130 protein-coding genes, 1 other RNA gene, 1 riboswitch and 2 other annotated features (2 of these 134 cut by a window edge) are annotated in these 115,343 nt (G+C 34.8%); of the genes, 106 read left to right on the top strand and 25 right to left on the bottom strand.

Annotated elements, in window-relative coordinates; translation table 11 throughout:
* Positions 1–72 carry the 3' end of an RNA polymerase sigma factor SigX gene (sigX, locus tag LRP83_RS10165; RefSeq protein WP_290369529.1) on the top strand. Its footprint begins 504 nt before the window's first position, so the window shows 72 of its 576 coding nt (coding positions 505–576); its start codon lies beyond the left edge, outside the window; the stop codon is at positions 70–72.
* On the top strand, positions 44–1,213 hold the full coding sequence (locus tag LRP83_RS10160; RefSeq protein ID WP_230496585.1) for an RsiX family anti-sigma factor: 1,170 nt from the start codon (positions 44–46) through the stop codon (positions 1,211–1,213). The genes sigX and LRP83_RS10160 overlap by 29 nt, the downstream gene beginning before the upstream one ends.
* Before the next feature lie 143 nt (positions 1,214–1,356).
* On the opposite strand, the gene LRP83_RS10155 is transcribed toward LRP83_RS10160, so the two are convergent.
* Entirely contained in the window at positions 1,357–2,439 is a 1,083-nt protein-coding gene (locus tag LRP83_RS10155; RefSeq protein WP_230496584.1) for a nuclease-related domain-containing protein, read from the bottom strand.
* A gap of 243 nt (positions 2,440–2,682) precedes the next feature.
* Between LRP83_RS10155 and LRP83_RS10150 the strand changes: the two genes are divergently transcribed.
* Complete coding sequence (locus LRP83_RS10150; protein ID WP_230496583.1) at positions 2,683–3,564, top strand: M23 family metallopeptidase; 882 nt, start codon at positions 2,683–2,685, stop codon at positions 3,562–3,564.
* 176 nt (positions 3,565–3,740) lie between these two features.
* Positions 3,741–3,871, top strand: a riboswitch (FMN riboswitch).
* 156 nt (positions 3,872–4,027) lie between these two features.
* Complete coding sequence (locus LRP83_RS10145) at positions 4,028–4,606, top strand: ECF transporter S component (protein WP_230496582.1); 579 nt, start codon at positions 4,028–4,030, stop codon at positions 4,604–4,606.
* A gap of 97 nt (positions 4,607–4,703) precedes the next feature.
* Here the strand turns inward: LRP83_RS10145 and LRP83_RS10140 are convergent, their stop codons facing one another.
* On the bottom strand, positions 4,704–4,952 hold the full coding sequence (locus LRP83_RS10140; RefSeq protein WP_230496581.1) for a ferredoxin: 249 nt from the start codon (positions 4,950–4,952) through the stop codon (positions 4,704–4,706).
* Between the two features lie 265 nt (positions 4,953–5,217).
* Between LRP83_RS10140 and LRP83_RS10135 the strand changes: the two genes are divergently transcribed.
* From LRP83_RS10135 to LRP83_RS10115, 5 genes are all read left to right on the top strand, one after another.
* Positions 5,218–6,303 carry a YpbB family protein gene (locus LRP83_RS10135; RefSeq protein WP_230496580.1) on the top strand — a complete coding sequence of 362 codons (1,086 nt, stop codon included), beginning with the start codon at positions 5,218–5,220 and terminating at the stop codon, positions 6,301–6,303.
* On the top strand, positions 6,300–7,814 hold the full coding sequence (locus LRP83_RS10130; RefSeq protein ID WP_230496579.1) for a RecQ family ATP-dependent DNA helicase: 1,515 nt from the start codon (positions 6,300–6,302) through the stop codon (positions 7,812–7,814). Before LRP83_RS10135 ends, LRP83_RS10130 begins: the two co-directional genes overlap by 4 nt.
* 6 nt (positions 7,815–7,820) lie before the next feature.
* Complete coding sequence (locus LRP83_RS10125) at positions 7,821–8,426, top strand: CPBP family intramembrane glutamic endopeptidase (protein ID WP_230496578.1); 606 nt, start codon at positions 7,821–7,823, stop codon at positions 8,424–8,426.
* On the top strand, positions 8,423–9,106 hold the full coding sequence (locus LRP83_RS10120; protein ID WP_230496577.1) for a LysM peptidoglycan-binding domain-containing protein: 684 nt from the start codon (positions 8,423–8,425) through the stop codon (positions 9,104–9,106). The genes LRP83_RS10125 and LRP83_RS10120 overlap by 4 nt, the downstream gene beginning before the upstream one ends.
* 86 nt (positions 9,107–9,192) lie before the next feature.
* Entirely contained in the window at positions 9,193–9,648 is a 456-nt protein-coding gene (locus tag LRP83_RS10115) for a DUF2663 family protein (protein ID WP_230496576.1), read from the top strand.
* A gap of 40 nt (positions 9,649–9,688) precedes the next feature.
* On the opposite strand, the gene LRP83_RS10110 is transcribed toward LRP83_RS10115, so the two are convergent.
* The 3 genes from LRP83_RS10110 to LRP83_RS10100 are packed head-to-tail and all read right to left on the bottom strand — an operon-like array spanning position 9,689 to position 10,797.
* Positions 9,689–10,258, bottom strand: a complete 570-nt coding sequence (locus LRP83_RS10110; protein ID WP_230496575.1) for a manganese catalase family protein — start codon at positions 10,256–10,258, stop codon at positions 9,689–9,691.
* Between the two features lie 51 nt (positions 10,259–10,309).
* Positions 10,310–10,570 (bottom strand): spore coat protein CotJB, encoded by a 261-nt coding sequence (locus LRP83_RS10105; protein ID WP_230496574.1) that lies wholly within the window; start codon positions 10,568–10,570, stop codon positions 10,310–10,312.
* Entirely contained in the window at positions 10,567–10,797 is a 231-nt protein-coding gene (locus LRP83_RS10100; RefSeq protein ID WP_230496573.1) for a spore coat associated protein CotJA, read from the bottom strand. Before LRP83_RS10100 ends, LRP83_RS10105 begins: the two co-directional genes overlap by 4 nt.
* Before the next feature lie 155 nt (positions 10,798–10,952).
* On the opposite strand from LRP83_RS10100, the gene LRP83_RS10095 reads away from it, so the two are divergent.
* The 6 genes from LRP83_RS10095 (at position 10,953) to LRP83_RS10070 (ending at position 16,123) form a co-directional block, all read left to right on the top strand.
* Positions 10,953–11,585 (top strand): CBS domain-containing protein, encoded by a 633-nt coding sequence (locus tag LRP83_RS10095; RefSeq protein WP_230496572.1) that lies wholly within the window; start codon positions 10,953–10,955, stop codon positions 11,583–11,585.
* Between the two features lie 55 nt (positions 11,586–11,640).
* Entirely contained in the window at positions 11,641–12,012 is a 372-nt protein-coding gene (locus LRP83_RS10090; RefSeq protein ID WP_230496571.1) for a hypothetical protein, read from the top strand.
* 18 nt (positions 12,013–12,030) lie between these two features.
* Entirely contained in the window at positions 12,031–12,798 is a 768-nt protein-coding gene (locus LRP83_RS10085) for a metallophosphoesterase (protein WP_230496570.1), read from the top strand.
* Between the two features lie 188 nt (positions 12,799–12,986).
* Positions 12,987–13,571, top strand: a complete 585-nt coding sequence (locus LRP83_RS10080) for a genetic competence negative regulator (protein WP_230496569.1) — start codon at positions 12,987–12,989, stop codon at positions 13,569–13,571.
* Positions 13,572–13,781: 210 nt separating this feature from the next.
* The gene (locus LRP83_RS10075) at positions 13,782–15,059 is read left to right on the top strand and encodes a Glu/Leu/Phe/Val family dehydrogenase (protein WP_230496568.1); all 1,278 of its coding nucleotides are present in this window, start codon (positions 13,782–13,784) and stop codon (positions 15,057–15,059) included.
* Positions 15,060–15,148: 89 nt separating this feature from the next.
* The gene (locus LRP83_RS10070) at positions 15,149–16,123 is read left to right on the top strand and encodes a YpdA family putative bacillithiol disulfide reductase (RefSeq protein WP_230496567.1); all 975 of its coding nucleotides are present in this window, start codon (positions 15,149–15,151) and stop codon (positions 16,121–16,123) included.
* 11 nt (positions 16,124–16,134) lie between these two features.
* Here LRP83_RS10070 and LRP83_RS10065 read toward each other — a convergent pair whose 3' ends face one another.
* A complete protein-coding gene (locus LRP83_RS10065) occupies positions 16,135–17,109 on the bottom strand; it encodes an asparaginase (protein WP_230496566.1) in 975 nt (324 codons plus the stop codon).
* Between the two features lie 98 nt (positions 17,110–17,207).
* On the opposite strand from LRP83_RS10065, the gene prsW reads away from it, so the two are divergent.
* From prsW to fni, 8 genes are all read left to right on the top strand, one after another.
* Positions 17,208–17,897 (top strand): glutamic-type intramembrane protease PrsW, encoded by a 690-nt coding sequence (gene prsW / locus LRP83_RS10060; RefSeq protein ID WP_230496565.1) that lies wholly within the window; start codon positions 17,208–17,210, stop codon positions 17,895–17,897.
* Between the two features lie 147 nt (positions 17,898–18,044).
* Positions 18,045–18,893, top strand: coding sequence for a spore cortex-lytic enzyme (sleB, locus tag LRP83_RS10055; protein WP_230496564.1), 849 nt, complete (start codon positions 18,045–18,047; stop codon positions 18,891–18,893).
* Between the two features lie 15 nt (positions 18,894–18,908).
* Positions 18,909–20,255, top strand: a complete 1,347-nt coding sequence (ypeB, locus tag LRP83_RS10050) for a germination protein YpeB (protein WP_230496563.1) — start codon at positions 18,909–18,911, stop codon at positions 20,253–20,255.
* 97 nt (positions 20,256–20,352) lie between these two features.
* Complete coding sequence (locus tag LRP83_RS10045) at positions 20,353–20,529, top strand: YpfB family protein (protein ID WP_230496562.1); 177 nt, start codon at positions 20,353–20,355, stop codon at positions 20,527–20,529.
* Positions 20,530–20,666: 137 nt separating this feature from the next.
* Entirely contained in the window at positions 20,667–21,347 is a 681-nt protein-coding gene (gene cmk / locus LRP83_RS10040; RefSeq protein ID WP_230496561.1) for a (d)CMP kinase, read from the top strand.
* A complete protein-coding gene (locus LRP83_RS10035; protein WP_230496560.1) occupies positions 21,344–21,928 on the top strand; it encodes a lysophospholipid acyltransferase family protein in 585 nt (194 codons plus the stop codon). The genes cmk and LRP83_RS10035 overlap by 4 nt, the downstream gene beginning before the upstream one ends.
* A 119-nt stretch (positions 21,929–22,047) precedes the next feature.
* Positions 22,048–23,181, top strand: a complete 1,134-nt coding sequence (gene rpsA, locus LRP83_RS10030; RefSeq protein WP_230496559.1) for a 30S ribosomal protein S1 — start codon at positions 22,048–22,050, stop codon at positions 23,179–23,181.
* A 15-nt stretch (positions 23,182–23,196) separates the two neighbouring features.
* Positions 23,197–24,249 (top strand): type 2 isopentenyl-diphosphate Delta-isomerase, encoded by a 1,053-nt coding sequence (fni, locus tag LRP83_RS10025; RefSeq protein WP_230496558.1) that lies wholly within the window; start codon positions 23,197–23,199, stop codon positions 24,247–24,249.
* Between the two features lie 33 nt (positions 24,250–24,282).
* Here the strand turns inward: fni and LRP83_RS10020 are convergent, their stop codons facing one another.
* Positions 24,283–24,426: a YpzI family protein gene (locus LRP83_RS10020; RefSeq protein ID WP_230496557.1), complete on the bottom strand. Its 144-nt coding sequence runs from the start codon at positions 24,424–24,426 to the stop codon at positions 24,283–24,285.
* A gap of 108 nt (positions 24,427–24,534) precedes the next feature.
* On the opposite strand from LRP83_RS10020, the gene LRP83_RS10015 reads away from it, so the two are divergent.
* The 31 genes from LRP83_RS10015 (at position 24,535) to LRP83_RS09865 (ending at position 52,101) form a co-directional block, all read left to right on the top strand.
* The gene (locus LRP83_RS10015; protein WP_230496556.1) at positions 24,535–25,143 is read left to right on the top strand and encodes a YphA family membrane protein; all 609 of its coding nucleotides are present in this window, start codon (positions 24,535–24,537) and stop codon (positions 25,141–25,143) included.
* Positions 25,140–26,030: a YIEGIA family protein gene (locus LRP83_RS10010; protein WP_230496555.1), complete on the top strand. Its 891-nt coding sequence runs from the start codon at positions 25,140–25,142 to the stop codon at positions 26,028–26,030. The genes LRP83_RS10015 and LRP83_RS10010 overlap by 4 nt, the downstream gene beginning before the upstream one ends.
* On the top strand, positions 26,031–26,216 hold the full coding sequence (locus tag LRP83_RS10005; protein ID WP_230496554.1) for a capping complex subunit for YIEGIA: 186 nt from the start codon (positions 26,031–26,033) through the stop codon (positions 26,214–26,216).
* A 153-nt stretch (positions 26,217–26,369) separates the two neighbouring features.
* Positions 26,370–27,680 carry a ribosome biogenesis GTPase Der gene (gene der / locus LRP83_RS10000; RefSeq protein WP_230496553.1) on the top strand — a complete coding sequence of 437 codons (1,311 nt, stop codon included), beginning with the start codon at positions 26,370–26,372 and terminating at the stop codon, positions 27,678–27,680.
* Positions 27,681–27,741: 61 nt separating this feature from the next.
* Positions 27,742–28,800 (top strand): NAD(P)H-dependent glycerol-3-phosphate dehydrogenase, encoded by a 1,059-nt coding sequence (locus LRP83_RS09995; protein WP_230496552.1) that lies wholly within the window; start codon positions 27,742–27,744, stop codon positions 28,798–28,800.
* 248 nt (positions 28,801–29,048) lie between these two features.
* On the top strand, positions 29,049–29,246 hold the full coding sequence (locus LRP83_RS09990; RefSeq protein ID WP_230496551.1) for a DUF2768 domain-containing protein: 198 nt from the start codon (positions 29,049–29,051) through the stop codon (positions 29,244–29,246).
* Positions 29,247–29,274: 28 nt separating this feature from the next.
* On the top strand, positions 29,275–29,985 hold the full coding sequence (locus LRP83_RS09985; RefSeq protein ID WP_230496550.1) for a YphF family lipoprotein: 711 nt from the start codon (positions 29,275–29,277) through the stop codon (positions 29,983–29,985).
* Positions 29,986–30,298: 313 nt separating this feature from the next.
* Entirely contained in the window at positions 30,299–31,777 is a 1,479-nt protein-coding gene (gene spoIVA, locus LRP83_RS09980; RefSeq protein ID WP_230496549.1) for a stage IV sporulation protein A, read from the top strand.
* A 376-nt stretch (positions 31,778–32,153) separates the two neighbouring features.
* Complete coding sequence (locus LRP83_RS09975; protein ID WP_230496548.1) at positions 32,154–32,426, top strand: HU family DNA-binding protein; 273 nt, start codon at positions 32,154–32,156, stop codon at positions 32,424–32,426.
* A 154-nt stretch (positions 32,427–32,580) separates the two neighbouring features.
* Positions 32,581–33,147, top strand: coding sequence for a GTP cyclohydrolase I FolE (gene folE, locus LRP83_RS09970; RefSeq protein ID WP_230496547.1), 567 nt, complete (start codon positions 32,581–32,583; stop codon positions 33,145–33,147).
* A 49-nt stretch (positions 33,148–33,196) separates the two neighbouring features.
* Complete coding sequence (gene mtrB / locus LRP83_RS09965) at positions 33,197–33,433, top strand: trp RNA-binding attenuation protein MtrB (protein ID WP_230496546.1); 237 nt, start codon at positions 33,197–33,199, stop codon at positions 33,431–33,433.
* 220 nt (positions 33,434–33,653) lie between these two features.
* On the top strand, positions 33,654–34,478 hold the full coding sequence (locus LRP83_RS09960; RefSeq protein WP_230496545.1) for a heptaprenyl diphosphate synthase component 1: 825 nt from the start codon (positions 33,654–33,656) through the stop codon (positions 34,476–34,478).
* A gap of 6 nt (positions 34,479–34,484) precedes the next feature.
* On the top strand, positions 34,485–35,204 hold the full coding sequence (locus LRP83_RS09955; RefSeq protein WP_230496544.1) for a demethylmenaquinone methyltransferase: 720 nt from the start codon (positions 34,485–34,487) through the stop codon (positions 35,202–35,204).
* Positions 35,205–35,325: 121 nt separating this feature from the next.
* Positions 35,326–36,288: a heptaprenyl diphosphate synthase component II gene (gene hepT / locus LRP83_RS09950; RefSeq protein ID WP_230496543.1), complete on the top strand. Its 963-nt coding sequence runs from the start codon at positions 35,326–35,328 to the stop codon at positions 36,286–36,288.
* Between the two features lie 142 nt (positions 36,289–36,430).
* Complete coding sequence (gene ndk, locus LRP83_RS09945) at positions 36,431–36,874, top strand: nucleoside-diphosphate kinase (protein ID WP_230496542.1); 444 nt, start codon at positions 36,431–36,433, stop codon at positions 36,872–36,874.
* A gap of 133 nt (positions 36,875–37,007) precedes the next feature.
* Positions 37,008–37,241: a binding site (T-box leader), on the top strand.
* Between the two features lie 52 nt (positions 37,242–37,293).
* Positions 37,294–37,528: a binding site (T-box leader), on the top strand.
* A gap of 293 nt (positions 37,529–37,821) precedes the next feature.
* Positions 37,822–38,994, top strand: a complete 1,173-nt coding sequence (gene aroC, locus LRP83_RS09940) for a chorismate synthase (protein ID WP_230496541.1) — start codon at positions 37,822–37,824, stop codon at positions 38,992–38,994.
* Positions 38,994–40,061 carry a 3-dehydroquinate synthase gene (gene aroB / locus LRP83_RS09935; RefSeq protein WP_230496540.1) on the top strand — a complete coding sequence of 356 codons (1,068 nt, stop codon included), beginning with the start codon at positions 38,994–38,996 and terminating at the stop codon, positions 40,059–40,061. Before aroC ends, aroB begins: the two co-directional genes overlap by 1 nt.
* Positions 40,062–40,079: 18 nt before the next feature.
* Positions 40,080–40,445, top strand: coding sequence for a chorismate mutase (gene aroH, locus LRP83_RS09930; protein WP_230496539.1), 366 nt, complete (start codon positions 40,080–40,082; stop codon positions 40,443–40,445).
* Between the two features lie 25 nt (positions 40,446–40,470).
* Positions 40,471–41,586 carry a histidinol-phosphate transaminase gene (gene hisC, locus LRP83_RS09925; RefSeq protein ID WP_230496538.1) on the top strand — a complete coding sequence of 372 codons (1,116 nt, stop codon included), beginning with the start codon at positions 40,471–40,473 and terminating at the stop codon, positions 41,584–41,586.
* Between the two features lie 36 nt (positions 41,587–41,622).
* The gene (locus tag LRP83_RS09920; protein ID WP_230496537.1) at positions 41,623–42,729 is read left to right on the top strand and encodes a prephenate dehydrogenase; all 1,107 of its coding nucleotides are present in this window, start codon (positions 41,623–41,625) and stop codon (positions 42,727–42,729) included.
* Between the two features lie 51 nt (positions 42,730–42,780).
* Positions 42,781–44,070: a 3-phosphoshikimate 1-carboxyvinyltransferase gene (gene aroA / locus LRP83_RS09915; protein WP_230496536.1), complete on the top strand. Its 1,290-nt coding sequence runs from the start codon at positions 42,781–42,783 to the stop codon at positions 44,068–44,070.
* Positions 44,071–44,245: 175 nt separating this feature from the next.
* Positions 44,246–45,154: a hypothetical protein gene (locus LRP83_RS09910; protein ID WP_230496535.1), complete on the top strand. Its 909-nt coding sequence runs from the start codon at positions 44,246–44,248 to the stop codon at positions 45,152–45,154.
* A 17-nt stretch (positions 45,155–45,171) separates the two neighbouring features.
* On the top strand, positions 45,172–46,425 hold the full coding sequence (locus LRP83_RS09905; protein WP_230496534.1) for a tetratricopeptide repeat protein: 1,254 nt from the start codon (positions 45,172–45,174) through the stop codon (positions 46,423–46,425).
* A 45-nt stretch (positions 46,426–46,470) separates the two neighbouring features.
* Positions 46,471–47,013: a ReoY family proteolytic degradation factor gene (locus tag LRP83_RS09900; protein WP_230496533.1), complete on the top strand. Its 543-nt coding sequence runs from the start codon at positions 46,471–46,473 to the stop codon at positions 47,011–47,013.
* 205 nt (positions 47,014–47,218) lie between these two features.
* Positions 47,219–47,683 carry a YpiF family protein gene (locus LRP83_RS09895; protein WP_230496532.1) on the top strand — a complete coding sequence of 155 codons (465 nt, stop codon included), beginning with the start codon at positions 47,219–47,221 and terminating at the stop codon, positions 47,681–47,683.
* Between the two features lie 121 nt (positions 47,684–47,804).
* Positions 47,805–48,311: a QcrA and Rieske domain-containing protein gene (locus LRP83_RS09890; protein WP_230496531.1), complete on the top strand. Its 507-nt coding sequence runs from the start codon at positions 47,805–47,807 to the stop codon at positions 48,309–48,311.
* 3 nt (positions 48,312–48,314) lie between these two features.
* Positions 48,315–48,989 carry a menaquinol-cytochrome c reductase cytochrome b subunit gene (gene qcrB / locus LRP83_RS09885; RefSeq protein WP_230496530.1) on the top strand — a complete coding sequence of 225 codons (675 nt, stop codon included), beginning with the start codon at positions 48,315–48,317 and terminating at the stop codon, positions 48,987–48,989.
* 47 nt (positions 48,990–49,036) lie between these two features.
* Positions 49,037–49,804: a menaquinol-cytochrome c reductase cytochrome b/c subunit gene (locus LRP83_RS09880; RefSeq protein WP_230496529.1), complete on the top strand. Its 768-nt coding sequence runs from the start codon at positions 49,037–49,039 to the stop codon at positions 49,802–49,804.
* Between the two features lie 99 nt (positions 49,805–49,903).
* Entirely contained in the window at positions 49,904–50,491 is a 588-nt protein-coding gene (gene lhaT, locus LRP83_RS09875) for a lipoprotein heptaprenylglyceryl N-acetyltransferase LhaT (protein ID WP_230496528.1), read from the top strand.
* An 84-nt stretch (positions 50,492–50,575) separates the two neighbouring features.
* A complete protein-coding gene (gene ypjB, locus LRP83_RS09870) occupies positions 50,576–51,373 on the top strand; it encodes a sporulation protein YpjB (protein WP_230496527.1) in 798 nt (265 codons plus the stop codon).
* Between the two features lie 44 nt (positions 51,374–51,417).
* Positions 51,418–52,101 carry a zinc metallopeptidase gene (locus tag LRP83_RS09865; RefSeq protein WP_230496526.1) on the top strand — a complete coding sequence of 228 codons (684 nt, stop codon included), beginning with the start codon at positions 51,418–51,420 and terminating at the stop codon, positions 52,099–52,101.
* Positions 52,102–52,141: 40 nt separating this feature from the next.
* On the opposite strand, the gene LRP83_RS09860 is transcribed toward LRP83_RS09865, so the two are convergent.
* Positions 52,142–53,017 (bottom strand): YitT family protein, encoded by an 876-nt coding sequence (locus LRP83_RS09860; protein WP_230496525.1) that lies wholly within the window; start codon positions 53,015–53,017, stop codon positions 52,142–52,144.
* Positions 53,018–53,214: 197 nt separating this feature from the next.
* Here LRP83_RS09860 and dapB point away from each other — a divergent pair, with 197 nt between their 5' ends.
* The 17 genes from dapB to LRP83_RS09775 all read left to right on the top strand — a co-directional run bounded on the left by dapB (position 53,215) and on the right by LRP83_RS09775 (position 69,562).
* Positions 53,215–54,015, top strand: a complete 801-nt coding sequence (gene dapB, locus LRP83_RS09855; protein WP_230496524.1) for a 4-hydroxy-tetrahydrodipicolinate reductase — start codon at positions 53,215–53,217, stop codon at positions 54,013–54,015.
* A 9-nt stretch (positions 54,016–54,024) separates the two neighbouring features.
* Complete coding sequence (gene mgsA, locus LRP83_RS09850; RefSeq protein WP_230496523.1) at positions 54,025–54,444, top strand: methylglyoxal synthase; 420 nt, start codon at positions 54,025–54,027, stop codon at positions 54,442–54,444.
* On the top strand, positions 54,437–55,138 hold the full coding sequence (gene bshB1, locus LRP83_RS09845) for a bacillithiol biosynthesis deacetylase BshB1 (RefSeq protein ID WP_230496522.1): 702 nt from the start codon (positions 54,437–54,439) through the stop codon (positions 55,136–55,138). The genes mgsA and bshB1 overlap by 8 nt, the downstream gene beginning before the upstream one ends.
* A 200-nt stretch (positions 55,139–55,338) precedes the next feature.
* Complete coding sequence (bshA, locus tag LRP83_RS09840; RefSeq protein ID WP_230496521.1) at positions 55,339–56,478, top strand: N-acetyl-alpha-D-glucosaminyl L-malate synthase BshA; 1,140 nt, start codon at positions 55,339–55,341, stop codon at positions 56,476–56,478.
* Between the two features lie 31 nt (positions 56,479–56,509).
* Positions 56,510–57,709, top strand: coding sequence for a CCA tRNA nucleotidyltransferase (locus LRP83_RS09835; RefSeq protein WP_230496520.1), 1,200 nt, complete (start codon positions 56,510–56,512; stop codon positions 57,707–57,709).
* Positions 57,694–58,677, top strand: coding sequence for a biotin--[acetyl-CoA-carboxylase] ligase (locus tag LRP83_RS09830; RefSeq protein ID WP_230496519.1), 984 nt, complete (start codon positions 57,694–57,696; stop codon positions 58,675–58,677). Before LRP83_RS09835 ends, LRP83_RS09830 begins: the two co-directional genes overlap by 16 nt.
* Positions 58,678–59,012: 335 nt before the next feature.
* Positions 59,013–59,846, top strand: coding sequence for a 3-methyl-2-oxobutanoate hydroxymethyltransferase (panB, locus tag LRP83_RS09825; RefSeq protein WP_230496518.1), 834 nt, complete (start codon positions 59,013–59,015; stop codon positions 59,844–59,846).
* Positions 59,847–60,698: a pantoate--beta-alanine ligase gene (panC, locus tag LRP83_RS09820; RefSeq protein ID WP_230496517.1), complete on the top strand. Its 852-nt coding sequence runs from the start codon at positions 59,847–59,849 to the stop codon at positions 60,696–60,698. It abuts the gene before it with no gap.
* A 28-nt stretch (positions 60,699–60,726) separates the two neighbouring features.
* Positions 60,727–61,113 (top strand): aspartate 1-decarboxylase, encoded by a 387-nt coding sequence (gene panD / locus LRP83_RS09815; RefSeq protein ID WP_230496516.1) that lies wholly within the window; start codon positions 60,727–60,729, stop codon positions 61,111–61,113.
* A gap of 119 nt (positions 61,114–61,232) precedes the next feature.
* On the top strand, positions 61,233–64,013 hold the full coding sequence (gene dinG, locus LRP83_RS09810; RefSeq protein ID WP_230496515.1) for an ATP-dependent DNA helicase DinG: 2,781 nt from the start codon (positions 61,233–61,235) through the stop codon (positions 64,011–64,013).
* Positions 64,014–64,225: 212 nt separating this feature from the next.
* Positions 64,226–64,396, top strand: coding sequence for a YpmA family protein (locus LRP83_RS09805; protein WP_230496514.1), 171 nt, complete (start codon positions 64,226–64,228; stop codon positions 64,394–64,396).
* Between the two features lie 3 nt (positions 64,397–64,399).
* Positions 64,400–64,873 carry a cell wall elongation regulator TseB-like domain-containing protein gene (locus LRP83_RS09800; RefSeq protein WP_230496631.1) on the top strand — a complete coding sequence of 158 codons (474 nt, stop codon included), beginning with the start codon at positions 64,400–64,402 and terminating at the stop codon, positions 64,871–64,873.
* 62 nt (positions 64,874–64,935) lie between these two features.
* Complete coding sequence (locus tag LRP83_RS09795; protein WP_230496630.1) at positions 64,936–66,126, top strand: pyridoxal phosphate-dependent aminotransferase; 1,191 nt, start codon at positions 64,936–64,938, stop codon at positions 66,124–66,126.
* 118 nt (positions 66,127–66,244) lie between these two features.
* Positions 66,245–67,636 (top strand): asparagine--tRNA ligase, encoded by a 1,392-nt coding sequence (gene asnS / locus LRP83_RS09790; protein ID WP_230496513.1) that lies wholly within the window; start codon positions 66,245–66,247, stop codon positions 67,634–67,636.
* 155 nt (positions 67,637–67,791) lie between these two features.
* Entirely contained in the window at positions 67,792–68,490 is a 699-nt protein-coding gene (locus LRP83_RS09785) for a DnaD domain-containing protein (RefSeq protein ID WP_230496512.1), read from the top strand.
* A gap of 59 nt (positions 68,491–68,549) precedes the next feature.
* On the top strand, positions 68,550–69,206 hold the full coding sequence (gene nth / locus LRP83_RS09780) for an endonuclease III (RefSeq protein WP_230496511.1): 657 nt from the start codon (positions 68,550–68,552) through the stop codon (positions 69,204–69,206).
* Positions 69,203–69,562: a YpoC family protein gene (locus LRP83_RS09775; RefSeq protein ID WP_230496510.1), complete on the top strand. Its 360-nt coding sequence runs from the start codon at positions 69,203–69,205 to the stop codon at positions 69,560–69,562. The genes nth and LRP83_RS09775 overlap by 4 nt, the downstream gene beginning before the upstream one ends.
* 49 nt (positions 69,563–69,611) lie before the next feature.
* On the opposite strand, the gene LRP83_RS09770 is transcribed toward LRP83_RS09775, so the two are convergent.
* Positions 69,612–72,140 (bottom strand): transglycosylase domain-containing protein, encoded by a 2,529-nt coding sequence (locus LRP83_RS09770; RefSeq protein ID WP_230496509.1) that lies wholly within the window; start codon positions 72,138–72,140, stop codon positions 69,612–69,614.
* 62 nt (positions 72,141–72,202) lie between these two features.
* Positions 72,203–72,817 carry a Holliday junction resolvase RecU gene (gene recU, locus LRP83_RS09765; protein WP_230496508.1) on the bottom strand — a complete coding sequence of 205 codons (615 nt, stop codon included), beginning with the start codon at positions 72,815–72,817 and terminating at the stop codon, positions 72,203–72,205.
* An 83-nt stretch (positions 72,818–72,900) separates the two neighbouring features.
* Here recU and LRP83_RS09760 point away from each other — a divergent pair, with 83 nt between their 5' ends.
* From LRP83_RS09760 to LRP83_RS09750, 3 genes are all read left to right on the top strand, one after another.
* Entirely contained in the window at positions 72,901–73,899 is a 999-nt protein-coding gene (locus LRP83_RS09760) for a DUF2515 domain-containing protein (RefSeq protein ID WP_230496507.1), read from the top strand.
* A 332-nt stretch (positions 73,900–74,231) separates the two neighbouring features.
* Positions 74,232–74,507, top strand: a complete 276-nt coding sequence (locus LRP83_RS09755; protein ID WP_230496506.1) for a hypothetical protein — start codon at positions 74,232–74,234, stop codon at positions 74,505–74,507.
* A gap of 65 nt (positions 74,508–74,572) precedes the next feature.
* Positions 74,573–74,938 carry a YppE family protein gene (locus LRP83_RS09750; protein ID WP_230496505.1) on the top strand — a complete coding sequence of 122 codons (366 nt, stop codon included), beginning with the start codon at positions 74,573–74,575 and terminating at the stop codon, positions 74,936–74,938.
* 43 nt (positions 74,939–74,981) lie between these two features.
* Here the strand turns inward: LRP83_RS09750 and yppF are convergent, their stop codons facing one another.
* Positions 74,982–75,191: a YppF family protein gene (yppF, locus tag LRP83_RS09745; protein WP_230496504.1), complete on the bottom strand. Its 210-nt coding sequence runs from the start codon at positions 75,189–75,191 to the stop codon at positions 74,982–74,984.
* 187 nt (positions 75,192–75,378) lie between these two features.
* Between yppF and LRP83_RS09740 the strand changes: the two genes are divergently transcribed.
* From LRP83_RS09740 to LRP83_RS09730, 3 genes are all read left to right on the top strand, one after another.
* Positions 75,379–75,894, top strand: coding sequence for a YppG family protein (locus LRP83_RS09740; RefSeq protein ID WP_230496503.1), 516 nt, complete (start codon positions 75,379–75,381; stop codon positions 75,892–75,894).
* A gap of 197 nt (positions 75,895–76,091) precedes the next feature.
* On the top strand, positions 76,092–76,955 hold the full coding sequence (locus LRP83_RS09735; protein ID WP_230496502.1) for an ABC transporter permease subunit: 864 nt from the start codon (positions 76,092–76,094) through the stop codon (positions 76,953–76,955).
* On the top strand, positions 76,948–78,018 hold the full coding sequence (locus tag LRP83_RS09730) for an ABC transporter permease (protein WP_230496501.1): 1,071 nt from the start codon (positions 76,948–76,950) through the stop codon (positions 78,016–78,018). The genes LRP83_RS09735 and LRP83_RS09730 overlap by 8 nt, the downstream gene beginning before the upstream one ends.
* A 55-nt stretch (positions 78,019–78,073) precedes the next feature.
* Here the strand turns inward: LRP83_RS09730 and LRP83_RS09725 are convergent, their stop codons facing one another.
* A complete protein-coding gene (locus LRP83_RS09725; protein ID WP_230496500.1) occupies positions 78,074–78,541 on the bottom strand; it encodes an Hsp20/alpha crystallin family protein in 468 nt (155 codons plus the stop codon).
* A 176-nt stretch (positions 78,542–78,717) separates the two neighbouring features.
* Positions 78,718–79,410 (bottom strand): Crp/Fnr family transcriptional regulator, encoded by a 693-nt coding sequence (locus LRP83_RS09720; RefSeq protein ID WP_230496499.1) that lies wholly within the window; start codon positions 79,408–79,410, stop codon positions 78,718–78,720.
* Between the two features lie 111 nt (positions 79,411–79,521).
* Between LRP83_RS09720 and LRP83_RS09715 the strand changes: the two genes are divergently transcribed.
* The 9 genes from LRP83_RS09715 to LRP83_RS09670 all read left to right on the top strand — a co-directional run bounded on the left by LRP83_RS09715 (position 79,522) and on the right by LRP83_RS09670 (position 89,505).
* Positions 79,522–80,313 carry an alpha/beta fold hydrolase gene (locus tag LRP83_RS09715; protein WP_230496498.1) on the top strand — a complete coding sequence of 264 codons (792 nt, stop codon included), beginning with the start codon at positions 79,522–79,524 and terminating at the stop codon, positions 80,311–80,313.
* Between the two features lie 61 nt (positions 80,314–80,374).
* Entirely contained in the window at positions 80,375–82,669 is a 2,295-nt protein-coding gene (locus LRP83_RS09710; RefSeq protein ID WP_230496497.1) for a DEAD/DEAH box helicase, read from the top strand.
* Complete coding sequence (locus LRP83_RS09705) at positions 82,653–83,915, top strand: ribonuclease H-like domain-containing protein (protein WP_230496496.1); 1,263 nt, start codon at positions 82,653–82,655, stop codon at positions 83,913–83,915. Before LRP83_RS09710 ends, LRP83_RS09705 begins: the two co-directional genes overlap by 17 nt.
* A 329-nt stretch (positions 83,916–84,244) precedes the next feature.
* Positions 84,245–84,700, top strand: coding sequence for a CotD family spore coat protein (locus LRP83_RS09695; protein WP_230496494.1), 456 nt, complete (start codon positions 84,245–84,247; stop codon positions 84,698–84,700).
* 121 nt (positions 84,701–84,821) lie between these two features.
* A complete protein-coding gene (locus LRP83_RS09690) occupies positions 84,822–85,379 on the top strand; it encodes an SLOG family protein (RefSeq protein ID WP_435531344.1) in 558 nt (185 codons plus the stop codon).
* A gap of 74 nt (positions 85,380–85,453) precedes the next feature.
* Complete coding sequence (gene gpsB, locus LRP83_RS09685) at positions 85,454–85,756, top strand: cell division regulator GpsB (RefSeq protein WP_230496492.1); 303 nt, start codon at positions 85,454–85,456, stop codon at positions 85,754–85,756.
* Positions 85,757–85,835: 79 nt separating this feature from the next.
* Positions 85,836–86,225, top strand: an RNA gene (gene rnpB / locus LRP83_RS09680) — RNase P RNA component class B.
* Between the two features lie 143 nt (positions 86,226–86,368).
* Positions 86,369–87,511, top strand: a complete 1,143-nt coding sequence (locus tag LRP83_RS09675; protein WP_230496491.1) for a THUMP domain-containing class I SAM-dependent RNA methyltransferase — start codon at positions 86,369–86,371, stop codon at positions 87,509–87,511.
* Positions 87,512–87,570: 59 nt separating this feature from the next.
* Positions 87,571–89,505 carry an ATP-dependent DNA helicase gene (locus LRP83_RS09670; RefSeq protein ID WP_230496490.1) on the top strand — a complete coding sequence of 645 codons (1,935 nt, stop codon included), beginning with the start codon at positions 87,571–87,573 and terminating at the stop codon, positions 89,503–89,505.
* Positions 89,506–89,542: 37 nt separating this feature from the next.
* Here LRP83_RS09670 and LRP83_RS09665 read toward each other — a convergent pair whose 3' ends face one another.
* The 5 genes from LRP83_RS09665 to LRP83_RS23220 form a co-directional block, all read right to left on the bottom strand.
* Complete coding sequence (locus LRP83_RS09665) at positions 89,543–89,839, bottom strand: metal-sulfur cluster assembly factor (protein WP_230496489.1); 297 nt, start codon at positions 89,837–89,839, stop codon at positions 89,543–89,545.
* A 16-nt stretch (positions 89,840–89,855) separates the two neighbouring features.
* Positions 89,856–91,100, bottom strand: a complete 1,245-nt coding sequence (locus tag LRP83_RS09660; protein WP_230496488.1) for a hypothetical protein — start codon at positions 91,098–91,100, stop codon at positions 89,856–89,858.
* A gap of 13 nt (positions 91,101–91,113) precedes the next feature.
* Positions 91,114–91,320: a DUF2249 domain-containing protein gene (locus tag LRP83_RS09655; protein ID WP_230496487.1), complete on the bottom strand. Its 207-nt coding sequence runs from the start codon at positions 91,318–91,320 to the stop codon at positions 91,114–91,116.
* Positions 91,317–91,559, bottom strand: a complete 243-nt coding sequence (locus tag LRP83_RS09650; RefSeq protein WP_230496486.1) for a DUF2249 domain-containing protein — start codon at positions 91,557–91,559, stop codon at positions 91,317–91,319. Before LRP83_RS09650 ends, LRP83_RS09655 begins: the two co-directional genes overlap by 4 nt.
* A gap of 268 nt (positions 91,560–91,827) precedes the next feature.
* Positions 91,828–91,962, bottom strand: a complete 135-nt coding sequence (locus LRP83_RS23220; RefSeq protein WP_290369527.1) for a hypothetical protein — start codon at positions 91,960–91,962, stop codon at positions 91,828–91,830.
* Positions 91,963–92,121: 159 nt separating this feature from the next.
* Here LRP83_RS23220 and LRP83_RS09645 point away from each other — a divergent pair, with 159 nt between their 5' ends.
* The 3 genes from LRP83_RS09645 to LRP83_RS09635 all read left to right on the top strand — a co-directional run bounded on the left by LRP83_RS09645 (position 92,122) and on the right by LRP83_RS09635 (position 95,027).
* Positions 92,122–92,358 carry a DUF2249 domain-containing protein gene (locus LRP83_RS09645; protein ID WP_230496485.1) on the top strand — a complete coding sequence of 79 codons (237 nt, stop codon included), beginning with the start codon at positions 92,122–92,124 and terminating at the stop codon, positions 92,356–92,358.
* Positions 92,359–92,537: 179 nt separating this feature from the next.
* Positions 92,538–94,046 (top strand): carboxypeptidase M32, encoded by a 1,509-nt coding sequence (locus LRP83_RS09640; protein ID WP_230496484.1) that lies wholly within the window; start codon positions 92,538–92,540, stop codon positions 94,044–94,046.
* Positions 94,047–94,112: 66 nt separating this feature from the next.
* A complete protein-coding gene (locus LRP83_RS09635; RefSeq protein WP_230496483.1) occupies positions 94,113–95,027 on the top strand; it encodes a DMT family transporter in 915 nt (304 codons plus the stop codon).
* 23 nt (positions 95,028–95,050) lie between these two features.
* Here the strand turns inward: LRP83_RS09635 and LRP83_RS09630 are convergent, their stop codons facing one another.
* From LRP83_RS09630 to LRP83_RS09620, 3 genes are read right to left on the bottom strand one after another with little or no spacing between them, the layout of a single operon-like run.
* Positions 95,051–96,706, bottom strand: a complete 1,656-nt coding sequence (locus tag LRP83_RS09630) for a b(o/a)3-type cytochrome-c oxidase subunit 1 (RefSeq protein ID WP_230496482.1) — start codon at positions 96,704–96,706, stop codon at positions 95,051–95,053.
* Positions 96,706–97,182: a cytochrome c oxidase subunit II gene (locus LRP83_RS09625; protein WP_230496481.1), complete on the bottom strand. Its 477-nt coding sequence runs from the start codon at positions 97,180–97,182 to the stop codon at positions 96,706–96,708. The genes LRP83_RS09630 and LRP83_RS09625 overlap by 1 nt, the downstream gene beginning before the upstream one ends.
* A gap of 24 nt (positions 97,183–97,206) precedes the next feature.
* The gene (locus LRP83_RS09620) at positions 97,207–97,359 is read right to left on the bottom strand and encodes a cytochrome c oxidase subunit 2A (protein ID WP_230496480.1); all 153 of its coding nucleotides are present in this window, start codon (positions 97,357–97,359) and stop codon (positions 97,207–97,209) included.
* 561 nt (positions 97,360–97,920) lie between these two features.
* Here LRP83_RS09620 and LRP83_RS09615 point away from each other — a divergent pair.
* The 6 genes from LRP83_RS09615 to LRP83_RS09590 all read left to right on the top strand — a co-directional run bounded on the left by LRP83_RS09615 (position 97,921) and on the right by LRP83_RS09590 (position 106,372).
* On the top strand, positions 97,921–98,691 hold the full coding sequence (locus LRP83_RS09615) for an SDR family NAD(P)-dependent oxidoreductase (protein WP_230496479.1): 771 nt from the start codon (positions 97,921–97,923) through the stop codon (positions 98,689–98,691).
* 219 nt (positions 98,692–98,910) lie between these two features.
* Positions 98,911–99,999: a type III polyketide synthase gene (locus tag LRP83_RS09610; RefSeq protein ID WP_230496478.1), complete on the top strand. Its 1,089-nt coding sequence runs from the start codon at positions 98,911–98,913 to the stop codon at positions 99,997–99,999.
* Positions 100,000–100,027: 28 nt separating this feature from the next.
* Positions 100,028–100,555 carry an isoprenylcysteine carboxyl methyltransferase family protein gene (locus tag LRP83_RS09605; protein ID WP_230496629.1) on the top strand — a complete coding sequence of 176 codons (528 nt, stop codon included), beginning with the start codon at positions 100,028–100,030 and terminating at the stop codon, positions 100,553–100,555.
* A gap of 344 nt (positions 100,556–100,899) precedes the next feature.
* On the top strand, positions 100,900–104,535 hold the full coding sequence (locus LRP83_RS09600) for a dynamin family protein (RefSeq protein WP_230496477.1): 3,636 nt from the start codon (positions 100,900–100,902) through the stop codon (positions 104,533–104,535).
* Positions 104,536–104,552: 17 nt separating this feature from the next.
* The gene (locus LRP83_RS09595; protein WP_230496476.1) at positions 104,553–105,386 is read left to right on the top strand and encodes a sulfurtransferase; all 834 of its coding nucleotides are present in this window, start codon (positions 104,553–104,555) and stop codon (positions 105,384–105,386) included.
* Positions 105,387–105,475: 89 nt separating this feature from the next.
* Positions 105,476–106,372 carry a 5'-3' exonuclease gene (locus tag LRP83_RS09590; RefSeq protein WP_230496475.1) on the top strand — a complete coding sequence of 299 codons (897 nt, stop codon included), beginning with the start codon at positions 105,476–105,478 and terminating at the stop codon, positions 106,370–106,372.
* Between the two features lie 39 nt (positions 106,373–106,411).
* On the opposite strand, the gene sspL is transcribed toward LRP83_RS09590, so the two are convergent.
* Positions 106,412–106,555: a small, acid-soluble spore protein L gene (gene sspL / locus LRP83_RS09585; RefSeq protein ID WP_230496474.1), complete on the bottom strand. Its 144-nt coding sequence runs from the start codon at positions 106,553–106,555 to the stop codon at positions 106,412–106,414.
* 80 nt (positions 106,556–106,635) lie between these two features.
* Between sspL and LRP83_RS09580 the strand changes: the two genes are divergently transcribed.
* Entirely contained in the window at positions 106,636–107,139 is a 504-nt protein-coding gene (locus tag LRP83_RS09580) for a divergent PAP2 family protein (RefSeq protein ID WP_230496473.1), read from the top strand.
* 19 nt (positions 107,140–107,158) lie between these two features.
* A complete protein-coding gene (locus tag LRP83_RS09575; protein WP_230496472.1) occupies positions 107,159–107,449 on the top strand; it encodes a DUF6123 family protein in 291 nt (96 codons plus the stop codon).
* 7 nt (positions 107,450–107,456) lie between these two features.
* Here the strand turns inward: LRP83_RS09575 and LRP83_RS09570 are convergent, their stop codons facing one another.
* Positions 107,457–108,383 (bottom strand): DMT family transporter, encoded by a 927-nt coding sequence (locus LRP83_RS09570; RefSeq protein ID WP_230496471.1) that lies wholly within the window; start codon positions 108,381–108,383, stop codon positions 107,457–107,459.
* Complete coding sequence (locus LRP83_RS09565) at positions 108,380–108,787, bottom strand: reverse transcriptase-like protein (protein WP_230496628.1); 408 nt, start codon at positions 108,785–108,787, stop codon at positions 108,380–108,382. The genes LRP83_RS09570 and LRP83_RS09565 overlap by 4 nt, the downstream gene beginning before the upstream one ends.
* Positions 108,788–108,909: 122 nt before the next feature.
* Between LRP83_RS09565 and LRP83_RS09560 the strand changes: the two genes are divergently transcribed.
* On the top strand, positions 108,910–109,566 hold the full coding sequence (locus LRP83_RS09560) for a reverse transcriptase-like protein (protein WP_230496470.1): 657 nt from the start codon (positions 108,910–108,912) through the stop codon (positions 109,564–109,566).
* Positions 109,567–109,571: 5 nt separating this feature from the next.
* Positions 109,572–109,760: a zinc-finger domain-containing protein gene (locus tag LRP83_RS09555; protein WP_435531341.1), complete on the top strand. Its 189-nt coding sequence runs from the start codon at positions 109,572–109,574 to the stop codon at positions 109,758–109,760.
* A gap of 44 nt (positions 109,761–109,804) precedes the next feature.
* Here the strand turns inward: LRP83_RS09555 and cspD are convergent, their stop codons facing one another.
* Positions 109,805–110,005 (bottom strand): cold-shock protein CspD, encoded by a 201-nt coding sequence (gene cspD, locus LRP83_RS09550; protein ID WP_230496468.1) that lies wholly within the window; start codon positions 110,003–110,005, stop codon positions 109,805–109,807.
* Between the two features lie 289 nt (positions 110,006–110,294).
* Between cspD and LRP83_RS09545 the strand changes: the two genes are divergently transcribed.
* The 7 genes from LRP83_RS09545 to hisG all read left to right on the top strand — a co-directional run.
* Complete coding sequence (locus tag LRP83_RS09545; RefSeq protein WP_230496467.1) at positions 110,295–110,582, top strand: hypothetical protein; 288 nt, start codon at positions 110,295–110,297, stop codon at positions 110,580–110,582.
* Positions 110,583–110,734: 152 nt separating this feature from the next.
* On the top strand, positions 110,735–110,986 hold the full coding sequence (locus LRP83_RS09540) for a FeoA family protein (protein ID WP_230496466.1): 252 nt from the start codon (positions 110,735–110,737) through the stop codon (positions 110,984–110,986).
* On the top strand, positions 110,979–111,671 hold the full coding sequence (locus LRP83_RS09535; RefSeq protein ID WP_230496465.1) for a FeoB small GTPase domain-containing protein: 693 nt from the start codon (positions 110,979–110,981) through the stop codon (positions 111,669–111,671). Before LRP83_RS09540 ends, LRP83_RS09535 begins: the two co-directional genes overlap by 8 nt.
* A 65-nt stretch (positions 111,672–111,736) precedes the next feature.
* Positions 111,737–113,074, top strand: a complete 1,338-nt coding sequence (locus tag LRP83_RS09530) for a nucleoside recognition domain-containing protein (RefSeq protein ID WP_230496627.1) — start codon at positions 111,737–111,739, stop codon at positions 113,072–113,074.
* A 26-nt stretch (positions 113,075–113,100) separates the two neighbouring features.
* Entirely contained in the window at positions 113,101–113,895 is a 795-nt protein-coding gene (gene hisJ / locus LRP83_RS09525) for a histidinol-phosphatase HisJ (RefSeq protein WP_230496626.1), read from the top strand.
* A gap of 200 nt (positions 113,896–114,095) precedes the next feature.
* Positions 114,096–115,265 (top strand): ATP phosphoribosyltransferase regulatory subunit, encoded by a 1,170-nt coding sequence (locus LRP83_RS09520; protein WP_230496464.1) that lies wholly within the window; start codon positions 114,096–114,098, stop codon positions 115,263–115,265.
* Positions 115,262–115,343, top strand: the beginning of a protein-coding gene (gene hisG, locus LRP83_RS09515; protein ID WP_230496463.1) for an ATP phosphoribosyltransferase. 563 nt of this gene lie beyond the right edge of the window; the window shows 82 of its 645 coding nt (coding positions 1–82); its start codon is at positions 115,262–115,264; the stop codon falls past the right edge of the window. Before LRP83_RS09520 ends, hisG begins: the two co-directional genes overlap by 4 nt.

Here is a 115,343-nt window from a genome sequence, read left to right as displayed (position 1 = left end):
AAAAAGAACATGGAAGAATTGCTAGGGAAGGAGGAAAACACCAATGAAAAAGTCAGAGTGGAGCGATCATGAGCTCGAACAATTATTACAGCAAATGCCAAAAATAAAAGATCATCGCGATCCTCGTGACATCTATCAAAGTCTTTCTTTAAAAACGAAAAAACGAAGAGCACCAGCTTGGATTGTTCCTTCTGTAGCAACTCTTGCGGCAGTTCTGTTGTTATTCATATTAGCCCCACAAGTATGGCAAGGGAATTTTCAAGATTCCGCTTTAAAACAGGAAAGTAAGGATGTATTAGATAACAGTGATAAAATGGAAATGACGAAAATTATGCCTGATGATGATACTAAAAATGGGATTTCTAGTGGCCATCAAGATATTTCAATTATGGCAGCACCTGCTGAAACTGCCATATACGAAGAAGAACTAGATGAACAACAAGTCATTACTTATACCATTCCTGATCAGAACGCCCAAATATTTGTACCTGTTTCGGTCTTAGTACCAAAGAATAGCTCATGGGTCGAACTATATCAAAGCCAAGCTGAAAAGTTAACAGAAGAACAATGGGGATTAAGCGATTATTTTCCGTTAAACGCCACTTTAAGTATGATAGACGAGAAGACAATGAATATTGATGTACCTGAAGATCATGTATACGGAAATGGGTCGGCTAATGAAACCTTATTTATTAGTATTTTGGAGGAAACGATAAGCCGCAATGAGAACCTCCAGAAAATCACATTCAGTACAAATGGTAACCCGGGGATTATGCTTGGGAATTATGGAGAACGATTTGAAGTCAATAAACCTGAAACCAAAAAGAAATCCTACTTCATATTTAGACCAAATACTCAAAATTCGCCATTCATTGTACCTGGAATTGAAGGGTTTTCAGATATTGCAGCAGCTCTTGAATCCATGAGAGCTGGTAATGTTACTTATGGTTTAGAACCATCGATTCCAGCCGAATTTGTATTTGATATTAATGTAAGTTCCCAAGAACAATTGGTTTTGACCTTTACGGGTGAAGAACAATTACTAGATGAATCTAAATATGTATATTGCATTGAGGCAATCCTATTAACCGCCAAGGAGTTTGGATATAAATCCGTGAAATTTGAAAATAGTCCAATTACTCAAATTGGCAGGTTTAATATGGAAAACGAAATTAAAGTTCCTGTCGCACCTAATAAAGTGATATTACATTGAATATGAAGAGTCTGATTTTAAGGATCAGACTCTTTTTCTGTTGATTTAAATAAAAATACATAGTTCGCCTAAATTATTGATTGAATATTTTGTGTAAAGCCTATGAAGGACAGAACACATAGAGTAGATGTTAAAAATGTCCTTCATAAGGTCGATGAAGGACAAAACACATGGAATAGATGATGAAAATGTCCTTCATAAGGTCGATGAAGGACAAAACACATGGATAAATGTTTAAAATGTCTTTCATAAGGACAATGAAGAACAAAACACACCAAATTTATTGTCATAATATCTATCATTAAATCAATAAACTCCACTAACTTGAAATATGCCCATTGATGGACACCAATTACCTTAAAGTTCCTCCCCAAAATCCGACTAATCCTCTTCTTACAAGATATAATTGCACACCAATCATAAACAATATTTGTTGTGATTTTCCTATCAGGGAAAAGAAGTTTAATTTCCATCACATTACGAATTACGGCTGATTCAACTGATTCTTTACATCCGCATTCACTACACAAGGCATAATTCCCATGAACCGATATCAAAAACGATTGACAATCTTTACAGGTTATTCCCTTTTTAAGCTGGTAATACTCATATTTAGGCAATAAAGCATAAGGGGATTCAGTCTGGTGCAAAGAAACTAGTTTACCAGCTAACTGCTTGTGAAAGTTATTTAAGCTGGAGTGAATTGTATTAAACTTTTTTAAAAAGCGATTCAACTGAGTTGGATAAATAAATGGTAGGTTTGGTGGTGCTTGAAATAAAGTAAATTCGGGGTTAATAAATACGACGTGTGCTTCAATATTAAAATTAATTCGGTGGCTTTGAAGTAATTGATTTAGGATGATTGTGCTTCGATTTATCTGGTGTAAAGGATTTTTATAATCTATCCCTTTGACTGATTGTAATTTATCGGGTTCGTAACAAAAATCACCTTCAAAATTCTTCACCTCAAATAGATGAAAGGTTTCTTGAAAAATAATAGAGGTATCATACTGGGAAGTTGTGTTATTAGCCTTTAGCTGCAAATCGTTTAAAATTAAGCAATTGCTTTGAAGCTTCTCGGTTATTAAATCGAACTGTATTTCACCTTCGTAGCCTTTTTTTAGATTTAAATAATACCTTCTTTCATCTTCAGTTAATTCCATTCTTATGTTCAATATTCTGAGACACTTTAATAAATTTGATTCAGTTCTTTCTTTAAAAGCCATAGCATCATTTCCCCTCATAAATTCTACGTACAAATAAATCATATAGAAATAACATAGTAATTTGTTAAGTAATTATTGAATATTTTCTAAACAATTTATTTTTTACCTAATTTTGTATAAAATCCGTGGACATGTCCTATTCTAAGAAATGTGTCTAACATAGTACTCTTCGTTAGAATTGTTCTAAAAATATTCACACATACATATGGTGGATAGGGGAATACAAGTTGAAGGAGGAGCAACATGCTTGACTATTTAAAGCGATTTTTAATCGCGGGAATTATGGCACTTTGTGTTAGTTTGTTATTCTTTGGAGGTAAGCCTCAAGCAAGTAATTTGGATAAGCCAATAGATTGGCTCTGGCCGACTGATGGAATTATATCGGATACGTATGGAACAAGATTTGGTCAACATAAAGGAATTGATATTGCAGGTAGTTTAAATACACCAATTATTGCTGTAGACGATGGAACGGTAACCAAATCATACTATTCCGATACATATGGACATGTTATATTTATTAAACATAACAGTAATTTAGAAACGATATATGCGCATTTAAATAAAAGAGAAGTTAATGAGGGACAACGAATAAATAAAGGTCAAATAATAGGTAGAATGGGAAATACAGGGGAGTCGAACGGTGTTCACCTCCACTTTGAGGTACATGAAAACGAATGGACGTTCGAAAAAAAGAACGCATTTAATCCAGCTCTAGTTCTTGGAGAAGTTGAAGTTGGAAATTTGGTACAAGCCTCAGAAGAAGAAAATGCCCAATTTGTTGTGAAAAACATTATCCAAGAAAAAAGTGAGACAACAGCTGAAGAGAGTATGGCTATTCACAATGTAAAATCGGGAGAAACCCTTTGGTCAATTGCACAAATTTACTCAACGACAATTGAAAAGCTACAAGGAATGAATACGATAACAGATACAAAAATTTATGAAAACCAAGCTCTGAAAGTACCTAAATCCAAAAACAATAGTTATGTGGTCCAAGAAGGTGATACACTATCTTCCATTTCTGTAAGAACTAAATTGTCAATTGATGAGCTTAAAAACTTAAATCATTTACAATCGGATGTTATCTATCCATTACAAAAATTAAATAATCCAAACAAATAAAATGGATATTTATGAAAAAAGAGTTACAAAGCAATTATTAATAGTTGCTTTGTAACTCTTTTTATATCAGGCTGTTTTTAGCAAAGTTACGAAAACAGCCTTATCTAATAAAATATATAAGCATTTTTCTTCACACAATTCTGTATTTAAAGTATAATAAATTTGTAAAAAAATAGATCTATCTTCGGGGCTGGGTGAAATTCCCGACCGGCGGTGATGAGGATGTTTCTCTAAGCCCGCGAGCCGCAAGGCAGGATTTGGTGCGATTCCAAAGCCGACAGTAAAGTCTGGATGGGAGAAGATGGAGGTTCTGCGATCGTTTAAAATGTAGGGTTTTAAACGATTATTAAGCATGCCTTTGAATTCTCCCTCAAGAAGGTAATTCTTGGGGGATTTTTATTTAGGCTGTTTTTTGCTGAACCTTTCTCTTTGTGAAGTAGGTCACAAAAGGAGAGAGGAAGAAATGAAAAGATTAAAAATTAAGGCTTTAATTTCAATTGGTATGTTGAGCAGTATTTCGTACATTCTTATGTTATTAAATTTTCCACTGCCACCATTTCCAAACTTTTTAATGATTGACTTTAGTGATATTCCTGCAATAATCGCTGCATTAATTTTCGGTCCAATGGCGGGTGTTCTCGTCGAGTTATTTAAAAATATTCTTGATTATTTTATGACCGGAAGTGCAACAGGTGTACCAGTTGGCCATACCGCTAATTTTATTGCGGGAACTATTTTTGTTTTGTCAACTCATTTTATATTCCTAAAGCTTAAGTCGAAAAAAGGGATGACATTTGCTTTAGTTGGTGCCTCAATCATTATGGCAATATTAATGAGTATCCTAAATTATTTTGTTATTTTACCGGCTTATACCTTCTTTTTGAATGTACCGGCTATGTCTGCACCTGATACTAGACAAATGGTTGTAAGTGCGATATTACCTTTTAACCTTGTTAAAGGCTTAATTGTAACTGGAATGTTCATGATTATATATGTTCGTTTGCACAGTTGGATTGGTAAGCAAGCTACTTATAAAATATAAATGAAAACACAACGGTTTGTTTGACCGTTGTGTTTTTTTATTCATTCCAAATAAAAACCCCTTCATTTGAAGGGGCTAGTAACTTAACTAATAAAAATTATTCGAACTTTGTAGGGTTACCGTCAAAAGACTCATCTGCAACTTTAATAGAATCAGTTGGACATCCTTCAAAAGCATCCATCATATCATCAATTAATACATCTGGAATTTCAACGATACCTGCGTTATCGTCTAGAGTTACGAATGCAATACCTTCGTCATCGTAATCATAAATATCTGGTGCTGCTGCTCCGCATGCTCCACAAGCGATGCAAGTTTCTTTGTCAACAATTGTATACTTTGCCATGAAAAAAACCTCCCAATAATTAAACAATGATTCATGAAACGTTTCCAATAGAATGATTGGAAACGCATTCCTCATTCCCTATTGTAAAACTGAATGACGAACTTTTCAATAGGGAATGTATTGAGAATACTTATCAAATAAGGGTTTGTTACCATTTTATGTCCTTTTTTTCAACATTTTTTAGCCCCAGACCCTACCTAAACATGGTAAAATAAAAGTAGGTTTTTGTCGAGATTAGTTGAATCAACACTTATTTTCAAAAATCATGAATGTTTTAGTAGGTGAAAAACGAGTGGAAACTTATTTATCTTGTTTAATTCTTTCTTGCTTACAAAAGATTAATGGGGAACGTACCACTTATTCCATATACCATTTGCTCAAAGGGAAAAAGTCATCTCAAACTATTCAAGATGCGCATTTGTTTAATATGACAAATCTTTTTCAAACATTCCCTCAATTAAGCCGTAACTTTTTCGAAGAAATAATTAGAGATCTTAATAGCAAAAATTATATTCAAATAGTGGATGTTGATAAATATAAGATTACAACAAGAGGAATGGCTCATTTAGAGCAAACTCTAATAAAGATGCCAATACCGGGTGCCCTTAATGGGTGGAAGTACCATTCTATTCAAGAAGATTTTTGGAAAAGGTTAACACTACTGATTCAGGTTTGTTCAAATTTAATCAATTACAATTCATCCTACATACCTATTCAAAATGATAATAAGACATCTGATTGGGTAAAAGAAATTTTAATAAAGCTTAGTAAAAAAAGGGAAGAACTATCCAATGAGTTATTGCAAGAAGTTATTAACTGTCTAAACACCAAAGATGAAATTATGCCTGAGGTGGTTGTTTGGAGATTAACAGGTCATAAACAAATTGGATTAACTTCAGTTCAAGTAGCAGAATTGTTTAAAATGGATATGAACTATTTTCATTTACATTTTTTAAGTACCATACACTATATGATTGATAGGATTTCAGCTAGTAGAAACCAATATCCTATTCTTCAAAATCTTTTAATTGATTATCAAAAACCAATTGTATTAACTAACTCTTCCTTAGTAACATATCGATACTTACAATTAGGATATAATATCGATGAAATAGCATCTGCTAGAAACTTAAAAAATAGCACTATTGAGGATCATATTGTTGAAATTGCCTTAAATGAAACGGATTTTTCATTGGAACCTTTTGTCCCAATCGAAGTTGAACATAAAATTAGGGTGGTAATTCAAAAATTAAATTCAAAGCAATTAAAAATGATTCGTCAAGAGTTAAAGGAGAATATCTCCTATTTTCAAATAAGACTTGTTCAAGCAAGGTTAGGTGAGCCCATATGAATCTTGAGGGAACATTATTTGAGCTTTTTGGTTTTAAAGAATTTCGTCCAGGACAAAAGGAGATTATTACCTCGCTTTTGGAAAACAAGGATACAATAGGAGTATTACCTACAGGAACTGGTAAATCATTATGTTATCAGTTTGTCGGAAATATTTTGGACGGCCATGTGTTAATCGTTTCTCCATTGCTCTCTCTCATGCAGGATCAAGTTGAGCAAATGAAGGCTAAAGGAGAAAAGAGCGTCGTTGCCATTAATTCTTTTTTAAATCATGATCAAAAAAACGTGGTAATACACTCTCTAGCTAGTTATAAATTCATATTTATTTCACCAGAAATGTTACAAGTTGAGTATATTTTTAAAAAGCTTCAACATTTAAATATTTCTTTGTTTGTCATCGATGAGGCACATTGTATATCACAATGGGGGTATGACTTTCGAACTGATTATTTAAAGCTTGGTGAAATACGTAAACAACTTCAGTCACCGCTTACATTAGCGTTGACTGCCACTGCTACAACAGAAGTGACAAAAGATATTATCCTAACATTAGCTATTCAACAGGCAGCTATATATGAAACAACTGTTGACAGGCCCAATATTGCAATAAAGACCGAGTTTTATGAAGATATGAAAGCAAAGCAACTAGCTGTTATCTCTCATCTTAAGAATTTAGAGGGGCCAGGTATCATTTATTTTTCGAGTAAAAAACTAGCAGAACAAACAGTTGAATTATTAAAGCTACATGGGATAACTAAAGTGATGGCATATCATGGTGGAATGACTCATGAAGACAGAATTTTGATTCAACAACAGTTTCTTTATGGCCAAGTAGACTATATTTGTGCAACGAGTGCATTTGGTATGGGAATAAATAAAGAAGACATTCGATTTGTTATCCATTTCCATATGCCATTGCAAATGGAATCCTATCTTCAAGAAATTGGTCGTGCAGGAAGGGATGGAAAACAAAGTATAGCTATTCTTCTCTATGCCAATGGGGATGAAAGTCTGGCTCTTCAATTAGCTGAGGGGGAATTGCCATCTCTCTCCCAATTGGATTGGCTTACTCATGAAATTGATCATAGTGTTGTTAAAGAAAATGTAACAAAAATCCTTACAGAAGAAATAAGGCATCGAGGAGGCTTTACGGAAATTCAATGGAGGGTCACTCTTGACTATATTCAAAGCCATTTTGATCAGCATGGTACCTTAAATACGATTATGAATAAATTTAAAAACTTTGTATGTACTAGAAGAAATCTGAAAATCAAAAAGATATTTGAAATGGTTAACTTTATAAAAAAAACAGATTGTAAAAGAAATGCCATATTGAATCATTTTGGAGAGCCGGACCTTGCTCATAAAATATCTAACTGTTGTGACCATTGTGGATTAAATTTGAATGATTTTCATCCAATTAAAAGTAAAAGTGAGGAAGTAAAAGATGAAATGAAAGATTGGGTTTGGAAGTTAACGAAACTGTTAACTCCAATCGATAAAGGCGAGTGAACCTGGATGAAAAATAAATATCAAGATTTAGTCAGGGATTTGTCAGAAAGAGAACTTTTAGTACACTTATATGTAACTCAAGTAATATTATTATCGATATCGCTAATTTTAGGATTAATTATTTATAAGGATTTATGGTTTATCGGGTCTTTATTTATCTGGAACGACACTTCCATTTTCTCGATTGGAGTACTTGCAGGCATATTAGTAGTGTTTATGGATTTATTTTTTATGAAAGTTCTCCCAAAGTCATTTTATGATGATGGAGGATTAAATGAAAAGATTTTTCAGAATAGAAATATACTTCATATCGCTATAATTGCTTTGTTTGTTGCTTTTAGTGAGGAATTATTATTCCGTGGTATTATTCAAACTCATGTTGGATTGATTGGGGCAAGCATTATTTTTGCTGTTATTCACTATAGGTATTTATTTAACTGGTATCTATTTGCGAATATAATCATTTTAAGCTTTCTTATTGGGTATATCTTTTACTTAACTGATAACCTTGCTGTAACGTTTGTTATGCATTTTATTGTGGATTTCCTTCTTGGCAGTTTTATTATGATAAAAAATAAAAAATCACAGAACAAAGGAAGTGATTTTTCATGAATCACGAAGAACCGTATCGTAATCAAGCAGAAAGATTAAGACAAAAAATAGAAAAGGTAAAAGATGGTGGAGTCGTCATAACAGAAAAACATGAATTACCTAGTCGAACGGATATTCACCGAAATAAAAAGAATAAAACAAAATTAAAAGTAAAGTTTCCCATTATTCGTTTATTAGCATTGTTCTTTATTTTGTTACCAGTTGTCATTATTAGTGCATATTCTGTTTTAGGCTCCAAGGATATAAATACTAGTGATAAGGTCAGTACAGTAGACCGTGGTGGATATGAGATAAATGTTGAAGAGAATGATGTTTTGGAACCTGTAGGTGAGGAAATGGCTGAAGAAACTCCCACTATCGAGGAAGTAGTGGATGATGAAGCAGAAAAGAATGAAAATGTTTCGGACCAAGAAACTACCGAACCTGTAAAGGAAGAGGAATTAGACACAACGAATCAACCTTCTGCAGAAAAGGAACAAACACAGACTGATACAACAAATGTAGGGGAAACTACAACCAAAACTAATCTAATCTATCATACGGTTCAACCAAATGAAAATTTATTCCGGATAGCAATAAAATATTATCAATCCCAATCAGGAATTGAAATTATTCAAAAAGCTAATAATTTAAATGGGATTGAAATCATGGTAGGACAAGTATTAAAAATACCTAAATAAAATAGTATTTAGTTATCATTCCTTTTTATTCTCCAACATATAATGTGGACAAGAGCCTATTTTTATATGATGAGAGAGGGAAGTAGATGGAACCTATCAAATCACTAGATGAGAAAACGGACCCAGCGACAAAGCAAATGCTTCAAAATGTGGTCAAAAAGAAAAAGAAATTTGATAAATATAAATTTGCGCATAATCTTTCTATCGTTTCAACACTTGTATTAACGTCATGGTTTTTATCTTATCTTTATCATTTAATTGGTAATTACTCATCGTATTCATTTTTAGATATTTTTTCAATATTTTTAAGTAATGATATAAACATTCTTTTCTTACTTACCATCATAGGAGTATATTTCGGGATGAATGTACTAAAAAAGCAGCGGGAGAAGTTTGAAAAGGAATTTCATGGATTGAGATGTGAAATAGTTGATCGTAGTAAAGATTTATGGAAAAGAGAAGAGGAATGGAAAAATCGTCATGTGGTTTTTGAAATGATGAAGAAGGAATATGATATTAATTTATTTCATGAACATAAATAAATTGGCTGGCTCTTTTAGGAGCCAACCTTTATTAAAAGCTTTAAAAAAATATCTTTTTGTCTCTTTCTTCTTTTAATATTTCGACTGCTTCTCTAAATCTTTGAGAATGGATAATTTCTCTTTCTCGTAAATAACGGAGACCATCGTTTAAGTCTGGGTCATCACTTAAGTTAATAATCCATTGATAGGTTGCTCGCGCCTTCTCTTCAGCCGCGATGTCTTCATATAAATCAGCAATTGGGTCACCCTTTGCTTGGATATAGGATGCAGTCCAAGGGACACCAGAGGCATTATGATAAAAAAGGGCATTATCATGCACCGCATAATGATCTCCTAAACCAGCAGCTTTCATCATTTCAGGTGTGGCATCTTTTGTTAATTTATATATCATAGTGGCAATCATTTCTAAATGAGCAAATTCTTCGGTGCCAATATCAGTGAGTAATCCTATTACTTTATCTGGAATAGAATAGCGCTGGTTTAAATATCTTAATGCAGCAGCTAATTCTCCATCTGCTCCACCATATTGTTCAATTAGAAATTTGGCAAGCATTGGATTACAGGTACTTACTCTTACGGGATATTGTAATTTTTTCTCGTATATCCACATTTAGTTGTATTCCTCCCCCTAAATAAAAATCTACTTAAAAGCGGAAATTATTTAGATTTGCCACGGCCAAGGCGAGTCATTCCAGTTCCATGGATATCCCGAATAACTATTTCCGAATTGCTGTAGAGGACCATATATACTTTCTACGGCTTTCTTTAATTTCTTTCTTTCTTTCGCATAATGATTAAACTGTTTAATCGCTTCTAAATCCTCAGGATGGGTATCTAAATATAATGTTAATTCAACAAGAACAAAATCAACTGCTTGGAGCTGTTCCATTAATGGATAAAATTCTGGAGGAAGTTGTTTCATTCAGAACGAGCCCCCTTCCCTTGTTCATAAGGATTAAAATATGGATCATAAAAAGCCTTCCAAAGCGTCCCCGCTCTTAAAGCCTCCTCGGGTGAAAACTGTGGTAAATTTGGTGGTTGGAATCCCATATATAAATTGGGTGGAGTAGAGAATACTTTTTCCCCGATAGGCTTACAAGGATCAAAAGGACTCACATATGGACAGTACGTTTTGTAAAGTGTGAACATAATAGCCCTCCCTTATAAGAACAATCACTCAAATATACGTGAAAATATAGTTAATTATTCCTGTTCATCAAATGTTCTTCCCAAGGAGAAGAGGGATTTTTTCATTAAGAGGAGAATATATTAATTGAGTTAAATTTTACTAAGAGGTGATAAAATTGTTTGTTAAAAGTATTATGCTTCCGAAACACTATTGTGTAACAATCCAACAAAATGAAACAATTAAAAATGCACTAACTAAATTAGAAGAACACTCCATTGATGGTATTCCTGTTTTAGATGGGGATCAATATGTTGGAGTGGTAACGAGATATGGTATTTATGAGAACTTTTTTAATTCTAATCAATCAAAAGACACCTACCTTGAAACAACTCCAGTAACAGAGGTTGTTAAATATGAGGATAAGTTTTTAGAAGGAAATGAAATGTTCGAAAAAACATTAGTGGACTTAAAAGATTTTCCATTACTTGCGGTAGTAGGAGCAAATAAGAAATTTCTTGGAATCGTTACTCGTTTCGATGTAATGGAGCAGTTCCAGAGTGCTTTTGGAATGAATAGACCAGGTGTTAGAATTGCCTTTACATCAGTAGAGACAGAAGGAAGAATTGCTCGTTTAGCTGAAATCGCTCATCATTTTCATGAACATATTATTTCATTGGTTACGTTTGACGAAACAGATAAGCTTGTTCGTAGAATTGTAATGAAAATTGAAAAGAAAGACAATATCGATAAATTCACAAGAAAATTAGAAGAGTCAGGATTTAGAATTTTAAATATTGATGAAATATAAGGTATTAATAATTGAAATAAAAACCCTCTCATACATTGGTATGGGAGGGATTTTTTTGAGATATTTACCATTGTTAATTGTTTCGATTATTTTCGGTTATTTTTACATTAATTGGTTACCACTTCCGAGTACCATAACGATACATAACATCATTATGGAATTTGTGCTAAATCCAGTTTTGTTCTTTGTGGCAACTATCAGCTTTTTTATCGGTTTTATTACAAATGGAATCTTTATTAGGAGTACCTTTCTCATGTTTAAAAGTGTAAAAAAATATAATGGGAATATGATGCTGGAGCCTATTCTAAATATACTAATACTTATTTTTACCTGTTTTTTTCTGGTGAAATTGAACTTATGGCCAATGACTTTGTTTTTTAGTTTTTCTTTTGTGTATGGTATGATGACAATTGGTAAAAATAATTAATTTTTCGGTGGAGGTAAAATGGAGTTTATAGGTTTAGGTATATTAATTATTATCGGCCTTCTTATTTATATGATTAAAGAGGGATTCCTTAATCAGGTAATCCAAAACGAAATTCGATTTCCGGACTTTCCTGATACTTTTGGTGATGTTACTATTTTTTTTATATCTGATATTCATCGTAGAAAAATTTCAAGAAGATTAATGGCTAAAATAAATAAAAAAGTAGATATGGTGATCATTGGTGGGGATTTAACTGAAAAAGGAGTTCCATTTAACCAAGTAAAAAATAATATTGAATTACTAAAAGAATTGGGACCCGTTTACTTTGTATGGGGAAATAATGATTATGAAGTGGATTACCATGAATTAGATGCCTTTTTACTGTCAAATGGTGTAAAAATACTTGATAACACTGCAGTTAAGTTTGAGTCCTCTGCAGGTGAAACATTAGTATTATTGGGCGTAGATGATTTGAATGAAAAAAGAGATCGACTAGATTATGCTTTATCTGATGCAGGTGAGGAAGGATTTAGAATATTAGTATCGCATGATCCAAGAATAACCACCAAAATGACTATAGACCAAAATATTCGTCTTGTATTAGCAGGACATACACATGGTGGACAAATTCGGATTTTTGGGTACAGTCCTTATGAAAAAGGTGGAATTAAAAAACTTCCTCATACCATTCTTCTTACTAGTAATGGATATGGAACTACAGCAATTCCAATGAGATTAGGAGCTAGAGCTGAAACACATTTAATTACCCTGAAAAAAGGAATTTAAAATTTACCAACCAATAGGTGAGATTACAAAATTTAGACAAATCACCATCCTCCAATGATGAACATACACTGTAAATAAGATTTAACTAGAGCAATTTCTAAAAACTGCATTAGTTTTATGGGTTGTTCTTTTAAGCAAATTGAAAAATCCTATCAGTGAATAGTTACGTCATAGCAGGAGGCATCGACATGCGCTTAGAGCGAATTACGATTAATAAAATTAAAGTTTCTCTTAGCTCCGATGATCTTTTTGATCGGGGGATTTCTAAAGAAGACATTTGGAAGGACTCAAATAAGTGGCACCAATTGTTCCATGAAATGTTGGATGAGGCTTCTGACGAGTTTGGCGTTGATATACGTGGTCAAGTAGCAGTTGAGGTTTTTTCCTTACAAACACAGGGTATGATAATGATTATTACGATGGAAGACGATGAAGTAGAAGAAGAAGACTTCCGATCTGATGGGTTTATTGAGATGCAAGTTACGCTAGGAGGGTGTAATGAATTTTTATTTGAATTTGGCGATTTTGAAGATGTCATACAATTGTCAAAACGTCTGTTTTCTTTAAATGTATTAGATGGAAGTCTATACTTAAAGGATAATAAGTACTACTTATATTTTGATTCCTCCCACAACATTATCTTCGATAAAATTGATTGTATTCTTTCTGAATATGGTACCCCATCATTGGTGAGCACGCATGTGCTACAAGAATATGGAACTGTCATAATGGAATCAAAGGCAATAGAGAAAGTTAATCATTTTTTTAAATAGTTTTTTATAGAGGTGGATAACACCTCTGTTTTTATGAACAGCAAATCTTTATAAAAAACTGTTTATGTAAATAATTTTGTTAGCGTTTACATAAAATAATCAAAAAATGGAGAAAAGTTTATTTTTCATCTTGCATTAAAAAAACAAAGGTGTATACTATGTCATGGAAGCGGACTAAGACCGTAATAGTGTTTTTTAGGAGGTTTACAAATGGTAGCCGATAAGGGTGCTGAAAATAAACAAATTGAAGACAAACATGACGTTTTAAAGTCAACTCAAACTGTAATTCATAAGGCTTTAGAGAAGCTTGGATACACTGAAGAAGTGTACGAGCTTTTAAAAGAGCCTCTTCGTATGATGACTGTAAAAATTCCAGTACGAATGGATGATGGGTCTGTAAAAGTCTTTACTGGCTACCGTGCTCAGCACAATGATGCTGTAGGTCCTACTAAGGGAGGAATTCGTTTCCACCCAGGTGTAACGGAAAAAGAAGTAAAGGCGCTTTCTATTTGGATGAGTTTAAAATGTGGAATTGTTGATTTACCATATGGTGGGGGAAAAGGTGGTATCATTTGTGATCCACGTGATATGTCTTTTCGCGAACTTGAAAGATTGAGTAGAGGCTATGTAAGAGCCATTAGTCAAATTGTTGGTCCTACAAAAGATATCCCGGCCCCAGATGTATTTACAAATTCCCAAATTATGGCTTGGATGATGGATGAATACAGTCGAATTGATGAATTTAATTCGCCAGGATTTATTACAGGTAAACCGCTTGTATTAGGTGGATCTCATGGTCGTGAATCTGCTACAGCTAAGGGTGTAACCATTTGTATCTACGAAGCTGCTAAAAAGAAGGGTATTCAATTAGAAGGTGCACGCGTTGTTGTTCAAGGATTTGGTAATGCAGGAAGCTACCTTTCCAAATTCATGCACGATGCAGGTGCAAAAGTGGTTGGAATATCTGATGCATATGGTGCTCTTTATGATCCTAATGGACTTGATATAGACTATTTACTGGATCGTAGAGATAGTTTTGGAACGGTTACAAAATTATTTGATAATACCATTACCAATAAAGAATTGCTTGAATTAGATTGTGATATTTTAGTGCCGGCTGCAATTGAAAATCAGATTACAGAGGAAAATGCACATAATATTCGCGCAACCATTGTGGTAGAAGCTGCAAATGGCCCAACTACTCTAGAAGCTACCCAAATTTTAACAGATCGCGGAATTCTTCTTGTTCCTGATGTTTTAGCTTCGGCAGGTGGAGTAACGGTTTCTTATTTCGAATGGGTTCAAAATAACCAAGGTTATTACTGGAGCGAACAAGAGGTCGAGGAAAAACTTGAAAAAGTTATGATAAGATCATTTAATAATATTTATGATACAGCCCAATCCCGCCGAGTAGATATGAGATTAGCTGCATATATGGTTGGAGTTAGAAAAATGGCAGAAGCTAGTAGATATAGAGGTTGGATTTAAAACTAAGCTATGAAATATGACTTAATAAATTGATATATGGTATTAAATCTCCTATCATAAGATAGGAGATTTTTTTTGAAAAGGAGTAGATGAAAATGGAGGATATAATTATTGTTGGTGGAGGACCATGTGGTTTGGCTGCTGCGATTGCGTTAAAAGAGATTGGTAAAAATCCGTTAATAATTGAAAAAGGAAATATCGTCAATGCAATCTACCGTTACCCAACGCATCAGACCTTTTTTAGTACCAGTGAAAAATTAGAAATTGGGGATATCCCTTTTATGACTGAAGATTACAAGCCGAGACGGAGCCAGGCTTTAGTCTATTATCGCGAGGTTGCGAAGCGAAAGCAGCTAAGAATACATCCATTCGAAACGGTATTAGGAGTAACTAATGAGGATGATTGTTTTTTTGTCAATACAGATAAAAGACAATATCGTGCAAAGTACGTTATCATTGCAACAGGTTATTATGATAATCCGAATTATCTGAATATACCTGGGGAGAATCTTCCAAAGGTTTCACATTATTTCAAAGAGGCCCATCCTTATCATAATTTAGACGTTTGTGTCATTGGTGGGAAAAATTCAAGTGTGGATGCAACACTTGAGCTGGTAAAAGCAGGTGCACGTGTAACTGTGCTTTATCGTGGAGAAACATATTCACCAAGTATAAAGCCATGGATCTTGCCCGAATTTGATGCCTTAATTCGCAATGATATAGTCAAAATGGAATTTAATGCACATCTAAAGGAAATTACAAACGAAGAAGTAATTTTTGTAAAAGATGGCAAAGTAAGAAGCGTAAAGAATGATTATGTATTTGCTATGATTGGATATCATCCAGATCACCACTTTCTTAAGAAGATGGGTGTTCAAATCGACGAAGCCTCAGGTAGACCAATGTTTGACAATGAAACAATGGAAACGAACATAAAAGGTATTTTTATTGCAGGTGTTATAGCAGCTGGAAATAACGCAAATGAAATCTTTATTGAAAATGGTCGATTTCATGGAGGATTAATAGCACAAGCTATATTAAAAGAGGAAAAAAATCAGGGATAGTCTCCCTGATTTTAATGCTGAAAAATATTTTCTACTTCTTTCATATCGTTCGTGTAAGATAAGGCAATTAAAAGCTTTAATCTTGCTTTTTGACCATTTAGTCCATTTGAGAAAATTACTCCCAAATCCTTTAACTGCTTTCCTCCGCCTTCATACCCATAAATATCTTGAACAATTCCATTAAAACAACGAGATACTAGCACAACAGGAATCTTATTATCAACTAATAGTTTTACACCATCAACTGCTCTAGGAGGTAAATTTCCTTGGCCAAGTGCTTCAATTACTACACCATCATAACCTAAGTCATTTATTGCAGTTAAGAAGGTCGAATCCATCCCAGCATATGCCTTCAAAAGAATCACGTTTTTTGAAATGCTCTCAATATTGTAACATTCTCTACTCGTTGGTGTATGATGAAAAACAATTCCCCTTTTTGTAATGATTCCGATTGGACCATATTGGGGACTCTGGAACGTTGATATATTGCTGGTATGGGTTTTTGTTACATTCTTTGCAGTGTGAATTTCATCATTTAATACAACTAAAACGCCTTTTCCTATGGCAGCATCATTAATGGATACTCTAACGGACTCAATTAAATTATATAGTCCGTCTGAACCTATCTCATTACTAGAGCGCATTGCCCCTGTCACAATAATTGGAATGTTGATTGGTATAGCTAGGTCTAAAAAATATGCCGTTTCTTCTAATGTATCTGTGCCATGTGTAATGACAACACCTTCAATTTGATTGTTTTGATAGTGATGTTCAATCATGTTTTTTATAGTAAGCATTTCTTTAGTTGTAATGTGAGGTGAAGGTAAATTAAACGGCTCCTCAACTATAATATTCGCTAGATTATTCAATACATTAGTATTATCAGTTATTGGATTATGTTTCCCAGGTTTAACTGCCCCTGTAGCTGCATCCTCGCTCATGGATATAGTTCCGCCAGTGTGAATGATCAAGATTTTTTTCTGCATATATTTCCTCCATAAAACCTATATTCGCATAAACAGCATTTTCAATCTTACTATAACATGATACGATTAAGAAAACCGATTGAAAAGAGGATTTCGCCATGTTAGCGATATTGTCTGCTGGGGTTGCACCTGGTCTAGCATTATTAAGCTATTTTTACTTAAAAGATGATTATGAAATGGAACCGATATCCTTTGTTTTTAAGACTTTTATTTTTGGTGCACTTCTAGTATTCCCTCTGATGTTTATTCAATATGTCTTTGAAACGGAAATGGTTTTTCACGCAAACTGGTTGAATGCCTTTGTTTCCGCAAGTTTACTTGAAGAATTTTTTAAATGGTTTATTCTGTTTTATACAGTTTATAAGCATCTTTCCTTTGATGAACCGTATGATGGAATTGTTTATGGTGCCGCTGTATCTTTAGGATTTGCAACGGTTGAAAATATATTTTATTTAATTGGGAATGGCTTTGAGCATGCCATCGGTAGAGCGTTACTCCCTGTATCGAGCCATGCATTGTTTGGAGTCATTATGGGATTTTATTTAGGTAAAGGTAAATTTTCAATCGTAAAAAATAAAAAATGGATATTTTTATCCTTGTTTGTCCCTTTTGTACTTCATGGTACCTACGATTTTATTTTACTTTCTCAAACAAACTGGATTCAATATATAGTCCCATTTATGATTTTTCTTTGGTGGCTAGGCTTAAGGAAAGTAAAGAAAGCACGGATATTATCAACGAAGCATCTAGAAAACAAACTCAAAATCAATAACACTCTTCCCTTTTAACAATTGAGGTGAAGAGTTTTTTTATTTTTTTTGATAGCTTTAGTCAAAAAGTTAATTCCACTACTTCGACTCTTAATGAATAAAATCCCAATAACTACAAAAAATAGGGTTAATGTAAATTCATATTATATATGGAGGTCTAGTTCCATGAAAAGGAAGTTTTCTCATGTATTAAAATGGCTGGCAATTATCTCCCTCGCATTTTTTGTTTTACCAAGTAGTGGAGATCAAACGAAAGTTAAGGCGTTTTCTAACCAAGTCATCCAGCAGGGATCTGTTGGTGATGATGTCATTGAACTACAATCAAGGCTCCAATATTTAGGTTTTTATAATGGGAAAATTGATGGCGTTTTTGGTTGGGGCACTTACTGGGCATTACGAAATTTTCAATATGAATTTGGGTTACCAATCGATGGTTTAGCTGGTACTTTAACAAAGGCTAAACTTGTTAAAGCATCAAAATACAATAAAGGTTTCGTCAAAGAACAAATAAAAAAAGGCAAGAAATTCACCCATTATGGTGGTGTTCCTGTAGAGAAACAGGCAAAGAATACGAATCAAACAAACAAGAATATTGCTACTCCTAAACCTAAGCCAGCTGCTGCACAAAAGCCAACAGCTGCTAACGTACCTAGTGGCTATTCAGCAAATGACATCCAATTGATGGCTAATGCTGTTTATGGTGAGTCAAGAGGCGAGCCTTATACAGGTCAAGTAGCTGTTGCTGCTGTCATATTAAACCGAGTGCAAAGTGCATCGTTTCCTGATACGGTTTCAGGAGTCATTTTTGAACCAAGGGCATTTACAGCTGTAGCTGATGGTCAAATTTGGCTAACACCTAATGAGTCAGCAAAAAAAGCAGTCCTAGATGCTATTAATGGCTGGGATCCAACAGGTAATGCAATTTACTATTTCAACCCAGATACCGCAACGAGTGGTTGGATTTGGGGAAGACCTCAAATTAAACGAATTGGCAAACACATATTCTGTAAATAAAAGGGGGGAAAGAGATTGATTAGAGGCATTTTAATTGGCGTATTATCTCTAGGGGTAGCAGGAACTGCTATTTGGGGATACCAGGAACACCGGGAAAAGAATGCTGTTTTAATAAATGCAGAAAATAATTACCAAAGAGCGTTCCATGATTTAACCTTTCAAGTAGATTTACTAAACGATAAAATTGGAACAACGTTAGCGATGAATTCTAAAAAGTCACTATCTCCAGCTTTAGCGGATGTTTGGAGAATTACATCTCAAGCACATAGCGATGTGGGACAATTACCACTTACATTATTACCATTTAATAAAACAGAAGAATTTTTAGCTCAAATCGGTGATTTTAGTTATCGAACGGCAGTAAGAGATCTCGAGAAGGAACCTTTATCCGATAAAGAATACAAGCATTTGCAAACGCTTTATAAACAATCAGCCGAAATTCAGAAAGAATTACGTGAGGTTCAGCACCTTGTCATTAAGAATAATCTGCGTTGGATGGATGTAGAATTAGCTTTATCTACAAATGAACCGGGTGATAACACGGTTATTGACGGTTTTAAAACAGTTGAAAAGACGGTTTCTGAATATGATGAGGTGAATTTTGGGCCGGCATTTGCAAACATGCAAGAAAAAGATGAAAACTTTGAAAATTTAAATGGTCCAACTATTTCTAAAAAGGAAGCTATAAAAATTGCCCAAAAGTACTCAGGACTTAAGGCAGATGATGAAGTTAGAGTTGTCGAAAATGGGAAGGGATCGAATTATGGCTTTTATAGCGTTTCTATTCTTGATAAGGAATCAAGAACAGAAGCGAACATGGATATTACTAAAAAAGGTGGATATCCAATATGGTATCTATTATCTAGAGATATTAAAAACCAAAAAATAAGTTTAAATGAAGCTTCTAAAAAAGCAATCGGCTTTTTATCAGATAATGGCTTTAAGGATTTAGACTTATTTGAGAGTTCACAATATGACCATATTGGAGTATTTACATTTGTAAGTAAATTAGATGATGTTAGAATTTATCCTGATTCCATTAAAGTCAAAGTAGCATTAGATAATGGAAATATTATTGGTATTGCAGCAAATGACTATCTACGGTCAAACCGGACAAGGGAAATACCAGAGCCTAAGATAACCGAGGAAGAAGCTCGGACTAAAATTAGTCCCAATTTAACCGTTCAACAACACGGATTGGCTGTTGTTCTGAATGATTTAAATGAAGAGGTTCTATGTCATGAATTTTTAGGTACGATGAATGATGATACTTATCGAATATATATCAATGCTGAATCTGGATTTGAAGAAAAAGTGGATAAACTTCATAATGCAGAGCCCATCTATGAAGATGTACTTTAAGGAAAAGCAGAATTTGCTTTTCCTTTTTATTCACTATTAGTTTAATAAAAGTAAAATTTCCCTATACTATTATTGAATATTATGTTGGAGTGGTTACATGAAAAGTATTGAACGAATTTTAATTAAATTAATTATCGTCCAATTTGTATTTCTAATCGTAGCACAGATTCTGTTTCATAACTTAAACGTCTTTCCTGAGTTAAAAGAAATAACTCAATATGAGGGTGTAAATAATAATCAATATACTGATGTACTAGAAACGTTGAGTAGGTAAATATACCTACTTTTTTCTATTTTCCTGATTTAGTTTTTCTTCTGTACAAAAAAAGATAAAATCAAAGAGAGATTTTTGCAATATATGATAAAATAAGGATATAAAATAATCTCATTGGTTTGATTTTAGGAGGAAATATGACAAAAAACATCTCAATTGCTATCGATGGTCCAGCAGCGGCTGGTAAAAGCACTGTTGCTAAAATCGTAGCAGAAAATTTTTCATATATATATATAGATACGGGTGCAATGTACCGGGCAATTACCTATAAGGCTCAAAAAGCAAATATAGACTTAGAGGATGAAGATGTCCTTTTTAAATTACTTGAAAATACCAAAATTGAACTGTTTCCAGGTGATAACGGACAATTAGTTTTTTTAGATGGAGAGAATGTGACGAATGAAATTCGATCATCCGAAGTTACAAATTATGTTTCAATCGTTGCAAAACATAGACTAATTAGAGCAGAAATGGTAAAGCGACAGCAAGAGTTTGCTGTTAACGGTGGTGTAGTTATGGATGGGCGAGATATAGGTACTTTTGTATTACCGGATGCAGAAGTTAAAGTATTCCTTCTTGCAAGTGTAGAAGAAAGAGCGCAGAGGAGACATCATGAAAATATCCAAAAAGGTTATCCTTCTGATCTTGAAAAATTAAAGGAAGAGATTTCTACTCGAGACAAAATTGATTCGGAAAGAGAAGTTGCCCCTTTACGTAAGGCTAAAGATGCAATCGAGATTGATACTACTTCTTTATCCATCCAAGATGTTGTAGCTAGGATTGTTGACTTGGCTGTAGAAAGGATAGCAACATTATGAATACATATACATTTGTCAGATCTGTAGTTGCTGGTGTGTTAAAGCCCTTTTATAGAATTAAGATTATTGGTCTTGAGCACTTTCCGAAAGAAGGTGGGGTTCTGCTTTGCTCCAATCATATTGATAATCTTGACCCTCCAGTTGTAGGTATTACTGCAAATAGACCAGTATATTTTATGGCTAAAGAAGAATTATTTTCAGTACCTTTATTAGGTAAATTAGTACCTCATTTAAATGCATTTCCTGTAAAAAGGGGAATGAGTGATCGTGAGGCATTGAGAAAAGGTTTAAATGTTTTAAAAGATGGTAAAGTTTTAGGGCTTTTTCCCGAAGGAACTAGAAGCAAGGATGGTGAATTAAAAAAGGGATTAGCTGGGGCTGGATTTTTTGCATTACGTACTGATGCAAAAGTCGTCCCGTGTGCAATAATCGGACCATACAAACCGTTCAGAACATTAACAGTGGTTTATGGTAAGCCTATTGAATTAGATGAGCTACGCAGTTCAAAAGCTTCAGCTGAAGAAACGACGGATCATATTATGAATGCTATAAAACAACTAATTGATCAGCATAGGAACTGACCCTTTTACTTGACAAAACGGTTGAATTATAAGAAGTTAGTAGAGGGAAGTTTTTTAAATATTCTTATTTTAGCAACACTATTAATAGATATTTAAGCAAAGGATAAGGAGGAGTATATATGACTGAAGAGTTAAATCAAGTAGAAGTTAGATCTTTCCAAGTTGGAGACAAAGTTAAGGGACAAGTTACAAAGGTAGAAGAAAAGCAGGTTCTAGTTAGTATTGAAAATAGTAAAATTGATGGAATTGTTCCAATTAGTGAATTATCTAGTTTGCATGTCGAAAAGGCATCTGATGTTGTTTCTGAAGGTGAAGAATTGGACCTTGAGGTATTAAAGGTCGAAGAAGAGGCGATAGTACTATCTAAAAAAAAGATTGATGCTGAAAAGGCATGGGAAGATTTAACCGAAAAGTTTCAAAGTGGAGCTATATTTGATGCGCAAGTTAAAGAAGTTGTTAAGGGCGGACTTGTGGTTGACTTAGGAATCAGAGGATTTGTTCCTGCCTCTTTAGTGGAATCTCACTTTGTAGAGGATTTCTCTGAATATAGAGACTTAACATTATCTTTTAAAATCGTTGAGCTTGATAAAGAGAAAAACCGTTTAATTCTTTCTCATCGTGCTGTTGTGGAGCAGGAAAAAGGAAAACAAAAAAGAGCAATATTAGACGCCGTTCAACCTGGCAAAGTAGTAGAGGGAACAGTTCAAAGGATAACCGATTTTGGAGCTTTTGTTGATATTGGTGGAATTGATGGTTTAGTTCATATTTCTCAATTATCACATCAACATGTTGACAAACCTTCTGATGTTATCGAAGAAGGGCAAAAGGTTACAGTAAAGGTTCTAAGTGTTGATCGGGATAATGAGCGTATTTCACTTTCTATTAAAGAAACTCTACCTGGACCTTGGTCTAATATCCTTGAAAAGGCACAAAAGGGCAGTGTGCTAGAAGGAACAGTTAAGAGACTTGTTTCCTTTGGTGCTTTTGTTGAATTGCTACCTGGTGTTGAAGGACTAGTTCACATCTCACAAATTGCACATAAACATATTGCTACTCCTTTTGAAGTACTTAAGGAAGGGCAAAAGGTGAAAGTGAAGGTATTAGAAGTAAATGAAAGTGAACAACGAATCTCGTTAAGTATTAAGGAATTAGAAGATAAGCCTGAAGAAGAAACATATGAGCTTCCAGAGGAATCAAAAGGATTCCAATTAGGTGAAGTTATTGGGGATATGTTAAAAAATCTAAAAAGTTAATATGGTGATACTAAAATGACCAGAGCTAAAAGAAAATGGGAACACATCAAATACGCGCTTTTAGAAACCGAGACAAACTCTCATGGTTTTAGTGATGTTTCATTTATTCATCAGAGTCTACCTGACATAGCATTAAAAGATGTAAGCTTAAATCATCATGTTGGCGAACTTTCCTTAAGTTCGCCAATTTTTATCAATGCAATGACTGGCGGAGGTGGAAGTCGAACAACCGACATAAATGGTCAGCTTGCTATTATTGCTCGTGAAATGGGATTAGCAATGGCAGTCGGTTCACAAATGGCTGCACTTAAAGATTTTAATGAACGTAAAAGCTATCAGATTGTTCGCAAAGAAAACCCTTTTGGTATCATTTATGCTAATTTAGGCAGTGAAGCAACTGTCGATCAAGCTAAAATGGCTGTTGAAATGGTTGAGGCGAATGCATTACAAATTCATTTAAATGTAGTGCAAGAAATAACGATGCCAGAAGGGGATCGGGATTTTAGTGGGGCCTTATCAAGGATTGAGAGAATTGTTAAAAGTTTAAATATACCCGTGATTGTTAAAGAAGTGGGCTTTGGAATGTCAAGAGAGACTGTCTTAAAATTGAAATCTATTGGAGTTTCCGTTATTGACGTTGGAGGCTTTGGGGGTACTAATTTTGCTTCCATTGAAAATGCAAGGCGTGATGATACACTTTCTTTTTTTAACGATTGGGGCATCCCTACAACCATTTCAATTGTTGAAGCTAAAAGTATCTCTCCTTCATTAGCGATTTTTGCAAGTGGTGGAATTAACAATAGTTTAGATATTGTTAAGTCTATTGCACTTGGTGCAGATGCTGTTGGCATGGCCGGTTTTTTTCTAAAACAAATTCTTGAAAGTGGTATAGAGGAAACTCTTGTTAAAACTAGAAAACTTCATGATGATATTAAATATATGATGTTGGCCCTTGGTGCATGTAATATTAATGCACTTCAAACTGTACCACTAATAGTATCAGGATATACCCATCATTGGCTAAATGAGCGGGGAATAGATACAAAAAAATACAGTCAGAAAAGATGAAAATAAAAGCTCCCAAAAAGGGAGCTTTTATTTTTAATATTTTTTCCCATCATTTAATTTCCTTGCTTCTTCCGGACTTTGCAGCTTAGTAGCTCCTGGATAATGTAGTGCCTGATCTCGATCAGACTCAACTCTTCCACTATTTCTTAGTTTTCCTTCTTGACGATCTTTTCCCACCGTAACACCCCCTTACTCTATAAGATGATATTTTTCGAATAAATTATGCGCTAAAAAGGATTAAATTACATAGCCTTTTCCCATAATGGAAATGATAGGAGGGATGTTGTGGAAGGTTTATATTTTTATGGATGCGCTTGGGCTATTTGGATTATCACAACTTTTTTAGTGAAGAAAGAATCTAACATACGATTACCCATCGCTTGTCTTATCTTGTTGGCCATTATTATTTCACCTTATACAATTAAAATCCGAGGCACAGCAGTTAGTTATATTTCGATTTTTATGATTCTTGTTATTTTTACTAGGATTGGATATTTCACTCTAAGAAAGAAATTATATTTTTTTCTTACTTCTCTAATTATTTCAATTGGATATGGCACTTTTCTGCTGTTTGAACTTTTTGACCCTATTTGGATCATATTTAAAAGAGAATGGATGTTAGCATTATTAATTACCTATTTATCTGTTCTCCTTCAAGAAAAGCTTGCATGGAGAATTTCAACCCTCATTATTGGTTGTATATACGGTGACATTATTTTTGCGGTTATTATTCAACGGTTTTCTTTTCCATACTTAATTGGATCGATGAGTTTTTTAGACATATGTTCTCTAGCCTCCATTCTTCTTTTTGGATGGGAAGGAATTAAGATCTCAATTAGCTACCTAGAAAGCTTATATCATGCAGTAGAAAGGGAGAAACAAAAAACAACATGAATGAATATACATATCCGATTATATTTGGTGTTATAGTTGGCACTTTAGGTCGCATTTATATGTTAAGGACAGATTACCGCCAGTACCCTACTTATTTACATGGGAAAATTATTCACATTGCTCTAGGATTTATTGCTGCTGGTCTAGGTACAGTTGCAATACCATCCATTATGGAAGAAGAATTTACGGCTGTTACATTTCTAACCTTAGCAGCTTCTCAATTTAGAGAAGTACGTAATATGGAGAGAAATACGTTAGCTCAGTTAGATGGATACGAGCTTGTACCAAGAGGCAGTACGTACATAGAAGGAATTGCGGTAGCATTTGAAAGTCGAAATTATTTAGTCATTTTTACGTCATTTGTTTCAACGTTTACTTATATCGTATTTAATATCTATGTTGCTATTGTCATTGCCTTAATAGCGCTAATCATTTCAAGAAAGCTTATGGCTGGGGGGAAATTAAAGGATATTGTGGATGTTGAGTATGTAGAACCGAGATTTGATGGTGCTGGTCTTTATGTAGACAATATTTATATTATGAATATTGGTCTCCCAAAAAGACAAGAGGAAGTCTTAAAATACGGAATGGGCTTTATTTTAAAGCCTAAAAATTTTAATTCCCGTTCTACTATAGCGAATTTAGGACAACGTCAAGCTATACTTCATGACGTTTCAACAGCACTTGGGGTTTACCGTGATTCTGGAACACCTGCATTAGTTCCATTAGCGAAGAGAGACTTAGATGATGGGCGGGTTGGAGTATTTGTTTTACCACAGGAAAAAAATATCGAAATGGCATTAGACATAATCGGGAATGTCCCTACATTAGAAAATGCAATTCGAATGCCAACTGAAAGAAATGTAAATGAAAAAGGGGAACAATAAATGGTAATAGAAAAATACATTTTGGCTGTAGTTACGACTAACCCCAAAAAAGTACCAGTTGCTTCAGCAGTTTTTAACTGTGACTCTAAAGAGGAAATGGAACATATAGCAGCAAATCTAGAGGCGATTTTGGATGGAATCGCCCATGGTTTATCAGATGAATTGTATGTGATTGTCAAACATTAAAAAATCTTTTCCAACTTTTTCATTGATTTGAAATTACTTCATTGGTAAGATAGTATAGTTATGCCCTTCTATCTTAGAAGGGTTTATTTTATAGATATTAAGGAAATTACAAATACTTTAGTAGTAGTTTTGACAGTTGAAAGGGTGAAAGTTATGGTTAAACCAGTAGTTGCTATTGTTGGAAGACCTAATGTAGGAAAATCAACAATATTTAATAGAATTGTTGGAGAAAGAATATCCATTGTTGAAGACATACCAGGTGTTACGAGAGACAGAATATATAGTTCTGGTGATTGGTTAACGCATGAATTTAATATTATTGATACAGGTGGTATTGATATTGGGGACGAGCCTTTTTTAGAACAAATTCGTCAACAGGCTGAAATTGCGATCGATGAGGCGGATGTCATAATCTTTTTAACGAACGGTCGTGAGGGAGTTACTGCTGCAGATGAAGAAGTGGCAAAGATTCTTTATAAATCTAAAAAACCTGTTGTTTTAGCTGTAAATAAAATTGATAACCCAGATATGAGAGATCAAATTTATGACTTTTATGCACTTGGTTTTGGAGAGCCATTCCCTATTTCAGGTTCACACGGACTAGGTTTAGGAGATATGTTAGATGAAGTTGCAAAGTCATTTCCGCAATCTAATGGTGATGATTATGCAGATGATATGATTAAATTCTCATTAATCGGTCGCCCGAATGTTGGAAAATCCTCGTTAGTTAATGCCCTCTTAGGGGAAGAAAGAGTAATAGTTAGTGACATAGCTGGAACGACTAGAGATGCTATTGACTCGATTTACACCTATCATGGTCAACAATATGTCATTATTGATACTGCTGGTATGAGAAAAAAAGGAAAAGTATATGAAAGCACCGAAAAGTATAGTGTATTACGTGCATTAAGAGCAATAGAACGTTCTGATGTTGTATTGGTTGTATTAAATGCAGAAGAAGGAATCATTGAACAGGACAAAAAAATTGCCGGATACGCTCATGAAGCAGGACGTGCTGTCATTATAGTCGTAAATAAATGGGATGCTATTGAAAAAGATGAAAAAACGATGAATATTTTTGAACAAAAAATTCGTGATAATTTTCAATATCTTGATTACGCTCCTATCGTCTTTCTATCAGCAAAAACTAAGAAACGTGTTTTAAATCTTTTGCCGAAAATTAATACGGTTAGTGAAAATCATGCGCTACGTGTGCAAACAACTGTATTAAATGACGTTATCATGGATGCTGTTGCAATGAACCCTACTCCTACTGATAATGGTCGTCGATTAAAAATCTTTTACACCACACAGGTTGCGGTAAAGCCACCAACCTTTGTTGTATTTGTTAATGAGCCTGAATTAATGCACTTCTCTTATGAGCGTTTTCTTGAAAATAGAATTCGGGATGCATTTGGTTTTGAGGGAACACCAATTAAGATCTTTGCTCGTGAAAGAAAGTAAAAAGCGAAAAGCGGCTGGCTAGTCGCTTCCGCTAGACAAATAGAAAAAGGTCGTGATATGCATGCAGCAAACCCAAAAGAAAGTGGCAGTTCTAGGAGCTGGGAGCTGGGGTACAGCTTTAGCGATGGTATTGGCTGATAACAATCATGAAGTTCGGCTATGGAGTCATAATCCAGCTCAAGTAGATGAAATTAATAGAGAACGTAAAAATCACAAATATTTACCTAATGTTGATTTACCAGAGGGTATAAAAGCATATGCATCTTTAAGTGATTCACTTAAAGACATTAATATTGTGGTACTAGCTGTTCCAACTAAAGCAATTCGTGAGGTACTTAGTCAAATAAGAGAATTGAATCCTAATAATCAATTCAAAATTGTTCATGTGAGTAAGGGGATTGAGCCTGATTCGCTTTTACGAATTTCAGAAATGATAAAAGAAGAAATGCCGAAAAATATGCTTTATGAGGTCGTCGTCTTATCTGGTCCAAGTCATGCAGAAGAAGTTAGTTTAAGGCATCCAACTACTGTTTCGGTTTCTTCAGAAAATATGAAGGTAGCTGAAGAAATTCAGGATTTATTTATTAATCAACATTTTCGAGTTTATACAAATCCTGATGTAATTGGCGTTGAAATTGGAGGAGCATTAAAGAATATTATTGCATTAGCTGCAGGTATTACGGATGGTCTTGGATATGGGGATAATGCAAAAGCTGCTTTAATGACTAGAGGATTAGCGGAAATTGCTAGACTCGGAACAAAAATGGGAGCGAACCCGCTTACCTTCTCAGGATTAACAGGTATAGGTGACTTAATTGTTACATGTACAAGTGTACATTCTCGAAATTGGAGAGCAGGTAACCTATTAGGTAAAGGACAAAGCCTAGACCAAGTATTAGACAATATGGGTATGGTTGTTGAGGGTGTGAGAACCACCAAAGCTGCTCACCAGCTTGCTCAAAAGTACGAAGTGAAAATGCCGATAACCAATGCCTTATACGATGTTCTTTTTAATGAAGTCCAACCAAAAGATGCAGTTGATCGATTAATGGCAAGAGGAAAAACCAATGAAATGGAAGATTTAGCTATTGCACTTGGAGAGCGTAATAACGAAGGTTAGTCAGTACCAATTTGTGTAGAAAATTTTTTATTATAAAATAGGCATTAGAGGATGCGAAACGTTACAATTACGCATACAATGCATCGAAGCACACTAGTAAATTGAATCGTGTGGGTCATTTAGTCATATTAGACCGGAGAAAAGTATTGCCCCATCTTTTCTTTGGTCTATTTGTATTAATTTAGTTTAATATTTCAACCATTATAACCCTTGTGTTATAATTACCTTTGCGAAAAAGGAGGTTTATTATGTCAGAATCGTTAATAAAAATGTGGATTTCCCTTGCCGGAATGGGATTCATGTTTTTATCCATTATTCTCATTTACTTTACTAGGTACAAGCTTAAGGGGATAATAAAAATAATCACAGGAATTATTGCATACATATTGATGATTCTTTCGGGTATCATTATATTCTTTATTGTGTTTAGTGGTCCGACTGGTTAGACACTACTTTTAAAAGGATTGAAAAGAAATGAAACAAAAGAGCCTAATACTATTTATTTTCGTGACGTTTTTACTAACCGGCTGTATGTACCCTAAAGAAGAGCTTGCCAAGAACCAAGTTCCTTATAAAGACCAGATTACTTCAGTTCAATCAGCTGTTAACCAATTCCGACAAGATAGTGGTGGGCTATTGCCGATTAAAACAAAAGCGGGAGATACTCCAATTTATTTAAAATACCCTATCGATTTTGAAAAGTTAGTTCCTAAATATATGTCTGATGCACCAGGAAATGCTTTTGAAAATGGCGGGATATTTCAATATGTGCTAGTCGATGTTGAAACAAACCCCACTGTTAAACTGATTGATTTAAGGGTCACCGATACCATTAGAGATATTAAGCTACGTATCAATGCTAATGGAGGATACCCTCCTTATAAAGAAAAGTTAAGCGACAATGTATATTCGCTCGATTTTTCTAAATTAGGTTACGATGAGGAACCTTTTGCAATAAGTCCATTTACAACTCTAAATTTACCATTCGTTTCTGGTGTAGATGGTGAAATTTACGTGGATTACCGAATGGATTTATATCAGGTTTTACAGAAAGATAAAATAGAAATTGCTCCGAACGAAGATATTCGTTATATATTAGTGAAAGATTCTATGTTTGTTCCAGCCTATTCCTTACCCTATACTATTGATAATAGTACTAAGGAACCTGTTTTTTTAAACAAATAATCTGTTAATTACATAGGTAATTCTTTCTTTTGATAAATTCACCTTTATAAATTGTCATAACCCTTCAACTACAAAAATATATTGTAGGAGAAGGGTTTTTTATTGTGTTTTTGTTGCTAGCATTTCAGAGGGATAAAATAATCCAAAATAGGATTCTAGTGTTTCAAATGAAGATGTACTAAATAGGGAGGTAAAATATTTTTAAAAAATAGTCATAATAACATAGGACAACATCATAAATATATACTGTCCAACAATACCTAAAAGGATATATAATATCCCATTTTATAGTTTATGATCGGGAGGGGATCTCTTGGAAAAGGTAGATATTTTCAAGGATATTGCTGAAAGAACAGGTGGCGATATCTATTTCGGAGTAGTAGGTGCAGTTCGAACAGGTAAATCAACATTTATTAAAAAGTTTATGGAATTAGTTGTGTTACCAAATATGTCAAATGAAGCAGAGAGAGCTAGAACACAAGATGAGTTACCTCAAAGTGCTGCTGGAAAAACGATCATGACAACAGAACCAAAATTTGTTCCAAACCAAGCAGCGACAGTTCATGTGGGTGAAGGATTGGAAGTAAATATTCGATTAGTAGATTGTGTTGGGTACACTGTTCCAGGGGCTAAGGGTTATGAGGATGAAAATGGACCAAGAATGATTACGACACCTTGGTATGAGGAGCCAATTCCTTTTCATGAAGCTGCAGAGATTGGAACACGTAAAGTGATTCAAGAGCACTCAACAATTGGGGTTGTCATAACAACTGACGGATCAATTGGAGAACTGCCTCGTAATAGTTATGTAGAAGCTGAAGAGCGTGTCATTAATGAGTTGAAGGAAGTTGGCAAACCTTTTATCATGATTGTTAATAGTGTACAGCCTCATCACCCAAATACTGAGTCTCTTCGTACTAATTTAGCAGAGAAGTATGATATACCGGTTGTGGCAATGAGTGTTGAAAGCATGAGAGAGACGGATGTACTTAATGTACTTCGTGAGGCTTTGTATGAGTTCCCAGTAATTGAAGTGAACGTAAACCTCCCTAGCTGGGTTATGGTGCTGCGAGACAATCACTGGCTCAGATCAAGTTATCAGGAAGCAGTAAAGGAAACGGTTAAAGATATTAAGAGACTACGAGATGTCGACCGTGTAGTACATCAATTTAGTGATTATGACTTCATTGATCGAGCAGGTCTTGCTGGTATAGAAATGGGTCACGGGGTAGCTGAAATCGATTTATTTGCTCCTGATGAATTATATGATGAAATTCTCAAAGAAATTGTTGGTGTTGAAATTAGAGGGAAAGACCATTTACTGGAATTGATGCAGGATTTTGCCCATGCAAAATCCGAGTATGATCAAATTTCAGATGCCCTAAAAATGGTGAAACAAACTGGCTATGGAGTTGCCTCTCCATCACTAGCAGATATGAGTTTAGAAGAGCCTGAAATTATCCGCCAAGGAGCAAGATTTGGTGTTAGATTAAGAGCTGTTGCTCCATCTATTCATATGATTAAAGTTGATGTGGAATCCGAATTTGCTCCTATTATAGGTACAGAAAAACAATCTGAAGAGCTTGTTCGCTACTTAATGCAGGACTTTGAAGATGACCCGCTTTCCATTTGGAATTCAGATATCTTCGGTCGAAGCTTAAGTTCCATTGTTCGCGAAGGAATCCAAGCTAAAATATCCTTAATGCCGGAAAATGCACGATATAAATTAAAAGAAACATTAGAGAGAATAATAAATGAGGGTTCTGGCGGATTAATCGCTATCATTTTATAATCTTAAAGCAAAAAAGTGAAATGTTTGAGGCTTCTTAAAAAGGAGCCTCTCTTTGCGTTTTTATTTATATTTCAGACGAATTATATGTAAACTTATTACAAATATGTATCAGTTAAGAAAAGATTACCATTATTTCATTGAAATTTCTTGATAAGAGTAAATGATTGTGATAATCTACTAACAGAATTAGTGCTACGAACGCTTGAAAGCTTGCTATTAAAGGGTTTAAGTCTTTTTTTAGTTAAATATGCGCTCATTTTTGAAAAACAGCACATTAATTCACGTGTAACGTATAGAAATTAGAAAAAGTGTTTAGAAATGTAGGTAGATACCTATTTTTCTGATTCTGAGTTTAATTTGGGAGGAGGTGAATGGCATGAACAAGACAGATTTAGTAAATGCAGTTGCAGAAGCTAGTGAAATTTCTAAAAAAGACGCTACTAAAGCGGTTGATGCTGTTTTTGACTCTATTTTAGAAGCGTTAAAAACTGGAGATAAAGTACAATTGATCGGTTTTGGTAACTTCGAAGTACGTGAACGTGCTGCTCGTAAAGGGCGTAACCCACAAACTGGTGAAGAAATCGAAATCGCTGCAAGCAAAGTACCAGCTTTCAAACCTGGTAAAGCGCTTAAGGACGCAGTTAAATAATTACATACTTACTGCTTTAAGCGAGTGCTAAAGCGAAAAGGCCATGGATATTCCTTGGCCTTTTTCATTTTGGATTTTGCTACATACAAAGTGGATATGCTAATATAAAATAGTTATTACATAAGTTAATCAAGGTTACATAGGGGGAAACATTATGGTTAATGTAAATATAACCCAAATAGAGGAAGCGGTTCGGTTAATCTTAGAAGCAATTGGAGAAGACCCAAATCGAGAAGGTTTAATAGATACACCAAAAAGAGTGGCAAAGATGTATGAAGAAGTTTTTGTAGGCTTAAATCAAGATCCAAAGGAATACTTCGAAACGATATTTGGAGAAGAACATGAAGAACTAGTTTTAGTCAAGGATATCCCGTTTTATTCCATGTGCGAACACCATCTTGTTCCATTTTTTGGGCATGCACATGTAGCCTATATTCCTCGTAACGGAAAAGTGACGGGGTTAAGTAAGTTAGCAAGGGCAGTTGAAGCGGTTTCGAGGAGACCGCAGCTTCAGGAACGAATAACCTCTACAATTGCGGATTCAATCATGGAGACACTTGAACCCCATGGTGTCATGGTTGTAATTGAAGCTGAGCATATGTGCATGACAATGAGAGGTGTAAAAAAACCTGGTTCAAAAACGGTTACATCAGCAGCTCGAGGTGTGTTAGCTCATGATGCGCAAGCCAGGTCTGAAATATTAAGTCTAATAAAAAATTAAAAGAACTCTCCAAAGCAAAGGATAATTTAATACGGGAGTTGGATAAGAATTGGAAAATAAATCACTTGGTAGTACCGATTTCATTGTTATTAAAGCAATTGACGATGGCGTTAACGTCATAGGCTTGACTAGAGGCTCAGATACAAGATTTCATCATTCCGAAAAGCTCGATAAAGGGGAAGTTATGATTGCTCAGTTTACTGAACATACTTCAGCTATTAAAATTCGAGGAAATGCAAAAATTTATACTCCGTATGGAGAAATTGAGAGTGAAGCAAAAAAATAAAATTCTCTTTCAAACAGAAGCGCCTATTTGCGAGGCGCTTACGCATTTTTTTGTGACAGAACGGAAAACTAAGAATAATTGGGTTTCTTATTCTTTATAGAAACATTCCCAACTTTGGTTCCATTTATGTTATAATGATGACTGCCTTATAACGCGAGAATAGCTCGTTATATAAAAACAAACCTGTAAGAATTCCGCGGGGGAAGCAAGGGTGATATAAATGCAGCAAATACAAACCATTGTGACGGATATGAAGGACATTATTATCCAAAAAATTTCACTTTCGTATTTACAACAATTTATTCAAAGTCCATTTATTGATGAGGATAAACTTCTTTTGTTAATTTCGATGTTAGACCATCATGGCTTATCGAAGTTAGAAATGGAGGATTTTGTTGTAACTCCCATGTTGGTCCAAATAGCCCTTGATACCCATGAACACGTCTCAAATTCATCTGCCAAAATCGAAATCGAAACAAGCTTAAAATTGAGACAACTAACGGTTTTAGGTGGAATTTATTATAGTAGCCTTTACTATAAAATACTAGCGGACACTAACAATTTAGCAATGATTAGAGCCCTTGCTGATGGGATAAAGGATATTAATGAAAATAAAATCCTTTTGTATCAGAAGGATCTTGATGAAATAGAAAAGTTAATGAACTGTATTATGATTATTGAGTCATCTTTATTAAATAAAATAGCTGATTATTTACATGAAAAAGGGTGGAAGGAAGTAGCTAGTCATTTCCTGTTTATTAAAAAGCTGTTACTTGAAAAAAGTGTATTTATTCAAGAAGGCACATCACTTTTATTTGAAGCATTAAGAAAAATCGTTTTTCCTAAATATAACCTACAATCAGAGCTTTCATCTGAACAAAAAAAATACTTACTTATTATTTGTGATAAGTACATTGACTTTTCAAGCAAGATAATCGAAGAAGGTATTCATAAAATACCGTCAATAAATGAAAATCTAAAAAAAAGATGGTCTAGTTTAGTACAACAAAATTCCATTGCAAAAACATATGTGGAAGAGGGTTAAAACAGTATGCAACAATCAAAGGAACAACGTGTCCACCATGTATTTGAGAAAATATATGAAAACTATGACAAAATGAATTCGGTTATTAGTTTTCAACAGCATGTTAGATGGCGTAAAGATACAATGAAACGGATGAATGTTAAACCCGGTTCAAAGGCTTTGGATGTATGCTGTGGGACAGCTGATTGGACAATCGCGTTAGCTAACTCTGTTGGACCTAAAGGAAAAGTTTTTGGGTTAGATTTTAGTGAAAATATGCTTAAAATCGGTCAAAAAAAAGTAAAACAATTAAGCCTAGAGCAAGTGGAGCTCATTCATGGAAATGCAATGGAACTCCCGTTTGAAGATAATACCTTTGATTATGTGACAATTGGATTTGGTTTAAGAAATGTACCAGATTATTTGCAAGTTTTAAAGGAAATGAACCGTGTTTTAAAGCCGGGTGGAATGGCAGTATGTTTAGAAACCTCTCAACCAACGATGTTTGGTTTTAAACAACTATATTATTTCTATTTTCGATTTATTATGCCAACCTTTGGAAAGATATTTGCGAAAAGTTATAAAGAATATTCATGGCTACAAGAGTCAGCTAGAGATTTTCCAGGAATGAAGCAACTAGCTAGTATGTTTGAAAGTGCTGGATTTAAAAATGTCTTCTTTAAACCATATAGTGGCGGAGTAGCCGCAGTTCACATCGGTTATAAAAATAGCCCTAATAACAAATAGTGAAACGGTAAAACTGGTGAATTCTTAATGAAATAAATATGATCTATTCATTTTTAATTTAGGTATGTAAACTATTTTAATTAAACTAATTTAGTTTAATCGGTAAAGCTGGTGATTTCTTATGAAATTAAAAATGATGTATTCATTTTTGAATTCGGATATAAATATTGTTGAAAAAGAGCTTGAGGACAGGATTCATACTGAATCACTGTTATTACGTCAAGCTTCTTTACATATACTGCAAGCAGGTGGAAAACGGATTCGTCCAGTGTTTGTTTTACTTGCGGGGAAATTTGGTCATTACGATATTAATGTTATTAAAAATGTGGCAGTCGGGTTAGAACTCATACATATGGCATCACTTGTTCATGATGATGTTGTCGATGATGCAGATTTACGTAGAGGAAAACCTACCATTAAGTCAAAATGGGATAATAAAATTGCGATGTATACGGGCGACTATATTTTTGCACTAGCAATCGAACTTATGACAGAAATTGAAAAACCAGTAGCTCATCAAATATTATCTAATGCCATTGTCGAACTTTGTATTGGTGAAATAGAACAGATAAAAGATAAATATCGTTTTGATCAACATTTGAAAGACTATTTGCGAAGAATAAAGCGGAAAACTGCTTTACTTATTGCAGTAAGCTGCCAATTAGGTGCAATTGCAGCAGGGGTTGACAAGGATACTCATAAAAAGCTATTCCGTTTTGGATATTATGTTGGAATGTCATTTCAAATTACGGATGATATTCTTGACTTTACAGCTACCGAAAAGGAACTTGGAAAACCTGCAGGTAGTGACTTAATCCAAGGTAATATTACTTTACCTGTTTTATATGCAATGGAAAATCCAGAATTGAAAAACAAGATTCAAACTGTGCATGAGAATATGGACCCAACTGAATTAAAATCAATTATCCAGATGATTAAAGATTCTGGTGCAATAGAACGATCAACTAAAATGAGTGACCTATATCTAGATAAAGCTCTTCAAGTACTTAATGAACTTCCAGAAAACAAAGCGAAAAAAACGCTACGTGATATTGCTAAATTTATTGGAAAACGTAAATATTGAAGGCTGTTCGCGGGGATTGTTGTTTTTAGAACCTATACTAATTCCCGTATAAATATTGTTGCGAAATTTTCTAAACAATGTTACTATTTTTCTGGATTGTCTAATAGATTATCTACTTACATAATTTTAGGAGTTGGAATTAATGGAAAAAACGTTTCTAATGGTAAAACCTGACGGTGTTCAACGTAACCTAATCGGAGAAATTGTTTCCCGATTTGAAAAGAAAGGTTTTCAATTAGTTGGAGCTAAACTAATGGTAATCCCACAAGAACTAGCACAAGAGCATTATGGAGAACATAAGGAACGTCCTTTCTTCGGTGAACTTGTTGATTTTATTACTTCAGGACCAGTTTTTGCGATGGTTTGGCAAGGTGAAAATGTAATTTCTACAGCACGTCAAATGATGGGCTCTACTAATCCAAAAGATGCTGCAACTGGTACAATCCGTGGAGACTTTGGATTAACAGTTGGCAAAAACATTATTCATGGTTCTGATTCTCCAACAAGCGCAGAACGCGAAATTGGATTGTTTTTTAATGAAGGTGTAACTGAATATACGAAGTTAGTAAACGAGTGGATTTACTAATTTTTTTAGAGCGCTTGCAGTGTTGCAAGCGCTTTTTTTGAAAGGTAAAAAAAGAGAAAAGTAATATATTTATTTTAATATTGTATTGACAAATAGGGATATAAAGGATAAAATTCTAGTCATATTTAAATAAAGAAAAGCAATGAAGGGAACTCAGTATTGTTTATCTCACTGTTCTTAGAGAGCTGATGGTTGGTGTAAATCAGTACACAGATAAACATGAATTACAATCCTGGAGCATCTTTTTCGTAGTAAAGGCATTTGCCTTTATAAAGGAAAAGACGGTCGATAGATCGTTAACAATAATGAGAGGTAGATGAATTTTGTCTACAACTAGGGTGGTACCACGATAATTATCGTCCCTACTGATTTTATCAGTAGGGATTTTTTGCATTTAAGGGATAGAAAAACTTAATATGATATATGCAACGAAAGGAATAAAGAGTAATGTTTGTTTCCCTGTTTCAGAGAGCTGATGGTAGGTGTGAATCAGTACAAAGACAAACATGAATTACAATCCTGGAGCATCTTTTTCGTAATAATGGCAAAAGCCTTTATGAAGGGGAAGACGGTCGAAATGATCGTTAATAAAGAGAGAGGTAGATGAACTTTATCTACAACTAGGGTGGCACCGCGATAATTATCGTCCCTACTGGAAAACCAGTAGGGATTTTTTTGTATCTTTTTTTAACTTTTGTTCAATATGTTCGGGACTTTTCTATAAATCCCCTTCAATAAATAACTTTTAAACAACAGATGGAGGCGACTTAAAACACTAATACGCTTGATATTTCTGCAGTACCAATATTAAATTTAGAAGTAGATTATCCGCTTTTTCAATTTGTCGAAAAAATCAAATAAAAAAATATGTATTGCTATTTTTATTAAAGGGCATATGTTATAGTGGTACATAATCCTTTAATGAGTTGAAGGGAGAAAGAGTTTTTATGAGATATTTAACCGCTGGAGAATCACACGGGCCACAATTAACAACGATAATTGAAGGTTTGCCTGCTGGGATGCCAATAATCGATGAGGATATTAATTTCCAATTAGAAAGACGCCAAAAAGGTCATGGACGAGGGCGAAGAATGCAAATTGAAAAGGATCAAGTTCAAATTGTATCAGGAGTACGTCATGGATATACGCTTGGATCTCCTGTAGCTCTTATTGTTGAGAATAATGATTGGAAGCATTGGACAAAAATCATGGGCCATGAACCTTTGGAAGAAATGGAAAACGAAGAAGTAAAAAGAGTTATCACTAGACCGCGACCTGGCCATGCAGATTTAAATGGCGCTCTGAAATACGGTCATCGTGATATGAGAAACGTACTTGAAAGATCTTCTGCGCGTGAAACAACCGTTCGCGTTGCTGCTGGAGCAGTTGCCAAAAAACTTTTATCGTTGCTTGGAATTGAAGTTGCATCTCACGTTATTGAAATAGGTGGGGTAAAGGCTGATTCTACAACGTATCAATCGATTGAACAATTAAGAGAAGTTACGGAGAATTCTTCGGTTCGTTGCTTTGATCCAGAAGTTGAAGAAAAGATGAAAGAAGCAATTGATACTGCTAAAGCTAATGGGGATTCAATCGGTGGTGTCGTAGAAGTTATTGTCGAAGGAATGCCATCAGGTGTCGGGAGTTATGTTCATTATGACCGTAAATTAGATGCCAAAATTGCAGGAGCTATTGTTAGTATAAATGCGTTTAAAGGTGTAGAATTCGGAATTGGTTTTGAGGCTGCAAGGAAGCCTGGAAGTCAAGTTCACGATGAAATAGCATGGAGTAACGAAGAGGGTTATTATCGTAAAACCAATCGACTGGGTGGTTTTGAAGGTGGTATGACTACAGGTATGCCGATTGTTGTAAGAGGCGTTATGAAACCAATACCAACCCTATATAAACCTCTTAAAAGTGTCGATATTGAAACAAAAGAGCCTTTTACTGCAAGTATCGAGCGTTCAGATAGTTGCGCTGTACCTGCAGCTGCTGTTGTAGCAGAAAATGTTGTTGCTTGGGAAATTGCATCTGCTATTATGGATCAATTTTACAGTGATCGATTCGAAGGCTTAAAAGAGTCAATTCAAGCTCAAAGGGATTATGCGAGGGATTTCTAATGGAAAAAATTAGTATAAATACAGAATCTAAAAATTATTCAGTATTTATTGGTCATGGAGTTATTACTGAACTCCCTCTTTTTTTAAAAAGTATTAATCAATTAAGTCAAATTTTGATTGTGACAGATAGACAGGTTAGCGATTTACATTTATCTGGCTTAATGGAAATGCTCAAGGATTTTAATTGTTCTACTTTCATTACTCCTATTGGTGAAGCAGCAAAAACCTTTGATGTCTATTATCAAGCACTTGGGTTCGCACTAGAAAATAAATTAGATAGAAACTCAGTACTACTAGCATTTGGCGGTGGCGCAATCGGCGATTTAGGTGGATTTATTGCCGCAACCTATATGCGTGGAATTCGTTTTATTCAAATACCTACTACCATTCTAGCTCATGACAGTGCTGTTGGTGGGAAAGTAGCTATTAATCACCCTGTCGGTAAAAATATGATAGGTTCGTTCTATCAACCAGATTCTGTTTTTTATGATTTATCCTACTTAAATACTTTATCAATTAAGGAAAAACGCTCTGGATTTGCAGAACTAATTAAGCATTCTCTTTTGGAGGATTATTCTTTTTACAATAGCTTGACAAAAGATATCGAATCACTTGAAAATCTTAATTCGGAAAAACTCCAGGCTCTATTATCTAAAGGCATAAAAGTAAAAGCCAAAGTTGTTTCGAAGGATGAAAAGGAACTAGGGGATAGAGCATTTTTGAATTTGGGTCACACATTAGGTCATGCCATAGAAGCAGAAGTCGGTTATGGGAAGATCACCCACGGAGAAGCTGTAGTTATTGGGATGATTTTTGCACTAAGATTAAGTATGGAAATGCTAAATCTAACCTTTGACCTAAATGGTTTTACAAATTGGCTACATAAATTAGGCTATGATACCGCCATCCCTAGTAATTTAAAAACAGAAAGTTTAGTTAAGAGAATGAAACAAGATAAAAAAGCTCATAAAGAGGAAATTAGAATGGTGCTTTTATCAAATATTGGTCAACCAGTTTTGAAAACTATTCCTGAAGATGTTATTTTACAAAGTTTAAAGTCTATATAATGCAAGGAGGAATACAAAGTGATCAGAGGGGTAAGGGGAGCTGTAACGGTTGAAAACAATGATGCTATGGAGATTGTAGATGCAACCGAAATGCTGTTAGAAGAGATAATACGTGTAAATGAAATTAGTCCAGAATATGTAGCTTCCATCTTTATATCTGTCACAGAGGATATAACTTCAGATTTCCCTGCAAAAGCCGTAAGAAGGTTTGAAGGATGGTCTTTTGTACCTGTTATGTGCATGCGGGAAATACCAGTCCCAAATGCCTTGAAGCTTTGTATTCGTATGATGATCCATTTGAATACAAGTAAACTGCAAAAGGATATTGAACATGTCTATTTGAGAGGGGCAACGATTCTTCGTCCCGATCTATTAAAGCAATAATTAATTGTTTATAGAGGTGATAAAGTTGAAATTAAAAAAACAGCTGCTTTCCCTGAAACCGTACCAACCGGGAAAGTCCATTGATGAAGTCAAAAAACAATATAACTTAAAAGAAATTATTAAGCTTGCCTCAAATGAAAATCCATTTGGTAGTTCTAGTAACGTATTAAAGGCGATGCAAAGTGTAGACAAACCTTTTTCTTTATATCCAGATGGATATGCTACGTCATTAAGAGAATCTTTAGCTGATTTTCTTCAGGTGGAACAAGAACAGTTAATATTCGGAAATGGCTCTGATGAAATCATACAAATCATTTCTAGAGCACTTCTAGATGCAAATTCTAATACAGTAATGGCCACACCTACATTTCCGCAATATAAACATAATGCTATAATCGAAAACGCTGAAATACGAGAAGTTCCATTGAAAAATGGCGAACATGATCTTGATAAAATGCTTCAAAGTATCGATGAACAAACAAATATTGTCTGGATTTGTAGTCCTAATAATCCAACTGGTACTTATATAAACGAGCAACAGTTGATTAGATTCTTAGATCAAGTTCCATCCAATGTAATTGTAGTTTTAGATGAGGCTTATTTCGAATATGTTATTGCCCCTGATTATTATGATTCAATAAAACTTGTTGATCGTTACAAGAATCTCATTGTCTTAAGAACATTTTCAAAAATCTACGGACTAGCTGGATTTAGATTAGGTTATGGGGTGGGCAATCAAGAGATTATATTAGGTATAGAGCCGGCAAGAGAGCCATTTAATGTTAATTCATTAGCTCTTGTCGCTGGAGAAGCGGCCATTCTTGACCAGGAATTTGTCCAGAACTGTAGGCAATCAAATAAAGAAAGTTTAAATTTATTTTATCAATTTTGTCATGAAAATGATCTTCACTATTATCCTTCTCAAGGGAATTTCATTTTGATTGATTTTAACATCGATGGGGATGAAGTATTTCAATATTTATTAGAACGGGGATTTATTGTCCGTTCAGGAAAAGCGCTAGGCTTCCCTACTAGTGTAAGAATTTCAATGGGATTAGAAGATCAAAATGAAGCGCTTTTAAAATTATTAAAAGAATTTCTCGTTCAACGGGAAGAAAGTCTATCAAAAACCTATATATAAAAAGGTTTTAAAAAAAGATAAAAGGTAGTGGGTCATGTGGAAGTCCGTGTATTTATCATTGGGATGGGCTTAATCGGGGGATCACTGGCACTTTCGATCAAAAGTGCTCATCCTAACACTACAATGATTGGGTACGATATCAATCAAGACGAATTAAAAATGGCAAAAAAATTAGGCGTTGTCGATGAAATAGCGGAGAAAATTGCAATTGGTGCCAGAAATGCAGATTTTATCTTCATTGCAGCTCCTGTTAATGAAACTGAAGCGATTATGATGGAATTGTCAGAAATACCACTTAAAACAAATGTTATTATTACGGATACTGGGAGTACAAAGGGGAAAATAGTATCTAGTGCAGCTTGTCTTCGTGAAAAAAATATCACGTTTATTGGTGGCCACCCAATGGCGGGCTCTCATAAAAGTGGGGTATTTGCTGCAAAATCGATTCTGTTTGAAAATGCCTTTTATTTATTGACTCCAACAGAAGACGTTCAAGAAACGCATATAGAGAGTTTAAAAAGATTATTAGGTGGCACCAAGGCTAAATTTTTACTAATAAGTGCAGAGGAACATGACTATTTAACGGGAGTAATTAGTCATCTACCGCATTTAATTGCTGCATCTATCGTACATCAAGCTGAAAAATCGAGCCGATCTCAAGAGTTAGTTTCACGTTTAGCTGCAGGTGGTTTTCGTGACATTACTCGAATAGCCTCAAGTAGTCCTCAAATGTGGAGAGATATATTATTACATAATAAAACGGTGATGATCGATTTACTTGAAGAATGGAAAAACGAAATGGATGCAGTTCAGAATATGCTTGTTCATGAAAATTCACAAGCAATTTTTGACTATTTTCATATAGCAAAACAATTTCGTGACCTACTTCCGTCTAAGGAAAAAGGAGCAATACCTGCTTTTTATGATTTGTTTGTCGATATACCAGATTACCCTGGTGTGATTTCCGAAATTACCGGTTTTTTGGCAAAAGAAAATATTAGTATTACAAATATTCGAATTATCGAAACACGTGAAGAAGTTTATGGAATTCTTGTTATAAGCTTTCAGTCAGAAAGTGATCGCCAATTGGGAATTGAATGTATACGTAAATACTCTAATTTTGATATTACTGTGGGTCCATAATAATGATGTTAGAAGCCCATTTATCACTATTTATTTAGAAGGGGTGAGTAGGTGGGAACAAAAGTCCTTACTCATAATGTTCAAAGGCTTGAAGGTCAAATCGATATTCCCGGAGATAAATCCATTTCCCATCGTTCAGTCATGTTTGGCGCCATTGCAAATGGGAAGACAACCGTAACTAACTTTTTAAAAGGGGAAGATTGTCTTAGTACCATCAGTTGCTTTCAAAAGCTTGGGGTAAAAATTGAGGAAACAGGGGATTCTCTTGTAATTGAGGGAAAGGGCTGGGATCATTTAACGGAACCTTCAAGTGTATTAAATGTAGGTAATTCAGGGACAACTATCCGTTTAATGCTTGGTCTTCTTTCAGGCAGACCAATGCATACAACCTTTATTGGTGACGATTCAATTGGAAAACGGCCAATGAAACGTGTCATTACACCATTAAGAGAAATGGGTGCTATTTTAGATGGTCGTAATAATGGTGACTATACACCACTCTCGTTACGTGGAGGAGGATTACGCCCGATTTCATACCAGTTACCTATTGCAAGTGCACAAGTAAAGTCAAGCATTATTCTGGCTGCCTTACAAGCAAAAGGGACAACTACAATTGTTGAGCCTGCACAGACTCGTGATCATACAGAACGTATGATTCGCCAATTTGGTGGTCATATTGAAACGGATAACTTAACGATTACCATTTCTGGACCACAGACTTTAAAAGGAACACAGGTGAATGTACCAGGTGATATCTCCTCAGCGGCTTTTTTTCTTGTTGCCGGTGCAATTGTAGAAGAAGGAAAGATTTTGTTGAGAAATGTAGGCTTAAACCCTACAAGAACTGGGATTATTGATGTGCTAAATAAAATGGGCGCAAAGATGACTATTCATCCAAACAAGGACGAGGAATTCGAACCTGTAGGTGACATCACCATCGAGCCTTCTCACTTAACTGGAACTGTTATTGAAGGTGACCTTATCCCTAGACTAATCGATGAAGTTCCGATTATTGCCTTACTGGCAACACAAGCTAATGGAAAAACAATCATTAAAGATGCGGAAGAATTAAAAGTAAAAGAAACAAATCGGATTGATACTGTTGTAAACGAGCTGCTAAAGCTTGGTGCTGACATTACAGCTACTGATGATGGAATGATCATTAATGGGCCTACAAAGCTTCATGGTAGTGTTGTATCAAGTCATGGTGACCACCGAATTGGAATGATGTTAGCTGTTGCTTCCTTAATTTGTACGGGAGAATTAACCTTAGAGGAAGCGGATGCTATTGCTGTATCCTATCCTAATTTTTTTTCAGACCTATCACAGCTTATTAATTAAAAGTAAAAAATCCGCCTAATTATGCGGGTTTTTTACTTTTTATGTATAATTAAAGGTAATCAGAAATAATTTCCTATTTAATACCTTTTATAAGATTTATTTGTTCTTTATAATAAGGCATTTTTTTAAAACATTCATCATAGCTTGTCTTAAGACCATAAAAAAGGGTGGTTTTATGACCTATATAATTGAAAATGCTAATATTCTAAAGGAATCTGAATTACTTACTACCTCATTATTAGTAAAAGAGAACAAATTCGCTTATATAAGTAATAATATCAGGAAATATTCATTTACAAGAATGAATGCTGAACCGTATATCATGACACCTACGTTCGTTTTATTCGATTCCCTTGAACATTTTAAAAATAGTTCATTTCAAGAGAAAAAGGACTATTTTCTAAAGAATTTTGTTATGCAAGGCTGTACCACCTTTTTAACCTATGTAAATATTAAGTATGAAAATGAAGTATCTTCTAAAATTAAAAGTACAAAATTGGAGCTTATCAATTCACCGATCGACTACTTGATTGGAATCAAAGTACCACTCAGACTATTAACACCAGGCTTAATTCGAAAATGTAAGAAAGAAAAGGTGCCAGCAATTTTTATTGAATTAAATGAAATGGATGATTTGTCTATAATTCCATGGGGATGGATTCGAGAAGCGATGTTCCCATTTAATAGTCCCTTGATTCCGTATATAGTGGACATGGAAGTTCGTAAAAGCAAAAAACTATTATTTGAATGGAACAATGTTATGAAGGTGCAAAAGATTAATCACATAGAAGAGCCTTTATCGGAAAGGCAACCGCTTCAACTTAGAGTGTTAAGTAAATTAGGGATATTTCCGCTTAAATCAAGCATAGTTCAAGGAGGAGAAGTTAGTTATAATTTGTATAAGAAAAATAGAGAGTTCAAGAATATGGATACTCTAAGCCTATTTCAATATCATAATGAAAGACTTCTTGTTACGGTCCATAAAGGAATTGTTATTCGGGCATCAGAAGCAGGAATTCTATTCCGCTCGGGTTTTGGAGAGCATGTAAGTGTTAAATTGCCATCTTTTTTCTCAATATTGTAATTCAGAAAGGATAAAGTATGTATATAGTCGATGAAATTATCTCACTTTTAGAAGAAGGTCAACAAGCAAAGGCAATGGTAAAATATTCACATGTATTGAAAAAGGGAAATGCTGATACTCAGTTTGAACTTGGTGAAGGACTTTTTCAGTTAGGTTTTCTAGATGAAGCCAAAACATTATTTGAAATATTATTAAAGAAATTTCCTGAAGAAGGTGAGATTCTCGTCTTTCTTGCGGAAATAAATTTAGAGTTAGACCAAGAAGAAGAGGCGCTTGCACTACTAGAAAGAATATCTGAGCAAGATCCTAGCTTTCCGCAATCTTTATTACTTCTTGCAGACTTATATCAAATGCAAGGATTATTTGAAGTAAGTGAACAAAAAATTTTAAAGGCAAAACGGATATTGCCTAATGAGAAAATTATTGATTTTGCACTGGGAGAATTATATGCCGAACAAGGTAGATTATCCGAAGCTGTGGAAGCCTATCAACTAGTATTAGAAGAACAATCCGAGATTGCCGGCGTTAATTTACATCAGCGACTAGCAGAAGTCCTAAGTGTTTCAGGACAATTTGAAGCGGCTCTACCGTATTATGATAAAGCTCTAAACGAAAAATTAGAGATTAATACTTTATTTGGATATGCATTTACTGCTTATCAAGCAGGTTATTATCGTACAGCTATTGAAAAATTTAATGAGTTAAAAGAATTTGATCGTGAATATCACGCGTTATACTTGTATTTAGCAAAGTCCTATGAACAAGAAGGGGAGCTTGAGGAAAGCTTTCAAGCTATAAAGTCAGGCATATTACAAGATGAATTTAACAAAGATTTATTTTTTTATGGCGGGAAAATAGCTTTGAAATTAGGAAAAGAGGAAGAAGCCGAGCAGATGTTTAGGGATAGCCTTGTTCTAGATCCTGGATTTACAGAGGCTGCTTTAACATTAAATAAGTTATTCTTACAAAATGATCGCTACGAAGATGTGTTAGACCTAGTTCAATATCTTGAAACTCTCGAAGAGGAAGAGCCTCAGCTTTTGTGGGATGCAGCTGTTGCACTACATAAAACGGAAAATTATTTAGAGGCATTAAACAAATATAAACGTGCATATACTTTCTTTAAGAATAACGTTGATTTTCAAGAGGATTATGGTTATTTTTTAATGGAAGAAGGAAAAACGAAGGAAGCTGCCGAAATTTTTAATGAATTACTAAAAGAGGATCCAAGTAATGAAGAGTATTTATCTATACTCGATCGATTATCTTAATTTGAAGTAAATCAAAATCATGAATCTGCAGAGGAGGGATATAGAATGGCAACCCCTGTATCTGTCAACGAGAAGAAAGACTTTATTCGTTGGTTTTTAAATCACTACCAGTTAAAACGTAGAGAGTGTGTATGGATTCTCAATTATTTAATGAGTCATGATCAATTAATGGAAAAGGTCCATTTTGTGGATCAGGCACAATATTGTCCTAGAGGATTAGTAATGTCGACACATTGTATCGATAAAGTACCATTCAGATTTTATAAAGAAAACGTAATGACAACCGACGCAGAAAAGTCTTTTCATGATATTCGTTTAAATCGAGATGAAGAGATATACATTCAATTAAACTTTAACGCTTCTAATCAGGCACATCAATATGTGGCTGTTCTAGAAGAAAATCCCTACATGCCTAAACATCTTCAAATTAATGAAAATGACCGTGAAGTGGCAGAACAATTTTTAAAGGCGAGTATTGAACGATTTAAACGCGAGAAGCTTCTTTCGCAAATAGACGAGGCTCTCGATAAACAGGATCGCTCCGCTTTTTTAATTTTAACGAAGCAATTAAATAATCTAAAAAAATAATTCAAGCAGCTCAATCAAATATGAAATTTGATTGAGCTGTTTTTTTGTCTAGAAATACTAAATGTGAAAGTTCTGTGAACTTTTTTTAAAATGAGAAGGGTTTATGATAAAATGTAGAACTAGTTAAATACATAGTTAATTTTTTTAGAAAAATTGCCCATAATAATGATATGTTTAAGGTAGACTAAGAGTTGGGGGAAAAAGGATGAAATGGATACAAGAAGATATGGAGATGTTTGTAAAAGCTAGAGAATATCTAGATACTGTAGTTATACCTCTCTATCCAATATCGTTTGGAGAGGATGTTAAACAAACAGCGAATATGACTGAATTTATTAATTTATTAACAACACAATTAGAAAGACAATTTAAAGGGAGACTTATTTTACTCCCTGGGTTTACTTATTTTAAAAAGCAAGATTCAGATAAGCTAGTTAATGACCTATTACAATGGGAGAATACGCTTATATCAGAAGATTTTAAGCATGTTTTTTATGTAACCTCTGATAGTGATTGGAAATTGAAAGAACAAGAATTAACTGGATCGCTTATTTGGTTGCCTGCTCTACCATTAGAATTACTAGATGGAAAAAGTAGGAATACAATGATAGACGACCAAGTCAAGCAGTTATTAAATTTATTTGTTAAACGATGGCATAATGAATTGTGATTACTTTGTGAAGTATGTTATTGACCTTCAATAAAGATTGATATATCATTGTTATGTCCTAGTTTTATATGTATTAAGTTATGTCTATATTACTTTATATTGTAATAGAGGGGGGAAAAACATGAGTAAAAATCAAGTTTCTAGACGACAATTCCTAAGCTATACATTAACAGGAGTTGGTGGCTTTATGGCTGCTGGTATGTTAATGCCAATGGTTCGATTTGCAATTGATCCTGTGTTAAAGGCGAATGCAACTGGAGATTTTATTCCAACAAAACAAAAAATAGCAGATCTTACAAATGAGCCAGTCCGTGTAGATTATACATTTACACAAGTTGATGCATGGTATGAATCAGAAGTAACAAGTTCAGCTTGGGTTTACAAAGATGATAGTGGCAATGTTATTGCTCTTTCACCAGTATGTAAACATTTGGGTTGTACAGTTGACTGGAATACGGATAAGGCTAATCAAAACCATTTCTTCTGTCCTTGTCATTATGGTCTTTATACAAAGGATGGTTCAAACGTACCTGGAACTCCGCCATTGGCACCATTAGATGTCTTCCCATTTATTGAAAAGGATGGCTTCTTATACTTAGGTAAAGCGAAACCACGAAAGGAGGCGTAATAGATGTTAAACAAGATTTATGATTGGGTTGATGAGCGTTTAGATATTACGCCTATGTGGCGTGATATTGCCGACCATGAGGTGCCTGAGCACGTAAACCCTGCGCATCACTTTTCAGCATTTGTGTACTGTTTTGGAGGAATGACATTCTTCGTAACAGTTATTCAAATTTTATCTGGGATGTTTTTAACAATGTACTATGTTCCAGATATTCAAAATGCTTGGAGATCAGTATATTATCTCCAAAATGAAGTGGCGTTTGGACAAATTGTTCGTGGAATGCATCACTGGGGAGCAAGTCTTGTTATCGTAATGATGTTCTTACATACGTTACGTGTATTTTTCCAAGGGGCGTATAAAAAGCCTCGTGAATTAAACTGGGTAGTCGGAGTATTAATTTTCTTCGTAATGCTTGGTTTAGGATTTACTGGATATTTATTACCTTGGGATATGAAAGCGTTATTTGCAACAAAGGTAGGTCTTCAAATCGCAGAAGCAACACCATTAATCGGAACTCAAGTCAAAGTTCTTTTAGCTGGACATGCTGATATCGTAGGTGCTCAAACGTTAACTCGTTTCTTTGCTATCCATGTATTCTTCCTTCCTGCTGCCTTATTTGGATTGATGGCTGCGCATTTTATTATGATTAGAAAGCAAGGTATCTCAGGTCCTCTATAAGATTTTTCTTATTTGACCATACGTAAAAAAAGGAGGGGGATTGCACTATGCATCGTGGAAAAGGGATGAAGTTTGTTGGTGACTCTCGTGTACCAGCAGAGAGAATGCCAAACATTCCGAAAGATTATTCGGAATACCCAGGTAAAACCGAAGCTTTCTGGCCTAACTTCCTATTAAAAGAGTGGATGGTAGGAGCCGTATTCTTAATTGGTTTTTTATGTTTAACAGTAGCTCATCCATCTCCGCTAGAGAAAATTGCGGATCCTACTGATACAGCATATATACCTTTACCAGACTGGTATTTCTTATTTTTATATCAATTGTTAAAGTATTCTTATGCTTCAGGTCCATATACTGTCATCGGAGCAATGATTATGCCAGGTCTAGCATTTGGTGGATTATTATTGGCACCGTTTATTGACCGTGGACCACACCGTCGTCCATCTAAGCGTCCTTTAGCAACTGGTTTCATGCTATTGGCGATTGCTGGGATTTTCTATCTAACTTGGGAGTCCGTTGCTACTCATAACTGGGAAGCAGCAAAAGCTCAGGGGAAAATAGTTGCAGAAGTTGAAGTAGACCATGAAGCAGAAGGTTATAAGCTGTTAGAAGCCAATACATGTTTAACATGTCATGGCGCTGAATTAACTGGTGGTGCCGGTGCACCAGCTCTTGTTGGTGTAAAACTATCCAATGAGGAAGTTATGGAAGTAATTAAAAATGGTAGAAACGCAATGCCTGCTGGAATGTTTAAAGGTACTGATGAGGAGCTACAAAAAGTAGCCGAGTTCATTACAAGTCTACAAGAAAAATAAGAACTTTATAAAAAGCTGACGCTTATCGTCAGCTTTTTATTTTTTCACTCTAGATTATGATAGAATAGTGACAGACTTGAATAAATTAGAGGTGTTAATATGAATTGGATTTATGCTATTTTAGCAAATCGTAATGTCTTACTACTACTATTAATCGTAAATATAATAGGGACTTTATATGGGTACTATTGGTATGGATGGCAGTTAGCTGATACCCCGACGAAGTTTTTAGTTTTTGTTCCTGACAGTCCGACAGCAAGCCTTTTTTTTGTGTTTGTTTTAATAGCATTTTTATTAAAAAGAAATTGGGGACTAATGGAGGCATTAGCGATTGTCACTCTATTTAAATATGGTATTTGGGCAGTTGTAATGAACCTATTAGTTTTAGTTGAAATGGGTGAATTGGATTGGCTCAGTTATATGCTTATTGGTTCCCATTTTGCAATGGCGGTTCAGGGAATACTGTATGCACCATTTTATCGAATAAAAGTATGGCATATAATTGTGACAGCAATCTGGACGTTACATAACGATGTAATTGATTATGTTTTTATGATGCTACCAAGGTATCCAGTACTTGATTTATATACACCACAAATTGGTTATTTTACATTTTGGTTATCTATTCTATCTGTCGGAATAGCCTATTATTTTGGAATTAGAAAAAATAGACTAAAGCTTTCATAACATATTTAAAGAAAAATAATGGCTAATGGTCTAACCTTGTCCATCCTCTCATACATTTTATTAGTAATTAGAGGGGGGACAAGAATGAAATTGAAATTTTTAAGTGTATTTTTAGCAATATTTATGATTTTTCCATTATATGCAAATGCAAAAGAAGTTTCTTCACCTTTAACAGAGCTAGATCGAATCTCTGATGATGCATTACAAATGGTTAAACTTAGTAGGTTTGAGGATGCAAGAAAGCTTCTAGAATATTTTTCAAGACAATTTGTTACTCTTACAAGCAATGGTCAACAATTTTCGATGGATGAATTAAGAATTGTGACCATTTCACATAATGATGCTCTTGAAGCCGTAAAAAGTGAAAGCTTAGAACAGCCTGAAAAAATTAATAAACTTACTAAATTTCGACTAGTCATTGATGCGGTTTCCTCAACACATCAACCACTTTGGACTGAAATGGAAGGACCAATTATGTCAACCTTCCAACAAGTACAAGAAGCCGCAACGAATAAGGACAATGTCGGGTTTCATGAAAACTTTAATTCATTCCTAGCTTTATATGACATGGTATACCCAAGTATAAAAATTGATATTCCAGCTACACGAGTTCAAGCATTGGATGCTCGTATTAATTTTATTGATGAATTCAGACCCCAAGTACTTGAACAAGCGACAAGTCAAAAAGAATTAAAGGCATTAGAATCTGATTTAAAATCGATTTTTGATGACATGACTGAAGATGAAGCAGATCCCTCCCTTTGGTGGGTAATAATTTCTACTGGAAGTATAATCATTTTGACATTATCTTATGTCGGTTGGAAAAAATATAAAGGTGACAAAGAAATAAGGAAAGACTTTAAACGAGATTTCCGTGAATAACTAAGGTATACTATATTCATCTAGAGTAGCAACAGGAGGATGTTATGAGTAGTTATATAATTTATTTTGCGATTATTATTTTAATTCCTTTATGGGCCCAATGGAAGGTAAAGGCTGCATTTTCAACCTATTCAAAAGTTGAAAATTACAATCGAATTAGTGGGGCAGAAGCTGCGAGAAAAATACTTGATCATCACGGCTTGTACAATGTCCACGTAGAGATGGGTAGCGGTTTTCTAAGCGACCATTACGATCCAAGGGCAAAGGTAGTTCGTCTCTCACCTGATGTTTACCATGGCTGCTCGTTAGCTTCAGCAGCAATAGCATCACATGAAGTCGGACATGCCATTCAGGATAAAGAAGCTTATAGTTTTCTTCGTATTCGACATGCACTAGTTCCAGTGGCAAATATCGGGTCAAACTTTTCATGGATTTTTATTTTAATAGGGATTTTTGCCCATTTGAGTGGTATGTTGCTATTAGGGATTTTATTTATGGCAGCCGCAGTTGTTTTTCAAATTGTAACTTTACCAGTGGAATTTAATGCGTCAAATCGTGCGATGAATGAGGTTATTTCACTTGGTATTATTCGAAATGAAGAAGAAAGAAATACAAAGAAAGTATTAAACGCAGCAGCATTAACGTATGTAGCTGCAGCAGCCGTTGCTGTTCTTGAACTACTTCGATTAGTGATGATATACACTGGTATGAGTAGAAGTGAAGATTAATAAAAGAGGGTCTGTCCGTTTAAAGGATAGACCCTCTATTTTATCTCTCGATGGGTTTTTTGTTTTCATCTAAAGTAAAGCCTTCACCAAGAACATCATATACTTCACTTACTGAAACAAATGCATGTGGATCAATCGAAGTAATAACGCCTTTTAAACGGCCAATCTCGTTCCGACCGACCACGCAGTATAATACTTCTCTATCTTGTTTTGTGAAGGAACCATAACCTTTTAGAACTGTTACACCACGTTCCATTTCTTCCATTATTTTATTTGCGATTTTTTCGTTCTGTTCGGAAATAATCATTGCGCCTCTAGCTGAATAAGCACCTTCTTGGATAAAATCAATTACTTTTGCACCAACAAAGACAGCTACGAGTGTATACATGGCTTCCCGATATGGTAAATAAAAGATGATGGAAAGGGTTATGACACCTGCATCAAAAATAAACATTGTTTTTCCCATGCTCCAGCCTATGTACCTTTGGACTATTCGAGCAATAATATCTACACCGCCAGTTGTTCCACCATATCGAAATATGATACCTAGGCCAACACCAATAAAAACACCTGCAAATAGTGCAGCTAAAGCTAGGTCATCCTTTAAAGGAATTTCAACGAAGCTAAATCTTTGGTAAAGCCATAAAAAAACCGATAAACTAACTGTACCTATTAGTGTATAAATAAAAGCAATTCTTCCTAAAAATCTCCATCCAATAATAAATATCGGAATATTTAGCAATAAGTTTGTATAGGAAGGGTCCCATTTAAAAAGAAAATAAAGTAATAATGTAATTCCGGTAAAGCCGCCTTCTGCTAATTTATTTTCCATATTGAAATGAACAAGTCCAAATGAAAAAATGGCTGAGCCTAGTAAAATAAAAAATATATTTTTAAATTTAATTCCTAAAACCAAAACTTCCCACCCTTTCCTACTATTTCTAGCGTTATTTATTATATAGGATATAAAATAGATAGGCAATTTACTCACTTAATTAGAGAAATAACGAAAATATTGTAAAACGTGGATATTTTAGCTAACATGAATAGGAGAAGATAGTAATAGAGTAAAGACCCAAGGAGTATGAAAATTACTAGGAGTGACTTAAGAAAATGGAGAAAATCAAAATTGTTATAGCAGGACCTCGTGGTCGTATGGGTAAAGAGGCTGTAAAGCTTGTTAATGAGACAGAACATTTTCAGCTTATTGCCGTCATTGACCATAAAAACGATGGTATGAATTTATCGGATTTAGAAGGGTTTAGTGGAATAGTAGCACCGATTTATAGCAACTTAGAGGAATGTTTTAATCAAAATCAGGCAGATGTATTAATTGATCTTACTACACCAGAAGTAGGCATGTATCATGCTAGGACTGCTCTAAACTATGGCATACGTCCTGTAGTTGGGACAACAGGATTTACAAAGGAAGATTTGCAAGAACTGAATAATCTATGCGAAGAGAAGGGTTTAGGCTGTATCATCGCCCCTAATTTTGCAATAGGAGCTATTTTAATGATGAAGTTTTCACAAATGGCTGCTAAGTATTTCCAAGACGTTGAAATTATTGAATTACATCATGACCAGAAGCTTGATGCTCCATCAGGGACTGCAGTTAAAACGGTACAGATGATTTCAGAGGTTAGAGATTCTAAACAACAAGGGCATCCACAAGAAAAGGAAACTATTCAAGGAGCAAGAGGGGCTAATATAGAAGGCATGCATGTTCATTCTGTTAGGCTTCCAGGATTAATCGCTCATCAACAAGTCATGTTTGGTGCAGATGGTCAAACACTTACGATTCGTCATGACTCATATAATCGTGCCTCTTTTATGTCTGGTGTAAAAGTGGCAGTAGAGAGTGTTATGAAACTTAATCTCTTTGTATATGGTTTAGAAAATATTTTAGAATAGGGGATAAATATGAATATTGCATTAATAGCACATGATCACAAAAAAGATGACTTAGTAGCCTTTGCTGTTGCCTATAAGTCAATCTTCGAAGAGCATAACTTATTCGCAACTGGCACAACTGGTTTAAGAATAATGGAAGCGACTGGCCTTTCAATAGAACGGTTTAAATCTGGACCTCTAGGTGGAGATCAAGAAATTGGTTCCTTGATAGCCAAAAATCAGATGGATATCATCTTTTTCTTTCGAGACCCATTAACAGCCCAACCACATGAACCAGATGTTACAGCACTTGTTCGGTTATGTGATGTTTACTCTATTCCGTTAGCAACTAATATGGGTACAGCAGAAATGCTTATTAGGGGGTTAAAAGAAGGTCTCTTGGAATGGAGAGAGTTAAGAAAATCAAAAAATGGTGAAAATAATGGATGAAATAAAATTAAATATTTTAGCCTTTGGTGCTCATTCCGATGATGTTGAAATTGGAATGGGTGGCACAATCGCGAAGTATTCCGAAAAAGGATTAAAAATAGGAATATGTGATTTAACCGAAGCGGAGCTTTCCTCAAATGGGACAGTAGAGCTTAGAAGGCAAGAAGCATTAAAAGCTAGCCAAATATTAGGAGTATGTATTCGAGAGACTTTGGCTTTACCGGATAGAGGATTGTTTTTGCAGGAGGAGTACATACGAAAGGTTGCTGAGACTATTCGTAGATTGAAGCCCGACATTGTTTTTGCGCCTTACTATAAGGATCGTCACCCAGATCATGGGCATTGTGCTAGGATAGTGGAAGAGGCAGTTTTCTCGGCGGGTATTAAAAAATTTGTAACAGATAAATATAGCGAGCCTCATCGAGTATTGAATATTTATTTTTATATGATTAACGGTTTTCATAAACCAGATTTTACGATTGATATTTCGGAGCATATAAATGAAAAAAAATTAAGTTTACAAGCCTATGAAAGCCAATTTATTAGAAGTGATAATACATTTGAAACACCTTTAGTAAATGGATATATAGAAACAATTGAGGCAAGGGAAAAATTATTCGGTAAAGAGGTCGGGGTTGACTATGCAGAGGGTTTTTTCACAAAGAAACCTCTATTGTTCGATCTTGTAAAATAGCAAAAGGCTGTATTCGCATATAGTGTTGCTTTTCGAACAGAATCTGTTGAACGTTTCTAATATGGATTTCGTGCTCTTTTCCTTTATCAAAAAGAGTATATACTTAATAAATTTGAGATTAGAACCAAAAATCCAATTGCCGATTTTTATTTTGTAATATATAGCTACAAAGTTTACGAAAAGAGCTTAGGAGAATGAGGATGAAGAAGTTAAAGATTGGGATCACATGTTACCCAACAGTTGGCGGTTCAGGGGTTGTTGCTACAGAGTTAGGAAAGTTACTTGCAGAGAAGGGCCATGAGATACATTTTATCTCTTCAAGCCTCCCGTTTAGATTAACTAAAATGTATCACAATATATACTACCATCAGGTAGAAGTAAATCAATATTCAGTCTTTCAATATCCACCATATGATATTGCATTAGCAAGTAAAATGGCGGATGTTGCAAATCGTGAAAAACTAGATATTTTACATGTTCATTATGCGATTCCTCATGCTGTATGTGCGATTCTAGCTAAACAAATGATTAATCGAGATATTAAAATTGTGACCACGCTACATGGGACAGATATTACCGTTTTAGGCTACGACCCTACATTATCAGAAGCCATAAAATTCGGAATTGAAAAATCTGATTATGTTACGGCTGTTTCGAATTCATTAGTGAATCAGACTTACGATTTATTAAAAACAAGTAAGTTCATCGACACCGTTTATAATTTTATTGATGAACGGGTTCATAGGAAAATAAATTCCCTTGCTTTGAAGGACAACTTACATATACATAGTGATGAAAAAGTGATAATTCACGTTTCGAATTTTAGAACTGTTAAAAGGGTACAAGATGTTATTAAAACATTTTCCAAAATTGTAAAACACATTCCTGCAAGATTGCTTTTGGTTGGTGATGGACCGGAAATGACAGTTGTTTGTAATCTAGTTACAGAGCTAGGTTTACGTGATAAGGTGTTATTTTTAGGAAAGCAAGATAATGTGGAGGAACTTTATAGTTTGAGTGATCTCATGCTCTTATTGTCAGAAAAAGAAAGTTTTGGTTTAGTGGCCTTAGAAGCGATGGCGTGTGGTGTCCCGTGCATCGGTACTAATGTGGGTGGTATTCCAGAGGTAATAGAAGATGGTGTAAATGGTTTTATTTGTGAAGTAGGCGATATTGACATGATAGCCGATAGAGCATTGAGCCTTTTAAAGGATCCTATTACGTACGAAAGCTTTTCAAATCGTTCCCTTCAGGCAGTTCGAGAAAAATTTAATGCTAATTTAATTGTCCATCAATACGAAAAAATCTATTTTAAGCTTTTAACCGAAGAAAATGATTAACAATCCATGTAAGTTTGGATAGGTGAGAGAAATGATTAAAGCCTTTGTACAAGCCATTCCAATAATAGAAAAGATAGAACTAGCAGGGTATGAAGCTTATTTTGTAGGTGGCTCTGTAAGAGATTACTTATTAAAGAAAGATATTGATGATGTGGATATTGCTACATCCGCAACACCTGAGGAAATAAAGGAGATTTTTACAAAGACAATTGATGTTGGTATTGAGCACGGCACAGTAGTAGTGCTTTATAATGGTCAGTCCTATGAGATAACAACATTTCGAAATGAATCAGAGTATGAGGATTTCAGAAGACCTAAAGATGTTCAATTCATTCGGTCTTTATACGATGATTTAAAGCGTAGAGATTTTACTATGAATGCCATTGCCATGAATCGTGAAGGACGAATAATTGATCCGTTTTCAGGTTGTGAAGCCATTCAAAATAAACTCATTCAAACGGTAGGTGAGCCTAGAGAACGTTTTTCTGAGGATGCATTGCGAATGATGAGGGCAATTAGGTTTGTAAGTCAGCTTTCTTTTTCGCTTGAAGAAAAAACTTTAATGGCATTAAAGGAAAACGGTCATTTATTAAAAAAAATTTCGATTGAGCGTAAAACGAAAGAATTTGAAAAAATTCTATGTGGAAAAAATCGTCAAAGATCGATACAACTCTTAATCGATGCTGGTCTGCAAGCATTTCTACCAGGATTAGACAAAGAAAGCGAAGCATTACTGAAATTTTCGGGTTTTGAGTGTGAGAAGTTAAATTTAACTGAAATGTGGGCATTACTGCTATATACATTAAGAGTACCATCTGAAAATGGGATTTCGTTTCTAAAGACATGGAGATTATCAAATCAAAAAATGAAGATTGTTGCGAAAATAGTAGCCAATCTAGAAATTCGTTTTTCTAAACCATGGTCTGAACTTTCTTTGTATCAAGCAGGCGCAGAGATAAGTGTAAGTGTTGAAAAAATTTATCAAGTCGTAAACAGCGATGAAAAAAATGAACAAATGATTGAATTGAAGAAAAGATATCAAGACCTGGTCATAAAAGAACGAAGTGACTTAGCCATTACAGGTCAAGATTTAATAAGTTGGAAGGACGAAACAGGTGGTCCTTGGGTAAAAGAGCTAATAGAAAAAATTGAACAAGCGGTTTTAATAAGGAAAGTACCAAATGAAAAAGAAGCAATAAGGGAGTGGCTTTACACTTGCAATCTGAAATAAGGAAAAAGCTATTAGATGCATTTTCAAATAATGAAGACCAATATCTTTCCGGTCAAACCTTAGCTGATACCATTGGTTGTTCAAGGACAGCAATATGGAAGCATATAGAGGAGCTAAGGAAAGATGGTTTTGAATTAGAAGCGATCAGAAATAAAGGATATCGAATCGTAAAAACACCCGAAAGAGTAAGCGCTGATGAAATACGGTTAGGTTTAAAGACAAAGTACTTAGGTCAATCCATTCATTATGAAGACGCTGTAGACTCAACTCAACGTGTTGCACACCGGTTAGCATATGACCAATCTATGGAAGGTACTGTCGTTGTTGCCGAAGAACAAACTTTAGGACGGGGACGAATGGAACGCAAATGGTATTCTCCAAAATACACAGGCATTTGGATGAGTATTATATTGCGTCCCAAAATCCCATTACCAAAAGCACCTCAACTGACCTTAATTGCAGCTGTAGCGGTCGTACAGGCAATTGAGGAATTAACTGAACTTACCCCTCAAATTAAATGGCCAAATGATATTTTAATAAATGGAAAGAAAATGACAGGAATTTTAACTGAGCTACAAGCTGAAGCAGATCAGATTAATTCTGTTATTATTGGTATGGGGATAAATGTTAATCAAAAGTTGGAAGACTTTCCAATTGAACTTAGAGAAATAGCCACTTCACTAGCCATTGAACAAGGAGTCTATTTTTCTAGATCAGCCATAATCCGGTCTGTTTTAACTCATTTAGAAAAACTTTATTTTATATATATAGAAAAAGGATTTTTTCCGATAAAGATTTTATGGGAAAGTTATGCCATTAGCATTGGGAAGACAATTAAAGCTAGAACTTTATCTAATGTAATTGAAGGCAAAGCACTAGGAATTACAGATGATGGGGTTTTAAGGATTGAAGATCATTCAGGTGAAATACATTATATTTATTCGGCTGATATTGAGCTATCTGAATAATTGTTGAAAAAAATAATACTGTAATAGCCAATGGAAGTTTCATTTGCTATAATGCATATTGGGCAGTATCCAATGGAACTGCACCTAGGTAAATGGTTAGGATTAAACAAAATAATAAGTTCTGCCTAGATCCATTAACGGACCGGGACAGAGGGATGAAACGTGAGTTAGGGAGTACAGGATCCTTCTGCAATGCGGAGTGATCCTTTTTGTTTGAAGAAAAGTGAGCTAATGTGCTCGCCCCCCATTAGTAACTAAACGTTTCGTTACTCTTTTTCGATGTCTAGCTAAAGTGGTGAAATCACGGAAGCTTTACAGTAAAAGGAGGAATACTGATGAAACAAACGACTGATTTTTTAAAAATGAAGAAGAATAATGAAAAAATTGCTATGCTAACGGCTTATGACTATCCTTCAGCCAAACAGGCAGAAGAAGCAAATGTTGATGTCATATTAGTAGGTGATTCATTAGGAATGGTAGTACTTGGTTATGAATCAACCATTCCCGTAACAGTTGATGATATGATTCATCATGCAAAAGCTGTACGGCGTGGTGCAAAAAACACATTTATTGTTGTCGACATGCCATTTCTTAGCTATCATCTGTCCATTAAAGATACTTTATTAGCTGCTGGCAGAATTATACAGGAAACAGGTGCACATGCTGTTAAATTAGAAGGTGCAGATGATGTGCTTGAACATATAAAAGCTCTTACCAAAGCGGGTATTCCCGTTGTCGCTCATTTAGGTTTAACTCCACAATCGGTCAATGTCTTAGGTGGTTATAAGGTGCAAGGGAAGCAAGCACAAGCTGCCTTAAAACTTATTGATGATGCTAAAAGGTGCGAAGAAGCTGGTGCATTTTCAATTGTATTAGAATGTGTACCGAAACAGCTTTCTTTAGAAATTTCGAATGCTATTAGTATACCAACAATTGGCATAGGTGCTGGAATAAATGTTGATGGGCAAGTATTAGTCTATCATGATATTATTGGCTATGGTGTTGACCGAGTGCCTAAATTTGTTAAGCAATACCATAATATTCACACTCAAATTGTCGAAGGAATCCAATCATATGTAACTGAAGTGAAAACTTTAGCTTTTCCAGAGGACCAACATTCTTTTACTATGAAAGAAGAAGAACTGAAAGGCTTATACGGAGGAAAATAAATGCAAATTATTGAAACCATCTACGAAATGCAGCAAAAAGTTCTTAGTCTAAAAAAACAATCACTTCAGATTGGTTTCGTTCCTACAATGGGGTATTTACATGAAGGACATTTGAGTTTAATTAAAAAATCCAAAAGTGAAAACGATATCACTGTCATTAGTATATTTGTAAATCCGCTTCAATTTGGACCAAAAGAAGACCTTTCGACGTACCCAAGGGATTTTGAAAGAGATTATCAGCTTGCAATGAATGAAGGTGTTGATTTCCTTTTTTATCCTTCGGTTAGTGAAATGTATCCTATTGAACCTTCTGTATTAGTAACTGTTACTGATCGGACGGACGTTCTTTGCGGAAAATCAAGACCTGGTCATTTCGATGGAGTAGCTACAGTTTTAACTAAGCTCTTTCATATTATCCTGCCCGATAAAGCTTATTTTGGATTAAAAGATGCACAACAGGTTGCAGTTGTTGACGGGCTAATCAATGATTTTCACTTTCCAATTGAACTTGTGCCAGTGGAAACGATTCGAGAAGAAGATGGACTAGCGAAAAGCTCTCGCAATGTTTTTCTAACAGAAAATGAGAGAAGAGAAGCTCCTTTCTTATATAAAAGCTTGCTACTAGCTAAGCAGAAAATTGTTTTAGGAGAACAGGAAAATAATCAAATTGTATCTTTCATGAAGACATATATCCAAGAAAATACAAGTGGTGTCGTAGATTATATTGAAATTTATTCATATCCTCAATTAAAGCCAGTTACTGGTTTAGAACAAAAGCTGATCATTGCATTAGCTGTTAAATTTTCAAAGGCTAGGCTAATAGATAATATCATCATTCAATTGAACAAATAGAGACAAATAGTTAAAGGAGAGGACAACTATGTTTCGCACCATGATGAATGGGAAAATCCATCGTGCAAGAGTTACTGAAGCGGATTTAAACTATGTTGGCAGTATCACAATCGATGAGGATATTTTAGATGCAGTTGGTATGGTTGCTAACGAGAAGGTTCAAATTGTAAATAATAATAATGGAGCTAGATTTGAGACGTATATTATTCCTGGACAGCGTGGTAGTGGAGTTATTTGTGTTAATGGAGCTGCTGCTAGGCTAGTTCAAACGGGAGATGTTGTCATTATCATTTCCTACGTTCTTGTATCAGAGGATAAAGTTCCGACACATAAACCAAAGGTAGCAATTATGAGTGAGGACAACAAGATTAAAGATCTTATTGCTGCTGAGCCTGCTCATACTGTAATGAATTAGAATCCCCTTATTCAAGGGGATTTTTTCCTTTGATTAATGTCAAAATAATAGAGAAATATTATCATTTTTCGTATATTTATGATACCTTTTATAGATAGTAAGTTCCCGAGGTGTAATACATGAATAATAAATTTGTTGTGATTGATTTAGAAACGACTGGAAACTCTCCGAAAAAAGGGGACAAAATCATTCAATTTGCTGCAGTCGTAATAGAGAATGGGAAAATTGTTGATCGATTTTCTTCTTTAATCAATCCAAAAATGAAAATTCCAATTTTTATAGAAGAACTGACAGGGATAAATGATGAAATGGTAATAAATGCACCTTATTTTGAGGAATTGGCAGGTAAAATCCAAACCCTTTTAGAGGATGCCTATTTTGTGGCGCATAATGTTCTTTTTGATCTTTCCTTTCTTCAAGAAGAACTTCTTTATGCTAATCAGGATGGCTTCTACGGATCAGTTATTGACACAGTGGAAATGGCTAGGTTTTTATTTCCGACAATTGATAGTTATAAATTGAATGATTTAGCAAATCTCTTGGGCTTTAGTCATAATCGGCCTCATCAGGCTGATAGCGATGCAGAAGTGACTGCCGAGTTATTATTATATTTTTTAAATCGTATGGAATCCATTCCATTAACCACCTGTAAACAACTGTCAGAGCTTTCAGGCGGATTAAAAAGTGATATACAATTGTTATTTGAAGACTTATTAGAAGTCAAATCTTTAAAAATGGAAAAATGGCCAAACCATTTAGAGAAGGTAAACGGATTAATTATTTATAAATCAAATTTTATAAATGAAAAGAATTCAAACACAGAAGTTAATGAATATCTGTTTCCGAAATCTGATTTGGACAAGAACCTGCAGTTGAAGCAGTCCATACAACAATATCAAAAAAGAGAAGGTCAGTTTCTCATGATGAATGAGATATTTGATGCATTTACTCATCATAACCATTTAGTGTTAGAAGCGGGGACTGGGATTGGAAAAACACTAGGGTATCTTTTACCAGCAGCCTATTTTTCAAAAGCTACTGGAAACAAGGTAATGATTAGCACCTATACGACCCAACTTCAATCTCAGTTGCTTGAAAAGGATATCCCACTCCTGAACAAGATATTGCCTTTTAAAGTGAGTATTGCCTTATTAAAAGGGAAATCACATTATATTTCTTTGTCTAAATTTGAAAAAAGCCTTCAAGATTTAGAAGATAATTATGATTCCTGTTTAACAAAAATGCAAATTTTAATTTGGTTACTTGAAACGGAAACTGGTGATGTAGATGAATTAAACCTTTCTAGTGGTGGTCAAATATTCTGGAATCGAGTTAGACATGGGCAAGAAACCAGAAGGGGAAAGGATCTATGGAAGGAGAGAGATTTTTATTTACGTGCAAAACAAAGGGTTGGTGAAGCAGACCTTATAATTACAAATCATTCGCTATTGCTAACTGACCTTACTCAGTCCCATCAAACTCTACCTGAAATAGATTATTTAATTTTGGATGAGGGACATCATTTTCATCAAGTGGCAACTAAATTTCTCGGGTCGCAATTAGATTATTTTGGAATTAGGCTTTTGTTGAATCAGTTTGGTTTGAGAGAGCAAAAGCAATTATTATATAAGATGGAAATTTTATTAAGAAGCAAAAAGGGGACAATTGATTTTAAGAATATCTTCCTAATCTTAAGTGATTTATTTTTTGAAATGGATGAGTTTTTTAAGGCAGTTAGAATATATGTAAAAAAAGTTTCTAAACTCGAACCGACCTATAAAATAAGTCAAAGACTAAATCGTCAAAATCAGGATTTTAAACATTTACTTCATAGTGCTGAACGTTTTTCATTTAAAATGAAAGAATTAATAGATTCAATCGAATTCATACCTTCTCTCATAGCGTGTTCACTTTCAGAAAAGGACTACCTTTTAATTGAAGAGTTTAACCATTTGGAGCAGGAAATAACTCGCGTAAGAGAGAATATCAAGCGGATTTTTATAAATGCTACTGAGCAGGATGTAGCTTGGATTGATATTGATTTTAGGTCGTATCAAAATGCGACAACCATTTATTTACAACCAGTTTCTATTTCTCAACCACTTCAAGAATTGTTTTTTGATAATAAAAAAAGTGTAATAATTACTTCGGCAACCCTATCTGTCGAAAATCAGTTTAGCTATATATTAAATGAACTTGGTATGAAAGAATCGACAAGAACAATTACTGTACCCTCTCCCTTTGACTATCGAAATAAAGTGAAAGTATTTGTCCCAGTGGATCTTCCGGATATTAGGTCGGTATCTAATGAGGAATATGTCGTAGCAATAACGGAACAAATTATCTCTATCGCTGAAGAAACGAAAGGGAGAATACTTCTATTATTTACTGCTCAGGATATGTTACGGAAAACCTTTACATTAATGAAGGAAAGTGGTTTACTAGAGGATTATGCATTAATTGCTCAAGGGATTACAAGTGGAAGCCGATCACGCTTAACAAGGAATTTTCAAAAGTTTGATAAAGCCATCCTTTTTGGTACTAGTAGCTTTTGGGAAGGCATCGATATTCCAGGTGAGGATCTTTCCTGTTTAATTATGGTGAGACTCCCTTTTACTCCACCAGATGATCCTTTCATGCAAGCTAAATGCGATGAAGCAAGAAGACTTGGTGGAAATGCCTTTATAGAAGTTTCTTTACCTGATGCTGTTTTGAAATTTAAGCAAGGATTTGGAAGGCTGATTCGTACAGAACAGGATAAAGGGGTTTTTATTATATTTGACCGGAGAATTGTAACCGAAAAATATGGAAAATCCTTCTTTAACTCCATCCCTGAAGTTGATGTTATCCAAAGGAAAAACGAAGAAATTTTAAAAGAAATTCGATATTGGCTACCATGAAAGTAAGAAATTTCAATTAAAAACTAGAAAAAAACTGTGCAAAAATTGCACAGCCAAACGTAAGTGGACTAGAAAGATTTTTTTAGTATTTTGCCTAATAAAAAAACTGCTATAATGGTGATGAGCGTATTTAATGGTTCGTAATTATATTGTTACCTTTTTATTGCGTCGTATAAGTTACAGATTTTGTTGATTTTTAGGAGGTATATTTAGTGGAAAGTAAAATTGAAGTCCTTAATACTGTGAAACTCCAATACAGTTCAGATTTATATAAAATTGTCGATGCCTTAAACCGTACTTTAAAGGAAAAAGATTTAATGTTTGGTTTGGCACTTGATCGTGATGATCAAAAAAAAGCGATATTTACCATTTATAGAACATAATTGATGAAAAAAATTCTATGGATTTTTTTGGTCTTATTTTTAACTATTTCATCCCTTCTGTCCTATACATACATACAAGCCCTGAAACCTTTAAAAGGTTCTGAAAAAGAGGCAATAAAAATTGCGTTAGCGGAAACCAATCTCGTGAGCATTGATGATTTTGAAGAATATCATGGATTGGAAAGCGTTTTTGTTGTTAAGGGAAAAAGTAAAAGTGGGGAATCGTTAATTGCTTGGATTTCCGAAGACAAGAAAGAAATAACGGTAAAAAAAGAAGCGGATGGAATAACTGCAAAGGATGCAATAAAAAAAGTTAAACAATTTAGTGAACCTACGAAAATCATGGATATAAGATTAGGCATGGAAAAGGGTATACCCCTATGGGAAATTTATTACCTTTCTGACTCAAATTTAATAAACTACTATCATCTGGATTTTGAAACAGGGGAATGGCTGAAAAAAATTGAAAATCTTTAATAAGGGCTTTTTAATACGAAATGTATCTTATTGGAACTGGAAAAGGGGAGAATGAAATGGAGATAAAGCTTGCTCAAAGAGTGAAAGCCTTAACGCCTTCAACAACACTAGCTATTACTGCAAAAGCAGCAGAACTTAAATCTCTAGGACATGATGTAATCGGCTTAGGAGCAGGAGAACCAGATTTTAATACACCGCAGCACATAATAGACGCAGCGGTACAATCTATGAATGAGGGGTATACAAAATATACACCATCAGCAGGTTTACCAGCCTTAAAAAAAGCAATCCAAGAAAAATTCATGAAAGATCAAGGGATAGAATATAAACCGAACGAGATTATTGTTGTTAATGGTGCAAAGCATGCTTTGTTTACATTATTTCAAGTATTATTGGATGAAGGTGACGAAGTTATTATTCCCACTCCATATTGGGTGAGTTATCCAGAACAAGTGAAACTTGCTGGAGGAGTTCCTGTCTATATTGAAGGTCAGGAAATAAATGACTATAAAATAACTCCAGAACAATTAAATTTGGCAGTCACTGAAAAAACAAGGGCTGTTATTATCAATTCTCCTAGCAATCCTACGGGTATGATTTACTCAAAAGAAGAACTAGAAGCAATAGGTAACGTTTGTCTTGAAAGAAACATCTTAATTGTATCTGATGAAATTTATGAAAAATTAATATATGGAGAAAACAAACACATATCAATTGCCGAGATTTCTCCTCAATTAAAAGAACAAACAATTATTATTAATGGTGTCTCTAAATCACATGCCATGACGGGATGGAGAATTGGCTATGCAGCAGGTAATAAGGATGTTATTACGGCTATGACCAATCTCGCAAGTCATAGCACTTCCAATCCAACAACTACTGCTCAATATGGCACCATTGCTGCTTATAATGGGACGGAAGAAACGGTTGAGCAAATGAGAAGGGCTTTTGAAGAGCGTTTAAATATTATCTATGAACAACTAATTTACATTGAAGGATTTAGTTGCATTAAGCCGCAAGGAGCATTTTATTTATTCCCTAATGTAAAAAAAGCGGCTGAATTAACTGGATTTAAAACCGTTGATCAATTTGTTGAAGGCTTATTAGAAGATGCTAAGGTAGCTGTTATTCCTGGTTCAGGATTTGGTGCTTCTGAAAACATCCGTTTATCATACGCTACTTCACTCGATACGTTAGAGGAAGCAATAAAGAGAATCAAGGAATTTATTGGCACTAGAAAACAAAATAATTAGGGTTTGGTGAAGAGAACTTACTTTATGAGTTGTGCACTTCGTTTTTAATCTAAACCTTTTGTCCCTTTTATTAGGGATGGAGGTTTTTATTTTTACATAATATTGGGAGGCAAAACAAATGAAAAAAACAGTTATTAAAGATTTATTTAGAAATCAAGACACATATACTGACCAAAAAGTAATACTATCAGGTTGGGTTCGAACTGTTCGCGATTCTAAAACGTTTGGATTCATAGAATTAAACGATGGGACATTTTTTAAAAGTGTCCAAATTGTTTTTGATGATCAGTTAGAGAATTTCAAAGAGGTTGCCAAGCTTTCTCTCAGCGCATCTATTAGAGTGGAAGGACAGTTTGTATTAACACCACAAATGAAACAACCTTTTGAAATTAAGGCTGAAAAAATCATTATCGAGGGCAACTCAACACCTGATTATCCATTGCAAAAGAAAAAGCACTCTTTTGAATACTTGCGTACAATTGCTCATTTACGACCGCGTACAAATACATTTTTAGCTGTATTCCGAGTTCGCTCTTTAGCATCCTTTGCCATCCACCAATTCTTCCAGGATAAAGGTTTTGTTAATGTTCACACTCCAATTATTACTGGGAGCGATACGGAAGGCGCAGGTGAAATGTTCCGGGTTACTTCACTTGATTTGGACAACCTACCAAAAAATGATGAAGGAAAAGTAGATGTTTCAAAGGACTTCTTCAACAAGGAAACAAATTTAACGGTAAGCGGTCAGCTTTCTGCTGAAACGTTTGCGCTTGCATTTAGAAATGTTTATACCTTTGGACCAACTTTCCGAGCCGAAAATTCAAATACTGCTAGACATGCTGCCGAATTTTGGATGATAGAACCTGAAGTGGCATTTGCTGAACTTCCAGATATTATGGACCTTGCAGAAGAAATGGTGAAGTATGTAATTGGATTTGTTCTGGAAAATGCACCTGAGGAAATGGCCTTCTTTAATAGCTTTATTGACAAAGGCTTGCTTGAAAGATTAACTCTTGTCAATGAGGCTGATTTTGGACGATTAACTTATACAGAAGCAATTGAAATTCTGAAAAAATCAGGAGAATCATTTGAATATCCAGTTGAATGGGGAATAGACCTTCAAACTGAACATGAGCGATATTTATGTGAAAAAGTATATAATCGTCCTGTATTTGTGACAGATTATCCGAAGGACATAAAAGCCTTTTATATGAGAACAAATGAAGACAATAAGACTGTTGCCGCTACGGATCTATTAGTGCCTGGAATTGGTGAATTAATCGGCGGCAGCCAGCGTGAAGAACGCGAAGAGGTTCTACTAAGCCGTATTGAGGAAATAGGAATGAACATGGAAGATTACTGGTGGTATTTGGAACTTCGCAAATACGGAGAAACTAAGCACTCTGGTTACGGTCTTGGTTTTGAACGACTGATCATGTATTTAACAGGAATGTCCAATATTCGTGACGTAATCCCATTCCCAAGAACTACTGGTAATGCAGAATATTAATGGAATAAATGAAACAAGCGAACTCCTTATATAGAGGTTCGCTTGTTTTATTTTAAAGGCTTTCTCTTTATTTAGAAACATTTGGTCTTTTGACCAGTGAGTATTCATTCTCAGCCTGCCCATTTTTCTGTTATACTGTTATAGAGGTGTCAGACATGGAAAAAGTAAATCTTTTAGCTTGGGCAAACGAAGGGAATATAAGTGTTCCTACATTTTTAATTACACAGTTTAAAAACTTAAAACTAACTGAATCAGAATTGGTTTTAATACTTCAAGTAATTTCCTACCAAAACAAAGGAAATGATTTTCCAACTCCTGAAGAATTATCTACGCGAATGACTACTTCTGCTGACATATGTGCTAATATGTTGCGAACTTTAGTTCAAAAAGGAATTATTAACATAACAGATGAGTATAGTCCTGACGGCATTCGATTTGAAAAGTATTCTCTACAGCCACTTTGGGAGAAAATGATTGATTATTTTTTATTACTGAAAAAAGCAGAGGAATCAACAATTAAACGAAATTCAGAAGACGATTTATATACGTGTTTCGAAACAGAGTTTGGAAGGCCGCTTTCACCTTTTGAAATTGAAACATTAGCCATGTGGATTGATGATGACCGTCATGATTCGACTATCATTAAAGCTGCTTTAAAAGAAGCAGTTATTTCAGGTAAATTAAATTTTAGATATATTGATCGAATTTTATTCGAATGGAAGAAAAATGGTGTGAAAACAGTAGAACAAGCAAAAAGCTATGGATTAAAATTCCGTCAAAAATCTCGTCCACAGCCAAATTCACAAAAACAATCTACTCAACCTGTCCCAATTTATAATTGGTTAGAAAGCTAAGAGAAACGGGGAAATGATATTTCTCTCGTTTTTTATAAGGGAAAGAAGAGGTAATGTTCATGCTTAATAGACAGCAAATTAGATATTGCTTAGATCAGATGGGAGAAATGTTTCCTGATGCTCATTGTGAGTTAATTCACGATAATCCGTTCGAATTAGTTATTGCAGTCGCATTATCTGCACAATGTACTGACGTGTTGGTTAACAAAGTGACAAAAAATCTCTTTCAAAAATATAAATCACCAGAAGATTATTTAAGTGTTCCAATTGAGGAATTACAAAATGATATTCGATCCATTGGTTTATTTCGAAACAAAGCAAAAAATATCCAGAAGCTTTGTCATTTGTTATTGGAAGAATATGATGGAGTTGTCCCGAATGATCGCGATGAGCTTCAAAAGCTTCCAGGCGTGGGAAGAAAGACCGCTAATGTTGTAATGTCTGTTGCCTATGGTATTCCTGCTATTGCTGTAGATACCCATGTAGAGAGGGTGAGTAAACGACTAGGATTTTGTCGGTTGAAGGACTCAGTTCTCGAGGTTGAAAAAACGTTAATGAAAAAGGTACCGGAGGACGAATGGTCTGTAACCCATCATCGGATGATATTTTTTGGAAGATACCACTGTAAAGCACAAAATCCGCAGTGTGAAACATGCCCATTATTAAGTTTATGCCGAGAAGGTAAAAAACGATTAAAGGGGAAGGATTCTGCATGAAATTAGATGCTAATGGCAGAAGAATCTCACAACTTTTGGTGCGTTGGGAAGATGTTAGAAAAGTATTAACGGTGCATTTTGAAAATAGAGAAACTGAGAAAACATTTATTCCAATGGAAGAAGGAATAATAATTTTTTTGAATTTACTCTTTTTAACAAATGACCGTGAATGGAATGAAGAGGAATTCAACATGATGGAGCTCCAATGGAAACCCGTTAATGTACTGGAACGAATCACCTTTATTAAGAAGCGTCCTAATTTATTTCATTCTTTTATCCAGTTATCGGAGTTAATAACTGAACAAGAAAAACAATTTAATAAGAAAATGGCCATAAAAAAAATGACTAAACATTAATGCTTAGTCATTTTTTTATGGTCAATTCTAATCGCAGGTGAAGCAGTTATCACCAATTATTTTCATTTTCTGGATTATCTTCGTCGAGTTGACCGTCTGGGTTATCTTCTTCACGGCCAGGCTCTGTATCGTCTCCATTTTCACCATTATCTTGACCATTACCATCACCCCAATCGTCCTCACCATTCTCATTTTCATCAATGATAGATGAATCAGGAATTTCAATCGTAACGATTGCTGGGTCACTTCGAAGTTCACCCCGCGTGGCTATAACTTTAAAGGTGTAAATACCGCCTAAAACGGGCTTAGTTACAAGTAACTCTTTTTCTGTTGTTTTAGTTAATAATTGCTCTGCACCCTCATCCAGAGCGCCACTTATTTCAAACTCAACCGGTGAATTTTCTGAACCCTTTTGTTCGAAGTCCCAAGTAAGCTTAATCTCATTTAACAGTTCGTCATAAGTTGCCACAAATTGTCGTGGAATATCTAGCTTTTCATATTTTGTAGATATTTCCTGAGGCGCATTCCCTTTTACAGCCCATTCAGTAAGTACGAGTTCCTTTGGAGTAAATTCACTAGCAAGCTGAGCTGGATTTGTTCCTTTTTCAATTTTAACCCTTTGAACGGTTTTAGGTGCAGTGAAGTCAGGTGTCTCCACATCTTTTGAAACATATTCGATTATATTCTTAAATAAATATTGTGCAATTTTTTGATTATCCCCTGAAGCAATATAGTTTTTTCTATTTTCATATCCAGTCCAAACAGCTGCTGTATAATTGGTCGTATAACCAGCAAACCAGGCATCCGGAACTGCACCACGTGGAATATCGTATTCCTTAATCTCGTCATCGGTATAATTCGTTGTACCAGTTTTTCCTGCTATTGGAAGTCCAGGGACATTCGCTCTACCACCTGTACCGTAGGAACTACTAACTGCACTTTTAAGCATGTCTGTAGTTAAAAATGCGGTATAATCCTTCATAACGATTTCTTGTTCAGGCATGGTGTCTATTTCCGTGCCATCCCTTAGAACAATCTTTTTAACCGTATATGGTTCTGTGTAAAACCCATTATTACCAAAAGCACTATATGCCCCAGCCATTTGAAGTGGAGAAACACCTTCCTTTAATCCACCAATTGCATAAGGTTCGTATATTTCGTCAAGAGGGATCCCAAGCTTCTCAGCAAATTGCTGAGCATTCTCTAGACCAACTTGCTGGATTGTTTGTACGGCAGTTGTATTTCTTGAGCGTGCCAATGCTTCTCTCATGGTCATAGCGCCCATATATTTATTATCCCAGTTATGTGGCTGTACATTGCCTTTTCCTGAGTATTTAATAGGCTTATCTTCTAAAATATGATAGGTACCCCATTTCATAAATTCTACCGCTGGGCCATAATCAAGAATAGGTTTTATCGTAGACCCTGGCTGACGCTTTGTGTCAGTAGCATAATTGAATCCACGGCTAATTTCCTTGTTACGACTGCCACCAACTGCTCGAATTTCACCTGTTTTCGTATCTAGTAAAACAACTCCTGCCTGAAACTTTTCATCAGGATATTCAATCACTTCATTAGTATAAAGCGCATTTTCTACATATGTTTGGGCTTTAGGATCCAGTGTAGTATGGATAGTTAAGCCATCTGTATAGATATCGTAATCCCCGTGTTTACTTACTTCATCGATTACAACATCAATAAATGAATCATAAGGATTTTCATCTAAAATACGATCTTCTTTTTTTACTAGTGTAGACTCAATGGGAATCTCTTGTGCTGCTTCCATTTCCTCTTTACTAATAAATCCGTGCTGATTCATTAATCTTAAGACGATATTTCTACGTTTTTCTGCTCGGTCAGGGTAAATAAAAGGGTTATAGTTATTTGGACTTTGAGGTAAGCCCGCAAGAACGGCAACCTCATGAAGCTTTAATTCATCTAAACCTTTTCCAAAATAAACATCTGCTCCTGTTTTAATACCATGAATCCTTCCAGACATTAAGTTCTTATTAACATAAATTTCGAAGATTTTTTCTTTCGTATATTTTTGTTCGAGTTGATAGGCTAGCCAAGCTTCTTGAATCTTTCTTGTTAATGTTTTTTCCGTACTTAGAAATGAATTTTTCACTACTTGCTGAGTGATGGTGCTTGCTCCTTCAGACCCAAAGCCGTTCGTGAAATTGGCGATGACTGCACCAACAAGACGGATTAAATCGATTCCATTATGTTTATAGAAGCGTACATCCTCTGTGGCTAAAACAGCTTCTTCCATTAATTTTGGTATATCGTCATACACAACATAGTCCCTTTTGACAGCACCGACTTCATCAATAACATTGCCGTCTTTATCAAGAATTTTTGAAGAAACGGGATCCTTAAGTAATGCTTCATCTAGTTCTGGTGTATCTTTTACAATCATAGCAACCGTGATACCGCCAGCAATTGCGCCAATAATCCCTATGATGAATATGGATAGAAATACCTTTTTCCATAAACCAGCCGACTTTCGCTTTCCTTTTTTCTTTTGGCTAGAAAGCTGTTTACGACGATCCTCTCTTGATTGGTATTTCTCACTCATGTTATATTCCTACCTTTCTTAACAAAAAACTGTTTTCAAATTAATGTTTTTTCTAAATAAGTTTAATTAAAGCTATAGATTTTTTCTATAACTTTTATATAATCAAGTCGTGGATGATATCCAACTGATATGGAATGTCCATATTGTTTTATTTCATCAATCGTTATAGATTTCCTTCCGCCATCTAACATTCTATTCCAAAATGTAAGTAACTTGTCTCCTTCTAGTAAATAAATATCTTCGGTAATGGTAAAACGTAAGATAACAAATGATATTCCATTCTGCTTTAGAACGGAAGAAATATGCTTGATTTGATGTTCATGAAAGTTTTTGAGTGGAAAAGACTGACTGAGTTTCGTCTCTTTGGCCTCAAAATCAATGTACTTTCCTTTATAGACCCCATTATAATCTGTTGTCGAAGCTTGTTTAAAATAGGCTTCTTTTATTACAGCAGCACTTCGCTTCGGGTACTCCACATGGACAATTTGCACGGGGGTAGGTTTTTTATGAATAATAGCAATATTGTTTTCTCGGTAGTACTCGTTAGTTAGATTCAAGTCTTCCTCTAAGGTCATTCCTCGGTTACTGTAGCTATCATTTTTATTCTTTATAGAATTCGTTTTTAATGCTGCCGTTTTGGGGATATAACGTTTGCCATTTGGATAATGAAAATTCATCTCTTACACCTCGTCTATTATACATTATCATACCAAAACTTCTAAGTCAGTGGTTGAATAAAAGTAACAATATACTAGAGAATATGAATAACACTATAAAAGGGCAGATGAAAATGAGCCGAGAATTGTTTGATGAAATCTTAATTGTGAAAGAAATTGAAAACATAACTAATAAAAAAAACAAAGATAATATTTCAAGAACGGATGCCTATTTTAAATATTATTTAACTCATCCAGAAATTAATTGGTCCTTCTTAGCGAGCATGGTTTCACGGAATGGTGGCTATAATATGTGTGATTTGCAAGGCGAATTCTTTTCGCAATTACTCGATTTTTCTGTCCGTAAACGTTTGTTTTTAACCTATGAACGGGCTAACTGGCTAATTTTTCAAGATGTTTATCCACAATTAATGCTTTATGAGTATTCGACGAAATTACATCGACCTTTGTTTCATCTCTTGAAATATTTTCGGGTTTCTAATTTTATGAAAAGAGAGTGGGAACTATTTTGGATGGTGCGGAATGAAAAACGATTAACTCATGCCCTAATTATTAATGAACAAAATGTCATTCAAAAGCCAATAATCGAACACCATATTTATAAAAAGAAAGTATTTCAATCTCTTTTATTTAAATTGGAAGATTGGTTTCATTTAAGCTGTGTTCTATTTCCAACTTGTGGTGGAGAGCTTTTTGGGGCAAGTGTCAATGGCTTTCGTAAGCTTGAAAAAAGAATCGATTTAGGCAAAAGATTGGCGGATATCTTATTTGAACCAAGGCTATTTCCTCATTTTCTTGAATTTGCCAAAAAACAGGTACATACGGGGTCCCGTAATGATTACGAGCGTTTCTTTTTAAGAAAAATAGGTGGGAAAACTCCAAGTATACGTGCAAGTTATCCTATAGTGGATCATCATATACACGAGAAGAAGGATTGGAGTATAAATCGAAGGGTCCCAAAATCATGGTTACATGGAAAGATTCATCACAAGCATCCAATTTATTTAAGTGATTGGTATGAGAAAAAGCAAAATGAAATTAAATTGTTAGTTGCCCTTAATAGCATTGTAAGTAAAAAATGACTGACCTTTGATAAATTACCAAAGGTCAGTCGATTTTGATTTTGTTATTCTGCCGGGCGATTTGGACCTTCTAACTTTTTGTCACCATATCCTGTTTTTTTCTCATTTAATTGCTTCGGTTGATTTTTATTTTGGTCTTGCCTTTTCATGATTAAACACCTCCCAATTATAGTTTGTTCTTCGTAACTCATTTTCATTCTGACCGGATCTGTCGAAAAAATCTGCAAAACAACACTTTCTTTGACGAATTACTTCTAGTTTTGTCAATAGGGAAGGAGACATAAAAGGTTTGGAGAATACTTTGTTTATAATAATTGAGGAGGTCTCCAATAATGATTGATAACAAAGGTCCACAGGAAAAACTATTAACGATGCTAACCGAAATTTATGACCAATTAGAAGAGCTTGAGGAAGTGCTGGAACATTCATTAACAGACCTTCGTGGAAACCTTTATCAACAGCAAGCTGATAGAATTGGAAATAATGAAGCATTAATGACAAATCTAGAGGATTCCATTCATGGACAAAGCAAAGTAAATACAAATGTCATCGATTTCCCACAAAATCAAAATCAAAAGAAAACCTTAAAGCTTGAATTAGGATTCTAATATGAATAAAATATGTTAAGTAGCTTATATAAATAAGCTGCTTTTTATTTTTAGGAGGAAAAACAATGGATACACAACTAGAAGAATTGACTAAAAATTTATTAGGATATATAGAAGAGGCCAAGGCTCAATTTGAAAAATCAAAATCAAGTGGTATCGAAGGTGATTTCTTCTTAGATGTAAAGCCATTTGCGGATTTAGTAAAAAGTACATTGGATGAATGGATTGTATCGGCGTCCTCATGGGTTCAAACTGAAAAACCATCCTATATTAATGAGAAGCAGCTTGTAACTACTTATGATCATATTGAAAAAATATCGATTCAATCCTTCTACCCTAAAACAAGTCGTAAGCTATATTTAAGCTCATTTCAATCAGCACAATTTGTTTTACAAAGTATTTGTTCTAATTTGCAATTTCAGCCTAAATAAATAAAAGGTCTAGAATCGGTAATTGATCCTAGACTTTTTATCGTTAATTTGTGTTTTCACTTAAGGCGGTTTGCTCTACTTCAGGGATTTCTGCTCCAAGTAACTCTAATTCACGAACGATCTGACGAAAATCGTTAATGGAGATTTCATTACGAATATAAGTCATTTTGGCAAAATCTAATAGTTCATTCACATTTTCATAACTATAATTCCTTCTTTGAATAAATAGTGATTTTAATTCGTGAATATTCATTAACAATATCCCCTTCCACCTTTTTTTTAATAGTATCATAGGAATGTATTTTTTCTTATTTTTAAAATATTGAAACTTCCGACAATTGTTTACACATTTAGACAAGGTATCCCTTAATGATTCATTCACCTAATTCTTTTTTACGCATAATGTATAGCAGTGATACGTGCGGAGGAGATGTGTGCCCATGTTTAATCAAAACCAATATAATAATGGATATCATTTTCAACAAAATTGGATGGAGCACGTAAATATGGGAAATCCGTATTACTCGGTTCCACCATATCAGAATTTTCCTGCTCCAATTCCAAATTCAACAAACCATTATCAACTACCTTTGCAAAATTATTATCAACCTTATCATGGGGGATGGAATTATCAACCAGCTTACCAAGCCCCAAATGCCTCAGTATTTGGAGGAAAGAGTAGTGTTCAATCAATTTTCAAAAATCCATTAGAACCTAAAGATCCTTATAATCAGCATATGAATTTGAATCAATATCCAATGAATTATAACCCTTATCCCAAACCGAACACATTACCGAGACCTAACGGTGGATTTGGTACCATAATGAATTCATTTAAAGGTCAGGATGGGAATATTGATATTAATAAAATGATGAATACTGCAGGACAAATGATGAATGCTGTAAGCCAAGTTTCAGCGATGGTAAAGGGTCTTGGTGGAATGTTTAAAGTATAGAATGTTTATGGATCAGTTAAAAAAGACGAATAATCTTCGTCTTTTTTTATGTGTTTTTGAAAAGGATGAATTTTCAGAGGATATGGAATATTGTTGACAATATTATATTAAAATAGGAAAATGTAACAGTGACTAAAAGCACAGATATAAAGTTTTGTATGATATGAATTTAGCCAACTTAAAAGGGGAGGGAGACCATGGTTAGAGTTATACAGCAAACAATATTTATTTTTTTATTGATATTGTTTCTTGCGGCATTACCATCAGTTATCGGAGTCAATCCGGAAGAGAAAACTTTAACTTGGGATTTTAGCAAGCTTCCGCAAGTATATGGAGATTTTATTAAGGAAATTAGCCAAGGAAGTCTTGGTACATATCAGCTTGGGTATCAGGAAAGGGAAATTTCGGAAGATATCGGAGATAATTTTAATACTAGTTTATTAATTATGCTAGTAGGTGTTAATATCGGTGTTATTTTAAGCTTACTTTTTGGTATTTTTATTAGCAGGTTTAGAATTACACGTTTTGTAAACACTCTATTAAATCTGTTTGCAACGATACCTGATTTCATTATTATAATTTTGTCTCTTATTTTAGCAGTTAAGATATACAAAATGACAGGGATAAGGATAATCTCTTTACGACCTGATGCTGGCGCACTAAATATTTGGTTCCCAATGGTATTAGTGGGAATTGCACCAACTTTGTATTTATTTAAGTTAGTTGCTGTTAAATATTATCAAATAAGTGGTGAAGATTATATACGAACTGCTGTTGCTAAGGGAATGCGCTTAAACTATATTAACTTTCAGCATGTATTTAAAAATATTGAACCGTTTATTATCGCTGAATTGACAAAAGTGGTTTCATTGGCGATAGGTAATATGTTTATTATTGAATATTTGCTTAATGTATCAGGTATTACGAAGTTTATCTTTTTAAGTAGCGAAATTCAACCAATCGCAGTAGGGTTATTTTCAATGCTGTTAATTTCGCTGATTACCTATTTTTCAGTTAGATTAGTACTTTACCTGTTTAAACGAGGTTTTTTATATGAATAAACTCTTCCGTATTAATTATTCTTTGTATATTGGTGTTATATTTGTTTCTTTTCTATTCTTTCTATCGATTTTCGGACCTTATTTGGCGCCCCACACTTTAACCGAAACTTTAGAAACAAAATACGAAAATGGAACCATCTTTGCTCCTCCTCTTGAACCGTTTGAAGCAGCTGAGTTTCCATTAGGGACAGACAAATGGGGATATGATATTTCATCGATGATTTTATATGGAATTCGCCATACTATCTTTATTTCTTTAGCAATCACTTTAATTAAGATGATGATAGGTACCATTATCGGAATTTACGTTGGTACTTGGAAACGAACACCTAGTTGGATGGAATCTATTGAAAATTCATGGAGCTATGTTCCATTATTTTTAATCCTATATTTCTGCTTCAATTCTATAAACTTTGGAAATATTTTAGAAACTTCTACTTTAATATTTACCTTTATTATTGTCACTTCTGTTATCAGTATGCCGAGTATTATTTCGTCAGTTAGGAAAAAATCAACTGAAATTTCTAAATCTGTTTTTATTGAAGCAGCTCGTACGTTGGGGGCAAGTCGTCATCGAATCATTTGGAAGCATATTTTTCCGCAAATGAAGGAATCATTACTTGTTATGTTTATTTTAGAAATTGTTTATGTAATCACTATTATGGGACAACTCGCTCTAATGAATATTTTTATCGGAGGTACGATTGTCCGATATGATCCTTTAATCTATTTATCAATCACCAAGGAATTATCAGGATTAGTAGGACAAGCACGTGGAAATATTTACGGAACTCTACATGTATTAGTTATTCCTTTAATTCTATTGTTATTTACAACTCTTTCTTTCAGTTTATTGGCAAATGGTTTAAAGAATCGATATCAATCCAATTATCAACGGACACCGTGGATTAAAACAGGTTTTGAGCCAAAATTAATGCCAAAGCGTAAAGAATATGAGAAAAGAAATAGTTGGTGGAAATTTACGGATGAAAAGTTAATATCCGTTATTTTTATCTTTATTTTTATTGGAGTAGCTTTTTATTTTTACTCGATAACAAAGTAACTCAAAAAAATAGGACAAAATCAGATGATTTTGTCCTATTTCAATTGTGCCTATTTTAATCAATCTGAATGGATTTTCCGCTTTTCCTTGGAATTCTAATTTGTAATAAACCGTCCTTATAAGATGCTTTCACTTGTTTTTCATCAATGGGAACTGGAATGTTCACAGAACGACTTGATTTTTGGATGGAATGACGGCGACGATAAGAATGAATAATTTCATCAATCTCAGTAAACTCTTCCAAATTTTTGATGGAGATAGTTAATTGATTTCCAATAGTATCAATTTGAATCTGTTCTTTTTTTATACCAGGCAACTCAGCAGTAATGCAATATTCCTTATTTGTCTCTGTTAGTTTAATAGGAAATGAATGTTGTATAGTAGGATTTTTAAAAAATTCGTCGATACTTTCTAATAATCCTTTTATTGGTCGTTCTGTGAAAAAGCTATTCATTGACTTCATGATTTCCCCAAAAGACTCTCTATTTTTTTTGTGTTTATTTTCAGGTGATTGGGAAGACATACATTTTTCTCCTCTCAAAAGAAAGTTCCACTTCATCATATGAAAAATTCCCAGAATAGGTTCACTTGCTTTTAATAAAAATCAAATATTGGAAAGATGAATGTTTCTATTTAGCTCACTGATAAAGAAACGAAAAAAAGAGGAATAAACAATAGCTTGTTTATTCCTCCAATCTTTTAAAATATTTCATCCATTAATGTTTCGGGATCAAGAATCATATTTCCTTCATCGTCCATTTCAATTAATTCATCTTTTTTCATTTTTGTCAGTGTTCGACTAACTGTTTCTCTAGTAGTTCCAATCATATTGGCCAAATCTTTATTGGTGAACTCGTTCTTAAGAACAACTTTTCCATCTTCATTTTTTGTACCATGCTTTTCACCTAATCGGATTAATAGCTTAATAATCTGTTCATAAGTATTATTAAGAATTTGTTCCTCTAAGCGATTTTGTAAATCGACTATTTTTTCCCCTAATACATTAAAAACCTTGATACAAAGCTCCGGATTCTCAATTAAAACGTTTTCGAATTTTGCAATGGGTACCACAACTAAAGTGGCTTTCTCTAAAACTTCTGCATTTGCTGGATAGCTTCCTTTACGGAAAAATCCAACATGGGGAAACATCTCACCCTTTTTCAATATAGAAACGATTTGTTCTCTACCATTAACATCGCTTTTATAAATTTTTACTTTCCCATCCTCCATAAAATAAACATTATCTAGAGGTTCACCTTGTAAGAAAATATAACTATTTTTTTTCCATGTTCTTGATAAAGAGATTTGAACAATCTTATCGATTTCAAGTTCATTTAAATCCCGAAAAAGCATGAAGTTGGAAAGAACCTTTTTAATCTGATCCTGTCTCATTTCAAACACCTCAAATTCACTATTCCTTTTATTCTATTCTAACATTAATGCTTGTTTAAACAATCAATTTACGGGGAAAATTTAAATGAACTAATTAGAAAGGGGCTTTTTATGAAAAAAATAAAAGTAGGACCAAACGATATTGCCTTTAAAGAAATGGGAGAAGGTGAAGCAATTGTTTTTCTTCATGGATTTTGTGGGAGTGTCACTTATTGGGACAAAGTAGCCCCAGTGCTATCAAGTGATTACCACGTCATTTTAATTGATTTAAGAGGTCATGGAAATTCAAAGGCAAGTGATGCTCCTTTTACGATAGATGATATGGCTAAGGACATTAAAGAAGTTCTTGAATCACTTCAAATCGGACAATTCTATTTGTTTGGACATTCTTTAGGTGGCTATATCACTTTATCATTTGTAGAGCATTACCCTGAAAAACTAAAAGGTTATGGTTTGATTCATTCAACTGCCTTTCCTGATTCAGAGGAGGCTAAAGAGGGCAGAATCAATTCTGCAAAAAGTATAGAAAAGAATGGTATCCAACCATTCATTGATGGTCTTATTCCTAAATTGTTTTCAGATGATAGTCTGTTAAATTTAAAGGAGGAAGTTGAAAGTACAAGAAAGGTTGGTTATTCTACCGATTCAAAAGCGGCCCAACAAACTTTATTAGCCATGAAAGCTCGTCCAGATCGGACTACCGTATTAGAGAATAAGAGCATTCCCGTCTTACTTGTGGCAGGTGATCAAGACAAAATTATTTCTGTAGATAAAGCCTTTTCGGTTGAAGAGAATCATGTCGTCACCAAAATTATTGCTGAATCGGGACATATGAGTATGCTAGAAAAACCCGATTCGTTGATAAAAGCCATAAGGGAATTTTTACATATTGAAAAAAATTAGCATTTGCCTCTTTTGAAACGAACGTTCATTCGATAGAATAGAGAAATAGAGGTGAAAAAGAATGAACAATCGAAAATCTTTACAAACGATTCTAGAAGATTTAAAACTTCAAGAGAGTTTCCGTGAGAATATTGTCCATTGGCATACGATAGAGGCTAAACCAGCAAAAACAGATGCACTTCCTTTTGTTCTACATCCGAAATTAGTAGAGGCATTAGAGAAGAAGGGAATTGACAAACTATATACACACCAAAAAGAAGCTTTTGAATTGGTTCAAAAGAACAAATCTATAGTGGCTGTCACCCCAACAGCGTCTGGAAAAACTTTATGTTATAACTTACCAATTATTCAATCGATTTTAACGAACCCAAATAATAGAGCACTATATATTTTTCCAACGAAGGCATTAGCTCAGGATCAGAAAAGCGAAATTAATGAAATGATTCAATCATCGGAAATGAGCTTGAATAGCTACACCTATGATGGCGATACTCCTGCTAACATTCGTCAAAAGGTACGAAAAGCAGGACATATTGTGATAACAAATCCAGACATGCTTCATTCAGCAATCTTACCCCATCACACGAAGTGGGTATCATTATTTGAAAATCTCAAGTATGTAGTGATAGATGAATTACATATTTATAGAGGTGTTTTTGGAAGTCATGTAGCTAATGTAATAAGAAGATTAAAGCGAATTTGTCAATATTACGGAAGTAATCCAGTATTTATCTGTACTTCGGCAACGATTGCGAATCCATTAGAATTAGCAGAGAACCTTACTGAAGTAAGTATGGAATTAATTGATAATAATGGTGCCCCATCAGGAACTAAACATTTTTTATTTTATAATCCACCTATTGTCAATAAGCCATTAAATATTCGGAGGAGTGCAACACTAGAAGCACGGAGTTTGGCTGCAAATTTATTGAAAAATAAACTCCAAACTATCATTTTTGCGAGAAGTAGAGTCCGTGTAGAAATTTTACTATCTTATCTTCAAGAATTAGTGAAAAATCAATTAGGTCCTAAGTCAATCAGAGGTTATCGAGGCGGATATCTACCTACTGAGAGACGTGAAATCGAAAAGGGTTTAAGAAATGGCGAGATTTATGGTGTAGTTAGTACCAATGCACTTGAATTAGGTGTTGATATCGGCCAATTGCAGGCCTGTATTATGACAGGTTACCCAGGTAATATCGCTAGTGTTTGGCAGCAAGCAGGGAGAGCGGGGCGTAGACATGGGGAATCTCTTGTTATTTTGGTAGCAAGCTCTAACCCCTTAGATCAATATATTATCCAGCATCCCGACTATTTTTTCAAAAAAAGCCCTGAGACAGCTAGAATAAATCCCGATAATCTTATTATCCTTGTTGACCATATTAAATGTGCGGCATTTGAATTACCTTTTAAACAAGAAGAACAATTTGGTGGTTTAGATACAGTTGAAATTCTGGAGTATTTAACCGAAGAACGTGTTTTGTTTCAAAATGGAGATAAATGGTATTGGATGAATGATTCATTCCCTGCCCATAATATTAGCTTAAGATCGGCTTCACAGGAAAATGTGATTATCATTGATCAGACCAATATTGCCGCTGTAAAAGTAATAGGTGAAATGGACCGTTTTTCAGCTATGACACTTCTACATGATGAAGCTATTTATTTGCACCAGGGGAATCAATTTCAGGTTGAAAAGCTCGATTGGGAAGAGAAAAAAGCCTTTGTACGAGAAGTGGATGTTGATTATTTTACAGATGCAAATCTAGCTGTACAACTAAAGGTACTAGAAGTGGACAAGCAAAGATGTGTCGAGAATGTCGAAATGGCATACGGTGATGTTACTGTTCAAGCAATGGCGACAATTTTTAAAAAGATAAAGTTTGAAACACATGAAAATATAGGGTCTGGCCCTATTCATTTACCAGAGGAAGAACTCCACACAAGCTCAGCCTGGATATCACTTGAAAAAGATCTTAAAAGAATCGGACAAGAAAGGTTAGAGCAGGGATTAATAGGTGTAGCTCATACATTAAAGCATATTGCTCCATTACATGTGATGTGTGACCCTCAAGATGTTCATGTTGTTCCACAGTTAAAGGCTTCCCATAATGAAAAGCCAACTATTTTCTTTTATGATCGTTACCCTGGAGGAGTTGGTCTTAGTGAGCGAATCTATACAGGATTGGAAAATATAATTTTGCAAGCAAGTAAAATGGTGGAGCAATGTCAATGTGAGACTGGTTGTCCGTCATGCATAGGAACAGATGTGGTTAACAATGAGGGGAAAAGCGACGTCCTAAAGTTACTTGCTTTATTTTCAGAGGTAGGGAATTGTCATGACATTAAAGGGTAAATTAAATCGATTTAAGTCTCACATGAGTCATAATGAACAAAGTGACAAAAAGGCTATAGATCCCGAAGTTAATTTACCGAATCAAGGGAGATGGGAGAAAGAGGGGGTTACTCCTTATTTTCTTGACGGAGAATTTTGTTTGATTCGTAAAGTGAAATATCCACTTTCTTTCAAGCACGGACAATATAGATTATCTGATTATCTTGAAGCAGTTCGAATATGGAATGAAAGTGATTTGAAGCATCCACTTTCGACGAAAGGCTATAAAGCAGAGCAATTATTTTTCTTTGATACAGAAACAACGGGTCTAGGCGGTGGCGTAGGAAATTCCATTTTTATTTTAGGACAAGCATCATTGATAGAAAATGAAATCGTTCTAACACAGCATATTTTACCTCATCCTGGGGCTGAAATTCCCTTATATTATAGCTTTTTAAATCAAGTCGATTATCGAACACTTGTGACCTATAATGGGAAATCTTTCGATTGGCCACAGGTGAAAACACGTCATACCCTCATTCGAGATCACGTACCTAAGTTACCAGAGTTTGGACATTTTGATTTGTATCATGCTGCTAAACGCATGTGGAAGCATCGTCTAGAACGAATGAAGCTCTCGGTTGTCGAGAAAGAGGTTTTAGGGGTTGAACGAATTGATGATGTACCAGGATTTTTGGCTCCAATGATCTATTTTGATTATGTGGAAAGAAAAGATCCCGAAGGAATGATAAAGATATTAAAGCACAATGAAATCGATATTCTTTCGTTAATCACTTTATACGCTCATCTTTCTTTTCAAATTTTAGAAGTGGATCGAAATCAAACGATTCAAGAAAAATATGAGGTAGGCAGATGGCTTACATCCTTAGGAGAAATTTCAAGTGCTCAAAATATATATATGGGAATTGTAAATGATGATAGTCATGCCTCGGTCAGTTCTCAAATCCAGCTTGGTTACATATTTAAAAAACAAAAGGATTTTAATCAAAGTCTGGATTATTTTATTAAAGCAGCAACAAAACCGGTATTTTCAGATCTTCAAATTGAAGCATGTGTCGAAGCAGCAAAGATTTTGGAGCATCAGAATAAGGACTTTCGTGCGGCAATAAATTATTGTGATATTGCTATAGATCTTATCCATCAAGGTTTTGAACATAAGAAAATAACAATCTCGGAAATTCAAAAAAGAAAAGATAGAAATCATAAAAAAATCCATTTTCTAGATAAGCGCAAAATTCACGAATAATTGCTAAAACATTTTAGTTTTATATTGTTACAAATATTTAATGATTTGTCATGGAAAAGCCATAATTTCCATATTGTTTGACCAATAAGAAAAGAGTAAAATGTTATATTGTATGATAATGATTTAATGGAGATGGAAAGTTACATGTACAAAGCAATTTTACTCTTATTCTTTGTTGTTATTGGCTTAACTGCATTTGTATTTACAACTTTAAGAGATAGTTTTTATTCTTTTCTATAAAAATAGGTATTTTCATTAGTACAAGATTTACCCTTTCATCATAGGCTATTAGTGTAAATAACTAATGGAGATCGAAAGGGGAATGTCTAATGTTTTGTCGACCGAGAACAAATATTATGCCTGCAGTTGTTCATCCAACAAAGTGCATAGTAAATCAATCTTTTGAAAATGTAATTGTGCCACATATTCATCCGGTTCATACCACGAATGTACTCAATACAAATTTCCAACACAAGCATTACTGTCCACAAACGCAATCACAGGTAGGTAATGTGACTCAGCAACATTTTAACTGTTGTGGCCCAGGAATGGGTGCAGGACCGGGAATGGGTGGCCCAGGATTTGGAGCAGGTGGCCCCGAATTTGGAGCAGGTGGTCCAGGATTCGGAGCAGGACCAGGACCAGGATATGGAGCAGGCCCAGGAATGGGAATGGGTCCAGGAATGGGAATGGGTCCAGGAATGGGAATGGGTCCAGGAATGGGAATGGGTCCAGGAATGGGAGCAGGTCCAGGAATGGGAATGGGTCCAGGAATGGGAAGATAATAATCAAAAACAAGGGCGATGTTCGCTCTTGTTTTTTTTCTAAAAGGATTTATTGAATATATATTTTGTTTGTATAAAATGATGATAAAAAGAATATAAATGAGGTGCATCTAAAAAATTGCTGAAAAATGTAACGATAACAGGATATAAACCAAATGAGCTTGGGATTTTTAAAAGAGATCATCCTTCCGTAGAATTTATAAAAAAAGCGATATTAAAAGAACTTGTTCCCCTAATTGAAGAAGGTTTGGAGTGGGTCATCATAAGTGGACAGCTCGGTGTGGAATTATGGGCAGCTGAAGTTGTTTTTGATGTTCAGGCTGTTTTCCCAGAAGTAAAGCTAGCTGTACTAACACCATTTTTTTCTCAAGAGGAAAAATGGAGTGATGTAAATAAAGAATGGTACGAATCGATTTTAGCCCAAGCGGATTTCGTTGAAGCGATTACCCATAAACCTTATGAAAGTCCAAAACAATTTATATTAAAGAATCAAGTGTTATTACATAAAAGTGATATAGCCATCATTATGTATGACTCTGAAAACGAAGGTAGTCCTAAATTTTTCTTTGAAGCAGCCAAACGCTATAGGGAAACAAAGGATTATCAGATTAGAGAGATCACCTTTTACGATTTGCAATTAATCGTTGAGGAAGAAATGAGCAAGAGAATCGATGAATAATACGTTAAAATTGACAAACTTAGCTATTTTTGAAAAAATAGAAGGTATGATTGGAGTATTCCGAGGTGAATTAAATGTTAGCTGATAAAATAAAATTAAATGCGAAAGACATTTTAGAAAAAGAATTTAAAACGTCTGTTAGAGGGTATAAGCAAGAAGATGTGGATAAGTTCCTTGATTACATAATTAAGGACTATGAAGTTTTCCACCAGGAAATTGAGGATTTACAGCAGGAAAATATCCGACTAAAGAAACAGCTTGAGGATTCTTCAAGACGCCCACAACCAGCGCAAACAGCTGGGACTACAAACTTCGATATTCTAAAAAGATTATCAAATCTTGAGAAACATGTTTTTGGAAGTAAATTATACGATTGAAATGATTTCCAAGTTTTTAAATTATAACCATTGATTTGCAAGTTCTAATTGCATATAATAACTTTTGTAGTAATTAATTGCGTTCGGGTAATCGCTGCAATGCAAATTGTAGAGGAAAGTCCATGCTCGCACGATGCTGAGATGCTCGTAGTGTTCGTGCCTAGCGAAATCATAAGCTAGGGCAGTGGGGCTTTGCCCCGCTGACGGCCGGGAAAATGCCTAAGTCCTTATGGGATATGGCATGAATACCTATAAAAGTGCCACAGTGACGGAGCCTTTTCAGAAATGAAAAGGGTGGAACGGGTAAACCCCACGAGCGAGCAACCCAAACTATGGTAGGGGCACCTTCTCTAAGGAAATGAACGAGAGAGAAGGACAGAATACTAATTCTGTAGATAGATGATTACCACCTGTGTACGAGACTTTATGGTCGCTTGTAGTACTACGGTACAGAACATGGCTTACAGAACGCAATTAATGAAATAAGCTTTTATATGTAATGATGAAGGTTCTAGGCTCTCCTTTATGGAGGGCTTTTTCATTATGATGTTTGAATTTACGATACATTTTCTATAAAATGAATTTATAGTAAACAGAAAAATAGGTGAAATAATGACAAAATACAAATTAATTGCAACTGCAGCAATGGGCTTAGAAGCTTTAGTTGCTAAGGAAGTTAGAGATTTAGGCTATGATTGTGAAGTGGATAATGGCAAAATAATCTTTTGGGGTGACGAGCGCGCTATTGCTCGCTGCAATATGTGGCTTAGAACGGCAGATAGAATTAAAGTAGTAGTGGGTGAATTTAAGGCTACAACATTTGATCAACTATTTGAAAAGACAAAGGCATTGCCTTGGGAGAATTACTTGCCAGAGGACGCGGAGTTTCCTGTAACAGGTAAGTCTGTCAAATCTACACTTTTTAGTGTTTCTGACTGTCAAGCAATCGTAAAAAAGGCAATTGTTGAACGGATGAAAAAACACTATAAAAGAAATACTTGGTTTGAGGAAACGGGAGCACTTTACAAGCTTGAAGTAGCTTTACTGAAGGATATAGCGACAATAACGATTGACACTAGTGGTAGAGGATTACATAAACGTGGTTATCGAACAGACCAAGGGGAAGCCCCACTAAAAGAAACATTAGCCGCTGCGTTAATCATGTTAACAAATTGGCATCCTAATAAACCGTTTATTGATCCATTTTGTGGTTCAGGTACCATCCCAATTGAAGCAGCGTTAATCGGACAGAATATCGCTCCTGGTTTTAATCGTGATTTTGTCTCCGAAGGTTGGAACTGGATTTCAACACAAACTTGGGAAGATGTCCGTATGGAAGCGGAAGATTTAGCAAACTATGACCAACCATTGGAAATCCATGGTTCAGATATCGATCATAGAATGGTTAAAATGGCAGAGGAAAATGCATTTGAAGCTGGTTTAGGTGATTTAATTCAATTTAAACAAATGCAAGTAAAAGATATTTCCACAAACCTCCAATACGGTGTCATTGTAGGAAACCCACCTTATGGTGAGCGGATTGGTGAAAAAAGCGCAGTAGAAAACATGTATCGAGATATGGGGAAAGCATTCGCTAAATTAGATACATGGTCCATCTATATTTTAACCTCACATGAGCAATTTGAGCAATTTTATGGAAAACCCGCTACGAAAAAGCGCAAACTATTTAATGGATTTATCCGCACTGACCTTTACCAATATTGGGGACCTCGTCCACCAAGGAACCAAGAATAAAAATATTTGCAGTCTCGAACAAGATGGTCGGGACTGTTTAAGTTTTATTAGGAGGATTTATGTCAAATCGTTTACCTTTTTCTGTTTCAAAAACAGAATCCTTTTATGAAAAATTAGGGGATTGGATAGGGGATGTTTTTTATGACATCCTACCTGAATCAGGTTTTGAAGTTCGTGATGAACAAATTTATATGGCTTTTCAATTAGAGAAAGCATTTAAAGAAAAAAAGGTAATGTTTGCAGAAGCAGGAGTAGGTACCGGAAAAACCATTGCCTATCTTTTATATGCAATCTGTTATGCTAGATATACAAACCGACCAGCGATTATTGCGTGTGCAGATGAAACATTAATAGAACAGCTTGTTAAAAAAGAAGGAGACATAGCTAAAATCGAAGCAGCCTTAGGGTTAAATATGGATGTTAGATTAGCAAAGTCTAGAGACTCTTATCTATGTCTCAATAAATTAGAAGCCGTAATGGCTAAAGATGAAACAGAGGTTTTTGAGGATGTCTTCTATGACCTTCCCGATTTTGTCCATGGGAAAGGCTCGATGCAATCTTTTACTCATTATGGAGATCGTAAGGATTATGCTCATCTACAGGACGAGCAGTGGAACCAAATTGCTTGGGACTCTGTCCAAGATTGCTTTAGCTGTCATCAACGACATCGTTGTGGACAAACCCTACATCGAGACTATTATCGTTTATCTCGTGACATTATTATTTGCTCCCATGATTTTTATATGGAGCATGTATGGACAAAAGAATCGAGAAAGCGCGAAGGTCAGTTGCCGTTACTACCAGAAAGCAGCTGTGTCATTTTTGATGAAGGACATTTATTAGAATATGCTTGTCAAAAAGCATTAACTTATCGCTTTACGGAACAAACCTTAGAAAAATTATTGACAAGAATCATGGCTAATGATGTGAGAGAAAAAACATTAAACTTAATTGAGGATGGCATTTATGAAAGTGAAGCATTCTTTAACCTATTAGAGAGTGTGTCCCTTTCAACCTTAGGTTCAGAGAAACGAAAAGTGGAAAAAACGAACCAAGTTCTTAATTCTGCCAAAAACTTGTTAACGATTCTTCAAGCTGTTGAAGAAGAGCTTGTATTTGAAAGCGAGCTATATGTCATTAATGAGTATGACCTAAAAGTAGTCGAAGAATATCTAGAACAAATCACTTATTCTCTATCGTTATTTGTGAAGAGTAATCAAGGGATTACTTGGTTTGAAACCCATTCAGGGGAAAGAACATTGGTCATCATGCCAAAATTAGTGGAAGATATTATGCGTAAAGAAGTATTTTCACAAGAAAAGCCATATATCTTTTCTTCAGCCACTCTTTCAGACAATCAATCCTTTAATTATATAGCGAGTAGTCTGGGGATTGATGATTATTTACATTTTTCTGTAGAATCTCCGTTTGACTATGAGGAAAATATGAAGGTTTCCTTGGAGACGTTTAATACTGGTCAATCCGAAGAGAAGCTCCGATATGTGAGAGAATCAATCTTAAAATCAGAAGGACGAGCATTAATCTTATTAAGTAATCAAGATGAAATGCAAAGCCTAAAGACGTATTTGCAAGATGTTCCTTTTCCGATTTATTTTGAAGGAGATGCAGAGATTAGTACTCTCGTTTCACATTTTCAAAATGAGGAAAATTCAATTCTTTGTTCCATCCATCTATGGGAAGGATTAGACATTCCAGGTAGATCCTTAGAGAATGTTATCATCTATTCTTTACCTTACCCACCATTAGACCCTGTTTTCGAGGCAAAAAGAGAAGGTGCAGAAAATTCATTTGAAGAAGTGGATATCCCATATATGTTACTTCGTTTAAGACAAGGTATTGGACGCCTAATTCGTAGTCACGAAGATAAGGGAATCGTACACATTCTTTTAGACAAAGAGACAAATGATAATGTTATTTCAAAAATTAACAGTATCCTCCCTAATCAAAAAAAAGCTGAAGGAAAAGCTCGCTAACTTAGCGGGCTAACTCCTTCAGCTTTTTTTTCACTATTTAACGTAACTGACGCTTTCCTTCTTCCGTCATCTTATCAGGAGACCATGCTGGATGCCATACGACGTTAACAAAAGCTTGGTCTACTTCATCCATCTGTTCTACACAATGCTTTACACCACCAGTGATACTATCATGTAGAGGGCAACCAGGTGTAGTTAAAGTCATATTGATTTCAAAAACACGATCGGAAATTTGTTTGATGTCATAGATAAGTCCTAAATCGACAACATTAATATTTAATTCAGGGTCATAGACACTTTTTAACTCATCAATAATTTTTTCTATCATTTCCATTTATTACACCTCATTATTATTTTAATATGACTAGTAAAATGCTTATTGCAGTTGAGATAATGGTTATTGCCAAAATAATTAAACCAAAAATAGCTAACATCAAGACTTGTAAAATTATACCGAGATAGATAATAAAACAGGATATTATTAAAATTGATAACAATTTAAGTGCTAATTTTTCATTCATTAAATCCTTTAATGCTGGAACATTCTGTTTACCAACATGTTTACTGTATTTATGTGTCCACCATAAGAAGGGTACAATTTTATAAAGATAACCTAAAATACTTAGGACAATCCAAAGCATAAAATATAGAAACAATAAAGGTCCAATTAGATTTGACGAATATTCTGTGAAAAGACTCACAAATAGTAAGCCATGAATTAGTAATCCAAAGCCAATGGCTGATAACGCAAACATGAAAGGTATATCTAGTTTCTTTTTAATTCTTTTACTTATAATAGTTGAAATATGCCAAGCGAATAATCCAAACCCGATGAATAAAAGTAAAAACCCGATTTTAGTTAAGGATGGATGATTTGTAAAAAAGGAAATTAATGTTAGGATAATTCCTGCTAAATATGAAATAAGTACATATTTAGATAAATTCATTGAATATCCATGAGATAGTGAAAACATCGGGACCATCTTATAGGAAAATCCAAATATCAATAATGTAAACCATCCACCAACCCCGAGTAATAGGTGTGATTGGAAAATTTCTGAATAATGTCCAGCCATCATACCTGTTTTCCATGAAAGAATAAGACTAATACCTAAGATAATTGTTAGAAGTAAGCAAATAAGACCCGAACTAACAAAGGCGGTTAATATATTAGGTTTAGCTTGTTTTTTTAAGGTCATGAACATTTGAAAAAGAAACATGAGTATTCCAGTTAAAGTGATGATTCCGGGTATTAAAGCATTCTGTGGATCCCAGTATAGGAAGCCTGCAAAACTACTAACACCTATAGCTAATACACCAAACTGAATAAATCCAAATTTTTCACTCCATATGGGGGTTAGGAACGCAACAGGAACAAGTTGATACATTGACCCCATGGCAGTCATTAGTGCCCAACCCAATATAAATAAATGGGCGAAAGACCAAATAGCAGGTGTTCGAAAATGGCCATTTGCAAAATCTGATCCGCTAATCAGTAGGATGGCTTGTGAAAGGATTAAGGCGATTAAGCTAAAAAAGAAAAATGAAAAAGGTAGCTTGACGTTTGTTTCATTCCCCGTCGTTTGCGGAATCATAATCTCACCTACTTTATTTAAATATTTCTATCTTAAAGCTTCCATCTTCCTGCGGTTCTGTGCGTTGTTTATATCCAAGCTCTTCTAATTGTTCGTATAAAAACATCGGTCTTCTATCATTCATAATAGTTAATATTTCATTTTTTTTTAAGTTTTCTAATGCAGCAAGTGTTCTCATCATTGGCTGTGGTGGCTCTAATCCCCTGTTATCTAGGATCATTTGGATGCACCACTTTTAGTAAAGGTAACTTTCCAATGCTTTTTTTCGATTTCTTCAGCTTCATGTGAAAAGCCTTTCGCTTTTAACACAGCAAACAATGGAACTGGTTTAAAAGGCGCATGAAGGATAAACACATCATTTTCATTTAAGTCAGAAATGGCAGTCATTATTTTTTGAAATGGCTCCAGCTTATTATTTAAATCCTCCCGTACATCTAGTTCAACAACTCTTGATTCCATAACTCAACACTCCTTATTCAGTTATTTACATTATCACTTCTCTATAGTCTTAGTTTAACAAGATAGCCAGATTAAAAATGTGACATAAATCATAGAAAAGGGATCTTTTTGAAAATAATTCTCAGTACGGATGTCCTTCTTAAACAGGCTGAAGGACAAAACAGAGCTTCGGACGACAAAAAATGTCCTTCATAAGGAGGATGAAGGACAAAACAGAGCCTGGAACGACGAAAAATGTCCTTCATATACATTAATGTACTGTATGTTACTATTCTTCTTTTTCACCTTCAGCACACTCAAAACAAACTAATTCCTTGTTGTCTAAAATGACTCCATTAAAAAATCCTTCTAAACAATATAGTTCCTTTCGACAGATTGAACAATAACCAATTAGTTCTTTCATTACAATCACCTCATTAAAATTTTCTATTTATAATGATATAAATCCTACAATTGTGTAGAGAAAATCATTGCATTAGTGTGATACCACTCACTCAATTAATTTGTCGCAGTCCCTATAATAAAGGAGAAGAAAGCAAATATACTTTTAGGAGAGATTAAAATGGAGAAGAATTTCACTTCAATCGTAAATGTTCCGGACTTTCCACCTAGAGAGAAGCATCCTACAATTTTTAGAACTTTTGATGAATTAAATTCTGGTGAAGACATGTTAATCGTAAACGACCATGACCCAAGACCATTGCTTTATCAATTTATGATGGAAAGACCTGAACAATTCGAATGGCAGTATTTAGAAGAAGGCCCAGAAGTTTGGAAGGTAGCTATTAGCAAAAAATAGTATTTTCCTTTATTACGTATCATCTTAATTATTAATATTAATAAACTATTATAAAACTAGGACGAAGTTTTAGAAATAGTCTCTTAGGAGGTAGCAGATAAACTGTTACCTCTTTTTTATTTTTATCTTTTCTGAATAATATGATAAAATTGATGTTGAAAAGATTGGGGGTTGTTAGAATGGTTGTAATAACCAATCAAACAGAGAAAGAATTTTTAGAATATGTAAAAAAGATGATGGCCTATTACGAAGCTATCTCATTAATGTACTGGGATTTGCGTACTGGTGCACCAAAACTAGGTGTGGAACAGCGTTCAGAAGTTATTGGAATGCTTTCTTCCGAAGTATTTAAAATGTCTACATCAGAAGAAATGGCAGCATACATAGCGAAATTAAGTGGAGAAAACCTCAATGATGTTTCAAGTAAGACACTTCAGGAATGCAAAAAAGAGTATGATCGTAACAAGAAAATTCCTGCAAAAGAATATAAAGAATATGTCATTCTACAGTCAAAAGCTGAAAGTGTTTGGGAAGATGCTAAAGCTAGCTCGAATTTTGAGCTGTTCCGACCTTATTTAGAAAAGCTTGTAGAAACCAATAAGCGATTTATACAATATTGGGGATTTAAGGGTAATAAATACAACACCTTACTTGACATGTATGAGCCAGGGATATCAGTTGAGGTACTTGATCAAGTATTTGGTGAGCTTAGAGAAAAAATTGTTCCCTTAGTGAAGCAAATTTCAGAATCTCCAAATAAACCAACAACAGACTTTCTTTTTGAGTCATTCTCAAAGGAAAAGCAAAAGGAATTTAGTTTGGAAGTTCTTAAACAAATGGGATATAACTTTCAAGCAGGTCGGTTAGACGAAACAGTTCATCCATTTGCAATGGGCTTAAATCCTGGAGATGTCCGCGTTACCACTAATTACAATGAAAAGGACTTCAGAGTTGCTGTATTTGGTACCATTCATGAGGGTGGACATGCACTGTATGAACAAAACATATCTAAAGAATTAGTGGGGACACCGTTATGTTCAGGGACATCAATGGGTATTCATGAATCTCAATCCTTGTTTTATGAGAATTTTGTTGGACGATCATATTTCTTCTGGAAGAATAATTATGATTTATTAAAAGAATATGCAAACGGTCAATTTGATCAAGTAAATATAGATGATTTTTATCGTGCAATTAATGAGTCAAAACCGTCTCTAATTCGAATAGAAGCGGATGAGTTAACCTACCCATTACATGTAATAATCCGTTATGAAATTGAAAAGGGTTTATTTAACGATGAAATAGAAGTTAAAGATTTGCCAAAGATATGGAATGACAAGTACGAAGAGTATTTAGGTATTCGCCCGGAAAATGATGCTACAGGAGTATTGCAGGATGTACATTGGGCAGGTGGGAGTTTTGGATACTTCCCTTCTTACGCTTTAGGTTATATGTATGCTGCACAATTCAAAAACAAAATGTTGGATGATATCCCGAACTTTGATAAGTTAGTAGAAGAGGGAAATCTTCTACCAATAAAAGAATGGTTCACGAAAAATGTTCATCAGTATGGAAAAATGAAAAAGCCGCTCGAAATATTACACGACGTAACAGGTGAAGGCTTAAATGCTCATTATCTAGTTGAATACTTATATGAGAAGTTTGGTAAAGTTTATCAGTTAGCATAAAGTATAGAGAAGGGTGGCAGAAACTGTCATCCTTTTACTTTGAAATTTTAAAACGGGGGAAAAGTAGTGAGAAATAAAATGTCTATACTGATGATTACACTTGCGGCTTCTTTATGGGGAATAATCGCCATATTTGTAAAACAATTAACAGATATCGGTTTTACTCCAATGGAAATTGTGGCTATTAGGGTTTCCTTTGCTTTCATTATCTTATTTTGGATAGGAATTAGCTCATTCAAGAACCAACTTAAAATCAAAACAAAGGATATACCCGTATTCGCTGGTTCTGGAATAGTCAGTATTGTCTTTTTTAATTGGTGTTATTTCACAACGATTAATCAAATGAACCTTTCTTTGGCTGTTATATTACTCTATACCGCTCCAGCAATGGTTGTTGTATTTTCAAGAATATTATTTAAAGAGAAACTGACGAAGCAGAAAATGGTTGCGGTTATTGGAACTTTACTTGGCTGTATTTTCATTACTGGAATTGGTTCTAGTAGTACTGAGGATTTAACGATGATAGGATTAATAACGGGGTTAGGTTCAGGTTTGGGTTATGCACTGTATAGTATATTTGGTAAAATTGCTTTAGAAAAATATAAACCATTTACAATTACTTTTTATACTTTTTTAATGGCAACTATTTTTCTATTACCATTAACGTCGCTTTGGGAAAAAGCTGACTTATTATTTCAAATAGACACCTTGCTTTGGGCTCTTGGTTTAGGACTTTTACCAACCGTTATTGCCTATTTTTTCTATACAAAAGGTTTGGAGAAAATTGAAAGCAGCAAAGCGGCTATTATTGCAACTGTAGAGCCCATAGTAGCAACCCTACTTGGAGTTGTGCTTTATCAAGAGGGGATGGGGCTAGTGCAAATGATTGGGACAGGATTAATATTTAGTTCTGTAATTATTGTCAATATAACAAAAAAGAAGAAACACCAATTAACTCTAGAAAACACAACAAAGGTCTGACCAAAATGGTCAGACCTTTAATGTTACCAGAACTTATACCCCTTAGATCCAGGAGGTGCGTTTTGGATAATGTCAATAAAGGGAATCGTGTATGCGAATAAAATCAATGCTGCTGAAATTCCAAGCCAAAGTTTCCAGTTTTCGAATACTAAAGGCGGCTTTTCTGCACCATCTGCTACTTCACCAACAGGGAATTCTGTTTCACCCTTAGGTGCAAAGAATGCTAGATTAATAAAGATGATTAAAACTAGTATTATACCGATGAATAAAATAGAACCACCAACAGCTTGGGCGATTTGATAAGGAATCCATTCTTGAGCTTGTGCTGCACCACCGTATTCAGAGAAAGAAGAACGTCTAGGAGCGCCCAATAGTCCAGCAGCGTGCATAGCACCTGACATAAACGACATACCAATAGTCCAAACGATACCTTGAATGATGGCAAGTTTGTTCATTGCTTTCGTTAGAACACGACCAGTTAAATGTGGAATTAACCAATAAGAAATACCAAAGAACGTTAATACTACAGCAGTCGCAGCTGTTAAATGGAAGTGACCAGTTACCCAAATAGTATTATGAATAACAGCGTTCATTTGGTGAGATGCATTAATAATACCACCTGCACCAGCAGGGATGAATGAAAGCATACCAATAAAAGGTACTACGAAACGAGCATCTCCCCATGGAAGCTTTCTAAACCAACCGAAAAGTCCTTTAGCTCCTTTTGAACGACCAAATGATTCAAAGGTTGCAAATAACGAGAATGCAGTCATTAATGATGGAATGATAACCATAAATGTTAAAACAACTTGAATATACTTCCATGCAGGATCAATCCCTGGTTCAACTAATTGGTGATGGAACCCAACCGGAATTGAGAATAATAAGAAAAGTATAAAGGACAGACGAGCTAGTGAATCTGAGAAAATTTTCCCACCAATTATTTTTGGAACTATAGCATACCAACACATATAAGCAGGTAACAGCCAGAAATAAACCATTGGATGTCCAAAGTACCAGAATAACGTACGACTAACTAAAATATCGATAGTATCAACTAAACCTAGTGACCAAGGTAAAATTTGAATTAAGACGGTTGCTGCTACACCAAGTGTTGCTATAATCCACATAAATGTGTTTATAATTGCCATAAAGGTTAAAAGTGAACTTGCTTTACCAGGATTATTTCTTTTCCATTTTGCATAAGTTGCGATCATAGAACCGCCTGCAACCCAGCTACCTACAATAACTAATGTTAGTCCAATGTAGAAAATAGGATGTGCCATTAATGGAGCGTAGAAAGTATACAATACGCTAGCTTCTTTTAATAGAACCATAGTGGCCGCCATGGCTGTACCGATTGTCATCAACCAAAAGCCGACCCATCCAGTTATTCTTGCGCCATTTGTAAATGTTCCAGTTGTTCTACTAATAAGTGCAAATTGAAAACCCATAATAAAGAAAGTAGTTAAAACTAGACCTAATAATACACCATGTACGGTTAAAACTTGGTAGTAGTCAATACCCCAAGGAAGTACGACCTTACCAGAACGAACCAATGTCTGTAATAATCCTGCCAATCCGCCAAGTGCAAGCGCGATAAAGGCTACATAGAAATATGCCATTGATAACTTGGCATCACGCGAATCAACTTTTTCAAGTTTGTTTGAGTTCATCATTATTCAACTACCTTTACCATAGAGTGCATTAAGTGGTGTCCTGTACCACAATATTCGTTACAAACAATTAAGTATTCTCCAGCTTTATCAAAAGTTGTAACAACTTCGCTAACATATCCAGGTTCAAGCATCATATTGATATTTGTTCCCGCCATTTCAAATCCGTGTACAACATCTTTAGTTGTAGCAATTACCTTTACTTTTGCTCCTAATGGAACTTCTACTTGAGTAGGGTTATAAGAGAATGCAGATGCCACATAGACTAACTCATAATCCCATTCTTTTCCTTCTACTTTATTTAACCCAGGTTTATCAAATGGTGCTTTCTCGCCAACAGTCTCAGGATCAATGGTTGTTAAACAACTTGGCGGTTGGTTACCTAGGTAGAATGCGCTAACACCAACGATTGATAGAAAAACAATTAAACAGCCAATTCCAAAGGTCAGCCAAATTTTTTCGAACTTATGAATATGCATAGCTTTATTCCCCTTTCAAAGCAATTAAAAACGATCCAAAAATAACATCCAAACACTTACCCATGTGACGATGATAAAAAAACCTAATAAGAAAACAGAAGCTAAAGTTCCCCTTAAATCACTTTCATGGTGCTCTACTTTAATTTTCTTTTTAGTATTAAATTCCGTTTTCGCCATCCCCCTACACCCCTTTTTATAAAAGAATTAATTGTGTGTTTACATTTCCATAATACAAAACATTTGAAAAAGGAAAATATAAATTTAGATATTTCACAGAATGTTCATTTGTTACTTTATTACTATCATGAAAGTGTAAACCTTTCGTAACAGTGATTTTAATCACATTATGCATTTTAAAAATGTGAACGAATTGTGAAATGTAGAAATGATTCTAATAAAATATTGATTAAAAATTTCCAGTTGAATATTAGTGCGAAATCACTCACCATATGAATCTTGAAAAAATACAATATCACATATCATTTTTTAGGAGTGAGAAAAATGGAGAAATTCTATTGTGATAAATGTCGTCTTATTTATAGTCAATTAGAGAACTGTAAAGTATGTGGAGAATTAGCTACCAAAAAAATCTGGATAGAAGTTCAAAAACAGGACCCTCATAGCAAATAAGTCAGGGCTGTCCCTGATTAAAACTGATTTCAAAAAGGACAACCAATTCACCAAATTTTGCAAAATTATGTTAAAATAAATTTAAAAATTAAAAAAGGTGAGATGCATATGTTACCCTCATTTCGTTTAGAGAACAAAGTTGCAATCGTAACAGGAGCTGGAAGAGGAATTGGACGAGCCTTGGCTGTTGGTTTAGCACAGTCCGGAGCTAATGTGGTGTTACTAGCGAGGACGGAACAAGATTTAATTGAAACAGCAAGTTTAGTCGAAGCGCAGGGTCAAAAGGCCTTGATTCTTCCGACAGACGTAACAAGTAGAGAAGAGGTACATAGTGCAATCCAGAATGTGTTAGAAAAATGGGGAAGAATAGACATTTTAATTAATAATGCAGGTATGAATATTCGTTCCCAGGCACTTCAAGTTACAGATCAAGAATGGCAAACCATTATGGATACAAATTTAAAGTCTTCTTTTATGGTTTCACAAGAAGTAGGACAGGTTATGAAAGATAAAGGTAATGGTGGGAAAATTATTAACATCACTTCTGTAGCTGGACATGTTGCACTCCGAACAGGGGTAGTGTATGCAGCAACTAAAGCAGCGCTTATTCAAATGACAAAGGTTTTAGCCATGGAGTGGGGGCAATATGGAATTCATGTAAATGCTATTGGACCTTGGTACTTTAAAACACCACTCACTGAAAAATTATTAGAAAATCAGACGTATGTTGATGAAATTCTTGCTGTTACTCCTTTAAGAAGAATTGGTGAGTTGCCAGAGCTTGTTGGCCCTGTTGTATTTTTAGCATCAGACGCTGCAAATTATATTACAGGTCAAACCATATTTGTTGATGGTGGCATGACGATACATGGGTTCTAACTAACTCTAGACACTTATACCAAGGCCATATCATCGTCCTATAATTGGAGAATTTTGGCGGGTGAACTCTTCGTTTTTTCGAAGTATAATAAGAAGGCACAACAACAACCTTCAAAACGTTTGGATCCCTTTCCTTGAAAGGGAGTTTTTTTTGTTATTCAAGCATTTTTTGGTAATTTGTAGGGGAATATAGGCATAAAACCTCATAGGAGAATGCAAATGCCAAAAATTATTTCTGTTGCGGAAGCGATTCCAGCGTTTCAAATAACTCAAAATGAAACCATGGAATTTGCTAAAGAATTATTTACAGAATCATTTAAAGACATAGAAAGACTTTTACCCGCCTTTCAAAATGGCCAAATCGAAAAACGTCATTTTGTTAAGGGGTTAGACTGGTTTAAGGAAAAACATAGTTTTCAAGAAAAGAATGATACATATATTGAACAAGCAGTAGAGCTTGGACAAAATGCGATAGAAGCTTGTCTCAATTCTTCAACGTACCTTTCACAACCTGTTTCGTATTCGGAAATTGAAGCAATTTTCACGATTTCAAGTTCAGGAATTGCTACACCAAGTATTGAAGCTAGAATCATGAATCATCTACCGTTCTTAAATGAAACGAAGCGAATTCCAATCTGGGGTTTGGGATGTGCAGGAGGGGCATCAGGGTTATCAAGAGCTCACGAGTACTGCCTTGCCTTTCCAAAAGCTAAGGTATTGGTTTTATCCATTGAGCTATGTAGCCTAACATTCCAAAAAAACGATCATTCAAAGAGTAACTTAATAGGGACATCATTATTTGCCGATGGAGTCGCTTGTGCCCTCATAGTCGGAGATCAAGTTCCTGTTCATGAGTTATCTAAAAAAGCAACAACGCCAAGAGTACTAAGCACACATTCTTCAACGATGAAAAATTCAATTGACGTAATGGGTTGGCAAGTAAAGGACGACGGACTATATGTTGTTTTTTCTAAAAGTATTCCTACATTAATAGAAAACTGGTTAAAACCGAATGTTGAGCAGTTATTAACGAGGAATCAGTTAACTACATCTGACATTAAGCATTTTATTGCCCATCCTGGCGGACTAAAAGTATTGGAAGCCTATGTACAAGCATTAGAATTTGATGATTCTATGATCAAACATTCCTTTCAAGTATTAAAGGAATTTGGAAATATGTCTTCAGCTACGGTGTTCTATGTATTAGATCGATTTATGCAGGAAGATATTCTAGAAGGCGAAAAGGGATTAATTGCTGCTTTAGGTCCGGGTTTCAGCTCCGAATTATTATTAGTGAGGTGGGATTAGCTTGAAGATATTTTTTTTGTTTTTGGCTATGATTATTTTACAAAGGTTTGCTGAATTGGTAATTGCTAAACAGAATGAAAAGTGGATGAAAAATCATGGAGGAGTGGAATTTGGCCATAAGCATTATCGAATCATGGTGGGATTACACTCCCTATTTTTTTTATTTTTGATAGGTGAGGTTTATTACTTCAATAAAGAATTATCACCTATTTGGCCAGTATTAGTCACCTTTTTTATCATAACCCAAGCAGGACGGGTTTGGGCACTTACTTCGTTAGGTAGGTATTGGAATACAAAAATAATTGTGTTACCAAATGCTGAAGTAATTGTAAAAGGACCCTATAAATATTTGAAGCACCCAAATTACGTCATTGTTACGTTAGAATTTATTATTATCCCTTTACTATTTCAAGCCTATTTAACATGTATTGTTTTTTCGCTATTGAATATTTGGATATTGTCAATCCGAATACCGGAAGAAGAGAAAGCATTAACTAAATTAACTACATATAGTCAGTCATTAGGGCATGCAAGACGCTTTTTTCCGAAAATATGAAGATAGTGTGAAAATTGTTCTCAGTCTATTGAAAATGATTATCGATCGTGCTAAACTGCAATTGAGCTTGAAAATTGTTCTCAATAAACATCAAATAAAAGAAAGGGTGCTTTCGTATGACCATTGCTTTTCTTACGGGAACGGTTGTTGTGTATGGCATTTTAACGAAATATGTAATGAAAAATATACTTAATCCATCAAAATAATTCAATAAATTAAAAATAACCAGACCACAGTGGCTGGTTTTTTTCTTTTTCCAGAAGGAAATCGACACTATCTGTATCAAAATTGTGAATAATCGTATAAAATAATAGCATTATTACGATATTTAAGGGGTAAGAATAATGGTCCAATCGATTGAACAACTAGAACAGTCAGAATTACAGGAAAGATTAAGTACTCTTTTTAGCTATATACATAAACATCAAAATGAAAATCTAGAAAAAAAACTAACACAATTAGCCGAGAAAACGTTGTTACAAGAGTATTCAGTAGCCTTTTGTGGTCATTTTTCTGCAGGGAAATCAACAATGATAAATCGGTTAATAGGTGAAAATATTTTACCTTCAAGCCCTATTCCTACAAGTGCGAATTTAGTTAAAGTGAAAACGGGTGAGGAGTATGCAAAGGTTTATTTTAAACAAGACAAACCGAGAATGTATTTGCCTCCTTATGATTATGAGCAAGTGAAAAATTATTGTAAGGATGGAGACCAAATCGAATGGGTTGAAATTAGCCATTCAGATTCTAATCTACCTAAAGGGATGGTCATTCTTGATACGCCCGGCATTGACTCTACGGATGATGCTCACCGTATTGCGACAGAATCAGCTTTACATTTATCCGATCTCATCTTTTATGTGATGGATTACAATCATGTTCAGTCCGAGGTGAATTTTCTTTTTACAAAGGATTTAACGATTGCAGGAAAAGAAATTTATTTAGTGATTAACCAAATCGATAAACACCGCGAAGAAGAGTTATCTATTGAGGAGTTTAAACAAAGTGTTGAAGATTCGTTCCTTTCTTGGGGGGTTAAACCTAAAGGGATATTTTATACGAGCTTAAAGGACCTTACACATCCTCAAAATCAATTCGAAACGCTTCAGACATTTATTCATGAGAGAATTAATAATATCGATATTCATCTCAAGGAGTCTTTATTTATTTCCTTAAACCAATTAGCAGGAGAACAACTTTCCTGGCTGGAGGAGCGAAATTCAGTTCAAGAGGAACACGCGCTGGAATTGTTAAATGAAATACCTATTATCGAGCAGGAGCAATTGGAAGAAAAGGATGAAGAATGTAGGAACCGATTAAAGGTTGTAAAAACGGAACACCAAGAATTTTTGAAAAAGTTCGAAGATGAAATTGAAAAAATATTAAAAAATGCCTATTTAATGCCATTCCAAACTAGGGAATTAGCAGAAAGCTTTTTACAAGCTAATCAAGAAGGTTTTAAGGTAGGTTTTCTATTTTCAAAACAAAAAACGGATGCTGAGCGTGAGCAACGGTTAAATCGTTTTTATCAGGATTTGCATGAGAAGGTTTCCTCTCAACTAGATTGGCATCTTCGCAGCTTTTATCAACAAGCAATAGAGGAATACCAAATTCAAGATGAAGAAGTCTTAAAGTTATGTCAAAATTATCAAACACCATTTTCAAAGGAATTGTTAATTTCTAATGTAAAACCAGGTGCTATTTTGTCTGGTGAGTATTTATTAAACTACACGAACGATGTTGTTTCCGAAATTACTAGAGAAGCAAGAAAAGTAATCATTACCATTTTAGATAGGTTCAGTAAAGTTATGGAATGGAAATTAGCTGAACAATTAAATAAGATTGAGGTTGAAAGGGGCAAAATTGCGCCCTACTTAGAAGCGAAGACTAAATTAATGGAAATAGAGTCCATTATCACGAAAGAGAAAATGATTATGGAAAATATTCTGAGTGGAAAAGAAAAAGATCTCATCTTCCAAACAGATTTATTTACTCAGAAGGAAGAAGATGTGGTCATTATTCGAGAAAATGATCCACTTCCACAGTTGGTGTCTGAACCTGAATTATTAGCAGAAGAAAACATCTCTATTAGGCAAAATCAACCTATAATTAAAACTAATAAAGAGGAATTAGTGCAACAATTAAAAAGTGCAGCGAGCGATTTAAAGACTATCAAGGGGTTCGAGCAAACTTCAATTGAACTATTAGAAAAGGCATCAAGGATTGAAAACCAAGGTTTTACGGTTGCCTTATTTGGAGCCTTTAGTGCAGGTAAATCATCCTTTGCAAATGCTTTAATGGGTGCAGATGTTTTACCAGTATCACCAAATCCGACTACAGCAGCTATAAATAAGATTTTGCCTGTAACGGATCAATATCCTCATGGTACAGTACGTGTGAAACTGAAAAATAGTGAGCAGTTACTAGTTGAAGTAGAGCGTTCGTTAAAGATGTTTGATCTTCAAGCAGATAACTTTAATCAAGCACTTGATCAAATTCAAAAAGTGACACAATCAACGGACTTTATTGGGAATGAAAAAATTCACATAAGCTTTTTAAACGCGTTTCAATTAGGGTTTAAAAATCTTTCTCAATCATTAGGAAAAATTATCCAAACTGATATTGGAGAATTTCGTGATTTTGTTGCAAATGAAACAAAATCCTGTTTTGTAGAGTGGATTGAACTGTATTATGATTGTGAATTTACACGAAATGGGATTACATTGGTTGATACTCCAGGAGCGGATTCTATTAATGCTCGCCACACTGGAGTCGCGTTTGATTATATTAAAAATTCAGATGCTATTCTCTTTGTTACCTACTATAATCATGCATTTTCGAAAGCAGACCGTGAATTCCTCATTCAATTAGGTCGGGTAAAAGAAACGTTTGAACTAGATAAAATGTTCTTTATTATTAATGCAGTCGATCTTGCCAATGATGAAGAGGAATTACAATCTGTTATTTCTTATGTCACAAGTCAATTAACGATGTACGGTATTCGACACCCTCATATATTTGCTTTATCTAGCTTGTTGGCTTTGAAGGAGAAACTGAGCTCTGGGGGAATGACATCTTCTAAAATGAATGAATTTGAAGCTTCCTTTTATCAATTTATTTCAGAAGATCTTCTTCAAACATCCTTAGCTTCCGCAGATAATGAGTTACATCGGATTAAACAAGAAATTAAGGCTCTTATTGAGGTATCCAATGTAGATGAGACTGTAAGAAACGAAAAAATAAAGTCACTTCATCAAGAGAGGGAACGTGCGGAAGAGCTTATCAGAAAGCAATCCAAGAGCTATTTAGAAACAAGAGTTACCCAAGAGTTAGATGAATTGTTATTTTATATAAAACAACGAGTATTTCTTCGATTTAATGACTTTTTTAAAGAGTCCTTTAATCCAGCGGTATTAAAAGAAGATGGTAGAAATATGAAAAAAGCACTTAATGGTGCTTTAGAAGAATTTTTATTAAGTATAGGGTATGATTTTGCTCAGGAATTGCGTGCTACTTCGTTGAGAATGGATGCTTTTCTACGAAAACAACTTCGTGAGTTCCATCATTCACTTTCAATTTCTCTTAACGAAATTAACAAAGAAATATCCATTTCAACCCGTGATGTTCAGTCAGATCGTCAGTTGGAGTTTATGAATGCCTTTGATCATTTAGATCGTGCGATGTTTCATAAAGCATTGGGTACTTTTAAGAGTCCTAAAGCGTTTTTTGAGAATAACGAAAAGAAGAAAATGACCGATGAACTGTATGATATATTACAGCAACCAACGGATGAGTATTTAAAAGTGGAAGGACAAAAGCTTAGTATCCTGTATAAAGAGTTACTAAACGAATTATTTGAACAAAAGGTTTCAACAGCAAGCGGGGAAATTGATGCTTTCTATGGCAGATTCATTTCGTCTATTGAAAATAAAAGTCAAGCAGAGGAACTTTCTAGAGTTCTTAGCAATATGACAAAATAATATAGAGGTGAGAAGTAGTGAAAAATATTGTTGATAAGGAGTGGTTGAAGTCAAGGTTAGGTTCACCTAATCTTGTTCTTCTAGACTGCAGATTTTCATTAGCCAATCCTCGTGCAGGGGAGGAGGCTTATCAATTATCACATCTTCCTGGTGCGGTATATTGTCACTTAGAAAAAGATTTATCTGGACCCGTTGTAAAACATGGGGGGCGTCATCCATTGCCAAATCTACAATCCCTTTCAGCCTTTTTGGAATCAGCAGGCATATCAAATCAAACAGTGGTTGTTGCATATGATAATGGTGAAGGTGCATTTGCCGCAAGATTATGGTGGTTAATGAAATATCTAGGTCATGAGGAGGTATTTGTGCTAAACGGTGGTTATAAAAATTGGGAACAGTCAGGTTATCCTGTTGATGCCAACATCCCAGAACCAGCAAAAGCAACCTATGAAATCAGACTTCAGCCAGAAAGAATGGCTATCTATGAAGAAGTTAAAGGCATTGTAGAAGAGGGAACACAAAATACGATATTAATTGATTCAAGAGAACCAAAACGATATCTTGGAATCGAGGAACCAATTGATAAAGTGGCTGGGCGAATACCTGGAGCCATTAATAAATTTTGGAATGATGGCTTTGAAAATGGGCAATTTAAGTCACTTTCTGAACAATTATTACGTTTTTCTGAAGTAGGTAAAGATACTTCGGTTATCGTTTACTGCGGATCAGGTGTAACGGCTGCTCCTAATTACTTAGTTTTAGATGAACTGGGCTTTAATAATCTTAAGCTATATGTAGGCAGTTATAGCGATTGGGTATCTTATGAAGATAATAAAATTGAAGGCATCTAAATCTAAATGGAAATGATTATTTTTCTGTTAACTAGTTCCTCATGTTATAATGGAAAAATGTTATTATGAACATATAGGGGGAACTAGAAATGAATGAAAAACAAGCAACCTCACATATTATGCTAGTTGATGGAATGGCTTTACTATTTAGAGCGTTTTACGCAACATCCATTACTGGACATTTTCAAATTAATTCAAAAGGAATACCAACAAATGCTGTTTCGGGCTTCCTTAAACATATGTTAACAGCTGTTTCATCCTTTAATCCTAGTCATCTTGCAGTTTGTTGGGATATGGGAAGTAAGACATTTAGAAGTGAACTCTATACAGAATATAAAGGGAATCGTGGCGAAGCACCTATCGAGTTGATACCCCAATTTGATTTAGTGAAAGAAGTTGTTGCTTCGTTTGATATCCCTAATATTGGACTTGTAGGATACGAGGCAGATGATTGTATTGGTACGGTTGCGAAAGCCTTAAAAGACGATATGAAAGTGTCCATTTTAACTGGAGATCAAGATATACTTCAATTATTAGAAGAGAATATTTCTGTTGTCCTGCTGAAAAAAGGCTTTGGAAATTACCAAGTCCATACACCAGATAGTTTTTATGAAGAAAAAGGTATTACACCTCGTCAAATGATTGATTTGAAAGGGTTAATGGGAGACCCAAGTGACAATTACCCAGGTGTAAAGGGAATTGGTGAAAAAACTGCGTTAAAGCTACTACAGCAGTTTGAAAGTATCGATGGAATTCTTGAAAATTTAAATGACTTATCAAAATCACACCGTACAAAAATAGAGCAAAGCTTAGATATGTTGCATTTAAGTAGAACACTTGCTGAAATTAAATGTGATGTTCCTGTTTCATGCTCTATTTCGGATTCAGAGCTTCGTTACAATAGAAATAAAGTTATTAATATGCTTGATGAAGTTGAGCTTAAAGGAATACATCGATACTTAGCTGATGAAAAAGAATATGCTTAAATGATTGGGGGTTACTCATAAAAGAGTAATCCCCATTTTTTATTTCGTATTCTTCTTTTTAGCAGCGTTTTCTAATTTGCTTTTCGGTTCTTCTGCAAATTCTGCATCTTGGCCGTATCCTTGTGGATTTACCCCAGGTGCTTTAACACCGCGATTTGTGTGATGATTCTTATTTTTACCCATTTTCTCACCTCCAATATTTAGTATGACCTCTTCGAATAATAACAGTCAGTGAACTTCAAAATAGATAAGAGGTGATGAATTTGAATAAAGGTGTTTATATCGCATTGGCAAGTATTGGCTTGGCTCAGGCAGCTAAAATACCGATTCATTATATAAGAAAGAGGGAATGGCGACCAGAGTTATTTTATCAAACTGGGGGTATGCCAAGCTCCCACTCAGCTGGCGTGTCATCCTTGACAACGTATGTGGCCCTCTCAAGAGGCGTTCCCACTGTCGATTTTGCTTTATCCCTTGTTTATGGGTTGATTGTTATGTATGATGCTCAAGGAGTAAGAAGACAAACGGGACATCTCACATTAAAGGTTAACGATTTGGATGAATTAATCGACAAAATCCATGAGGATCGACCAGTTAAATTTGAGGAAAAGTCCCCAGATAAGTTGAAGGAAATGCTAGGGCATGAGCCAGATGAAGTAATTGGTGGAGCGATTTTCGGTGTTTTAACAGGGACATTGGGCTATTGCTTAACAAAAAAAGATAGAAAAATGTCAAAATTTAAAGTAAAATTTAGGAACTGGATGTAAGAAAGAGTGGGAACAAAGAATGGGGAAAATGAGCAACAAATTGGAAGAATTTTTATTAAAAATGAAAGCAAAGGGGTTTCAATTACAAGAGGATGCAATTGGATTTATTTACTTCGGAAAACATTTTACAAATGCTCCAGACGAAGTGATCATTGCAGCCATTGAAATAACCTTAAAAGCACAAAAAAGCTTTGATGGAAGTTTTTATATTTCGCTTTTGGAAACCCTTTCTCATCAAAAAGTAAGTACAAAGGCAGAAGCACTCCAATTTATTAAAGATCAAGAATTAATAGCATTAGGGACTGAGTAATCAGTCCCTAATTGGCTTCTTTTGAGGCCATTTTATTGCGAAATCTAGAGAAGCGCTCAACAGGTAGCTCAGCAAATACCATACCTAAAAAAATAAAAAGACAACCCATGATGGCACTAATCGATAATCGTTCATTCGCCCAATAGTAGCCCGCAATCGCAGCAAAAACTGGTTCCATCGCAAAGATTAAAGCTACTCTCGTAGGAGTCGTATATTTCTGGAAGCTAGTTTGAGCAAAAAAAGCAAGTGCAGTGGCGAAGACTGAAGTGACAATCAACGCTATAATAACACTCTGAGAAGAAATAATACTTAATTTCAACATCTCGTTAAAATCTTCAAAAATGAAAGAACTAATCATAGATAATATGGATACAGTTAATATTTGTATCGTTGTTAAAAGTAAAGTAGGAAATTGTTCACTATATTTGCCTGTGAAAATAATATGCATCGCAAATCCAAAGGCACAAATAAGGACAAAGAAATCTCCTATGTTTAAGGCAGCGATATCCGTCATAGTTAATAGAAATAAACCAACTGTCGCAATGCTAACCCCGATTACTGCAGGGAAACTTGGCTTTTGTTTTAATAGCAAGAACGAAAAGAATGGGACTAGAACCACGCTTAGCCCAGTAATAAAACCTGCTTTAGATGAAGTGGTATAAAGTAAACCAAGTGTTTGGGTGGCATAACCTAGAAATAGCCAAAATCCAAGCAGAAAACCTGAAATTACAATCCTCTTAGATAAAAATTGAAGTTGTTTTCTTTGAAATAGTAACAAACTTAAGAATAAAATAACAAAAGCAATAAAAAATCGGAAACTGTTAAAAGCGAATGGTTCCATTGTTGAAATGGCATTTTGTACTAGTACAAATGTTGTCCCCCAAATAAAGGCAACAATTAATAAGCTAAGATCTGCAAAAGTTGATTTTTTCATTGTGATGAATCGTACTCCTCATTTTTTCTAATTGCCAACCGTGCTAGTTCATCGGCTACTTTATTTTCACTACTTGGAATCCACTTCATGAAAAATAAATCCAACTGTCGTGAAAGCAACAGTGCCTTTTCTAATAGTGGAGCAAATGCTTTATTTTTGGCAAATTCTTTTTCTATGCCACGATTCACAAGCTCTGAATCTGTTCGAAACGAGACAGTCATAAACTTCTTTTCCAAGCATATTTCTAATCCCTTAATTAGTGCATGGTATTCTGCTTCATGATTAGACATTATTCCTAAAGGAATGGAGAATCGTTCGACTGTTCCGTTGGCTTTTATAAAAACTCCAGCTCCACTAGGACCTGGATTGCCAGCAGTTGCTCCATCAATATATACTTCAATCATGCTAATTCCTCCGTAAATTACATACAATAATGATAAGTTTAACATAAATGGATTGTTATGAAAAAAATAAGGCAATATTCAGTGATGGGGTAGAAGAATTCGAAAAAGAGAGGCTGAATGTTATGAAATACAAAATAGAGTGGAGTTATAAAAGGAAAGGGAAATCATCCGTTATTTTTCATTCTGAATGGGTGGATGGAGATGAAGTAATTGAGTTAGGGGAAGAAATAGAAAAATCAGGAAAAGCAGCAGAGTTATTTTTTTATGATGAATTGGGCACTTCTTGGACATTAAAGGATATGAAGAAGCTGACTGTTGAGGTAGAGGAAGAACCACATGATATTACTGTCTATTTTGATGGAGGATATAATGAGGCAATTAATGAAGCGGGATTAGGTACAGTCATCTATTTTAAAGAGGGAAAAAAGAAGTTTCGAGTTCGGTCAAATGAACAATTTTCGAATATCAATTCAAACAATGAAGCGGAATACGCTGCATTTTATTTTGCTGTAAATACACTTGAGGAATTAGGTGTTAAAAATATGGTATGTGAATTCAAGGGTGACTCCCAGGTGGTCCTGAAACAATTAGAAGGTGAATGGCCATGTTACGAGGAAGAATTCAATCGTTGGCTTGATCGAATTGAACAAAAACTAAAAACGATGGGGATTGAGCCAAGATATACATCTATTTTACGCAAGGATAATAAAGAAGCTGATAAACTTGCTACCCAAGCACTTGAAGGAAAGAAAATTCATAGTAAAATGCAAATTATTTAAAGGGTGTGAAAATATTGAAGAAACAGGAAATTTTGGCTAGCTTGGATTCAATCCAAACATACTACTGCCAAGATTGTTTTCTCCATAAGCATTTGAAGCAAGAAAAAGGTAGAAGGCATGCACATCGTTTTTGTATAACCGAATGTACGGTTGGAGAAAAAATAAAAGAGTTTGGTGAAATGTTGATAAAATAAAAAGGCTGGCGGAAAGCCAGCCTTGTGTTTTTTTTGATTAGATATTAAAGCTTTACTACATTAGCAGCTTGAGGTCCACGATTTCCTTCAACGACTTCGAAAGAAACTTCTTGACCTTCTTCTAAAGATTTGAAGCCTTCACCAGTGATTGCTGAGAAGTGAACGAATACGTCGTCTCCTGCTTCAACCTCGATAAATCCAAAGCCTTTTTCATTGTTGAACCATTTTACTTTACCATTTTGCATAACTCTTCCTCCTAAGCCTTTCAAGACACCTTTGGTCAAAAAAGTTAAATATTATCATTTTTACTTTTTAATAGAAAAATAGTATAAATGATGTTTTTAATATACAACGAACTGATATTACAGTCAAGAATTGTTATGGAGTTTTTTGAAAATTTAAATTTCGTTCATTGTTATTTATTTCACTATAGTTTAGGACTGTAATTAGTGCAAAGATATAAATAAAAAGTCTTATACATAACGTTTGTACTCTCACATATTTATTAATAATCTGCGATAAAAGGGTGATTGTATGTATCGGTTTTCGATAGATGGTGAGACTTGGATTTTAAGATTTTCGCCACATATTTTTTTAGAACACGCGGAGCGACAGGAGATAATCAGTCTCCTCATCCAGTTAGGCAAGGATCTATCTCGATTTTCACATGGAAGCGCCTTTTGCTTTTTTACTGAGAAAATGGGTTTATTGGTCTTTGACGTAGAACGGATTCCATCTTTAATCTTAACCATATCTAATGTTGTCATGAATGAAAATTGGTATGTCGAAAAAGAATCGAGAATGAAACCATTTCAAAAATGAGTAAAGCTTCAAAAAAATCCTTTACACAAGCTGCCCTTTAGGTGCAGTTTTTTTTTTGGAGAAATTCATAATAAGTTTGACAAATTACGAATAGATTCATACTATAAATAAAAGTTGGTTTAGGGAAACATTATAAGATGGAGGAAAAACAAATGGATGCAACTAAAAAAATTCGATTAGCAGATGGAAAAAAGGGTCAGTTGATAAAAATAACCAATATTTTGGTGGAGGGTGTTATGAGGCGAAGACTTTTTGACTTAGGCTTTGTACCGGGGGCAATTGTTGAAGTAGTACGAAAAAGTCCTCTAGGAGACCCTATCGCTTTCCAAGTTTGTCAAACCTTGATCGCTTTAAGAAAAGAAGAGAGTCAGAGAATAGTAGGGGAGCTGATGGGTCTTGAGTGAATATTATCGTATCGCGTTAGTAGGAAACCCAAACACTGGAAAAAGTACGTTATTTAATACACTAACAGGCTTGAGACAACATACGGGAAATTGGGCTGGAAAGACTGTTGAATTAAAGGAGGGAACATTTGAGTTTAAAAATAAATCATATAGAATGATTGACCTACCCGGTAGCTATTCCCTTTATTCAAATTCCCTTGATGAAGAGGTGGCAAGGGATTATGTGCTGTTTGAGAAACCAGATGTAACGGTAGTAGTTCTCGATGCAACAGCATTAGAAAGAAATCTAAACCTTGCCTTGCAAGTGCTTGAAATTTCAAAAAATGTTGTTATTTGTTTAAATCTAATAGATGAAGCTGAAAAACGAGGTATGAAAATTTACGAACAAATATTTATGAGGAAATTAGGTGTTCCGGTTGTAAAGATTTCTGCGAGGAATAAAACAGGAATACCTGCATTACTCGACACGATTGATCGTTTAATAGATGGAGTTATTGCATGTAACCCTAATACCATTAAATATGATGCAGAAACCGAAGCAAATATTAATTACCTAGAAACGAAGTTAATCGCTATATTTGGAGATCGTTTACCTACTAGATGGCTTGCCATTCGAATGTTAGATGGAGATCAGAGCCTTATAAAAGCCATAGAAGATAATTACTTTGGGGAGGAGGTACATTAAAGATGGATATCAAATTGAATCAACAACAAATTGAGTTTAAAAGCCTAATAGATGAAGCTACTAAAATGAGAACAGAAAATTTTAGAGATCGAATTGTTGAAAATTTATTTAAAGAAAGTAACCAATTAATGAAATCAGGAGTTCACTATTCCAAATCTAAACAAGATCAGGTAACGGAAAAGCTTGATTCTATTTTGACATCTCCAATAATTGGCTTTCCCATCATGTTAGCCATGTTAGCCATTGTTTTTTATATCACAATTGCTGGGGCTAATGTACCCTCTGGCATGATTGCCGAATTTTTTGTTTGGGTGGAAGGGTATTTGACAATGATGTTTCAATATTTACATGCACCTGGTTGGTTGCATGGCATACTTGTCCTAGGTTTATTCAGAGGTACAACTTGGGTAATAGCCGTTATGCTACCTCCAATGGCCATATTTTTCCCGACGTTTGCCTTGCTTGAAAACTATGGTTATTTACCCCGTGTTGCATTTAATTTAGACCGACTTTTTAAGAGTGTTGGAGCCCATGGAAAACAATCTCTTACGATGGCGATGGGTTTCGGATGTAATGCTGCGGCAATCATGTCAACTCGAATCATTGAATCTCCTAGAGAAAGAATGCTGGCTATTTTAACAAATAACTTCGTACCCTGTAATGGGCGTTGGGGGACATTAATCGTTTTAGCATCACTTTTCATGGCAGCGGGATTAACAGGTGGAATGAAATCACTTGTAACAACAGGGGTAATTGTTGGTATCGTAGTATTTGGAATTATTGTGACTTTTGTTGTATCGTGGGCGCTATCTAAAACGTTGTTAAAGGGAGTACCTACTCACTATACATTAGAGCTACCACCTTACCGGAAACCGAAAATTTTTGATACGGTAATAAGAGAATCATTAACAAAATCTATCGCAGTACTTTATCGTGCCATTAAAGTCGCAGCACCAGCAGCCATTCTAACATGGGTCTTGGCAAACATTACGATTGGTGATACCAGTATTCTGTTACACGTTGTACATTTCCTAGACCCACTTGGTCAAGCGATAGGTTTAGATGGGTATATTCTTATGGCCTTTATAATAGGGCTTCCAGCAAATGAAATCGTTTTACCTGTTTTATTAATGGGCTATTTATCCACAGGGGCACTGATTGATGTTGAAGGAATAAGTGATTTGAAACAGATCTTTTTGAATCACGATTGGACTTGGTTAACCGCACTAAATATGATGTTATTTTCCCTACTACACTATCCGTGTGGTACTACTTTACTAAACATTTATAAGGAAACGAAAAGTCCTAAATGGACATTTTTAGCCTTTTTAATACCAACAGTAATTGCTTTTTTTGTTACTTTTGTAATAACGTATTTGGTAAGAACGTTACATTTAATCTAAAAATTAATGGGGGCTACTAACTGATGATTAAAAAGGATGGCCATATTCATAGTCCATTTTGTCCGCATGGTACAAAAGATAAAATGGTAAATTATGTTGAAGAGGCTATAAAACTAGGATTTGATGAAATATCTTTTACAGAGCATGCCCCTTTGCCAAATGGATTTGTCGACACAACTCCAACAGAAGATAGTGCGATGAGGATGGTTGAACTTAAAGAATATTTAATTGAAGTAGAGAAGTTGAAAATAGATTACAAGAAGAAAATAAAGGTTAATGTTGGTTTAGAAATTGATTTTATAGAAGGCTTCGAAGAGGAAACAAAGTGCTTCTTGAATGAATATGGTCCTAAATTAGACGATTCCATTTTGTCTGTCCATTTTTTAAAGAATGGCTCTCGATATGATTGTGTGGACTATAGTCCAGATTTATTTAATCAAATGATTAGCGATTACGGTTCGATAGACCAAATTTACAAGAAATACTTTGAAACCTTAAAGCTTTCTATACAAGCCAATTTAGGAAATTACAAACCTAAACGAATCGGCCATATGACACTAATAAAAAAATTCCATAAGAAATTCCCTTCAAATCAAAGCTTTGAAAAGGAAATATTCGACCTGTTAACTCTCGTGAAAGAAAAGGAGTATGAGCTGGATTATAATGGTGCAGGTACAGCCAAGCCTTTATGTAGGGAAACTTATCCTCCTGAATGGGTTATTAAGCAAGCCAAAAAACTTCAAATACCACTTGTATATGGATCTGATGCCCATCAAGTCAAAGAATTAAATCAGGGGAGAGATTCAATTTGTATACCATAAATAACTCCGTTCGGCTAAGTAACTTTAGATAGAAATAACCAATAAAAAGACTTGTCTTAAATAAGGCAAGTCTTTTTATTTTTTTATTGACCGAATACAAATTCCAATGTAAACTACATATATCTTTAATACTCTAATATATTAGCGTGATAAAGCGAAAGAGAATTGGTAAGAGGTGAATTTCCATTAGTCGATTATTTATGTTTGAAAAACCATTAGGAATGAGAGATACTCTACCGCAATTATATGAAACAAAAAGTCAAATCCGAAATTCAATTGGTGATGTGATGAAAAGCTGGGGATTCCAATTTATCGAAACGCCAACGTTGGAATATTATGAAACGATTGGTGCTGCTTCAGCTATCCTTAATCAGCAATTATTTAAATTATTAGACCCACAAGGGCATACACTCGTTTTACGACCAGATATGACAGCACCAATAGCTCGTGTAGCGGCTTCCAAAATATTTAATGAAAATTATCCTTTAAGACTGGCGTATTCAGAAAATGTTTATCGTGCCCAGCAAAGGGAAGGCGGTAGACCTGCTGAATTCGAACAAATTGGTGTAGAACTTATTGGGGATGAGACAGTTAGTGCCGATGGTGAGATTATTGCCCTAATGATTACTGCATTAAAGGAAGTTGGTTTAGAAGATTTCCAAATCTCAATTGGCCATATTGGATTTTTGAAAGAATTATTTCTTCAAATTTTAGGGACTGAAGAACGAGCTAAAACCTTAATAAAATTCTTATATGAAAAGAATTATGTTGGCTACCGTGAGCATGTCAATTCATTATCCCTCTCTACCATTGATAAACAACGATTATTAGACTTCCTAAATCTACGTGGAAGTACAGAAGTAATCAATCAAGCTATAGATTTAGTGGAATACGATCAAGGGAAGGATTCTGTACTTCAATTGAAAAAGTTGTGGGATACCATGGATGATTATGGAAATCAGGAAAAATTGAAATTTGATTTAACCCTTGTCAGCCATATGAACTATTACACAGGGATTTTATTTGAAGTTTATGCGAAGCAGGTTGGGTTCCCTATTGGAAATGGAGGAAGATATGATGGACTGTTTCAAAAGTTCGGCAAAAATACAAGTGCAACAGGATTTGCTCTTCGTTTAGATCGATTGGTGGAGGCGTTAGGTCCATTACCTGAAATTACTCCATCGGAATGTATACTATTTTCTGAAGAAAGGCGTAGTGAAGCTTTTCAAATCGCAAAAATGAAAAGAGCGGAAGGATTAAAAGTAGTCCTTCAGGATATAAACGGTGTTAATCATATTGATGCCTGTACAGATCAATACGAGGAAATCACCTTCCTAATAGGCAAAGCAGGAGGGAGAGTATCAACATGAACCCATTCTTAACCATTGCTATGCCGAAGGGGAGAATATTTGAAGAGGCAGTAGAACTTTTAAGGCTAGCTGGCTATA

Source organism: Pseudoneobacillus rhizosphaerae (genome assembly GCF_917563885.1).
Taxonomy (GTDB): domain Bacteria; phylum Bacillota; class Bacilli; order Bacillales; family Cytobacillaceae; genus Pseudoneobacillus; species Pseudoneobacillus rhizosphaerae.
This window is presented reverse-complemented; position numbering and strand designations above follow the sequence as displayed.

Bases quoted from the DNA above. Each gene is read 5' to 3' on its own strand.
- LRP83_RS09645 (WP_230496485.1), top strand. From the start codon at position 92,122: ATGGAGAAGAATTTCACTTCAATCGTAAATGTTCCGGACTTTCCACCT.
- panD (WP_230496516.1), top strand. From the start codon at position 60,727: ATGTTTCGCACCATGATGAATGGGAAAATCCATCGTGCAAGAGTTACT.
- LRP83_RS09865 (WP_230496526.1), top strand. From the start codon at position 51,418: ATGAGTAGTTATATAATTTATTTTGCGATTATTATTTTAATTCCTTTA.
- LRP83_RS10045 (WP_230496562.1), top strand. From the start codon at position 20,353: ATGAAAAGTATTGAACGAATTTTAATTAAATTAATTATCGTCCAATTT.
- dinG (WP_230496515.1), top strand. From the start codon at position 61,233: ATGAATAATAAATTTGTTGTGATTGATTTAGAAACGACTGGAAACTCT.
- LRP83_RS09740 (WP_230496503.1), top strand. From the start codon at position 75,379: ATGTTTAATCAAAACCAATATAATAATGGATATCATTTTCAACAAAAT.
- LRP83_RS10150 (WP_230496583.1), top strand. From the start codon at position 2,683: ATGCTTGACTATTTAAAGCGATTTTTAATCGCGGGAATTATGGCACTT.
- panB (WP_230496518.1), top strand. From the start codon at position 59,013: ATGAAACAAACGACTGATTTTTTAAAAATGAAGAAGAATAATGAAAAA.
- LRP83_RS10065 (WP_230496566.1), bottom strand. From the start codon at position 17,109: ATGCAGAAAAAAATCTTGATCATTCACACTGGCGGAACTATATCCATG.
- LRP83_RS10085 (WP_230496570.1), top strand. From the start codon at position 12,031: ATGGAGTTTATAGGTTTAGGTATATTAATTATTATCGGCCTTCTTATT.
- LRP83_RS09605 (WP_230496629.1), top strand. From the start codon at position 100,028: ATGATTATTTTACAAAGGTTTGCTGAATTGGTAATTGCTAAACAGAAT.
- LRP83_RS09575 (WP_230496472.1), top strand. From the start codon at position 107,159: ATGGGGAAAATGAGCAACAAATTGGAAGAATTTTTATTAAAAATGAAA.
- fni (WP_230496558.1), top strand. From the start codon at position 23,197: ATGACCAGAGCTAAAAGAAAATGGGAACACATCAAATACGCGCTTTTA.
- LRP83_RS09880 (WP_230496529.1), top strand. From the start codon at position 49,037: ATGCATCGTGGAAAAGGGATGAAGTTTGTTGGTGACTCTCGTGTACCA.
- LRP83_RS09675 (WP_230496491.1), top strand. From the start codon at position 86,369: ATGACAAAATACAAATTAATTGCAACTGCAGCAATGGGCTTAGAAGCT.
- LRP83_RS09725 (WP_230496500.1), bottom strand. From the start codon at position 78,541: ATGTCTTCCCAATCACCTGAAAATAAACACAAAAAAAATAGAGAGTCT.
- LRP83_RS09530 (WP_230496627.1), top strand. From the start codon at position 111,737: ATGAGAACAGAAAATTTTAGAGATCGAATTGTTGAAAATTTATTTAAA.
- LRP83_RS09705 (WP_230496496.1), top strand. From the start codon at position 82,653: ATGACATTAAAGGGTAAATTAAATCGATTTAAGTCTCACATGAGTCAT.
- LRP83_RS09655 (WP_230496487.1), bottom strand. From the start codon at position 91,320: ATGATCCTAGATAACAGGGGATTAGAGCCACCACAGCCAATGATGAGA.
- yppF (WP_230496504.1), bottom strand. From the start codon at position 75,191: ATGAATATTCACGAATTAAAATCACTATTTATTCAAAGAAGGAATTAT.
- LRP83_RS09995 (WP_230496552.1), top strand. From the start codon at position 27,742: ATGCAGCAAACCCAAAAGAAAGTGGCAGTTCTAGGAGCTGGGAGCTGG.
- sleB (WP_230496564.1), top strand. From the start codon at position 18,045: ATGAAAAGGAAGTTTTCTCATGTATTAAAATGGCTGGCAATTATCTCC.
- LRP83_RS09990 (WP_230496551.1), top strand. From the start codon at position 29,049: ATGTCAGAATCGTTAATAAAAATGTGGATTTCCCTTGCCGGAATGGGA.
- LRP83_RS09600 (WP_230496477.1), top strand. From the start codon at position 100,900: ATGGTCCAATCGATTGAACAACTAGAACAGTCAGAATTACAGGAAAGA.
- LRP83_RS23220 (WP_290369527.1), bottom strand. From the start codon at position 91,962: ATGAAAGAACTAATTGGTTATTGTTCAATCTGTCGAAAGGAACTATAT.
- gpsB (WP_230496492.1), top strand. From the start codon at position 85,454: ATGTTAGCTGATAAAATAAAATTAAATGCGAAAGACATTTTAGAAAAA.
- LRP83_RS10075 (WP_230496568.1), top strand. From the start codon at position 13,782: ATGGTAGCCGATAAGGGTGCTGAAAATAAACAAATTGAAGACAAACAT.
- LRP83_RS09545 (WP_230496467.1), top strand. From the start codon at position 110,295: ATGTATCGGTTTTCGATAGATGGTGAGACTTGGATTTTAAGATTTTCG.
- LRP83_RS09640 (WP_230496484.1), top strand. From the start codon at position 92,538: ATGGTTGTAATAACCAATCAAACAGAGAAAGAATTTTTAGAATATGTA.
- asnS (WP_230496513.1), top strand. From the start codon at position 66,245: ATGAAAAAAACAGTTATTAAAGATTTATTTAGAAATCAAGACACATAT.
- LRP83_RS10115 (WP_230496576.1), top strand. From the start codon at position 9,193: ATGGAACCTATCAAATCACTAGATGAGAAAACGGACCCAGCGACAAAG.
- LRP83_RS09650 (WP_230496486.1), bottom strand. From the start codon at position 91,559: ATGGAATCAAGAGTTGTTGAACTAGATGTACGGGAGGATTTAAATAAT.
- LRP83_RS09905 (WP_230496534.1), top strand. From the start codon at position 45,172: ATGTATATAGTCGATGAAATTATCTCACTTTTAGAAGAAGGTCAACAA.
- LRP83_RS09835 (WP_230496520.1), top strand. From the start codon at position 56,510: ATGATTAAAGCCTTTGTACAAGCCATTCCAATAATAGAAAAGATAGAA.
- LRP83_RS10125 (WP_230496578.1), top strand. From the start codon at position 7,821: ATGAAAAATAAATATCAAGATTTAGTCAGGGATTTGTCAGAAAGAGAA.
- LRP83_RS09615 (WP_230496479.1), top strand. From the start codon at position 97,921: ATGTTACCCTCATTTCGTTTAGAGAACAAAGTTGCAATCGTAACAGGA.
- LRP83_RS09560 (WP_230496470.1), top strand. From the start codon at position 108,910: ATGAAATACAAAATAGAGTGGAGTTATAAAAGGAAAGGGAAATCATCC.
- panC (WP_230496517.1), top strand. From the start codon at position 59,847: ATGCAAATTATTGAAACCATCTACGAAATGCAGCAAAAAGTTCTTAGT.
- recU (WP_230496508.1), bottom strand. From the start codon at position 72,817: ATGAATTTTCATTATCCAAATGGCAAACGTTATATCCCCAAAACGGCA.
- LRP83_RS09570 (WP_230496471.1), bottom strand. From the start codon at position 108,383: ATGAAAAAATCAACTTTTGCAGATCTTAGCTTATTAATTGTTGCCTTT.
- bshA (WP_230496521.1), top strand. From the start codon at position 55,339: ATGAAGAAGTTAAAGATTGGGATCACATGTTACCCAACAGTTGGCGGT.
- LRP83_RS09770 (WP_230496509.1), bottom strand. From the start codon at position 72,140: ATGAGTGAGAAATACCAATCAAGAGAGGATCGTCGTAAACAGCTTTCT.
- lhaT (WP_230496528.1), top strand. From the start codon at position 49,904: ATGAATTGGATTTATGCTATTTTAGCAAATCGTAATGTCTTACTACTA.
- bshB1 (WP_230496522.1), top strand. From the start codon at position 54,437: ATGGATGAAATAAAATTAAATATTTTAGCCTTTGGTGCTCATTCCGAT.
- LRP83_RS09890 (WP_230496531.1), top strand. From the start codon at position 47,805: ATGAGTAAAAATCAAGTTTCTAGACGACAATTCCTAAGCTATACATTA.
- folE (WP_230496547.1), top strand. From the start codon at position 32,581: ATGGTTAATGTAAATATAACCCAAATAGAGGAAGCGGTTCGGTTAATC.
- mgsA (WP_230496523.1), top strand. From the start codon at position 54,025: ATGAATATTGCATTAATAGCACATGATCACAAAAAAGATGACTTAGTA.
- LRP83_RS10070 (WP_230496567.1), top strand. From the start codon at position 15,149: ATGAAAATGGAGGATATAATTATTGTTGGTGGAGGACCATGTGGTTTG.
- rpsA (WP_230496559.1), top strand. From the start codon at position 22,048: ATGACTGAAGAGTTAAATCAAGTAGAAGTTAGATCTTTCCAAGTTGGA.
- LRP83_RS09735 (WP_230496502.1), top strand. From the start codon at position 76,092: ATGGTTAGAGTTATACAGCAAACAATATTTATTTTTTTATTGATATTG.
- LRP83_RS09720 (WP_230496499.1), bottom strand. From the start codon at position 79,410: ATGAGACAGGATCAGATTAAAAAGGTTCTTTCCAACTTCATGCTTTTT.
- LRP83_RS09610 (WP_230496478.1), top strand. From the start codon at position 98,911: ATGCCAAAAATTATTTCTGTTGCGGAAGCGATTCCAGCGTTTCAAATA.
- LRP83_RS10160 (WP_230496585.1), top strand. From the start codon at position 44: ATGAAAAAGTCAGAGTGGAGCGATCATGAGCTCGAACAATTATTACAG.
- LRP83_RS09750 (WP_230496505.1), top strand. From the start codon at position 74,573: ATGGATACACAACTAGAAGAATTGACTAAAAATTTATTAGGATATATA.
- aroC (WP_230496541.1), top strand. From the start codon at position 37,822: ATGAGATATTTAACCGCTGGAGAATCACACGGGCCACAATTAACAACG.
- LRP83_RS10035 (WP_230496560.1), top strand. From the start codon at position 21,344: ATGAATACATATACATTTGTCAGATCTGTAGTTGCTGGTGTGTTAAAG.
- LRP83_RS10155 (WP_230496584.1), bottom strand. From the start codon at position 2,439: ATGGCTTTTAAAGAAAGAACTGAATCAAATTTATTAAAGTGTCTCAGA.
- LRP83_RS10005 (WP_230496554.1), top strand. From the start codon at position 26,031: ATGGTAATAGAAAAATACATTTTGGCTGTAGTTACGACTAACCCCAAA.
- LRP83_RS09625 (WP_230496481.1), bottom strand. From the start codon at position 97,182: ATGCATATTCATAAGTTCGAAAAAATTTGGCTGACCTTTGGAATTGGC.
- LRP83_RS10140 (WP_230496581.1), bottom strand. From the start codon at position 4,952: ATGGCAAAGTATACAATTGTTGACAAAGAAACTTGCATCGCTTGTGGA.
- LRP83_RS09785 (WP_230496512.1), top strand. From the start codon at position 67,792: ATGGAAAAAGTAAATCTTTTAGCTTGGGCAAACGAAGGGAATATAAGT.
- LRP83_RS09520 (WP_230496464.1), top strand. From the start codon at position 114,096: ATGTTTGAAAAACCATTAGGAATGAGAGATACTCTACCGCAATTATAT.
- sspL (WP_230496474.1), bottom strand. From the start codon at position 106,555: ATGGGTAAAAATAAGAATCATCACACAAATCGCGGTGTTAAAGCACCT.
- LRP83_RS09710 (WP_230496497.1), top strand. From the start codon at position 80,375: ATGAACAATCGAAAATCTTTACAAACGATTCTAGAAGATTTAAAACTT.
- LRP83_RS09955 (WP_230496544.1), top strand. From the start codon at position 34,485: ATGCAACAATCAAAGGAACAACGTGTCCACCATGTATTTGAGAAAATA.
- qcrB (WP_230496530.1), top strand. From the start codon at position 48,315: ATGTTAAACAAGATTTATGATTGGGTTGATGAGCGTTTAGATATTACG.
- LRP83_RS09665 (WP_230496489.1), bottom strand. From the start codon at position 89,839: ATGGAAATGATAGAAAAAATTATTGATGAGTTAAAAAGTGTCTATGAC.
- ypjB (WP_230496527.1), top strand. From the start codon at position 50,576: ATGAAATTGAAATTTTTAAGTGTATTTTTAGCAATATTTATGATTTTT.
- LRP83_RS09540 (WP_230496466.1), top strand. From the start codon at position 110,735: ATGGATGCAACTAAAAAAATTCGATTAGCAGATGGAAAAAAGGGTCAG.
- der (WP_230496553.1), top strand. From the start codon at position 26,370: ATGGTTAAACCAGTAGTTGCTATTGTTGGAAGACCTAATGTAGGAAAA.
- ndk (WP_230496542.1), top strand. From the start codon at position 36,431: ATGGAAAAAACGTTTCTAATGGTAAAACCTGACGGTGTTCAACGTAAC.
- LRP83_RS09660 (WP_230496488.1), bottom strand. From the start codon at position 91,100: ATGATTCCGCAAACGACGGGGAATGAAACAAACGTCAAGCTACCTTTT.
- LRP83_RS09565 (WP_230496628.1), bottom strand. From the start codon at position 108,787: ATGATTGAAGTATATATTGATGGAGCAACTGCTGGCAATCCAGGTCCT.
- LRP83_RS10010 (WP_230496555.1), top strand. From the start codon at position 25,140: ATGAATGAATATACATATCCGATTATATTTGGTGTTATAGTTGGCACT.
- LRP83_RS10105 (WP_230496574.1), bottom strand. From the start codon at position 10,570: ATGAAACAACTTCCTCCAGAATTTTATCCATTAATGGAACAGCTCCAA.
- LRP83_RS09590 (WP_230496475.1), top strand. From the start codon at position 105,476: ATGAATGAAAAACAAGCAACCTCACATATTATGCTAGTTGATGGAATG.
- LRP83_RS10080 (WP_230496569.1), top strand. From the start codon at position 12,987: ATGCGCTTAGAGCGAATTACGATTAATAAAATTAAAGTTTCTCTTAGC.
- LRP83_RS09895 (WP_230496532.1), top strand. From the start codon at position 47,219: ATGAAATGGATACAAGAAGATATGGAGATGTTTGTAAAAGCTAGAGAA.
- LRP83_RS09715 (WP_230496498.1), top strand. From the start codon at position 79,522: ATGAAAAAAATAAAAGTAGGACCAAACGATATTGCCTTTAAAGAAATG.
- LRP83_RS10100 (WP_230496573.1), bottom strand. From the start codon at position 10,797: ATGTTCACACTTTACAAAACGTACTGTCCATATGTGAGTCCTTTTGAT.
- LRP83_RS09670 (WP_230496490.1), top strand. From the start codon at position 87,571: ATGTCAAATCGTTTACCTTTTTCTGTTTCAAAAACAGAATCCTTTTAT.
- LRP83_RS09730 (WP_230496501.1), top strand. From the start codon at position 76,948: ATGAATAAACTCTTCCGTATTAATTATTCTTTGTATATTGGTGTTATA.
- prsW (WP_230496565.1), top strand. From the start codon at position 17,208: ATGTTAGCGATATTGTCTGCTGGGGTTGCACCTGGTCTAGCATTATTA.
- LRP83_RS09695 (WP_230496494.1), top strand. From the start codon at position 84,245: ATGTTTTGTCGACCGAGAACAAATATTATGCCTGCAGTTGTTCATCCA.
- cmk (WP_230496561.1), top strand. From the start codon at position 20,667: ATGACAAAAAACATCTCAATTGCTATCGATGGTCCAGCAGCGGCTGGT.
- LRP83_RS10145 (WP_230496582.1), top strand. From the start codon at position 4,028: ATGAAAAGATTAAAAATTAAGGCTTTAATTTCAATTGGTATGTTGAGC.
- LRP83_RS09620 (WP_230496480.1), bottom strand. From the start codon at position 97,359: ATGGCGAAAACGGAATTTAATACTAAAAAGAAAATTAAAGTAGAGCAC.
- LRP83_RS09975 (WP_230496548.1), top strand. From the start codon at position 32,154: ATGAACAAGACAGATTTAGTAAATGCAGTTGCAGAAGCTAGTGAAATT.
- hepT (WP_230496543.1), top strand. From the start codon at position 35,326: ATGAAATTAAAAATGATGTATTCATTTTTGAATTCGGATATAAATATT.
- LRP83_RS10110 (WP_230496575.1), bottom strand. From the start codon at position 10,258: ATGTGGATATACGAGAAAAAATTACAATATCCCGTAAGAGTAAGTACC.
- LRP83_RS09910 (WP_230496535.1), top strand. From the start codon at position 44,246: ATGACCTATATAATTGAAAATGCTAATATTCTAAAGGAATCTGAATTA.
- aroB (WP_230496540.1), top strand. From the start codon at position 38,994: ATGGAAAAAATTAGTATAAATACAGAATCTAAAAATTATTCAGTATTT.
- LRP83_RS09760 (WP_230496507.1), top strand. From the start codon at position 72,901: ATGAATAACACTATAAAAGGGCAGATGAAAATGAGCCGAGAATTGTTT.
- LRP83_RS10135 (WP_230496580.1), top strand. From the start codon at position 5,218: ATGAATGTTTTAGTAGGTGAAAAACGAGTGGAAACTTATTTATCTTGT.
- LRP83_RS09630 (WP_230496482.1), bottom strand. From the start codon at position 96,706: ATGATGAACTCAAACAAACTTGAAAAAGTTGATTCGCGTGATGCCAAG.
- LRP83_RS09775 (WP_230496510.1), top strand. From the start codon at position 69,203: ATGAAATTAGATGCTAATGGCAGAAGAATCTCACAACTTTTGGTGCGT.
- LRP83_RS09985 (WP_230496550.1), top strand. From the start codon at position 29,275: ATGAAACAAAAGAGCCTAATACTATTTATTTTCGTGACGTTTTTACTA.
- cspD (WP_230496468.1), bottom strand. From the start codon at position 110,005: ATGCAAAATGGTAAAGTAAAATGGTTCAACAATGAAAAAGGCTTTGGA.
- LRP83_RS10120 (WP_230496577.1), top strand. From the start codon at position 8,423: ATGAATCACGAAGAACCGTATCGTAATCAAGCAGAAAGATTAAGACAA.
- LRP83_RS09755 (WP_230496506.1), top strand. From the start codon at position 74,232: ATGATTGATAACAAAGGTCCACAGGAAAAACTATTAACGATGCTAACC.
- dapB (WP_230496524.1), top strand. From the start codon at position 53,215: ATGGAGAAAATCAAAATTGTTATAGCAGGACCTCGTGGTCGTATGGGT.
- LRP83_RS09900 (WP_230496533.1), top strand. From the start codon at position 46,471: ATGGCAACCCCTGTATCTGTCAACGAGAAGAAAGACTTTATTCGTTGG.
- LRP83_RS10130 (WP_230496579.1), top strand. From the start codon at position 6,300: ATGAATCTTGAGGGAACATTATTTGAGCTTTTTGGTTTTAAAGAATTT.
- nth (WP_230496511.1), top strand. From the start codon at position 68,550: ATGCTTAATAGACAGCAAATTAGATATTGCTTAGATCAGATGGGAGAA.
- LRP83_RS09800 (WP_230496631.1), top strand. From the start codon at position 64,400: ATGAAAAAAATTCTATGGATTTTTTTGGTCTTATTTTTAACTATTTCA.
- LRP83_RS09960 (WP_230496545.1), top strand. From the start codon at position 33,654: ATGCAGCAAATACAAACCATTGTGACGGATATGAAGGACATTATTATC.